The sequence below is a fragment of the Terribacillus aidingensis genome, assembly GCF_900215625.1.
GTDB lineage: Bacteria > Bacillota > Bacilli > Bacillales > Amphibacillaceae > Terribacillus > Terribacillus aidingensis.
In genome coordinates this window covers 352,347-467,689 of record NZ_OBEK01000002.1, presented here as the reverse complement: position 1 = coordinate 467,689, position 115,343 = coordinate 352,347, and the positions used below count along the sequence as shown (strand labels likewise).

119 protein-coding genes (2 of these 119 cut by a window edge) are annotated in these 115,343 nt (G+C 39.5%); 18 read left to right on the top strand and 101 right to left on the bottom strand.

Going from position 1 to position 115,343, the window contains the following annotated elements; all coding sequences use genetic code 11:
• Positions 1–48, top strand: the end of a protein-coding gene (locus tag CRO17_RS07620) for a TetR/AcrR family transcriptional regulator (RefSeq protein ID WP_097040926.1). 462 nt of this gene lie to the left of the window's left edge; 48 of the gene's 510 nt are visible here — the last part of the coding sequence; the start codon falls outside the window, past its left edge; it ends in the stop codon at positions 46–48.
• 62 nt (positions 49–110) lie between these two features.
• On the opposite strand, the gene CRO17_RS17725 is transcribed toward CRO17_RS07620, so the two are convergent.
• From CRO17_RS17725 to CRO17_RS07605, 4 genes are all read right to left on the bottom strand, one after another.
• Positions 111–194 (bottom strand): hypothetical protein, encoded by an 84-nt coding sequence (locus CRO17_RS17725; protein ID WP_245864761.1) that lies wholly within the window; start codon positions 192–194, stop codon positions 111–113.
• A gap of 258 nt (positions 195–452) precedes the next feature.
• A complete protein-coding gene (locus CRO17_RS17720) occupies positions 453–569 on the bottom strand; it encodes an ATP-binding protein (protein WP_245864703.1) in 117 nt (38 codons plus the stop codon).
• A gap of 509 nt (positions 570–1,078) precedes the next feature.
• On the bottom strand, positions 1,079–1,720 hold the full coding sequence (locus CRO17_RS07610; RefSeq protein WP_097040924.1) for a DUF421 domain-containing protein: 642 nt from the start codon (positions 1,718–1,720) through the stop codon (positions 1,079–1,081).
• Positions 1,721–2,408: 688 nt separating this feature from the next.
• The gene (locus CRO17_RS07605) at positions 2,409–3,560 is read right to left on the bottom strand and encodes an FAD-dependent oxidoreductase (RefSeq protein ID WP_179636904.1); all 1,152 of its coding nucleotides are present in this window, start codon (positions 3,558–3,560) and stop codon (positions 2,409–2,411) included.
• Between the two features lie 1,383 nt (positions 3,561–4,943).
• On the opposite strand from CRO17_RS07605, the gene CRO17_RS07600 reads away from it, so the two are divergent.
• Positions 4,944–5,462 (top strand): TetR/AcrR family transcriptional regulator, encoded by a 519-nt coding sequence (locus CRO17_RS07600; protein WP_179636902.1) that lies wholly within the window; start codon positions 4,944–4,946, stop codon positions 5,460–5,462.
• A gap of 1,191 nt (positions 5,463–6,653) precedes the next feature.
• On the opposite strand, the gene CRO17_RS07595 is transcribed toward CRO17_RS07600, so the two are convergent.
• Both CRO17_RS07595 and CRO17_RS07590 read right to left on the bottom strand, forming a co-directional pair.
• The gene (locus CRO17_RS07595) at positions 6,654–7,904 is read right to left on the bottom strand and encodes an aminopeptidase (RefSeq protein WP_097040918.1); all 1,251 of its coding nucleotides are present in this window, start codon (positions 7,902–7,904) and stop codon (positions 6,654–6,656) included.
• 453 nt (positions 7,905–8,357) lie between these two features.
• Entirely contained in the window at positions 8,358–9,317 is a 960-nt protein-coding gene (locus tag CRO17_RS07590; RefSeq protein ID WP_425444430.1) for a TRM11 family SAM-dependent methyltransferase, read from the bottom strand.
• 164 nt (positions 9,318–9,481) lie between these two features.
• On the opposite strand from CRO17_RS07590, the gene CRO17_RS07585 reads away from it, so the two are divergent.
• A complete protein-coding gene (locus tag CRO17_RS07585) occupies positions 9,482–10,123 on the top strand; it encodes a hypothetical protein (protein WP_097040913.1) in 642 nt (213 codons plus the stop codon).
• 70 nt (positions 10,124–10,193) lie between these two features.
• Here the strand turns inward: CRO17_RS07585 and CRO17_RS07580 are convergent, their stop codons facing one another.
• The 4 genes from CRO17_RS07580 to CRO17_RS07565 all read right to left on the bottom strand — a co-directional run bounded on the left by CRO17_RS07580 (position 10,194) and on the right by CRO17_RS07565 (position 13,773).
• Positions 10,194–11,252 carry a DUF4179 domain-containing protein gene (locus CRO17_RS07580; RefSeq protein ID WP_097040911.1) on the bottom strand — a complete coding sequence of 353 codons (1,059 nt, stop codon included), beginning with the start codon at positions 11,250–11,252 and terminating at the stop codon, positions 10,194–10,196.
• Positions 11,236–11,388 carry a sigma factor-like helix-turn-helix DNA-binding protein gene (locus CRO17_RS07575; protein ID WP_179636900.1) on the bottom strand — a complete coding sequence of 51 codons (153 nt, stop codon included), beginning with the start codon at positions 11,386–11,388 and terminating at the stop codon, positions 11,236–11,238. The genes CRO17_RS07580 and CRO17_RS07575 overlap by 17 nt, the downstream gene beginning before the upstream one ends.
• Positions 11,389–11,393: 5 nt before the next feature.
• Positions 11,394–11,750 (bottom strand): RNA polymerase sigma factor, encoded by a 357-nt coding sequence (locus tag CRO17_RS07570; RefSeq protein ID WP_097040907.1) that lies wholly within the window; start codon positions 11,748–11,750, stop codon positions 11,394–11,396.
• Positions 11,751–12,141: 391 nt separating this feature from the next.
• Positions 12,142–13,773 carry a catalase gene (locus CRO17_RS07565; RefSeq protein ID WP_097040905.1) on the bottom strand — a complete coding sequence of 544 codons (1,632 nt, stop codon included), beginning with the start codon at positions 13,771–13,773 and terminating at the stop codon, positions 12,142–12,144.
• Between the two features lie 363 nt (positions 13,774–14,136).
• Between CRO17_RS07565 and CRO17_RS07560 the strand changes: the two genes are divergently transcribed.
• Positions 14,137–14,436 carry a hypothetical protein gene (locus tag CRO17_RS07560; RefSeq protein ID WP_097040903.1) on the top strand — a complete coding sequence of 100 codons (300 nt, stop codon included), beginning with the start codon at positions 14,137–14,139 and terminating at the stop codon, positions 14,434–14,436.
• Between the two features lie 110 nt (positions 14,437–14,546).
• Here CRO17_RS07560 and CRO17_RS07555 read toward each other — a convergent pair whose 3' ends face one another.
• From CRO17_RS07555 to CRO17_RS07515, 9 genes are all read right to left on the bottom strand, one after another.
• The gene (locus CRO17_RS07555) at positions 14,547–14,885 is read right to left on the bottom strand and encodes a DUF1048 domain-containing protein (protein WP_097040901.1); all 339 of its coding nucleotides are present in this window, start codon (positions 14,883–14,885) and stop codon (positions 14,547–14,549) included.
• A gap of 14 nt (positions 14,886–14,899) precedes the next feature.
• Positions 14,900–15,226 carry a PadR family transcriptional regulator gene (locus CRO17_RS07550; protein ID WP_097040899.1) on the bottom strand — a complete coding sequence of 109 codons (327 nt, stop codon included), beginning with the start codon at positions 15,224–15,226 and terminating at the stop codon, positions 14,900–14,902.
• 156 nt (positions 15,227–15,382) lie between these two features.
• Positions 15,383–16,033 carry a bifunctional phosphoribosyl-AMP cyclohydrolase/phosphoribosyl-ATP diphosphatase HisIE gene (gene hisIE, locus CRO17_RS07545; protein ID WP_097040897.1) on the bottom strand — a complete coding sequence of 217 codons (651 nt, stop codon included), beginning with the start codon at positions 16,031–16,033 and terminating at the stop codon, positions 15,383–15,385.
• Positions 16,023–16,781 carry an imidazole glycerol phosphate synthase subunit HisF gene (gene hisF / locus CRO17_RS07540; RefSeq protein WP_097040895.1) on the bottom strand — a complete coding sequence of 253 codons (759 nt, stop codon included), beginning with the start codon at positions 16,779–16,781 and terminating at the stop codon, positions 16,023–16,025. The genes hisIE and hisF overlap by 11 nt, the downstream gene beginning before the upstream one ends.
• Positions 16,778–17,401: an imidazole glycerol phosphate synthase subunit HisH gene (gene hisH / locus CRO17_RS07535; RefSeq protein ID WP_097040893.1), complete on the bottom strand. Its 624-nt coding sequence runs from the start codon at positions 17,399–17,401 to the stop codon at positions 16,778–16,780. Before hisH ends, hisF begins: the two co-directional genes overlap by 4 nt.
• Complete coding sequence (gene hisB, locus CRO17_RS07530) at positions 17,398–17,985, bottom strand: imidazoleglycerol-phosphate dehydratase HisB (protein ID WP_097040891.1); 588 nt, start codon at positions 17,983–17,985, stop codon at positions 17,398–17,400. Before hisB ends, hisH begins: the two co-directional genes overlap by 4 nt.
• 15 nt (positions 17,986–18,000) lie before the next feature.
• Positions 18,001–19,281 carry a histidinol dehydrogenase gene (gene hisD, locus CRO17_RS07525; RefSeq protein ID WP_425444428.1) on the bottom strand — a complete coding sequence of 427 codons (1,281 nt, stop codon included), beginning with the start codon at positions 19,279–19,281 and terminating at the stop codon, positions 18,001–18,003.
• Positions 19,275–19,895: an ATP phosphoribosyltransferase gene (hisG, locus tag CRO17_RS07520; RefSeq protein ID WP_097040887.1), complete on the bottom strand. Its 621-nt coding sequence runs from the start codon at positions 19,893–19,895 to the stop codon at positions 19,275–19,277. Before hisG ends, hisD begins: the two co-directional genes overlap by 7 nt.
• Positions 19,892–21,010: an ATP phosphoribosyltransferase regulatory subunit gene (locus tag CRO17_RS07515; RefSeq protein ID WP_097040884.1), complete on the bottom strand. Its 1,119-nt coding sequence runs from the start codon at positions 21,008–21,010 to the stop codon at positions 19,892–19,894. The genes hisG and CRO17_RS07515 overlap by 4 nt, the downstream gene beginning before the upstream one ends.
• A gap of 120 nt (positions 21,011–21,130) precedes the next feature.
• Here CRO17_RS07515 and hisJ point away from each other — a divergent pair, with 120 nt between their 5' ends.
• Positions 21,131–21,961, top strand: coding sequence for a histidinol-phosphatase HisJ (hisJ, locus tag CRO17_RS07510; RefSeq protein WP_097040882.1), 831 nt, complete (start codon positions 21,131–21,133; stop codon positions 21,959–21,961).
• A gap of 66 nt (positions 21,962–22,027) precedes the next feature.
• Here hisJ and CRO17_RS18025 read toward each other — a convergent pair whose 3' ends face one another.
• Positions 22,028–22,546 carry a pentapeptide repeat-containing protein gene (locus CRO17_RS18025; RefSeq protein WP_425444408.1) on the bottom strand — a complete coding sequence of 173 codons (519 nt, stop codon included), beginning with the start codon at positions 22,544–22,546 and terminating at the stop codon, positions 22,028–22,030.
• 1,425 nt (positions 22,547–23,971) lie between these two features.
• Here CRO17_RS18025 and CRO17_RS07495 point away from each other — a divergent pair.
• Positions 23,972–24,688 carry a hypothetical protein gene (locus CRO17_RS07495; protein WP_097041944.1) on the top strand — a complete coding sequence of 239 codons (717 nt, stop codon included), beginning with the start codon at positions 23,972–23,974 and terminating at the stop codon, positions 24,686–24,688.
• Between the two features lie 106 nt (positions 24,689–24,794).
• On the opposite strand, the gene CRO17_RS07490 is transcribed toward CRO17_RS07495, so the two are convergent.
• Positions 24,795–25,079 carry a hypothetical protein gene (locus CRO17_RS07490; RefSeq protein ID WP_097040876.1) on the bottom strand — a complete coding sequence of 95 codons (285 nt, stop codon included), beginning with the start codon at positions 25,077–25,079 and terminating at the stop codon, positions 24,795–24,797.
• 118 nt (positions 25,080–25,197) lie between these two features.
• Here CRO17_RS07490 and CRO17_RS07485 point away from each other — a divergent pair, with 118 nt between their 5' ends.
• Both CRO17_RS07485 and CRO17_RS07480 read left to right on the top strand, forming a co-directional pair.
• Positions 25,198–25,707, top strand: coding sequence for a DUF6141 family protein (locus CRO17_RS07485; RefSeq protein WP_097040874.1), 510 nt, complete (start codon positions 25,198–25,200; stop codon positions 25,705–25,707).
• 588 nt (positions 25,708–26,295) lie between these two features.
• On the top strand, positions 26,296–28,149 hold the full coding sequence (locus tag CRO17_RS07480) for a rhamnogalacturonan lyase family protein (protein WP_097040872.1): 1,854 nt from the start codon (positions 26,296–26,298) through the stop codon (positions 28,147–28,149).
• Positions 28,150–28,229: 80 nt separating this feature from the next.
• Here the strand turns inward: CRO17_RS07480 and CRO17_RS07475 are convergent, their stop codons facing one another.
• The 7 genes from CRO17_RS07475 to CRO17_RS07445 all read right to left on the bottom strand — a co-directional run bounded on the left by CRO17_RS07475 (position 28,230) and on the right by CRO17_RS07445 (position 36,375).
• Entirely contained in the window at positions 28,230–28,796 is a 567-nt protein-coding gene (locus CRO17_RS07475) for a histidine phosphatase family protein (protein ID WP_097040869.1), read from the bottom strand.
• 30 nt (positions 28,797–28,826) lie between these two features.
• A complete protein-coding gene (locus CRO17_RS07470; RefSeq protein ID WP_097040868.1) occupies positions 28,827–29,267 on the bottom strand; it encodes a PH domain-containing protein in 441 nt (146 codons plus the stop codon).
• 150 nt (positions 29,268–29,417) lie between these two features.
• The gene (locus CRO17_RS18020) at positions 29,418–29,552 is read right to left on the bottom strand and encodes a YfzA family protein (RefSeq protein WP_143596001.1); all 135 of its coding nucleotides are present in this window, start codon (positions 29,550–29,552) and stop codon (positions 29,418–29,420) included.
• Between the two features lie 216 nt (positions 29,553–29,768).
• Entirely contained in the window at positions 29,769–31,271 is a 1,503-nt protein-coding gene (locus CRO17_RS07460; RefSeq protein WP_097040863.1) for an FAD-dependent oxidoreductase, read from the bottom strand.
• Between the two features lie 59 nt (positions 31,272–31,330).
• The gene (locus tag CRO17_RS07455) at positions 31,331–34,894 is read right to left on the bottom strand and encodes a dynamin family protein (protein ID WP_097040861.1); all 3,564 of its coding nucleotides are present in this window, start codon (positions 34,892–34,894) and stop codon (positions 31,331–31,333) included.
• An 89-nt stretch (positions 34,895–34,983) separates the two neighbouring features.
• A complete protein-coding gene (locus CRO17_RS07450) occupies positions 34,984–36,030 on the bottom strand; it encodes a C45 family autoproteolytic acyltransferase/hydrolase (protein ID WP_097040859.1) in 1,047 nt (348 codons plus the stop codon).
• Between the two features lie 72 nt (positions 36,031–36,102).
• The gene (locus CRO17_RS07445) at positions 36,103–36,375 is read right to left on the bottom strand and encodes a DUF3221 domain-containing protein (RefSeq protein WP_097040858.1); all 273 of its coding nucleotides are present in this window, start codon (positions 36,373–36,375) and stop codon (positions 36,103–36,105) included.
• Positions 36,376–36,507: 132 nt separating this feature from the next.
• Between CRO17_RS07445 and CRO17_RS07440 the strand changes: the two genes are divergently transcribed.
• Positions 36,508–37,077: a DUF6434 domain-containing protein gene (locus CRO17_RS07440; RefSeq protein ID WP_097040856.1), complete on the top strand. Its 570-nt coding sequence runs from the start codon at positions 36,508–36,510 to the stop codon at positions 37,075–37,077.
• A gap of 293 nt (positions 37,078–37,370) precedes the next feature.
• Here the strand turns inward: CRO17_RS07440 and CRO17_RS07435 are convergent, their stop codons facing one another.
• The 10 genes from CRO17_RS07435 to CRO17_RS07390 all read right to left on the bottom strand — a co-directional run bounded on the left by CRO17_RS07435 (position 37,371) and on the right by CRO17_RS07390 (position 50,071).
• The gene (locus tag CRO17_RS07435) at positions 37,371–37,997 is read right to left on the bottom strand and encodes a PepSY domain-containing protein (protein ID WP_097040854.1); all 627 of its coding nucleotides are present in this window, start codon (positions 37,995–37,997) and stop codon (positions 37,371–37,373) included.
• A 96-nt stretch (positions 37,998–38,093) separates the two neighbouring features.
• Positions 38,094–39,431 (bottom strand): sensor histidine kinase, encoded by a 1,338-nt coding sequence (locus CRO17_RS07430; RefSeq protein ID WP_097040852.1) that lies wholly within the window; start codon positions 39,429–39,431, stop codon positions 38,094–38,096.
• Complete coding sequence (locus CRO17_RS07425) at positions 39,428–40,117, bottom strand: response regulator transcription factor (RefSeq protein ID WP_097040850.1); 690 nt, start codon at positions 40,115–40,117, stop codon at positions 39,428–39,430. The genes CRO17_RS07430 and CRO17_RS07425 overlap by 4 nt, the downstream gene beginning before the upstream one ends.
• A 19-nt stretch (positions 40,118–40,136) precedes the next feature.
• Positions 40,137–40,601: a flavin reductase family protein gene (locus tag CRO17_RS07420; RefSeq protein WP_097040848.1), complete on the bottom strand. Its 465-nt coding sequence runs from the start codon at positions 40,599–40,601 to the stop codon at positions 40,137–40,139.
• A gap of 159 nt (positions 40,602–40,760) precedes the next feature.
• Complete coding sequence (parC, locus tag CRO17_RS07415; RefSeq protein ID WP_097040845.1) at positions 40,761–43,199, bottom strand: DNA topoisomerase IV subunit A; 2,439 nt, start codon at positions 43,197–43,199, stop codon at positions 40,761–40,763.
• Positions 43,200–43,211: 12 nt separating this feature from the next.
• Positions 43,212–45,164, bottom strand: coding sequence for a DNA topoisomerase IV subunit B (gene parE / locus CRO17_RS07410; protein WP_097040843.1), 1,953 nt, complete (start codon positions 45,162–45,164; stop codon positions 43,212–43,214).
• A gap of 362 nt (positions 45,165–45,526) precedes the next feature.
• Positions 45,527–46,954, bottom strand: a complete 1,428-nt coding sequence (locus CRO17_RS07405; protein WP_097040841.1) for a protein adenylyltransferase SelO — start codon at positions 46,952–46,954, stop codon at positions 45,527–45,529.
• An 86-nt stretch (positions 46,955–47,040) separates the two neighbouring features.
• Complete coding sequence (locus CRO17_RS07400; protein WP_097040839.1) at positions 47,041–47,469, bottom strand: CoA-binding protein; 429 nt, start codon at positions 47,467–47,469, stop codon at positions 47,041–47,043.
• Between the two features lie 17 nt (positions 47,470–47,486).
• Positions 47,487–49,007, bottom strand: coding sequence for an ABC transporter permease/substrate-binding protein (locus CRO17_RS07395; RefSeq protein WP_097040837.1), 1,521 nt, complete (start codon positions 49,005–49,007; stop codon positions 47,487–47,489).
• A complete protein-coding gene (locus CRO17_RS07390) occupies positions 49,004–50,071 on the bottom strand; it encodes an ABC transporter ATP-binding protein (protein ID WP_097040836.1) in 1,068 nt (355 codons plus the stop codon). Before CRO17_RS07390 ends, CRO17_RS07395 begins: the two co-directional genes overlap by 4 nt.
• A gap of 177 nt (positions 50,072–50,248) precedes the next feature.
• Here CRO17_RS07390 and plsY point away from each other — a divergent pair, with 177 nt between their 5' ends.
• The 3 genes from plsY (at position 50,249) to yidD (ending at position 52,145) form a co-directional block, all read left to right on the top strand.
• On the top strand, positions 50,249–50,851 hold the full coding sequence (plsY, locus tag CRO17_RS07385; RefSeq protein ID WP_097041943.1) for a glycerol-3-phosphate 1-O-acyltransferase PlsY: 603 nt from the start codon (positions 50,249–50,251) through the stop codon (positions 50,849–50,851).
• A 114-nt stretch (positions 50,852–50,965) separates the two neighbouring features.
• Positions 50,966–51,898: a GTP cyclohydrolase FolE2 gene (folE2, locus tag CRO17_RS07380; RefSeq protein ID WP_097040834.1), complete on the top strand. Its 933-nt coding sequence runs from the start codon at positions 50,966–50,968 to the stop codon at positions 51,896–51,898.
• A gap of 4 nt (positions 51,899–51,902) precedes the next feature.
• The gene (gene yidD, locus CRO17_RS07375; protein ID WP_097040832.1) at positions 51,903–52,145 is read left to right on the top strand and encodes a membrane protein insertion efficiency factor YidD; all 243 of its coding nucleotides are present in this window, start codon (positions 51,903–51,905) and stop codon (positions 52,143–52,145) included.
• 11 nt (positions 52,146–52,156) lie between these two features.
• On the opposite strand, the gene CRO17_RS07370 is transcribed toward yidD, so the two are convergent.
• The 5 genes from CRO17_RS07370 to acnA all read right to left on the bottom strand — a co-directional run bounded on the left by CRO17_RS07370 (position 52,157) and on the right by acnA (position 58,448).
• A complete protein-coding gene (locus CRO17_RS07370) occupies positions 52,157–52,474 on the bottom strand; it encodes a hypothetical protein (RefSeq protein ID WP_097040830.1) in 318 nt (105 codons plus the stop codon).
• 3 nt (positions 52,475–52,477) lie between these two features.
• Complete coding sequence (locus tag CRO17_RS07365) at positions 52,478–52,897, bottom strand: acyl-CoA thioesterase (RefSeq protein ID WP_097040828.1); 420 nt, start codon at positions 52,895–52,897, stop codon at positions 52,478–52,480.
• Positions 52,894–55,092: an AAA family ATPase gene (locus CRO17_RS07360; protein ID WP_097041941.1), complete on the bottom strand. Its 2,199-nt coding sequence runs from the start codon at positions 55,090–55,092 to the stop codon at positions 52,894–52,896. The genes CRO17_RS07365 and CRO17_RS07360 overlap by 4 nt, the downstream gene beginning before the upstream one ends.
• A gap of 118 nt (positions 55,093–55,210) precedes the next feature.
• Positions 55,211–55,651: a TlpA family protein disulfide reductase gene (locus CRO17_RS07355; protein WP_179636898.1), complete on the bottom strand. Its 441-nt coding sequence runs from the start codon at positions 55,649–55,651 to the stop codon at positions 55,211–55,213.
• Between the two features lie 88 nt (positions 55,652–55,739).
• On the bottom strand, positions 55,740–58,448 hold the full coding sequence (gene acnA, locus CRO17_RS07350; protein WP_097040824.1) for an aconitate hydratase AcnA: 2,709 nt from the start codon (positions 58,446–58,448) through the stop codon (positions 55,740–55,742).
• A gap of 244 nt (positions 58,449–58,692) precedes the next feature.
• Here acnA and CRO17_RS07345 point away from each other — a divergent pair, with 244 nt between their 5' ends.
• Entirely contained in the window at positions 58,693–58,818 is a 126-nt protein-coding gene (locus tag CRO17_RS07345; protein WP_097040822.1) for a small acid-soluble spore protein P, read from the top strand.
• 44 nt (positions 58,819–58,862) lie between these two features.
• Here the strand turns inward: CRO17_RS07345 and CRO17_RS07340 are convergent, their stop codons facing one another.
• From CRO17_RS07340 to CRO17_RS07290, 11 genes are all read right to left on the bottom strand, one after another.
• On the bottom strand, positions 58,863–59,969 hold the full coding sequence (locus CRO17_RS07340) for an ATP-binding protein (protein ID WP_245864701.1): 1,107 nt from the start codon (positions 59,967–59,969) through the stop codon (positions 58,863–58,865).
• 185 nt (positions 59,970–60,154) lie between these two features.
• Positions 60,155–60,628, bottom strand: coding sequence for a CcdC family protein (locus CRO17_RS07335; RefSeq protein ID WP_097040820.1), 474 nt, complete (start codon positions 60,626–60,628; stop codon positions 60,155–60,157).
• A gap of 29 nt (positions 60,629–60,657) precedes the next feature.
• A complete protein-coding gene (locus tag CRO17_RS07330) occupies positions 60,658–61,017 on the bottom strand; it encodes a response regulator (protein ID WP_097040818.1) in 360 nt (119 codons plus the stop codon).
• Complete coding sequence (locus tag CRO17_RS07325; RefSeq protein WP_097041936.1) at positions 60,992–61,465, bottom strand: Na(+)/H(+) antiporter subunit B; 474 nt, start codon at positions 61,463–61,465, stop codon at positions 60,992–60,994. Before CRO17_RS07325 ends, CRO17_RS07330 begins: the two co-directional genes overlap by 26 nt.
• Positions 61,466–61,519: 54 nt before the next feature.
• The gene (locus CRO17_RS07320; RefSeq protein ID WP_097040817.1) at positions 61,520–62,215 is read right to left on the bottom strand and encodes a cytochrome c biogenesis CcdA family protein; all 696 of its coding nucleotides are present in this window, start codon (positions 62,213–62,215) and stop codon (positions 61,520–61,522) included.
• A gap of 77 nt (positions 62,216–62,292) precedes the next feature.
• Positions 62,293–62,706, bottom strand: coding sequence for a YndM family protein (locus CRO17_RS07315; protein ID WP_097040815.1), 414 nt, complete (start codon positions 62,704–62,706; stop codon positions 62,293–62,295).
• A 727-nt stretch (positions 62,707–63,433) separates the two neighbouring features.
• Positions 63,434–63,658 carry a YneF family protein gene (locus CRO17_RS07310; protein WP_097040813.1) on the bottom strand — a complete coding sequence of 75 codons (225 nt, stop codon included), beginning with the start codon at positions 63,656–63,658 and terminating at the stop codon, positions 63,434–63,436.
• Between the two features lie 43 nt (positions 63,659–63,701).
• The gene (gene sirA, locus CRO17_RS07305; RefSeq protein ID WP_097040811.1) at positions 63,702–64,091 is read right to left on the bottom strand and encodes a sporulation inhibitor of replication protein SirA; all 390 of its coding nucleotides are present in this window, start codon (positions 64,089–64,091) and stop codon (positions 63,702–63,704) included.
• A gap of 153 nt (positions 64,092–64,244) precedes the next feature.
• Complete coding sequence (gene tkt, locus CRO17_RS07300; protein ID WP_097040809.1) at positions 64,245–66,248, bottom strand: transketolase; 2,004 nt, start codon at positions 66,246–66,248, stop codon at positions 64,245–64,247.
• A 127-nt stretch (positions 66,249–66,375) separates the two neighbouring features.
• On the bottom strand, positions 66,376–66,600 hold the full coding sequence (locus CRO17_RS07295) for a DUF896 domain-containing protein (RefSeq protein WP_077309365.1): 225 nt from the start codon (positions 66,598–66,600) through the stop codon (positions 66,376–66,378).
• A gap of 43 nt (positions 66,601–66,643) precedes the next feature.
• Positions 66,644–67,303, bottom strand: a complete 660-nt coding sequence (locus tag CRO17_RS07290) for a YneB family resolvase-like protein (RefSeq protein ID WP_097040807.1) — start codon at positions 67,301–67,303, stop codon at positions 66,644–66,646.
• 293 nt (positions 67,304–67,596) lie between these two features.
• Here CRO17_RS07290 and lexA point away from each other — a divergent pair, with 293 nt between their 5' ends.
• Positions 67,597–68,226: a transcriptional repressor LexA gene (lexA, locus tag CRO17_RS07285; RefSeq protein WP_097040804.1), complete on the top strand. Its 630-nt coding sequence runs from the start codon at positions 67,597–67,599 to the stop codon at positions 68,224–68,226.
• 291 nt (positions 68,227–68,517) lie between these two features.
• Here lexA and CRO17_RS07280 read toward each other — a convergent pair whose 3' ends face one another.
• The 11 genes from CRO17_RS07280 to CRO17_RS07235 form a co-directional block, all read right to left on the bottom strand.
• Positions 68,518–68,904 (bottom strand): DUF2513 domain-containing protein, encoded by a 387-nt coding sequence (locus tag CRO17_RS07280; RefSeq protein ID WP_097040803.1) that lies wholly within the window; start codon positions 68,902–68,904, stop codon positions 68,518–68,520.
• Positions 68,905–69,417: 513 nt separating this feature from the next.
• Positions 69,418–69,618, bottom strand: coding sequence for a hypothetical protein (locus CRO17_RS07275; RefSeq protein WP_097040800.1), 201 nt, complete (start codon positions 69,616–69,618; stop codon positions 69,418–69,420).
• Between the two features lie 106 nt (positions 69,619–69,724).
• Complete coding sequence (locus CRO17_RS07270; protein ID WP_425444407.1) at positions 69,725–70,225, bottom strand: hypothetical protein; 501 nt, start codon at positions 70,223–70,225, stop codon at positions 69,725–69,727.
• Positions 70,203–70,790: a hypothetical protein gene (locus CRO17_RS07265; protein ID WP_097040798.1), complete on the bottom strand. Its 588-nt coding sequence runs from the start codon at positions 70,788–70,790 to the stop codon at positions 70,203–70,205. The genes CRO17_RS07270 and CRO17_RS07265 overlap by 23 nt, the downstream gene beginning before the upstream one ends.
• Before the next feature lie 109 nt (positions 70,791–70,899).
• Positions 70,900–71,082: a hypothetical protein gene (locus tag CRO17_RS07260; protein ID WP_097040796.1), complete on the bottom strand. Its 183-nt coding sequence runs from the start codon at positions 71,080–71,082 to the stop codon at positions 70,900–70,902.
• 717 nt (positions 71,083–71,799) lie between these two features.
• Positions 71,800–72,219, bottom strand: coding sequence for a hypothetical protein (locus CRO17_RS07255; RefSeq protein WP_097040795.1), 420 nt, complete (start codon positions 72,217–72,219; stop codon positions 71,800–71,802).
• A gap of 119 nt (positions 72,220–72,338) precedes the next feature.
• On the bottom strand, positions 72,339–72,500 hold the full coding sequence (locus CRO17_RS17475; protein WP_179636896.1) for a hypothetical protein: 162 nt from the start codon (positions 72,498–72,500) through the stop codon (positions 72,339–72,341).
• 284 nt (positions 72,501–72,784) lie between these two features.
• Complete coding sequence (locus tag CRO17_RS07250) at positions 72,785–73,705, bottom strand: peptidoglycan-binding protein (RefSeq protein WP_097040793.1); 921 nt, start codon at positions 73,703–73,705, stop codon at positions 72,785–72,787.
• 921 nt (positions 73,706–74,626) lie between these two features.
• Positions 74,627–74,890: a group-specific protein gene (locus CRO17_RS07245; protein WP_097040791.1), complete on the bottom strand. Its 264-nt coding sequence runs from the start codon at positions 74,888–74,890 to the stop codon at positions 74,627–74,629.
• A gap of 46 nt (positions 74,891–74,936) precedes the next feature.
• Positions 74,937–75,476, bottom strand: coding sequence for a hypothetical protein (locus CRO17_RS07240; RefSeq protein WP_245864697.1), 540 nt, complete (start codon positions 75,474–75,476; stop codon positions 74,937–74,939).
• Positions 75,477–75,518: 42 nt separating this feature from the next.
• Positions 75,519–76,085 (bottom strand): hypothetical protein, encoded by a 567-nt coding sequence (locus tag CRO17_RS07235; RefSeq protein ID WP_097040789.1) that lies wholly within the window; start codon positions 76,083–76,085, stop codon positions 75,519–75,521.
• Positions 76,086–76,261: 176 nt separating this feature from the next.
• On the opposite strand from CRO17_RS07235, the gene CRO17_RS07230 reads away from it, so the two are divergent.
• Positions 76,262–76,516, top strand: coding sequence for a hypothetical protein (locus CRO17_RS07230; protein ID WP_097040787.1), 255 nt, complete (start codon positions 76,262–76,264; stop codon positions 76,514–76,516).
• Positions 76,517–76,669: 153 nt separating this feature from the next.
• Positions 76,670–76,957 (top strand): hypothetical protein, encoded by a 288-nt coding sequence (locus CRO17_RS07225; RefSeq protein WP_097040785.1) that lies wholly within the window; start codon positions 76,670–76,672, stop codon positions 76,955–76,957.
• Between the two features lie 47 nt (positions 76,958–77,004).
• Here the strand turns inward: CRO17_RS07225 and CRO17_RS07220 are convergent, their stop codons facing one another.
• The 22 genes from CRO17_RS07220 to CRO17_RS07110 form a co-directional block, all read right to left on the bottom strand.
• Positions 77,005–77,238, bottom strand: coding sequence for a hypothetical protein (locus CRO17_RS07220; RefSeq protein WP_097040783.1), 234 nt, complete (start codon positions 77,236–77,238; stop codon positions 77,005–77,007).
• A gap of 52 nt (positions 77,239–77,290) precedes the next feature.
• Entirely contained in the window at positions 77,291–78,202 is a 912-nt protein-coding gene (gene thyA / locus CRO17_RS07215) for a thymidylate synthase (RefSeq protein WP_097040781.1), read from the bottom strand.
• A 43-nt stretch (positions 78,203–78,245) separates the two neighbouring features.
• Positions 78,246–78,752: a pyrophosphohydrolase domain-containing protein gene (locus CRO17_RS07210; RefSeq protein WP_097040779.1), complete on the bottom strand. Its 507-nt coding sequence runs from the start codon at positions 78,750–78,752 to the stop codon at positions 78,246–78,248.
• 8 nt (positions 78,753–78,760) lie between these two features.
• Positions 78,761–79,009, bottom strand: coding sequence for a thioredoxin family protein (locus CRO17_RS07205; RefSeq protein WP_097040778.1), 249 nt, complete (start codon positions 79,007–79,009; stop codon positions 78,761–78,763).
• A 20-nt stretch (positions 79,010–79,029) separates the two neighbouring features.
• Positions 79,030–80,067: a ribonucleotide-diphosphate reductase subunit beta gene (locus tag CRO17_RS07200; RefSeq protein WP_097040776.1), complete on the bottom strand. Its 1,038-nt coding sequence runs from the start codon at positions 80,065–80,067 to the stop codon at positions 79,030–79,032.
• 17 nt (positions 80,068–80,084) lie between these two features.
• The gene (locus tag CRO17_RS07195) at positions 80,085–80,486 is read right to left on the bottom strand and encodes a flavodoxin (protein WP_097040773.1); all 402 of its coding nucleotides are present in this window, start codon (positions 80,484–80,486) and stop codon (positions 80,085–80,087) included.
• Positions 80,486–80,698 carry a hypothetical protein gene (locus CRO17_RS07190; protein ID WP_097040771.1) on the bottom strand — a complete coding sequence of 71 codons (213 nt, stop codon included), beginning with the start codon at positions 80,696–80,698 and terminating at the stop codon, positions 80,486–80,488. Before CRO17_RS07190 ends, CRO17_RS07195 begins: the two co-directional genes overlap by 1 nt.
• Entirely contained in the window at positions 80,695–82,986 is a 2,292-nt protein-coding gene (locus tag CRO17_RS07185) for a ribonucleoside-diphosphate reductase subunit alpha (RefSeq protein ID WP_097040769.1), read from the bottom strand. Before CRO17_RS07185 ends, CRO17_RS07190 begins: the two co-directional genes overlap by 4 nt.
• 26 nt (positions 82,987–83,012) lie before the next feature.
• Complete coding sequence (locus tag CRO17_RS07180; protein ID WP_097040768.1) at positions 83,013–83,288, bottom strand: hypothetical protein; 276 nt, start codon at positions 83,286–83,288, stop codon at positions 83,013–83,015.
• A 601-nt stretch (positions 83,289–83,889) separates the two neighbouring features.
• Positions 83,890–84,084 carry a hypothetical protein gene (locus CRO17_RS07175; RefSeq protein ID WP_097040766.1) on the bottom strand — a complete coding sequence of 65 codons (195 nt, stop codon included), beginning with the start codon at positions 84,082–84,084 and terminating at the stop codon, positions 83,890–83,892.
• A 5-nt stretch (positions 84,085–84,089) separates the two neighbouring features.
• On the bottom strand, positions 84,090–84,461 hold the full coding sequence (locus CRO17_RS07170; protein ID WP_097040764.1) for a hypothetical protein: 372 nt from the start codon (positions 84,459–84,461) through the stop codon (positions 84,090–84,092).
• Positions 84,462–84,699: 238 nt separating this feature from the next.
• Positions 84,700–85,209: a deoxynucleoside kinase gene (locus tag CRO17_RS07160; protein ID WP_245864695.1), complete on the bottom strand. Its 510-nt coding sequence runs from the start codon at positions 85,207–85,209 to the stop codon at positions 84,700–84,702.
• A 1-nt stretch (position 85,210) separates the two neighbouring features.
• Positions 85,211–85,870: a 3D domain-containing protein gene (locus CRO17_RS07155; RefSeq protein WP_143596000.1), complete on the bottom strand. Its 660-nt coding sequence runs from the start codon at positions 85,868–85,870 to the stop codon at positions 85,211–85,213.
• A gap of 79 nt (positions 85,871–85,949) precedes the next feature.
• Positions 85,950–89,870, bottom strand: a complete 3,921-nt coding sequence (gene dnaE, locus CRO17_RS07150) for a DNA polymerase III subunit alpha (RefSeq protein ID WP_097040758.1) — start codon at positions 89,868–89,870, stop codon at positions 85,950–85,952.
• A 52-nt stretch (positions 89,871–89,922) separates the two neighbouring features.
• Entirely contained in the window at positions 89,923–91,638 is a 1,716-nt protein-coding gene (locus CRO17_RS07145; RefSeq protein ID WP_097040755.1) for a DHH family phosphoesterase, read from the bottom strand.
• On the bottom strand, positions 91,638–92,723 hold the full coding sequence (locus CRO17_RS07140; protein WP_245864693.1) for a hypothetical protein: 1,086 nt from the start codon (positions 92,721–92,723) through the stop codon (positions 91,638–91,640). Before CRO17_RS07140 ends, CRO17_RS07145 begins: the two co-directional genes overlap by 1 nt.
• Before the next feature lie 53 nt (positions 92,724–92,776).
• On the bottom strand, positions 92,777–94,309 hold the full coding sequence (locus CRO17_RS07135; protein ID WP_097040753.1) for a DnaB-like helicase C-terminal domain-containing protein: 1,533 nt from the start codon (positions 94,307–94,309) through the stop codon (positions 92,777–92,779).
• A 12-nt stretch (positions 94,310–94,321) separates the two neighbouring features.
• Positions 94,322–94,795: a hypothetical protein gene (locus CRO17_RS07130; RefSeq protein ID WP_097040751.1), complete on the bottom strand. Its 474-nt coding sequence runs from the start codon at positions 94,793–94,795 to the stop codon at positions 94,322–94,324.
• A gap of 60 nt (positions 94,796–94,855) precedes the next feature.
• Complete coding sequence (locus CRO17_RS07125) at positions 94,856–95,839, bottom strand: ATP-binding protein (RefSeq protein ID WP_097040749.1); 984 nt, start codon at positions 95,837–95,839, stop codon at positions 94,856–94,858.
• A 67-nt stretch (positions 95,840–95,906) separates the two neighbouring features.
• A complete protein-coding gene (locus tag CRO17_RS07120) occupies positions 95,907–96,842 on the bottom strand; it encodes a hypothetical protein (protein ID WP_097040747.1) in 936 nt (311 codons plus the stop codon).
• A gap of 36 nt (positions 96,843–96,878) precedes the next feature.
• Positions 96,879–97,187 carry a hypothetical protein gene (locus CRO17_RS07115; RefSeq protein WP_097040745.1) on the bottom strand — a complete coding sequence of 103 codons (309 nt, stop codon included), beginning with the start codon at positions 97,185–97,187 and terminating at the stop codon, positions 96,879–96,881.
• A gap of 123 nt (positions 97,188–97,310) precedes the next feature.
• Positions 97,311–97,511: a hypothetical protein gene (locus CRO17_RS07110; protein ID WP_097040742.1), complete on the bottom strand. Its 201-nt coding sequence runs from the start codon at positions 97,509–97,511 to the stop codon at positions 97,311–97,313.
• A gap of 308 nt (positions 97,512–97,819) precedes the next feature.
• Here CRO17_RS07110 and CRO17_RS07105 point away from each other — a divergent pair, with 308 nt between their 5' ends.
• Positions 97,820–98,395, top strand: a complete 576-nt coding sequence (locus CRO17_RS07105) for a hypothetical protein (protein WP_097040740.1) — start codon at positions 97,820–97,822, stop codon at positions 98,393–98,395.
• Between the two features lie 592 nt (positions 98,396–98,987).
• On the opposite strand, the gene CRO17_RS07100 is transcribed toward CRO17_RS07105, so the two are convergent.
• The 10 genes from CRO17_RS07100 to CRO17_RS07060 all read right to left on the bottom strand — a co-directional run bounded on the left by CRO17_RS07100 (position 98,988) and on the right by CRO17_RS07060 (position 109,938).
• Complete coding sequence (locus CRO17_RS07100) at positions 98,988–99,263, bottom strand: hypothetical protein (RefSeq protein ID WP_097040738.1); 276 nt, start codon at positions 99,261–99,263, stop codon at positions 98,988–98,990.
• Between the two features lie 37 nt (positions 99,264–99,300).
• Entirely contained in the window at positions 99,301–99,606 is a 306-nt protein-coding gene (locus tag CRO17_RS07095) for a hypothetical protein (RefSeq protein WP_097040736.1), read from the bottom strand.
• A gap of 3,095 nt (positions 99,607–102,701) precedes the next feature.
• On the bottom strand, positions 102,702–102,947 hold the full coding sequence (locus tag CRO17_RS07090) for a hypothetical protein (RefSeq protein WP_097040733.1): 246 nt from the start codon (positions 102,945–102,947) through the stop codon (positions 102,702–102,704).
• Between the two features lie 605 nt (positions 102,948–103,552).
• Positions 103,553–104,536 (bottom strand): tyrosine-type recombinase/integrase, encoded by a 984-nt coding sequence (locus CRO17_RS07085; RefSeq protein ID WP_097040731.1) that lies wholly within the window; start codon positions 104,534–104,536, stop codon positions 103,553–103,555.
• A gap of 11 nt (positions 104,537–104,547) precedes the next feature.
• Positions 104,548–105,876: a DNA sulfur modification protein DndB gene (locus tag CRO17_RS07080; protein ID WP_097040729.1), complete on the bottom strand. Its 1,329-nt coding sequence runs from the start codon at positions 105,874–105,876 to the stop codon at positions 104,548–104,550.
• A gap of 14 nt (positions 105,877–105,890) precedes the next feature.
• Entirely contained in the window at positions 105,891–106,532 is a 642-nt protein-coding gene (locus tag CRO17_RS07075) for a site-specific integrase (protein ID WP_281253818.1), read from the bottom strand.
• A gap of 103 nt (positions 106,533–106,635) precedes the next feature.
• Positions 106,636–106,911 (bottom strand): site-specific integrase, encoded by a 276-nt coding sequence (locus CRO17_RS07070; protein ID WP_097040725.1) that lies wholly within the window; start codon positions 106,909–106,911, stop codon positions 106,636–106,638.
• Positions 106,904–107,071 (bottom strand): hypothetical protein, encoded by a 168-nt coding sequence (locus CRO17_RS17470; RefSeq protein WP_179636892.1) that lies wholly within the window; start codon positions 107,069–107,071, stop codon positions 106,904–106,906. Before CRO17_RS17470 ends, CRO17_RS07070 begins: the two co-directional genes overlap by 8 nt.
• Before the next feature lie 1,310 nt (positions 107,072–108,381).
• Positions 108,382–109,194: a hypothetical protein gene (locus CRO17_RS07065; protein ID WP_097040723.1), complete on the bottom strand. Its 813-nt coding sequence runs from the start codon at positions 109,192–109,194 to the stop codon at positions 108,382–108,384.
• Positions 109,195–109,251: 57 nt separating this feature from the next.
• Positions 109,252–109,938, bottom strand: a complete 687-nt coding sequence (locus tag CRO17_RS07060; RefSeq protein WP_097040721.1) for a hypothetical protein — start codon at positions 109,936–109,938, stop codon at positions 109,252–109,254.
• Between the two features lie 215 nt (positions 109,939–110,153).
• Here CRO17_RS07060 and CRO17_RS17855 point away from each other — a divergent pair, with 215 nt between their 5' ends.
• Positions 110,154–110,279 carry a hypothetical protein gene (locus CRO17_RS17855; protein ID WP_281253806.1) on the top strand — a complete coding sequence of 42 codons (126 nt, stop codon included), beginning with the start codon at positions 110,154–110,156 and terminating at the stop codon, positions 110,277–110,279.
• 223 nt (positions 110,280–110,502) lie between these two features.
• On the opposite strand, the gene CRO17_RS07055 is transcribed toward CRO17_RS17855, so the two are convergent.
• The 4 genes from CRO17_RS07055 to CRO17_RS07040 form a co-directional block, all read right to left on the bottom strand.
• On the bottom strand, positions 110,503–111,237 hold the full coding sequence (locus CRO17_RS07055) for a ribonuclease HepT family protein (protein WP_097040719.1): 735 nt from the start codon (positions 111,235–111,237) through the stop codon (positions 110,503–110,505).
• Positions 111,238–111,351: 114 nt separating this feature from the next.
• Positions 111,352–112,320, bottom strand: coding sequence for a HEPN domain-containing protein (locus CRO17_RS07050; RefSeq protein ID WP_097040718.1), 969 nt, complete (start codon positions 112,318–112,320; stop codon positions 111,352–111,354).
• Between the two features lie 761 nt (positions 112,321–113,081).
• The gene (locus tag CRO17_RS17465) at positions 113,082–113,246 is read right to left on the bottom strand and encodes a hypothetical protein (protein WP_179636890.1); all 165 of its coding nucleotides are present in this window, start codon (positions 113,244–113,246) and stop codon (positions 113,082–113,084) included.
• Between the two features lie 1,354 nt (positions 113,247–114,600).
• A protein-coding gene (locus CRO17_RS07040) for a hypothetical protein (RefSeq protein WP_097040714.1) crosses the window boundary here: on the bottom strand, positions 114,601–115,343 show its 3' portion. Its footprint extends 259 nt past the window's final position; only the last 743 of its 1,002 coding nucleotides appear in the window; its start codon lies beyond the right edge, outside the window; its stop codon occupies positions 114,601–114,603.

Below are 115,343 nucleotides of genomic sequence, written 5' to 3'. Positions count from 1 at the left end.
GAATTAAATTCGGCTTTTGCCTTCCTAATGAAGCTCGTTCATAAATAAAAAAATTACCGATTGAAAAAAGTTAATTTCAATCATAATACAGCACCTGCCAACCTAATCTATTATTGCTGATTCATTATAGAATTCTTGTGATAACTATCTCGATTAAACACAATTAAATGGGAGTAATGTATTTGGCGATCAATAAAGGCTTCTGGTAAGATAGGATCGCCAAATACATGATTCCATGCCCAAACTGTAGATTTGTTATAATAATAATGCTTCTCTTCTTATAACACAGATTAAGCCTTGGAAGAGTAATTCTGCTCCTTGTTTATGACATAACCAAGATTATCTAGAATGAGAAGGTCCAAGTTTTCTACCTGCTGGTAGTTTGCTTAGAGTTTCTTTTCATTTGCTTCTAATAAAATATGTAACTGAGCCACGCTTTTGCTGAATTAGCTTCACCCAACTGCTGCTGCTAAAAGGGTCTTGCCTACGCCAACACCGCCATATAAAATCAGATTTTCTATTCTTTCCATAAACTCCTCATCAACGATATCTTTCCTTGCAGTCCACATTCATGTGAATACCCTGCTACCATTTGTCTGCCGAGTATATCTGCAGATAAATGGAGTATAAGGAAGATTAAGTTTTCGGTCTTCCCACTGTACTTCTCTTGAAAAGAGTAATTAGAAATTCTTCGTTTGTTGTTGTTCTATTTCATGAAAATGCTCACTAATCAGACTCCGCTTTGAGATGTTTTCCATATTCTTCAATCTGCTTCATTCGTTATTCTCCTCTGATATTTGGCTTCATTAGTTGATTATAATGGGCCAGCCCTCTCGTTGGAGGCGAATTTTTGGTACGGCAATTGGAATTAGCCGCTTGCCAACATCTTAAAAATCACATACACTCTACGTTGGGTAAAAGTTAAATCAGGTCAGATTTTTAGTCATAAAAAGGATAGGAAAAAGTAGAAAAGCAATTAGCCAGTATGGATTAGGCAGCTTTGGCGCTAGTTTGAAAGGAATCTTATAAGGCAGGGTACGAAGTTAAAAGCTATTGATAAAAAAGGAAAATGTACCTTCTAAGCTCCATGCTCCTTCTTCTGAATGTGGAACTCTTCGTTCATATAACTGCAGTAAAGTATATTTTCCATCTGACTGTACCCTATTTTTTGAAGCTCCGTAATTAACCAGTTCTTCGTTTTATTTACTATTTCCAAATTATTCTCTTGAATCTCCCCATCCAAAACTAATGGTAGCGTAAAACTGTTATCACCTTTTTTAAAGACAGATAGTACCCCAGACCTTTCCAATATAGCATATTCTACTTCTCTTAAATCCGATACGTTTTCTCTCCTTAGTTGAAAAAGGATATCCGCTAAAGTAAGTCCTTGCTTTCTAAGGTTCTCTTCAACGATTTCTCCCTTTTCAATCATGATTATCGGTGTTCCTTCGACTAACTTATGAAAGCTTTGATTTTTCAGTCCGATAGTTCCTAGCATACCCTGTAAGAAAATGAGTAAAAAGACAGGTGCAAATCCCTTAACCATCGAGATACTTGTGTCCTCAATTGAAATTACTGCTAGCTCTGCTACTAACAGGGAAACAATTACATCGAGTAAACTAATTTCTCCCAATTCTTTTTTACCCATGAAGCGAAATAAAATTACGAGAACTAAGAACACTATAAGTGTTCTGAATAAGGTAACTACAATTTCATCCAAACCTAAATCCTCCTTTAACCTATATCCCCTTTAGAGTTTTAAGAGGTTAATCTCCATATTAATATTCCTCAAATTGTAGTATTCCATTTAATCAAAAGAATAATTCTTATTTTTAAAGTTTTTATATAATAACATGGAGTAATGCCTATATAAAAGAAGCCCGGATACTATCCAGACTTCTAATAATTACTTTGCCTAATAAGCAAAAACCACCACATATATAAGGTAACAACTCACAGTTTTAAACTAGCTGTTAATTTTAATGTTATTCCATATCTCCTTAGGCGTCTCGTTTCTTCATCCTCCAAATCCTTAACATACTTTAATTCAACGTATCTCACAAAATGATATGTTTTTAAAGATTTTGTATACGTATTCTTTTTCTCACCCCATGTTGATCTTTTATAATATACATTTAATGACCTCCTCATAGTAAATGTATCCATTGAGCGTTGAATGCAAGCTAAACTCTTGAAATAATATAGGTCATATATGCTATTCTTCTTAACATTTATACTTTTTGTCTTCCGCTTACGCTATTTTCAATTGGTATAATCCTATATCCAATCTCTATTTCAGGTTTTCAGCGTTGACCGCCTTCAACGCGTTTACAATTTCTTCTTAAATAAGAGGTATCTAGGTATTTGTAAAAGAGATAGCATAAGCTATCCCTTTTACCTCAAGTTTCCTACTTTACTTTACTATCTTCCCATTCTATTGAATAGTTAAATGCTGTTTCAAAAGCACCTCCATGTGAAAATGAAAGGTCTTCAATACTCATACCTACATGTTCTTTAATGAATTCAATTCTTTTCCTACGATCATATTCAAAGAAATAGAAGGCATCTCTATATGAATGTTTAGAAAGCATTTTAGCTAAATACATCCCATCTTCTAGAGACCAAGATGCTCCTTGCCCAAGAATAGGATTCGTTGTATGAATGGCATCTCCTATAAGGACTATCCTATCTCTAGACCAGTGTGTAATGTTTTTGAGGGTATATAGACTTCGAGGGTGAATCGAAGTCGTTTGTTTTAGTATATCAACAAAAGGGTTTTCCCAATCCTCTATTTGCTGGAGTAGTCTTTTTTTGATATTTTCACTATCTAATTGTTCAAATTCATTAGTAGGATATTTCCTTTCTTTTTTTCCTAAAGCCTGCCAAAGTAAACCATTCTTTGATTTGGGGTTTGTTCTACTAACAAAAACATAAAAATCTTTCTTAAAGTCTGTAAAGGATATGCTTTTTTCAAAAAGCATTTCGTCATAATAACTATTCGATGGTGCAAGTCCTTGAATTCCGTAAAGACCCGTGTAATCAAGATACATCTCAGGAAAGGTAATTCTTCTTGTTTTTGAATGTACTCCATCAGCACCAACTAACAAATCTCCCTTTTGGAATGAACCATCTTGGAAATGGGCATTCACATGATCATAGCTTTGAGTCACGTCAATTAACTTTTTATTATAAATTACATTAATCCCTTGCTTTTTTGCTTCTGATAAAAGTACCTCGCATAAATCATATCGATTAAGACTCAAAAGATCAAACCCACTATTTGTTGTGTCAAATGTTGATCTCATGATTTCTTCACCTTTTAATCCATGAGTACTATCGTGTATCAACCTTGAACCTCTCTTTAATATTTCACCTTGAACACCCAGACTTTCTAGCACACGAATTCCGTTTGGTGATAATACAAAACCTGCACCAGAGTTTTGGTTTTCAACACTAGCCTCGTACACGACACTTTCAATACCTGCTCTTTTTAAAAAGATTGATAAAGTAAGACCTGCAACACCTGCGCCAATAATTAGTACTTTCGGTTTAAGTTCCACAATCAATCACCTCTCAAAAGAATTTGTACCATACGGTCGGTATGAATTATACTCTAATTAAACCTTTGGGTAAACATTAAAATAGTCCTGAATTTTTGCGCAATTAATTAGATCTTTCTGGTTTACTCTAACTGAAATTTATTTGTACCTTAAAGTGGTACCGACCGAACTTTGCAATTTTAAAGAGTCTGGAGTGTTTTTGATATGAATACCTCTTTGTTTTACTTGCTGGTATTTTGCTGTACTTGGTTATAGCATGTTTTCTTACTACTACTTGTATGTAGTTAGTGATTTAGGATCAGCCTGTTCTATAGGATAAGTGTAAACAGCTGCAACTGTTCCTGGATTATCGATGATGATTTTCAGTGGTGTCCTGCAGGTTAGTATAAGAAAACGACTATCATGTTTGGTACCAATTTAATAAAAGCTTACTGTTACTAATGATATTCAATTTACACCAATAGCAACACCAAGAATTTAGGGTAACTAATTACGATGGCTGTAAGTTTTGGCACCCCAGATGCTTTTTTTGACTGCGAGTTCCTCTATGATACCGAAAATTGCGGAAAAGACATTTACAATAAGCAAACTACTTCAAGGCCTGGATCAAGTTGTCTTCATTGCTGGTACTGTATTGGCAGGGAAGGCAATGGAAAACAGTGGAGTTAGTATAAGCTAGTTAATAGCGACTATACTTGTGTTCTTCTCTGCTTGTGTAATCTTCTCTCCCTTCAGAAAGGAAGCACCTGTTAATAGAAAAGATTCGAACAGTCCAGTGGAAGACCTTAAAGAAGTTTTCTTCTATATTTAAGAAAAGAAATCTAATTACGGGTATCCTAGTTCTAATACTTTAAACTTTTTTGCCTTTGGTTCATTACAAATTGCCATTCCTTTACTAGTTGAACTTCATGATGGTACACCTATAAACCTAAGTTTAATGAAAGTATCTCTCGGGTTAGGTATAATAATAAGTACAATATTATTTCGTTTTGTTAAAATTAATAGAAGATGACTGTCTTCTACTATTGGGTTGTTTGCCACATTGATGGCTCTTTTAATATTTAGTAAGGCTCCAAACTAAATGGTTTTAACTGTTATTGTTTTCTTTATCGGTTTTGCAATGCGTTTTGTTTATATACCTTTTACGGCTACCCAAGAAAATATTGACAATATTTTAGGACGAGTGATGAGTATTATCTTCTTAGCGATGAACAGGTTTAATTCTATTGCTTATGGAATAGTAAGCGGACTCGTTGCCATTAATATATTATTATTCAAACAGTTATGTTAAGCTATGAGATCCTTGGTCTATTGAGGCATCATTATTTTAAAAGTAAAAGACTATGTAAGGAATTAGCTACTATTAATTACGGAGGGTCAAGTATGCGAGGAGAAGATAAAAGAGAACTCATTCTTAAGTCAGCAATTAAAGTTATTTCTGAAAAAGGAATAAGTAATTTTTCGATAAGTAATATATGTGAGATAGCGAATATAAGTAAGGGAGGATTTATGTATCATTTCCCTTCTAAAGAAGCACTGCTACAAAGTTTGCATGAGTTTATCATCAAATTTGTAAAAGATTTAGTGGACGAAGAGTTAAAGGTAAGGAATTCTTATACAGAAGCTTATATATATGCTAGTTATACAGTTTCTAAGAGCGAAGAGATTAAAGCGTACACTTCTCTTTTAAACTATGAAACAGAAGCTAAAGAACTGTTAGCAGTTTGGAACAACTTTTACATCGAAGTATTAAATAATTTATCTCAAGAGTTATCACCGGAATGGGTTTCATTTGTTGATATTATGGTTGAAGGATTATGGATGAAAGGTGCTTATTACAACGATCACAATCTAATGCCTGCCATAGAGCTGTTAACAAAGTTAATTAAAATGAAGGAATAAATTATTGTGATTACCAAGTTTAAACTCCCCAAATGTAAGACAGCTATAACTTAAGTAAATACATTCATTAGACTAATAGGCAACAATTTAATGAGCCTTGAACATTTGAAAGAAAATTGAGAATGATAGTTCGTTAGCTACTGCCAATCTTAATCTAATTCTTCTGTATGTACCCCGTGGATTGCCAGCAGTTGCGAATCGTTATCTTGAGGATACACTAGAGAAAAAACAAAATCGAATTGAAGACATTGTATCTATTAGCTGATTCTTATTGGCAGACCGACCAGACCACAAAAGCTATGAAAAGCTTACATGGTAGGTTTCCATAAGAGCATAGACCAAATTAATAACAAATGAAATGGAAATTTGCTATGCTTCACAAAAAGTATGAAGACAAAGTGAATTTTGAAAGTGTTTGGCAAGAAGGTGTCGAATACTTCCAAAGAATTAACGATTGTGCAATGTTAGGCTGTTCTCAAAGGAGCTAACCCAGTATTATACTGAACATTAGAAATACTGTCTATACCAAGATGGAAAAGCCGTCTACAGAGCAGTACTTACATAGTTATAAGTGAATTGATCGGACATGTATGTCAGAACGGCAATGAAGAGAGCAAACTGAACTAGGCACGATTTTGTTTTCCTTCAATATAAACAAGTAAGAAGCAGTCTCCACAAGGAGGCTGCTTCTCTAACTAAGAAAATTGCACATATGATGACTTTTTAATGCTGCTAGGAAGCTCTCAACGCGTTTAGTTGTTGATTTGTGGGTCATGTTATTGCAATGGACGGCTTCTATTCTGACGTGTGTGTTATATGGAGGTAGATTCATTTTCTTTAACTTACTGATAACTAACCGAAAAAAGTAGTTTTTTTAAAAAGTCCAGCTCCTCCTTACTTAAACTGCTGTTATTTCGATTTCAAAGTGTATATACATGCGTAAATCTTCTATTGTTTCTATCCTAGGTCTTTCAAATTTACACTATTCTTCCATTTTTAAAACACTTCTATAGCTTTTCTGTCTCCAAATTTTACTAAAAGTGTCCAATATCCGATAAAGTATATGTAATACGTAGAATGCTCGAAAGAGTGTACTTTTTTAGGGTGGTTAGTTAAAAATAAAGTAGAACTATTTGAAGAGGATTATTTCATATGACTTCTTTGTCCATAGATACCATTTAGCCCTTTTTATTAGAATCGGAAATCACCGTCTTTCATTAATAAAACTTCCGTTCCCCCTTCTTTCCTCCCTACCACTTTCATATCTTCGGTACCAAAGGCCACATTGATTGACAGGAGGGACGTATTCAATCCTGCTTCCTTCAACGCTTCCCCCGATAGGTCACTGCCATGTTGAAGGTTGGAAGGAGAAGCGTTGCCGATGCCAATATGGCAGGCCGTATTTTCATCAAACAAAGTGATGTAAAAAAGCATATCCGCCTGAGCAAGAGGAGAATGGTTAGAGACCAAGGCAATTTCCCCTAGATAATGGGAACCTTCGTCTGTTTCTATGAGACGGTGTAACGCTTCCTGCCCAGTAGCAGCATCATAGGACGTAATCCGTCCATCTTGAAAAATGAGGGAAACATCATGGATGACTTCTCCCCCATAGACAAGCGGTTTCGTGGCTACGAGGCTGCCATTCACCTTATCTTTATGTGGGGCCGAAAAAATTTCCTCTGTGGGAATGTTCGGAAAGAACGAGATTCCCCTGTTATCTGTTACTCCCCCGCCGATAAAGACATGATTGTTAGGCAAGCCGACAACAAGATCCGTTCCTCGGCTATTGGTAAAATGCAGGGCGTCAAACTGGCAATCGTTTAGAAATGTTTTCCGGGACTCGAAGACTCGGTTATGATTCTCCCAGTCTTTAATAGGATTTGTTCCATCTGCCCGCGCACCACTTAAAATGGCTTGCCATAACGATTGCACGGCTACTTCTTTAGTTACGCTAGGAAATACTTTCGCAGCCCATGAGAAGGACGGGACAGCTAGGAGACACCAGCGTACCTCGTGAGACCTAATTCTTGCATAATAATCCTCCAACTTGGTGCGGAAGGCCTTTTGAAAGCGGCTGATCCGTTCTGGGGAAACATCCTTAAAGACATCGAAGTCTTCAGAAATAATATGAATGTAAGCAGCACCTGTATCGTCCCACTCCTTAAAGCGGGCATGCTGCCAGTCGGGAATGTGATCGATGGCATCATCTGCGGCATGTATATAAAATGCTTGGGTAGACTCTTCGTCTGTCCAGTCCATCACCACATTTGAAGCCCCCGCTTCATAGGCTGCCGTTTGAATAAGACGTGCAAAAGTTACATGTTTTACGTCACTATGAATAACCACTAGTTGATTTTTTTGCACATTTACACCAATTCGTACCGCAAGCTTGGCATACTTTTGCAATTGTTCTTCTCTAACAAGCTCATATATTCCTTTCATTCGTACACACAGCTCCTAACTATTTTATTCCTTGTTAAAAGGTCAAATAATCAAATTAAGTTAGGCAAGTATCGGTCTCCTTATACCTCATGAATACTTCCACCATGCTGCCATAATTCAATCAACTTTCTTGGTAAGTGAGTTCTTCTGTAGAGCACGTCGGATACCAGACAGGCGAATTTTAATAGAAATTTGTTTCCTTAACTTTGTGTTAGAAACTGGATAGCTCTCGAAAAACGTTCATAACGTTGAAAATCCGCGTTTTCCGACACAACTCTTTATAGCTGCAGGACCTTGAAAGAAGTTTTAAAACGAAAGAATGAATATCCACTTTATACCAAGCGTTTGTTGTTATGTCAACGTCAAAACGTCTTATAATGCGTAAAGCCCCCTGATGAGCTATAGCTCATCAGGGGGCTGCCTCAATTTATGCTGTAAACAATGATTAGTTTTTCATTCACAAACAAGTACCCGCCTCGAAAACAGGGCTTTCACACCTTTATTCGCCACACCGCGATCCACTATCGTAAATCCTGCTTTTAAAATCATCTCGTCCATATCCTCAATGGTAAGAATAACCATCTTATCCGCTATTCTTCTGGCATGCTTGATAATTGTATACTGCTCCTCCGCGGTTGCGCGGGAATATATGTTGTATGGCATATCTACAATCGCCACATCATAATGGCCTTCTTCGTCTGCAATGTCTTTCACTTCTGCTTGCCCTTGGTAGTCGAAATGGACAATATTCTCTCTCGCTCCTTTAACGACTAAAGGATTTCGGTCAGAGCCAATGATTGGAATATTCATCGAGAGCGCTTCAACGAGCACCGTTCCTATGCCGCAGCATGGATCAATAACACGGACACCTAATGGGTCTGGAACTGCAATATTGACAACAGCCCTGGCTAAACGTGTGCTTAATGCAGTGGAATATTCCTGCGGTTTCTTCACGTGATGCAGCCAAACCGATTCGCTTTCCTGGTAGGCACCGAAATACCAGCGTCCTTGAAACGGAACAATACCGAAAAGAATGTCAGGATTATGCATGTCTGCTTCTCCGGTGATATTCCAGCCAATTTCTCTCTCAATTTCCCGTCTTTCTGCAAATTCAATTTTCTGGTCATTAGAAAGGTCATTTATTTTCAGGTAAAGCACCTTAAAAGTTTGGTTATGAAGCTCTATCTGTTCCACTTGCTTGGAGATAGCTTGAACTGTATCACCTGTATAAAGAATTGAGAGCCTTCCCTTTATAAACGGACTTCTGCTTGGGTCTATACTTTTCCTACTTCTTATAAGGTTATCTGATTCTTCCCCGAAAAGCGCTCTTTGTTCTAATCCACAGAGAGAATCTTCCTCAAGTCCATGTGCGTACGTGTATAGGTATTCTGGTTGTGCTGCGTTTTGAGTTATCATTATTTAAGCCTTTCTTGACCACTATTTAAGTCTATTATAACAGAGAATCAGCAATATCTATTTTTATAGAGGTTTCCTGACAGAGCTTGTCGAAGGTTTTATTATTCCTGGGAAGAAAATCTATAGAATAAAAACATGACACAAATCGGCGGAGTGATTATTTGAATATAGCATGCTTACATGCCCACCATTCGAATATAGACTATATTGAGAAAGCTTTGGCTTCCTATGATGTTGCATTAACACACTATGTAGACCCAGCCTTGATGTATCATATTAAGGGATATCAATCATTTAATCCATATCGTAAGGTCGAGGAACAAATAAATTGGATAAGTTCAACTAATCCAGACGCTATTCTTCTTACCTGTACGAATTATATTCTTTATTTATCGACAGACATTAACTTAGATATTCCAATCATTAAAATTGATGAGCCATTCTTTCTTGAATTAAAACAATACAAAACTGCCAAATTGTACTTTACGAATCCAGATACAGTACAAGGAACCATGAATCGGCTGCATTTATTCGTCAACAATAAATCCAGCAGCAAGAAGTATTCAGTTGAAATTATCCCTAACGCATTTCAGCTCATTATGGCTAATAAAAAAAATGATTATACGGAAGCGATAGTTGAACATGTACTTGCTGCAGAAGCTAGTGAAATTATTGCTTTTTCTCAGCTATCTATGGTTGATGCTGCATTGCCAATCGAAGCTAAGTCAGATGTAAAAGTAATAACTTCTATTAATGCTTTAACTGTTTATTTAGAGAGAGAACTTCGTCTTACACTTAAATAAATATAAGCGGACAGAAGACTACAAGGAAAGGAAAGCAATCCAATTTAACTTGCTCTCCGTCAAACAATTACTAATTAATACGATGATTATTTTTATCCCTTATTATGATCTGATAGTCCTCCTGCCCGGCTTCCTCTGAATCTTCTATAGCTTGCCTGATTTCCTTCTCAAGATCAGCGGTAAATAGCTGTGTTTTCGGATCCTTTGTTGATTCTATGTTTGTCTTAATGGTTAATTCAACAGATGGATAAACGGAATATGCAATACCGTCCACGTGGTAGGAAGGATCACTCATTAACTTATCGCCAATAAGATCAGTTATATTAGACCAGTGCATATCTTGTTGCTCTTTTTGCTTGTTTACACTGTCTATCTTTATATCCCCTATTTTCACATCTGCTAGTTTGCCGGCCTGTCTAGTGAGGTTCTTAATTATGATTATATCGTTCTTAGAGGCTGAATCATAAACCTGATAATTGACGACTAGTCGTCCGTCCTTTGTATAATTAGTACCAGTATTCACTATCAAATTAGAGAGATTTGTCTTATCGAAAAGATTAAACTGTTCCTCAGAAAAACGTTCCGTATTCTCCATATGCCGCTGATCTACATTGTCTACTATTTCTTCGTGTTCTTGCTCCACTTCCTTTGCTATATGCACATCAAATCCTTGCACATTTTCTTCAAAAAGAGTTTGTTCAATGTAATGCTTAACTTGCTGTTTGGACTCTTTTTCTTCTTTATTAAGTGTAATGGCTATGCTTTTATCTGGATAAGAAATATTAATCCCATCATATTTATAATCCGCTTTATCCAGCCCATCCTGAATTATCGACACCATAGAATTTTCTCTTGCTAGTTCTCCTATAATTGGTACATGAAAAATCTTATCAGCCAATGCAGGTGATATGTATGCAGTGCCTACTATTAGGAAGCAAAGTGCAACTATTACCGAAGGAATGGCTATATACAAACGACGAGTTTTGCTTTTTTCTTGTTTGACGAGTAAAGGAGACATATTATCCAATTTACTTAAAAGTCTAAATCTAATTTCATCTTTTCTATTTTCGTCCCACTGCATATCATCTTCTAGTACCTTTAAATTTCTCTCACTATCTCTCTTCTGCATAGTAACCTCCATCCTCCTTCTCCAGCTGTTTTTCGAGTGCTTTTAAAGCTTGCTTTAACTTTGACTTCACCTTACTATCAGACCAGTTCAGTATTTCAGCGGTTTCTTTTGTATTAAAATGGTGAACTTTCCTCAATACAATCACCTCTTTATAATTGCCTTCGTTAATTGCTGCGACTTTTCTTTTATGTATATCTGATCATCTGGCCCAAGCCCGGTATCCTTATATCCAGCAAAGAAATTCATCTCCTGAATTGTTGGCTTTTTCTTTCTGAAATAGTCTACAGTCAAATTACGAGCAATACGGAATAGCCATGTTTTAGGACTTGCTTCCTTTCGATAAGTAGCAATTGTTCGATAGGCTCTTATAAAAGTCTCTTGCATGATGTCTTCCGCCAGCTGATAATCCTTCGTCATTAGCACAATATATTTAATGATCGGTTCACTAAACTGGTCGTACCATTCCTCGATTAAGTCTTTGTTATCTCTATCTATCAATCTGTTTCACCCCTGTTCATACAATAGACGAATTACAAAGCTGTTGGTTGTAAAAAAAGAAAAAACTGTCGATAATTTTATCGACAGCCTCTGAAGGTAAACAATAATATAGGCGACTGCACCTTGGCGTCCCATCTATAGTGCTTTATTAAAAGACACGATTACCGTAAACTCTTCTTTCCGAAAAACCTTATACAATAGCGATGATAACAAGCCTCCCATCAGAACAAATTGCATTCGCTGGCATTTAAATTTACACTTTTCTCGGTTCCTGAAGAACTGAAAATGGGAATTAGGAATAGTGGATTAAACAAAATAAGAAAGACAATAAACCGGGACCATTATACACAAAAAAGCCGCCAAGATTGGCGGCTTTATCTGAATGATCTAATTAATAAGGATCTGATTTTTTACTTTCTTCCACTGCACCTTCTGTTGCTTGGTTTGCGGATAAGGAACCTTGGCCGAATTTTGTTTTTCCTGATTCTCGTCCCGGTAGTTGGTCTTCCTGATTATTTTCCTTGATTTCTTTCATTTTTGTTTCTATGCCTTCCTTCACACGACGGCCGTATTCTTCATCTGCTTGCGTGAAGTGTTCGACCATGGCATCTTGAATAGATTTATCGCATACTGCTAATGCGTCAGAAAGATTATTAATCAATTCGTCCCGCTCCCAATCCTCGAAACTGCGGTACGTTTCGCCAGCTTGACCGTAATTGTTAGGACGATCGATTGGCGCGGTCATCGCTGCTGCATTGTATGTTGGGCGGTGTTGTACACGTTCTTCTTTATTCGCTTCCTGATAACCGCCAAGCATGGATGGTTCATGATTGATATGTGGATTATCGCCGGATTCTTGCGGATCACGGGTATCCATTCCGCCACGATGCTGATTGGTGCGTACAGGTACTTTCGGTGCATTAACAGGCAGCTTCAAATAGTTTGCTCCTATTCGATAGCGTTGTGTATCGGAATAGGAGAACGTACGGCCTTGTAACATTTTATCGTCCGAGAAGTCCATTCCGTCAACTAGTACGCCTGTACCGAAGGCAGCTTGCTCAATTTCTGCGTGATAATCTACTGGATTGCGGTCTAGAACCATACGCCCGACTGGCAGCCATGGGAATTTATCTTCCGGCCATAGTTTTGTATCATCCAAAGGATCAAAGTCAAGTTCTTCATGGTAGCCATCTTCCATGATTTGTACAAAAAGCTCCCATTCCGGGTATTCGCCACGCTCGATTGACTCGTATAAATCCTGTGTCGCATGACTCGTGTTTTTCCCTTGAATATAAGTTGCTTCTTCTTGGGTCAGATTTCGGATGCCTTGCTTCGGTTCCCAGTGGTACTTGACTAGCACGGCCTCTCCTTTCTCATTTACCCATTTATACGTATTGACACCGGAACCTTGCATATGGCGGTAAGTTGCAGGTATGCCATACGGGGAAAACAAAAATGTAATCATATGTGTGGCTTCTGGCGTACGTGAAACAAAGTCGAACATACGCTGCGGGTTTGGCACGTTTGATGCTGGGTCAGCTTTGAATGCATGAATCATATCAGGAAACTTCATCGCATCACGAATAAAGAAGATTTTAAGGTTGTTACCTACCAAGTCCCAGTTTCCATCTTCGGTATACATCTTCACCGCAAATCCACGCGGATCTCGATCTGTTTCCGGGGAATCCTTTGAGCCAGCTACTGTTGAAAAACGGACCATTAAAGGTGTCTTCTTACCAGCACCTGAAAATACTTTAGCCCGTGTATACTTTTCCACAGGTTCGTCTCCTACTTTTCCGTACGTTTCAAAATAGCCAAAGGCACCCGCTCCTCTGGCATGCACAACCCGTTCAGGTACCTCTTCACGATCAAAATGGGAGATCTTTTCAATAAAATGATAGTTTTCAAGTGTTGCCGGTCCGCGGTCACCAATTGTACGGATATTCTGATTATCCGTAACAGGATGCCCTTGTCTAGTAGTTAACGTTTTTCTCTCCACATTCTTATCTTTCTTCTCAGCCAATTCGGTGTACCTCCTTAGTTAATTCAAAAAAATTCTGATTATAAATTAGAAAAATATTTATAGTTACAAATTATTTCCCGAACTGCCTAAGATGTAAACTCTAATTCTGCTTTCTTTTTTATCTCTTCCATTTCAATGCTATATCTTTCAATTTTACTGAAACCTAACACCTACCGACAGGTCCATCCACATTTAAAAGGTTGCTATGCGGCTTATCCATTTGCTAAATTAAAGTAGGTAGCATAATTTGTAAACATGCTAAAGATGCTATTGTTATACAATAATAAGTACTTTGTTCTCCTAACAAACATACAGCTGTTCGCTTCACTACTTGTTTAATCTCATTTAGAAGGGTGATTAGGTATGAAGTATGTAGCTCTAACTGGAGGTATTCTCGGATTTCTTATTTCGCTGGCAGCCCAATTATTTGCTGTGATTGATGATTCCTACACGTTTGGAAATATAGGATTCTTAGGTATGTTAAGCGGAATTATCGCAGTAGTTTGCTCCTTTTTCTTAAATAAAGAGCCATTATGGAGCGGTTGGTTACTGATCCTTACTTCTGTATCAGGTGTTTATGCGCTTTCTGGTCTTTATTTAATCCCAGGAACTATGGCACTGTTAGCTGGTCTTCACACGTTAGGAAGAAGAAATCAACCTTGAAAAGCTTAGTTATATACATTGTAGCCGCTCCGTTAACTAAGCAATGATAAAAGTTGAATAATGAAAAGTAAGAAGAAAACGCAAATCATCTATGCACATTGGTGGATATGTTAGTTACCATTAATCGTGTTATTTAGCTTTGTACGATACTTGTCTTTCCAAGTTTCCGCCCCCTTCATTAGTTCGTCGCAGAACTCGGCGACATCTTCACCAGTAAGATCAGTTACTTTCTTGCCTTTCGCTGCACCTTCCTCGAACAAATCAAGAATGACATGAAAGATTCGGCTGGATTCCTTCCAGTCGGTGGCACCTCCAGCGGTCCATATATATTTTTTAATGGCGTTATATGCGTTGTGATACTCCGTTGGAAGTGCATTCGCACGTGCCTCCATCGCCTTCCATTCTCGCTTGTCATCTAGATTTCCGATAATCTTTTCGAATATATTCATTTTATTTCTCCTTCTTATCTTCTTTTATTTTTGAGTTCGTTAACTTTGCTTGATACAAATGCCCACTTCCCCCAAAAGTTTTCAAGATGCGCTTTACCTGCTGTGTTGAGTGTGTAAAACTTTCTCGGCGGCCCTATAGTGGATGGCTTTTTCTCAATGTCCACCAAATTATTTTTCTCCAGACGCATCGTAATCGTATAAACCGTGCCTTCAACCACATCAGTAAATCCAAGCTGTCGCAGCTGTTGTGTTATCTCATAGCCATACGTTTCGCCTCGGCTGATGATCTCAAGCACACACCCCTCCAGCAATCCTTTTAGCATTTCTGTTATATTGTCCAAGTGTTATCCCCCATTAGTAATTAGCAATGTTCAGTACTTAGTATATGGTATTATGTAATACTAAGTACCGGTATATAGTATTGCATAATAGCATCACTTGTCAACAGTTCGCTGCCTGTCAGTGAAGAATGAGAAACCTGAACATAAAAAAGAGCGTCACCACTCTTCTATCGGCGGACGCTCTCCTTTATTATTTCCCTTCTTTTGAAAACGACGAACTAGCTCTTCTTCGACTTCCTGCAGGCTTACGCCTTGATTGGCAAGCAGCACGAAGCTGTGATACAGCAAGTCGCTTACCTCATTAACCAATTCCTCTGCATCATCATTTTTTGCTGCGATAACCACTTCCCCAGCTTCTTCAATTACTTTTTTACCGATTTTGTCGACGCCTTTTTGATACAGATAGTTGGTATACGAATTTTCAACAGGATGTTTTTTTCGATTTTCTGCTTCTTCCATGACAGTGTGGAATATATTCTTTTCTTCAGATGTTTCTCCAGTAATTGGCGTCTCGTTATAGAAACAGCTCACTTCTCCTGTGTGGCAGGCTGGTCCTTGCGGAAGGACGCTAATCAGGATGGTGTCCTGATCACAGTCGAGTTTCATGTCGACGACTTGCTGCGCGTTACCGGACGTTGCTCCCTTGTTCCAGAGCGCTTCTCTTGAGCGGGAATAGAACCATGTTTGTTTTGTTTCGACTGTTTTTTCGTATGCTTCTTCATTCATGTAAGCAAGCATCAGCACTTGCTTCGTCTGGCTGTCCTGCACAATGGCTGGGATAAGTCCTTTTGTAAAATCAGGCTTCACGGATGCGCACTCCTTCCTGTTGGCAGTTTTGTTTTACTTCTTCGATGCTGAATGTTTTATCATGAAAAATAGACGCAGCGAGTGCTGCTGATACATCTGTTTGTTGGAATACTTCGGTTATATGATCAGGACTGCCGCAGCCTCCGGAAGCGATAACGGGAATACGGACATTTTCCACGATTGCTTTTGTAAGCGGCAAGTCATAACCGGTTTTCACACCATCTGCATCCATGCTGGTCAGCAGAATCTCTCCTGCACCTCTTGCTTCTGCTTCCTTCGCCCATTCGATTGCATCAATACCAGTATCTTTGCGTCCGCCGTGGGTGACAACGTGCCAGCCGTCGTCAAAACGCTTTGCATCAATAGCAACCACGATACATTGGGAACCAAACGTCTCTGCACCTTGGGTGATCAACGCTGGATTGGCGACTGCAGCTGAATTAACCGCTACTTTATCAGCTCCAGCTTGCAGCATTGTCTTCATATCTTCAAGCTTACGAACGCCGCCTCCAACTGTGAATGGCACAAACACATGCAGTGCGGTCTGACGCACAATATCCATCATGGTTGCTCGTCCCTCATGCGTTGCGGAAATGTCGAGAAAGACAATCTCGTCGGCTCCGCTTTTTGAATAAGCTGCTGCCATTGCCACTGGGTCTCCTAATTCACGCAGCGAAACGAAATTTGTTCCTTTAACGACTGTCCCTTCTTTTACATCCAAGCATGGAATAATACGTTTGGCGATCATTTGCTTTCCTCCTTACGCACAGACTGCTGGCTGCTTTCAAACACACTTTGCAGCAATAGCTGTCCCACTTTCTCGCTTTTCTCTGGGTGGAATTGAATACCGCAAATCGTACCTTTTTGCACAATTGCTGGGATTTGGGTGCCGTATTCTGTACTGGCGACAATGTACGCTGCTGGTGTATAAGCTTGATAGCTGTGCACGAAGTAAACATGCTCCCCTTGATGATTGGAGTATTCCGGGAAATTATCACTCACTTCTAATGCGTTCCAGCCGATGTGAGGAAGCAAATGCTCTGTTTCAATCCTGGCAACTGTTCCTGGCAGGAGACCGAGTCCCTCGGTTTCTCCATGCTCCAAGCCTTTTTCAAATAGCAGCTGCATGCCGACACAAATGCCGATAAACGGTTTGCGAGATGCTAAATCGAGGAGCAAATCACGAAGATTGCGTCGCTCGATTTCTTCCATTGCGGCACGATACGATCCAACTCCAGGCAGAATAATATGTGTTGCTTGTTCAAATTCTTCTTTCTTATCCGTCAGAATCGTTTCATATCCTAGCTGCTTACAAGCATTGGCCACACTTGCCACATTGCCAACACCATAGTCGACGATAGCAATCATTCGATCAGCCCTTTCGTACTGTTGACACCTTTAATAGCAGGGTTTACTTGAATAGCAGTCGCTAGTGACTGGCCAAGCGCTTTGAACAAGGATTCCGCTTTGTGATGTGTATTGGAACCATAGTGCACTTTAGCATGAAGTGTCACACCAGCATGAACAGAAAAGGCTTGGAAAAATTCCCGCACAAGCTCGGTATCAAAGTTTCCGAGTTTTGGGTTTTCAAACAATGCATCGAAAACTAAGAAAGGCCGGCCGCTAATATCCAGCGCGACAAATCCTAATGTCTCGTCCATCGGTACAAAAGCATGCCCGTATCGGTTTATACCTTCTTTGCTGCCAAGTGCTTCTTTTATCAGCTGTCCGAGTACAATGCCGGTGTCTTCCACTGTATGGTGACTGTCGATATGCAAATCACCCTCTGCTTCCACGACTAAGCCGATTCTAGCATGACTTGCGAACAGCGTAAGCATATGATCGAAGAAACCGACTCCTGTACTGATGGATATATTGCTGTTATCATCTAAATTCACTTGGATATTGATCGTAGTTTCAAACGTTTTGCGTGCTTTTTCGGCTTTGCGCATCGTGCTTCCCCCTGTCTATTCCTTGAACCGGATGTTGATCGATTCCCCGTGCCCTGCCAGCTGCTCCTCTTCTGTTAACTGGTCAATACTTTCCTGGCCTTGTTTTAGTGCTTGTTTATCGTAATATGTGTACGTCGTTTTTTTGATAAAGTCATCCACGCTGAGACCGGAAGAGAATCTAGCTGTGCCGTTTGTCGGCAGTACGTGGTTCGTGCCGCCGTAATAGTCGCCTAATGCTGTCGGCGCATAAGAACCTAAGAAAACGGAGCCGGCATGTTTAATTTTGCCTAGCTGCGCTTGTGGATTGCATGTTTGTACTTCCAAATGTTCTGGAGCAAAGCTATTGGATAACGCAAAACTTTCATCCAGCGAACTGGTCAGGACAATCGCGCTGTTCCCGTTCAATGCTGCTTGAGCGATAGCTTTGCGCGGCAGCTTCTCAAGTTGACTTTCCAGCTCACGTTCCACTGCTTCGATAAGCTCCTCGCTGTTTGTCAAAAGCACAACCCTGGCATTTTCATCGTGTTCAGCTTGTGCTAACAAATCTGCCGCAACAAATGCAGGATCAGCTGTTTCATCCGCAATAATGGCTACTTCAGATGGTCCAGCAATCATATCGATTCCCACCTGCCCAAACACTAGCATTTTAGCTGCAGCCACATAAGCATTACCAGGTCCGACAATCTTATCTACTGGCACAATCGTTTCAGTGCCATAAGCTAAAGCGCCGATTGCTTGAGCACCGCCAATTTTATAAATCTTATCTACGCCAGCAATTTCTGCTGCAGCAACTAGTACCGGCGCAATAGCTTCGTTGTTTTTTCCGGGTGTCACCATAATAATTTCCTGAACGCCTGCCAGACGTGCTGGTATAGCATTCATTAAAATCGTGGATGGATATACTGCTTTGCCTCCAGGTACATAAATACCTATGCGCTCCATCGGCAGTACGAGCTGTCCCAGCTGTTTGCCAGTTTCTGCAGTCATGATACGAGAAGGAGTCACTTGTTTCTCGTGGAACGCTCGGATATTAGCAGCTGCTTTTTGTAAAGCCGCCAGTGTTGCTGGGGAAACTTTTGCCTTGGCTTCCCGTATTTCTGCAGCTGATACATGCAGCTGATTCACTGTTGTACCGTCAAATTTTGCCGTGTACTTTTGAACGGCTTCATCTCTATTCAGACGAACATCCTGCAAAATGGCTGAAACTGTCTGCAGCACTTCAGCATTAAAACCGCTGTCTGAATTGCGGGTGCAAAACTGTTCCGCAAATTGCGCGCTAGTCAGTCTCTTCATGATGTACTCACTTCTTCCTGCAGAAGCGTTATATAAGGCTGCAATATATCACGTTTCATTTTCAAGGAAGAACGATTAGCAATAACTCTGGCAGTGAAGTGTTGAATATCCTCAATAACTTCTAACCCATTTTCTTTCAACGTAGTACCAGTTTCCACGATATCGACAATCGCATCCGCCAACCCGAGCAGCGGAGCCAATTCCACGGATCCTTCCAGTTTAATAATATCGACTGATTCACCTTTATCTAAGTAAAATTGCTTAGTTATATTTGTGTATTTGCTGGCAATTCTTTTCTTCCGGTCAGGCCAAACCTTCTCTTTTTCAGCAGCAACTGCCATCTTACAAGCGCCGAACGGAAGCGGGAAAAGATTGAACACATCTGGCTGAAACTCCGCAATGATATCTTCGCCAACTACACCAAGATCGGCAATGCCATGCTCCACGTATGTGGTCACATCAACGCCTTTTGCGAAGAAATAGATAGCTTGATCTGTCTCCACACTCAATTTGCGCCCTTTTTCCACGAGCGGTGTACTGTCAATTGCACGCTCCTCCAAATAAGCAAGGAATTGTTTCTCAACCCGGCCTTTCGTTAACGCAATAACTGGTTTCATTTCGCCTTCACCTCATATTCTTCGCCGTTTCGAACTAGCTGAAAGACTTGATCATACGTTTCTGCGGTTTCATCGGTTCTGACGTCGATGACAGCATGCGGGAACTTATCACGCAGTTTTTCCGCAGCAATTAAACCTTTTGCATCTGTAAGGATGCAAACTCGTTCTTGCTTAGCTGCCGCTGGTAGTGCTGCTGCGAGTACATCCATATCAAATGCTAATCCGACAGCGCTCATGCTGCCGCCAAATTGTTCATACAGCTCATCATACCTGCCTCCAGAGAAGCATTCTGCTCCGTTAGCAGCCAGAAAGCCGCGGAACATGGCGCCATTATAATAAGGAAGCTGTTTTACACGACCAAGATCAACAATAACGTCCTGCCCAAGCTCTTCTAACGAAACTGCCAGCTGCTGCAATTCTTGAATGACAGCAAGCAGTTTCGGATTCTCTGCCCATTCCTGCTCGTATTTAGCTAATACAGCTGTCCCGCCGAAAGCATCGGCCAGATCAGCAACCGCTGCTGCTGTTTGCTCGCTTCCCGTTTCGCTAATCAGCCGATACACTTCATCTTTTCGTTTGTCATGCATAGCCTGCCTTACTTGAGATGCTTTTTCTTCATTCAATTCTAAAGTAGAGATAAACGTTTCAAAGATTTCGGTATGGCCTAGTTCGATGCTGTAACTCTCCACGCCAAGCTCTCGTAAGAAACGAACTGCAGTGAACAGGCTTTCATATTCCCCGTAAAGTCCTGGTGTCCGAATAATCTCAATTCCTGCTTGGTGACTTTCGACGCCATTGTGGTCTTTTCGAAACACGGAACCAGCGTACGCCCATTTCTGCCGCTTTGACTGCTGATTGGATAAAGCTCTTGCTACAGCAATCGTCCAATCTGGCCGCAGTACTTCAATCTCTCCTTCTTCATCAAACCATTTGAGCATCTTTTTCAGCGTCATGCCAGCGTATGAATTGGTAAAAGTATTGCCATATTCAATGACAGGCGTTTCAATCGCTTGATAATTCCGTAAATTCACAACAGACTGGAACGTTTCGTATATAGCAACGCGATTGGTAAGCTGTTTGCCTGTCAAATCACGGCTTCCTGCAGGTAAGAACATTTCAAACCCTCCGATTCTATCTTTATCATTCTACCACTTTACCGAAGTAAAGGATTTCTGTTGATTTGAATGTAACATAATGAGATACTAGCGTCAATACATAACAAAAGGAGCATTCATATGATTGGAGATTTTCATGTACATACACATTATTGTCAGCACGGATCTGCTGATAACATGGAAGCTTATGTCCTGCAGGCACTGGCAAAAGGACTGACTCACCTTTCTTTCACCGAGCACGCTCCGCTTCCGGAAAGCTTTTCGGACCCTGCTCCCCAGAAAGACAGCACCATGGATCGAGATAAGGTGGAAGCTTATTTGAAAGAAGGACAAGCGCTGCAGAAGCAATATGCGCAAGATCTGCAGATCAACATCGGATTTGAAGTTGATTATATCCAAGGTTATGAGCACGCTACAAAGCAGTTTCTTGATATGTATGGAGCCGAAACAGATGACAGTATTCTCTCTGTTCACATGCTGCAAGCGCCAGATAAGTCTTTTTTCTGCATTGACTTTAGTGAAGAAGAGTTTGGTCGTGCGGCAAAAGCTTTTGGCGGACTAACGTTACTCTATAAAGCTTATTATGACAGTTTACAAGCATCTGTTGAAGCAGAACTTGGCAGATTTAAGCCAAAACGCATTGGCCATATCACGTTGATTCAGAAATTCCAACTCGCTTTCCCTCAGCCTGCCGATTTTTGGCCAGAGCAACGGCAGCTGTTAGCGTTAATGAAGAAGAATGGTTATGAACTGGACGTTAATACAGCCGGGCTGTACAAGCCCTTGTGTAAAGAAATTTATCCGTCAGCTCAACTTATCCAACACGCCGTAGCGCTTGGCATCCCGCTTGTTCCAGGGTCTGATAGTCATGCGGCTGCAGGAATTGGGAAAGGTTTTGAAAAACTGCAGGCGTTTCCGTTGCGAGTTCCGCAAACACAGATTAGTAAATGATAAAACAATAGCTGCGCTAGATTATGTTTAGCGCAGCTAGCTCTCCTAACAAGCAAGAACATGCTTTTACCAATGAGATGGCCTCTCTAAATAAAAAGGCAGCTTTGTCTTATTATTTCCTTTTGCAGCGTTTATTTGCATTTGGGTCAAAAACATACTAGCAGAGAGATCTGCCCCGCTAAAATCAGCGTCTCGTAAGTCAGCACCAATAAAATTAACTGCTCTTAAATCCGTATCTTTCAGATCCGCAGCAATCAAATAAGCACCCCTAAAATTTGTTGCCCGCAAATCCTGCCCCGCTACTTTTCTCCCCATCCAATCGGCTCTGGTTTGATTTAGTTCTCTGCCCCTGATACGTACATTTTTCATGTTTTTCTCTCTTATAATATCACTTGCAGAAATAAGCAGCTCATTTAATGAAAAACGGTACATGACCAAATCAAGAGCTGCTAATTCATCAGCATTTAGCTCTGTTAAGGCTTCTAATTCTTTTAACTGTCTGCTCAATTCTTTAGCTAAAGTTTGCGGTAATTCATACGAGAGAGCTTCCGCAGTGTACGCAATCATTTCGTGAATTTGCTCCATAATGGGAAACACCTGGTACATTTTCTCGCCAATATTCCGATTCTCCCGCCAGCTTTTGCCTCTAAAAGTTTTCTGTGAAACAGCTTGTCCAGCACCTAAACAGTCAAATACTGTACAGCCTTTAAACCCTTTTCCTCTTAATTCGCTATGTATCCTGCAGCCATAATCAGCCTGCAAATTGTCGCACGGTACACCTGCCGGCTTGTTAATCGGGAAATCATTTGATGCAATAATATGAAGCGCCGTACAACATAAACCGAAACACTTCGAGCAATCTGCTTTCAAACTCGCTCTAATCCGGCGAGCCGTTTTTCTAGTCGTTAGTACTTCATTCATTATCCTTTTCCCTTCATTTTTAGGTCACTAGATGCCATTCACATCATGAAGAAGACATAAGTATCACAAAATATAAAGCTGTTATAGCGCTCACTTTAACTAAGTCTTATTAGTTTTTTTGCTCTTCCTCTATAATAGAAACCCGCAATTAAAGAAATAAAAAATAAAGGCAAGGAAGTAAATATACCCTTATCAAATCCTCCCTCCATAAAGAAAACGAAAATATAACCTACAAAAAGGAATCCTGTAATGATAAAGCACATGAGCGAACTGTCTTTACATTCTTCTGGCGTCCTCTTTTTCAAGCCCTTTGTCACCTCCTAAAACATGTAATAATAGCAGTCTATCACCTGTAAATATTACTATAAATTAAATAAGCCGGAAAGGAAATCCTTTCCGGCTTAACTTTATCTTATCTCTTCTTTAGCAAGTACAAAGCAATTTTTTAATCCAAGACAAAAGCAGCTATAAATGTTGCAACCGCAATAATTAACAGTAGAGGTATAAATAATACACCATTCCCAAACATACTAATCCGATTATGTTTAGTGAAAAAAAGTCGGATGCATCTTTATATTCACTGCAGAAGAATTATCAACCGTAAGAGAATTACTTCCAGAAACAAGACCCCACTGCTTTACCTGCAGGTCAACAGCACCCTCCGCTTCGATTATTTTGAACGCGGTTTTGCTTGCATCTCCGTTTCCTTACATGGATATGTAAATAGCCAATAACTCTATCATAACTATTCTAAAGGATTATCATTAGAAAATCCGCAAGACTCCTTCTTTATTTTTCCAAAAAACTGTTTTTTTACTAGTAAAATGGTTGCGTTTCCTTATTTAACCATTATTTAACACCCACTCTTTTCTGATTACTTATATATTACTAGAATGTACAAGATTATAGATAACGACAGCAATTTAGTACGTGCAATACACAATTATTGTGCTGGAACGGTTCTTCAATCAAGATATTGCATAAAAAATGGTTTTCTAGAGCGAGAACTTCATTTAACTCCATTCCACTTCCTTTATATGGTACTATCATGTAAAGTGTAAGTGGTAACAAATGAAAGGGAAGATTCACATGAATTGGAAAACAACACTATTACTCTGTCATGCTATAGTCGTGCTGTTGTTGATATTGACTGGATGTGCGGATGGTGACAAAGAATTAAAAAAAGCTTCGGGTGATGGCGATTCTACAGCAGAGGAACAAGCACGTGACCGTAGCACGAAGATAGACGATACAGAAAAACCAGAAGCTGATTCTAGTTCACCCAGCACAAATGATTCGGGAGAAATTTCAGTCGCTTCAGATGAAAACGACTCTAATGAAGCTATTACAAATCCTCAATCAGATACTCATTCAAATAATACATATGAAAACAACAATCTGTTGGCGGAGTATTCCGATGAAGAAATCGAATATGCCCGCATCTGGCTGCAGCTTGGACCGAATCAGCAAATCGACGAGTTGAATGTAACGCATATCCCAGCAGGCACTCCGCTGGAACCTGAGTATTTTCCGGTTGCGGACTATCCAGAAGATGTAACCCAGCTGAGCGGTTCCCGCATAGCAGATGGGTCTGTCACGTATAGTAGCAATGGAGATGGTACAATTAATGTTTATAATGTACCTCTGCTTGGAAGATGGTATGGAGGCACTCCACCTGGTGAAAATCTGGGTGAAGCTGCAATGCGAGAAACATTTGAAGAGATTATTTCTAATACGGAAGAAGTATACGTTGATCCTGGAGACGTTGAAGCAGTCAAAAGGCTTATTGAATTAATTAATCAATAAAAGTTCTATCATAATGCTATAAGAGTAATTGTAAGAAGGAATGATCTATTTTATTTCTTCTTACAGAGCTTTATAGTTAATTGAAAGTTAACGTAACGGTGCTTTATTATACGAAGGATGTGAGGACATTTAAAAAATATACCTTTCCCTTTCTTGTCTCTATTCTATCCCCACTTCTGACACTGGTAGCAGTAGCTTTATTGGATATATATATCAATGTAGTACCCCCAAGTGCAGACCATGCAAGAGAAGCCATGAACTTTCTAATCGTCTTTCTTTTAATTAATCCTCTAATCGGGCTTGTGTGTTCTTTCTTTATAAAAAAGAAAAAGTTTAAAATTCTTCTAGTAATTATTAATTTGATTTTCTCAATTCTCTTTGTCATTCCCATGATACTTTTATCTGCCTTCTTATTTGGAGATGCTTCATTTGCTCCCTAAAGATACGATAGCGGATTAAGATTTAATAGAAGTAATACATCCGATGTTCCAACCGAAGGAGTGTAAGATATAAAAACGAGAAACGTACTATACAAGGAAGTGCAAAGACCGCAGCCTATAATTTGGATACTCTTCTTGTCCTTCGCCGCACTTATGTGGTATAGCTTTATTCACCAAGTTTTGCTTGGTGAACCGCTCGGAAACAGACCCGTATCAAATGCTACTGTGATTATATTTTGGCTTATAGTTGGGGTCGCTTTCCCTTTGATTCTGTTAAAATGGACGAAACTGATTGTGGAAGTTCGAGAAGATGGTTTATACATTCGCTTTATGCCGTTTCATTTTCAATATAAGAAGTTTAAGTTCAAAGACATAAAACACTGCAAGCCTATCAAATTCAGCCCGCTCACTCGGTTTGGCGGCTGGGGATTTCGAGTAAATTTCAAAGGCGAAACTGGATATATTTCAAGCGGCAAGCATGGCATCGAACTCACATTGAAATATCAGACTGTCGTGATAAGCGCAATCAATCCGGATGAGCTAGTAAAATCTATAGACGCATCCCAAAATAGTCTTTGATTACATGCAATACCTGACCGTTTCACCGAATTTTAAAATCAATGCATCACACTCTCGATCTATAAATATAAACGAAGGCAGCCACGCAACGTGAGCTGCCTTCTTTGTTTTTTTCTAGGATAAATACATGTAAGTCTGCAGTACGAAATAATACCAATTAACCTTTTAGATGTATTATCATATCGTGCCTGTTCATTATTAGTAAAATTTTAACAACCCTCATGACTTTTTGCTGCTAACATCTCCCCAACTACATGTAAAATACGCTCTTTGATGTTCTTCTTAATTGTAAAAATACATTGGTTAAGGTTTGTAATTTACGTCACGTCAGCTCTATTTAACAGCAACGTCTTGAATTGACGACAACTAGGTGATTGATTATTTGGTTGAGTTTGTAAAATGTAACTTTTATATAGCTGCTTCACTAATAATATGGAAAATCATTTACAAAGTCTGTTAATTTTGAACAGATTAGACTATACAATATCGATAAAGTCAAGTCGATAAGATAGATGAAATAAAAAATAGATGACCGCATATTTTCCTTCACGGGTGAAAGTACCTATGCGGTCGCAGGAGGATGATGAAGTGTTTTACAAACGAAAGTCATTCAAAAGGTCTATCGGGTTGGTGATGGCGCTTTCCCTTGGTCTGTCGTTTTCTTCTCCGCCCCTTATAGCAAATGCAAACACAGAGAGCGGAAAAGAAAAGGCTGGACCAAGACAAATGGAAAATCTCGGGCGCGGTGTCGTAGCTGTCCGTGACGGTTCCACTGTTTTTATCAGTTGGCGCTTACTCGCATTAGATGCCAAAGACATCGGATTTAATGTCTATCGTTCAGCAGCAGGAGAAAAAGAAGTCAAAATTAATAAGGCAGTCTTAACAAAAGGTACTAATTTTGAGGATAAAACCGCTGACTTATCCGTAGACAACGTTTATCATGTAAAGCCAGTTATTGACGGTGAAGAAGTAGAAGATAATAAAACAGCAGGCTCCTCCTTTACTTTAGAAGCCGGAAAAGCGGATGGTCCTTATGTGACTGTTCCTCTAAAAGAAGGCGGACCTATTCGAAATGTTTGGGTTGGTGATTTTGATGGTGATGGGGAGTATGATTATTTCCTCACTCGTTATAAAGACAAACCGCAAGTGGTAGAAGCGTACAAACAAGACGGCACATTACTATGGTCTGGAAGTATGGGTCCCAACAGTGATGCTAGCAACAGTTACAACTCCGCAACAATCGATGTAGGCATGTGGGATAATGCTACGGTTTATGATTTAGATGGCGATGGTAAATCAGAAGTTATCTTAAAAATTGCGAATGGTGTTACGTTTGGAGATGGTCAAAAATGGACCGACAGCAGTGACACGAAACAATGGATTGCAGTGCTTGACGGCATGACAGGTAAACTTAAAAGCGCGCAGCCGCTACCTGATGATTTCATTTCCGACGGCCCTTTAGCCACACAGCTAGGTATTGGTTACCTTGATGGGAAAACACCAAGTATTGTTGTATATGCGAAAAATCGTACAGAAGACAGAAAAGCATTTAATCTAGTCTTTTCTGCATACAGCTATGATGGATCAAAATTAAAGATGGACTGGAAATGGATCAGAGAAACGCAAGAGTACGCGGATGGCCATCAAAATAGAATTGGCGATTTTGACGGAGACGGAAAAGATGAAATTAGTACAATTGGTTTCGTCTTAAATGGTGACGGTACGTTGAAATACGATTTACCTGACGTGCGTCACGGTGACCGTTTTTATATCGGAAAATTTGATCCGAACAGGGAAGGTTTCCAGGGATATGGCATTCAGCAAGATAGTAAAACTGGGTTGCTGGATTATTATTATGACGCAACCAATGGCTCCATGCTGTGGCAGCATAAAGATACAGCCAATGCGGGTAAAATAGATGTAGGACGCGGTAATATTGGTGATATAGATCCTAGATATCCAGGCTATGAAATCTGGGCATTTGACGGGATATACAATGCCCCTACAAATAAGCAAATCACTACAAAAGAGCATCAGCCTTATCCTAACTTCCGTCTGTGGTGGGATGGCGATCTGCTAAGTGAGAAATGGGATTCTGGGAATATCGGTAAATGGTATTATGAAAAGAATAAGGTTGGCCGTTTAGTAACCACTTGGAAATATGAAAATGCTACAAGAAATGATCGCAAAGTGATGGCATTTTATGGTGATATATTGGGGGATTGGCGTGAAGAAGTAATTCAGACAAATCGAGATTACTCAAAACTTGTCATCTTTACTACCTCTATGCCGTCTGATCACCGTTTATACACACTTGCTCAAAACCCAATGTACCGAAATTCTATGACGTTAAAAGGTTATACACAATCGCATCTAACAGACTATTATCTGGGAAGTGATATGGAAACTCCGCCAACACCTAATATTTATTTAGCTCCATAATATAGTGTCGGAGTCTCTCTGCTGACACCCTATTGCCGATATATTGGCAATAGGGTGTTTCGTTTCATAAGTGACATAATTTACGTACATAATCGTTGAACGCTTATTAATTCTTGCTCTTTGAATTCCAGTTTATACACATCCGGTTTTGTCGTGCTATGTAAAAACTCTAATCCATAGCTGCGGTCAAAGTAGCCCATCATCAATGTCATTACAGCTCCATGGGTACCTATTACGACTTTTTTACCTTGAAAAGTTTCTAACAGTTCTAACAAAACGCTTACCGCTCTTTTCTGACAATCAGCATTAGATTCTGCGCCCTTTAAAGTGAAGCTTGCATCCCTAAATGACTTCTCCAATAGCGGAATCAATTCTTTATCTCCTACTCGATTTTCTTCAGCTGAGAATTTTCTTTCCTTTAAACCTTCATAAACGAGAACTTCTTTGTTTATATGAAGCGCTATCTCATTAACTGTTAATATAGAACGTGTATACGGACTTGATGCAACAATATCTATTCCTTCGTCTGCTAATAATGCCGTCACTCTTTGCGCATCTAAGTAACCTTTCTCCGTTAAACCTCTTGTTCTTTCATTCCCGTTTTTAGGAGAATCACCGTGTCTTACCATATAAATAAATGTTTGCATCGCTTCCTCCATATGTTGCTTGCTTTGTGTTTATTCACGAAAACGCACGTGCGGACAGCGTTTTTGCAACTCACTAATAAATTCTTTTTTATGTTCTGGTGATATTTTCACACTTCCAGCTATACCTGTTTTATAGCATATTTCTAATGCATCTCTAGATGACAAGATACGATAACCTGTAAATATATCTTTTGTTGGGTCTACTTTCGTTATATCGCCGTAAGAAATTCGACTTCGGAATGGTCCGCCTTTCACGAATAAGTGTTTCTCACAAAAAGCATATTTAATAGAAAAAATGGACCACACAAGTATACTCACGATAAGGGAGAATGATGCTGTCATAAGGAATGCTGCTAACCAGGTAACCCCCTTCATAAACACAAGCGGCCAGAAACACGATAAGGCAACGATAGCCAATACGATTAAAATAAAATTCACAAAAAAGGCATCCACTTTAGAGCGAAAAATCATGAAATATACCACCCTCTAATTGAGGTTTGTAAAGTAGATAGAGTCGCTTAGACGTACTTGATGAGCTAGTCTCTGTTGGGAGTTATACAAGAAACGATGTCTTTAATGGAGGTAAATACAATGTGAAGTACTGCTAAGAAAGTGATTATTTTAAAAATAAGGATTTTCATACAGTCTGATATATTCTGTGAACAGCTGCGTGTTGATTACTTGCGCGAAATTGCCAATGAGATTTGTGTTCGGTTCCAGAGATGTATCATCTATAACGATGAATAGTGTCTGCATCAATAAGAAGCCATTGTTAATCTCATCTTTGTTGTAACTCCATTCATCGTATGACCCGAATAAATTATATCATGCATAACCCATAATTTGTAAGTGTTATCAGATATACTAACTGTCACTTCATCTTTTCTGCACGAAATCTTCATTACCAAACTTCTTGCAAACAGTCACAGCAAAAAGACTGCCAGCAATACCTAGCAGTCTATTCGTTTTCCCTTATTCTCTATCCAAATCCCGAATGGCTGGACCTTCTACCACTTCTCCGACAGCTGTAAAACGCGAGCCGTGACAAGAGCAATCCCACGTATGATCCGCATCATTCCATGCGACGGGGCACCCGTTATGGGTGCAGCTTGCGTTCATTTCATGCAGACTGCCCTCGTCATCGCGGTAATAAGCCATCGTTTGGCCGTCTTTCTCTAAAAGAGCGCCTTTCCCGTTTGGCAAATCATCCGGCTGGACAACTTTTTCATTACTGATTCGATCAACGTCATCTTCTCCGAAACTAGCAGCTTCTGCTTCTTCCATTTCACGGCCGATTTTGTAAAGATCAGCAAACGCATTTTCTTTTCCATCAATCAAATCCGCTAGCAAGGTTGCAGCTGCTACACCGTTGGATAAGCCCCATTTTCCGAATCCAGTTGCCGTATACACACCTGGTGCTTCATCACTCACTTTGCCGACAAATGGCAGCTGGTCAGTCGTGAGCAAATCATGACTGGACCAATGCTCATACAGCTCTTCTACTCCGAATTGTTCGTCCGCAAATTGATAGATTCTTTCATAGCGATCAAGCACTGAAGTACCGTCACCTGTCACATGCGATTCTCCGCCGACTAGCACATAGTGGTCCTCGCCTTTTTTCAAGCTGCGAATCGATCGTTTCGGAGACTCAAGACTAATGTACATACCTTTTGGATAAGGCTTTTTCGACTTGATTGCAATACCGTATGAGTTTTTTGGGTTCATGTTGGAGGAAAAGTATTGATTCTCAAGCTCCAATGGAAAATGTGTGGCACTAACAACGTTATTCGCTGTGATGGAGTAGCCGCTTTCTGTGTGAACAACTGGACGCTCTTCAGTGTCAAAGGATACTGCCAGCGTTTGTTCATAGATACTGCCGCCGCGCAGCTCGATCTCTTTCAGCAGTCCTGCCAAGTACTTTACCGGATGAAACTGCGCTTGCTGACGCATAACAGCTGCTGCTTTAATTGGTATATCAAGCGGCAGTTTATCGGTTAAATAACCGTCAATTTGCAGCTTGCGGTACGCCTCGACTTCTTTCTCAATTGTTTCTGTACCTTCATCCAGCTGGGTATAAACATAAGCGTCTTGCTCTTCAAATTCACAATCGATTCCATGCTCAGCAGCTGTATCTTTTACGTAGTTGATGGCTTGCAGATTGGCTTGGAAATATTGCTTGGCTGTTTCCTCCCCATATCGCTCAATCAAGCCTTGGTAAATAATATCATGCTGTGCTGTCAGTTTACTTGTTGTGTAACCAGTAGTTCCTGAAATAAGATCGCGCCCTTCAATCAGCACAACCCTGCGGCCTCGTTTTGTCAGTTCATAAGCTGTCGTAATACCAGCAATTCCTGCACCGATGACCAATACATCTGTATCCAGATCCTTCTCAAGCACAGGATAAGACGGCATATCCGTGGAATTTCGCCAGTAAGATGATGGTTTATCTGAAAATAACTTGTTTGTTTGCTTCATAACTGCTAACCTCCTGGACTATTTCCTTTTGGTTATACAGTAACCTTATTTGCCATCTATCAAACGTTTGTACGCAATAATGACTGAAACGTTTCCAGCGCTTCTTGAAGCTTTTGTTTAGAAGAAGTGTCCGTCAATGCGCGCAGCATGCCGCTATAATAGCCTGCCAGCTGCTTGACAGCCTGCTTCTGCATTCGTTTTTCTTCTGCTTGCCATATTTGACTGTAATGGTTTTCCATAGCTGCGGTATAGTCTTTCAGAATGTCCGTCAGCATCGGATCAAGCAGCTTTAATAGCTCCTCTTTCAGCATTTCTTTTTCGTTTCCTTGGAAAAATGCTTTTGCCCCTCGGTATAGCTTTTGCATGCGTGCGAGATCCGCCTGCTGGAAAGTGAGCTGTCTTTCGGGTGGCGCTGTTTCTGGCAGCCTGTTTTCGGCTGCAGCAGCAAGCGTTAACGCTTCATTGACGTCTTGTACCGTTTGTTCTGCTCCAATCCGCCAACGCTCCAACTGATCTCGGACAGTTCTATCGACACGGATGGTGACGGCTCGATACTCCTGTTCCAGCTGTAATCGAATTCGATGGGAGAATTCCATAATTTGACGGCCGACTTCCTCTCTGCCTGAAGCGCCGCTGCTTCTAATACGAGAAGGATTGAAGCATTGCTTGAACAGATCGTTTGCTTCCAGCAGCTGTCTTTCTTTTACATAGTGCAGCTGCTTCTCTATCCGCTGACTGATTGCTTGCTTGAATACTGGCTGTGTATACGTTTTAACTGTGCCCAGTACTTCCTCCTGCTCCACTTCGTATTGGCGGACTTTTTCTTGCTTGGATTTTTCATCCAAGTCCATTGCATCCGCATAAGCACGCAGCTGGATATATTGTCTTTGCAGTTCTTTTCCCGCACTGTCGATGATCACATCCGTCAGCTCATGACGAATGAAGCTGTTTAACTCTCGTTCCAGTTTTCCTAGTCCAGAATCCAGCTGTTGGGCGGATTGTTTCTCCTGCAAACCTAGTAAGCTGCTTAAAGCAAAGAGTCGCGGCTGACGGATTTGGAAGGTTGCCAGATTTTCTGCAACATAATTGGTAACGTAGTCTTTTTCCGCTTCATCCTTTGCTAAGTCACTGGCGTTAACGATAAAGAACATATTGTCCTTTTCCAAGGCACCCTTCACTTTTCCTAATTGCTGCAATACTTGTTCGTCTGCTTTGGAGAAAGCATGATTGTAATACGTAACAAACAAGATAGCATCCGCATGCTTCATGAATTGGAATGTGACATCTGTGTGGCGTGCATTAATAGAGTCAGCTCCTGGTGTGTCAATCAGCGTCACACCTTGCTTCAGAAACGCATTGTCCAAATAGACGGTAATTTGCTCAATAAAACAACTTAAGGATTCTCTTGTGACGTGCTCGCTGAACTTTTCAAATGGAATTTTCTCTTCAAAGCCTAGCTGTGTTTGCACAAATTGGTAACCTGTTTGGACGGCTTGCATAAAGCTTTGATGTCTTCTGTCTTCCACTAAGTCTGATGGTTTTTCTGTCAAAAATGTTTTCATGTCGATCTGTTTTCCGCTAAGACTTTCGATATCTGCCTTTATGTGGTTCTGTGATTTCCACTTGACGACCACAGTTTGATGCGGATGCGTCTTTGTTGCCTGTTTCAGCATATTAATGGACGCGGTTGTCGGGTTTGGCGATACTGGCAGCAGACTTTCTCCAAGTAATGCATTGGCAAATGACGATTTTCCTGCACTGAAGGCACCAAACAAAACGAGTGTATAATCCTGATTCGTTAATTTTTCTTTTCTATTCTTTAAATCTTCAATAGCAGATTGAAAGCCTTCCACTTCCGTGAGGGCAGCTGCAGCTTTTTCGAGATGCTTTGCCATTTCCTCGGGTAGCAGCTTTGATTCCAAGTCTGTTTGAGCTTGCACTTCCTGCTCAAGTTCAGCTGGTTTAGCAGCCGCTTCAGTGCGCAGCAAATCTGTACTGTTTTTCACTTCATATCTGTCCGCTATCGCTTGCTTCGCCTGGTCGATTGCTTCTGTTTCCATATCGTCCTCTGTTTGGTTTATGTCCACAGATATTTCTTTGAGGTCAAGCTGAAGCTGGTTTATTTTTTGTTGGATACGTTCATTTTCTGCTGCTTTTTGTTTTTCCTGCTTTTCCAGCTGTTCTGCTTGTTCAAAAGCGGTATCTGTCGTAGCAATAGCCGCTTCCACTACTGAAAGAGCCGCTTTTTTGTACGCTAGCTTAATATGATCCTGCACAGCAGCTGTATAAACAAGTGTATACGTTCCATTCATACTTGCACCTTGCTGAATATGCTGCTCCAGCAGGTCAGCTGGCAAGTCTGCTTTAAAATCCTGCAGCATTTTTTGTACCGATTCCTTGTACACATCATGCTGATCAGCCCATTCAATCAGCTTGTCACGCAATCGCCAGATGAGCTGCTTTTCGATTTGTTTTTGGATATGCTCCTCTGTCTCAGTACGCCGTCGTTCTCTTTCTTCTGCTGTTTTTCGTTTACTGTTTAAGAGACCAATTTTAAAGTCAGGGAATGTGGACTCTAAGTATTTCTCTGCCGATTCACGTACTTCATAAGGCATTAAGTTCGCATTTTTAAGCGTCTGCTGAATGGTTTCCCGCCCATTTTCCTCTGCTGCTTGCAGTTTGTTTCGCCAATTAGCAGCTTCATTTGTATGATCATCAATCAGTTCAAGAAGCTGTTCTTCCAGCGCTGCTGTTTCTTCGTCTGCTTGCTGCTTTGCTTCCTTCAGATATTGCTCAATCAGCCGCTGTCTGCCCCGTTCCAAACCTGCTTTGTGCAGCTGTTCTTTCTCTGTAAGCAGCTGCTGCATTTTTTGTTTCACTTCATTCAGCTGATTGTGCGCATGTGCTGGATCTTTTAACGTGGTATAAAAGATGTTTTCGGGTGTAATCTGCCATTGCTGAAATACAATCCGCACGCCATTTTGAAAATCCGTCCAAGGCAGCTCCTCTTCGCGATGTTTATCTATTTGGTTAACGATGAGATAAAACGGCTGCTGCTGTGCTGAAAGCTCCTGTAAAAACAGCAGGTTCACTTCTGATTGTACATGATTATAATCCGTCACATAAAACATACTGTCCACCAAATGCAATGCCGATTCGGTCATAAACCGATCTGCATCATCACTGGCATCTATGCCAGGGGTATCCATCAATGCAAGTTGCTCTGGAAGTCCAGTTTTATCATCTTGTATAGTAATTTTGCGGATATCTTTATTCCTGCAATACGTATCAAGGGTTTCTTTTCGGTAAGGAGCTGGCAGCTCATATTTTGTCTCATCCGAGCCATACGCAACCACTTGCGGGATACCTTGTTGGATTGTTACAATATTGGCGCTTGTCGGAATCGGACTGGCTGGCAGCACTTGGCTGCCGAGCAGCGCGTTAATAAGAGAACTTTTCCCTGCAGAAAAATGGCCAGTAAAACAAATAAAAGCCGTTTGATTTTCCGCTTTCTCGACTAAATCAAGTGTTTTTCTGCTAAACTGCGCTTCGTTTTTTGCTTCAAAAAATTGATACAATGCCGACAGACTGAACAATTCCTTTGTTTCTGCTGTACGCCGCATAGATGACCCCTCCTCTTATGTATGCGCATTCATATATTTTATTATAAAACAGGAAAACCGCACTTACCATTGTAAATGCGGTTTTTTGTTTATTCTCCCATATACGGAATACGAACATCGGTCTCCAATTCACCTGTAATTTGGCTGATTGACAAATTATTTCCTTTTATCCAGCTAGCAAAATCTATTTCGGTTGGCTCTTGATGACCGATAGCAAAAGCCATTTTCAGTTCTTTTGGTTTGTAGACAGAGGTATGAATCGTGCCTGCCCAGTTGCGATAGCTGTCGGAAAAAACATCATACTTCGGATCATTTAAAAGATGGAAACCTTCTTTTACGTCCATATCTTCTTGGTGATGTTTTTGAATAATATCCATGCGGCGCTCACTGTCGACAAGATAATGACGATTTTCTTTCGTCAGCACATCAAAATGATTCGTACTGTAGTGCGCTTTTTTTACAGCCGTTCCGCGCGGACTTCCCTCTATTACGCGGCGGGTTCCAGCTGCATCGTTTATAACATAGTTAAACGAATGCCGATGCGGCATTGCTGTCAGCTTTTCTACCGCCTCTTCTGTAGTAGAAGATGTTTCTAATACGATTCGTGCCAGCATGTTGCAAATAAAGCCTTCTTCGGCAAAACGCTGATGCACAAAATTATATCCAATCGTCAATCCTTTCTCGTTCATCCCATCGATGCGGCCCAGAATCCGCTGGGAAGGACCAATTGTTGCAAAATATTCTTTATCTGCTGGCTGAAACAAAACGAAACGGCCTTCATATGTTTTTGGATGATAATCATAATTACGGGCAAGAAAATCACTTCCGGTAACAATGGAGCAGCCGGAATTGATTCGATACTCTTGCTGAAAGCCGCTATAATCCATCAATGTCTCTTCGATGGAAAGGCCGAGCGCGTCACTCAATCCTGTCAGCTCTTCATAAATGCCAGGATGATAGCTGCGGAACATACGAAAAGCATCCGCAGCAGCTACTGTGTAACGACGGCGGTTCCGCTGTTTCTGCTTTTGCTGATAGGTGTATAAAGGTGTATCTTTTAAACGTTCCCCTTGCATCACGCCAAAGTCGTAATGCGATCCTCTAAAGGTGAACACGCTTGATTGTATTTGTTTCATAGGAGAACCCTTCTTTTTCTATAGTGTCCTCCTATTATCCAATACAATACAGTGCTGTGGGAAATGATATGCTTAACCCTCCTCCACTTTACAAACAGTAAGCTGCATCGGATAAGATTCCAGAACACTCGTATATTGCACAGAAATTTTATCGCCAATTTCAACTGCATCCGGTATGACAGCATCCCTTAGTACGTATTCTGTTTTCTCTTCCGACACAAGAAAATATAGTTCATCTTCTGTCGCATCCAGATAGCCATTCATTACTTGATGGCATTCTTCTAGTGTAGGTCTTGGGGCGCAGCCTGCCAACAGAATAGCTAAAAGCAAAACTAATATCCGCAAAATCCTGCTCCTTTCCTTGACTCACTGATTGTTTGTCGCCTTTTATGTAAATTATTTCTAGATAGTTATTGATTAAAGGGAACAAATGTTCTAAAATAGAGGTAGATACAAGACGAAGGTGGTTTGGTTTTCATGCGACCGGAACTTACAAAAGATATATCTATCCAAGACTTTCAAGACTTTTACTGGTTAAAAGAAGAACTGCAGCACTTTTGCAGAGAACATGCTATCAGTGCATCTGGTTCAAAGCTAGAGATTTCCGACAGAATTGAAGTATTTCTCCAGACCGGAGAAATTAAAAAACCAATCCGAAAGACGATAAAAGTTAAGCAAAAGATTCCTCAAGCAGCATTAAGTCCTGAAACAGTTATTGAGGAAAATCACCGCTGCAGCCAAGAAGTCCGCGCATTTTTTAAGTCGGTTATTCCTACGTTTCATTTTTCTGCTTACATACAGGATTACTTTAAAACCAATGTTGGCAAAACGTATCAAGATGTTGTCGAGGCGTGGCACGAGGAGGAGAACCGTAAGAAAAGTCCCACGTATAAGAAAAATATTGCGCCGCAGTTTGAGTATAACCGCTTTATTCGTGACTTTTTTGCTGATCCGAATAATCGTGAAAAAAGCCGCCAGGATGCTGTAGAAGCTTGGAATGACATCAAGAAACTTCCAGGAAGTAATGCATACAAGCTAGTAAACTAGCACTGCGATGTGGAAGCGCGCCAATACTAACAATCGCGATTTTGAATGCGATCTTCACAAAAAAAAATTCTTTTTCTTTAAGAATGCGGTTATTTCTGTCATTCCCTTTCACTTTGATATCGCATTTTCACATAGACGAGGTCACCAGTATTAATCTGTTTGTCACAATTCAAGCAGACAGGCTTTCTTCCAAACATCGGATACACCGCCTTCCTTCTTCTTCTGCATCTATACGATACAGTCTGTCGAAGGTTTCCAAAACAGGTACAAAAAAGAAGCAGCTCGCCGCTGCTTCAATCGTCTTCCCTATCGTATGTGATGGTTATAATTTCTCCGGATTGTGCATTGATGACAACATCTGCTTCATCATCAGCAGTTTGGAGTTCCAATTCATATACTGGCAGTCCGTCTTCCTCGTCGAACTCCGAATCTGTAACGCTGCCGCCTACTTCTTCTGTAGCAATCTTGATTGCTTCATCCATTGTAATTTTCACTTCAGCTTGCGATGCTTGTTTTTGCGGAGGCGTAGTATTTTTGTCAGCAGGCTGTTTTGTGTCCGTTTCTGAGCTATCTTCCTGCTGCTTATCATCAGCAGAACCCTCGCCTTTATCCGTAATTTCCGGCATTAAAGTGGATTGTATATTACTTTCTTTCAGGTTAATTACCTCTCCGGTATTACCATTTAAAATCAAGTCATACCGTGTCTCTCCATTTTCCAAATCAATCTCATAACGCGGTTCGCTGCCGCTTCTGTCTAATTCAATTTCGGTAACTGTAGCACTGTATTGTTTCTCTGCCTGTTGACGCGCTTGCTCCATTGTCATTTCCGGTTCTCCAGCAGATGCTCGCATCCGATAAAGACCAAAGACAGCAACAACAATCACGGCAATTGTGACAGGAATTATCCATCTTTTCTTCACTCTGATCGCCTCCAGCTAGGATTCTACAGTTAGTATATCCTTCTCTCATTAAAGAAAGGCTGTGTGTTTTATTAAAATTTCATGAGAGTCAACACGTCAGCGTGACAGAATAATGGTAAAAACAGAACCTGCGCCTGGTGTACTGTTGACTTTGATTTTTCCATCGTGCAGCTCAACTAGCTGTTTGGCTATCGCAAGTCCAAGACCACTGCCGCCTTTGGACCGTGTACGCGCTTTGTCTACTCGGTAAAAACGATCAAATATGAGCAGCTGATCCTTTTCATCCAGGCCTTCTCCATAGTCTTTCACAGAAAGGAGCGCTTCATCTTGAGTTGATGTAACAGAAACTTCAATGTGCTCGTCACTATATTTAATGCTGTTGCTCAGTAAAATATAGATAACTTGTTTCAGCATGTTTGCATCACCCGATACTGTGACAGCTTGCTCTGCTTGCACGATAATTTCACGCTGATGCGCTATCTCCATTGCCTGGGAGCAGGTTTTAGCTAGTTCAGCAAGATCGAGAGGTTCTTTTTCCAGTAAAGCTGGATCATCCTTTGCTAAGATGAGCAGCTGGTCAACCAGTGCCTGCATGCGTTCTGTTTCACTATGAATGGCTTGTACTGCCTCTTGCTGCACTTCAGGGTCATCGGCTCCCCAGCGATCAAGCAGCTTGCTGTAACTTTTAATAATACTGATCGGCGTTTTTAGTTCATGAGAAGCATCGGAGACGAACTGCTGCTGCTTGGAAAAGTTCGCTTCCAGCTGGTCGACCATTTCATTAAACGTATCACTTAATGCCTGTAATTCGTCATGCCTTTTATTGTCGATTTTCATTCGTTCCCATTTACCGCTGTTGCGAATAGCCTGCATTGTCGAAGTCAAAGCAAGAATTGGACGCAGCAGAAAGCTACCTAATAACCTGCCGCCGAAAATACAAGGAATCAGTATAAACAATCCTGCAAGCGTCAGACTGTATTTTAGTACTTGAAGCGCTTGTTCCAGGCTGACCAGCTCTTCGGTAACTTGCATCGTATAGATTTCATTGTTGCGAATAACTGGAATCTCTACTTCCGCATACCAGCTTTCCTCATGGTAGTATGTATGATCTGTTTCTTGGCTTGAAAACGCAAAAGGAAGCTCTCTATATTTTTCGGCTCTGGTAATGACACCCTCACTCTGTCCATTTGGACTGATAAAGCGAACCATCCCCTCTGCCGGCAAATCGGCTTGGAACAAACTTGTGCGCGACGTATCGTTCCAGTCAACCGCAGCCGCTGTTTCTGCTAGTTCACGCCCTTGCTCATGTAGCCGGTCAATGCTGTTATGTAAGCTCACTTGCCGGAACAAGAAATAAATATATGCATTGACGATTAGCAGTAAAATAACGAGGGTCACAATTATATATAATTGGATCCTTGTGCGCAGCTTCACTTTTCTTCATCCTTTATTGTATACCCAACGCCCCTAACGGTTTTGATTAACTTGCGCCTCGCAGCAGCGTCCACTTTTTTCCGAAGATAGCGAATGTAAACATCTACTACATTTGTATCGCCGGCGTATTGAAAGCCCCACACACGTTCCAGCAGCTGATCCCTTGTTAGAACTTGCTTTTCATGCTTCATCAAAAATAACAGCAAATCATATTCGCGCGGTGTGAGCTCTAATTCATTTTTACCGCGTTTAACTGTTCGCGTCTTTTCGTCTAATGTCAAATCACCTACTTGCAATGCTGGCTCTTTTTCAGCGGCTGTGTTCGTATGTCGAAGATGCGCACGAATGCGTGCCAGCAGCTCTTCAATTTCGAATGGCTTTGTCATATAGTCTGTTGCACCAAGATCAAAACCACTTACTTTATCGGGAACAGCATCTCTTGCTGTCAGCAGCATAACGGGCACATGCGCATCCTGCTTACGGATTCGGCGCAGCAGCTCCATGCCGCTTAACGATGGCAGCATCACGTCCAGCAGAATAAGTTGGTACGTATTTCCGTAAAATGCTTCCAATGCATCCAAGCCATCATATTTCACATCAACCGTGAACCCTTCATGTTCGAGCTCCAGCTGCAGCAAACGTGCCATTTTCTTTTCATCTTCCACAACCAAAATTGTTTGCTCCATAGGCCTTTGCTTCCTTTCCTTATGTCGCTTTGATTTCTCGGTAGCTTCCTCCGTAATACAGGACAGGGTCCCCATCACGCTGTACTAAATCTTCTACTTCGCCAATCAAAATGACATGATCACCGGCTTTTACCTTTTCCACAACTTTGCAAGCGAGTGTAACTAGCGCACCGTCCACAACAGGAACATCTTTCAGTGTCGTTATCGGCAGCGGCTTTTCCTTTGCAATCTGTTTGGCGAACACCATGCTTACTTCTTTTTGCTCTTCTGCGAGAACACTGACTCCAAATGTGTCGTTTTCCTGCAAAACGTCATATAACGAAGCCTTTTCATCAATTGAAACAGCAATCAAATGCGGCTCCAGTGAAACGGACATGAAAGCGTTTACCGTCATGCCTTTCATTTCTCCAGCTACTTCTGTTGATACAATTGTGATACCTGTTGCAAATTTCCCCATTGCATCTCGAAATGTTCTGTTATCCATCTTGTACCCCCTCCGTCCGAATTACTATACGTAAAACTATACCATGCAAATTAGTTTAGCTGTCAATTATTCTATCCTTCAGAAGCTCATCCTGTGCTGAAAATACAAAAAAGAGAGGCTAGACGCCTCTCCAGTTTACATAATAATATTCCTGTCTACTTACTCTTCTTGCGGAAAAGCAATATCATAGACAGCCTCCGGATATGTGTCAGTCACTTCTCCGTGCTTGTCTACATCCAAAACGTAAGATCCATTGCTGTACCGGTCATTGGCATTCAGCTTCATTGGCTCCAGCAGATGATTTTCTTTATCCTTTGTTTCAATATGAATCGTCATTTCTTGCTCTACTACATAAAATCCGACAATGCGATGCGGACTCTTCTTTAATTCACGAAGCATTACAACGCCTCGTTTTGCTCTGCCGGATGGTTCAAATTCTTTCAGCTTCATCCGTTTTGCTGCGCCGCGATGCGTAATAATCGCAATACTTGGTGCATGCTGCAGATCAAATGTCTGCGCACCTACGATGTGCTCGCCTTCTTTCAGCTGCATGCCTTTCACACCAGCAGCACGAATACCAATCGGACTGACTTCTTCTTCCGTGAACCATAAACCGTAGCCTGTATTCGTAGCCATGAATAACTGTTTCTGTCCATCTGTTAATGCAACATGACATACTTCATCATCGTTTTTCAAGTTGATAGCAGTGAGTGACTTGTTCGCTCGCGATGCTTCGTACAGCTGCAATTCACTTCGTTTTACAAGCCCATTTCTTGTGAAGAAAACAAGATAACCGCCATTTTTAAAATCGCGTACTGGTATGCTGGCAATAACTTTTTCGTCTTTTTCCATGCTGACGATATTAGCCAAATGCTGTCCTTGATCTTTCCAGCGTATGTCTGGCAGTTCATGCACCGGCATATAACTGAATTTCCCTTTATTCGTAAACACAAGCAGTTTATCCGTCGTGTTAATCTCCTGCAAGCCAACAAGATGGTCTTCTTCCTTAATGGCCAAACCTTCGCCATTGGAGGCTTGGTAGGAACGCAGGCTTGTCCGTTTGATGTATCCATCATGTGTTACCGTTACGAGTACTTCCTCTGATGCAACCATAACTTCAAGGTTGATTTTCAGTTCTTCGATCTCATTTTCGATTTGTGTACGCCGATCGGTATGGAAGTTCTTTTTAATTGCGCGAAGATCCTGCTTGATGACTTTGTGCAAAACCTTTTCATTTTTCAGGATATCTTCAAGCTTTTGGATCTGTTCATCCAGCTCATCAGATTCCTTCTGCAAAGCCGTAATGTCTGTATTCGTCAAACGATACAACTGCAAGTTCACGATTGCTTCTGCTTGTGCTTCGGTAAAGCCGTAAGCTTCTTCAATCCGACGCTTCGCATCTGCTTTATCTTTAGACGCACGAATGGTTGCAATAAGTTCGTCGAGTATCGAAATAGCTTTGATTAAACCTTCGACGATGTGCTTGCGGTCTTTCGCTTTTTGCAAATTGTATTGCGACTGTCTTGTTACAACTTCTTTCTGATGCTCGATATACGCATCCAGCAGCTTTGTTAAACCAAGCAGCTGCGGCGTTTTATCTTTGATGGCCACCATGTTGAAATTATAAGAGATTTGCAGATCCGTATTTTTATATAAATAATGCAAAATACCTTGTGCATCTGCATCTTTTTTCAGTTCCACGACAATGCGCATACCGGTACGGTCGGTTTCGTCTCTAACTTCAGCGACACCTTCCACTTTTCGGTCCAGCCGCAGCTCATCCATCCGTTTGACAAGATTCGCTTTGTTTACTTCATAAGGAATCTCATCAATGACGATTTGCTGTTTGCCGCCTTTAATATCTTCAATGCTCGTTTTTCCGCGAACAATAATCTTTCCTTTTCCAGTCTCATACGCTTTCTTAATGCCCTCGACACCTTGGATGATCCCCCCTGTCGGGAAATCCGGTCCCTTCATGACTGTCATCAATTCATCTACAGTGACAGTTGGCTTGTCCATTCGCATAATAACTGCATCGATGACCTCACCTAGCTGGTGCGGCGGAATTTCCGTAGCGTATCCTGCTGATATACCAGTAGATCCATTCACAAGCAGATTTGGGAACTTCGCTGGAAGTACCGTTGGCTCTGCGTTTGTATCGTCAAAGTTCGGAACAAATTCGACCGTATTTTTATCGATATCACGCAATAATTCCGAAGCAATGCTGGAAAGCCTTGCTTCGGTATAACGCATCGCAGCAGGCGGATCGCCGTCAACACTACCGTTATTTCCGTGCATTTCTACCAGTACGTTGCGAACTTTCCATGTTTGACTGAGCCGAACCATTGCTTCATACACGGAACTGTCACCGTGCGGGTGAAAGTTACCAATTACCGTACCGACGGTTTTGGCAGACTTCCGGAACGGTTTATCATGTGTGTTCCGCTCATCGTACATTGCATATAAAATCCGGCGCTGTACCGGCTTTAAGCCATCTCTCGCATCCGGCAGCGCGCGGTCTTGAATAATATATTTACTGTATCTGCCGAATCGGTCTCCGATGACTTCCTCCAATGGCAGATCCAAATATTTTTCCAAAAGAAATCCCCCTTAGTTGTGCAGCTTGTCGTTTTCGAGGATATTTCCGTCTTCTTCCATACCGAAAGCGACATTACTTTCGATCCATTTACGACGCGGCTCTACTTTGTCGCCCATCAACGTGGTAATGCGGCGCTCAGCACGTGCAAAATCCTCGATTGTTACACGAATGAGTGTGCGCGTCTCTGGATCCATTGTTGTCTCCCAAAGCTGATCGGCATTCATCTCACCGAGTCCTTTGTAGCGCTGAATTGTATAGCCGTTCTTTAGTTCCTGTACGATGGTGCGCATCTCCTCATCGCTCCAGGCATAACGGATCACTTCTTTTTTGCCTTTGCCTTTAGAAACTTTATACAGCGGCGGCAGCGCAATAAATACTTTGCCTTTTTCAATCAATTCTTTCATATAGCGATAGAAGAATGTAAGCAGCAAGATTTGAATATGTGCTCCATCCGTATCGGCATCTGTCATGATGACAACTTTGTCATATTGTACATCATCTAATGTGAAGTCTGCTCCGACACCAGCACCAATTGTGTGGATAATCGTTGAGATTTCCTCATTTTTCATGACGTCCTGCAGCTTCGCTTTTTCCGTATTAATAACTTTACCGCGCAAAGGCAAAACTGCCTGAAACTTACGGTCACGTCCCTGTTTCGCAGAACCGCCGGCAGAATCACCCTCCACCAGGTACAGTTCATTTTTCTGCGGGTTGCGCGATTGAGCCGGTGTAAGCTTACCGCTTAGAAGCGTATCTCTGCGCTTTTTCTTTTTGCCGCTGCGGGCATCTTCCCGTGCTTTTCGAGCTGCTTCTCGGGCTTCTTTTGCACGAATTGCCTTTTTGACGAGCATTCCGGCAATATCCGGATTCTCAGAAAGGAAGTAAGAAAGTTTTTCAGAAACTAAAGCATCTACTGCAGATCGTGCTTCAGAAGTACCAAGCTTGCTTTTCGTTTGTCCTTCGAATTGAAGCAGTTCTTCCGGAATGCGGACGCTGACAATTGCCGTTAGCCCCTCCCGAATATCTGTTCCTTCGAGGTTTTTATCCTTTTCTTTCAACAGATTATTGCGGCGTGCGTATTCATTAAATACACGTGTCATCCCGGACTTGGCACCCGCTTCATGGGTACCGCCATCCTTGGTACGAACGTTGTTGACAAAACTTAGCATTGTCTCTGTATAGCCATCATTGAACTGAAAGGCGAAGAATACCTCAATCGCTTGCTGTTCGCCTTCAAAGGCAACAACAGGATGGAGCGTATCTTTTTCCTCGTTCAAGTAATCAACGAACGACTGCAAACCGTCCGGATAGAGGTAAGTTTCTTCTTTGCCGCTGCGCTCATCCTGAATATGAAAAGCTACACCCTTTAACAAGAACGCTGCTTCACGAAGACGCTCGGTCAGCGTTTCGTAATTGTAAGTTGTTGTTGAGAACATGGAAGGATCCGGTTTGAAGTGGATACTTGTTCCCGTTTTTTTCGTTTTTCCTTGCTTTTCAAGCGAAGTGACAGGCTTTCCGCCATTTTCAAAACGCTGCGTGTAAATAAATCCATCACGGTGAATGGTGACGACTAGCCGTTCAGACAAAGCGTTTACAACGGAAGCGCCAACACCATGCAGCCCTCCGCTTGTGCTGTAGCCGCCTTGACCAAATTTCCCGCCGGCATGCAAAACAGTGAATATAACTTCAGGTGTCGGTCTTCCGGTAGCGTGCATACCAGTAGGCATACCCCGTCCGAAATCCTCCACCGAAATACTGTTATCTTTGTGGATGATTACATTAATTTTTTCTCCATAGCCTGCCAGCGCTTCGTCCACGCTGTTGTCGACAATTTCATAAACTAAATGATGTAAGCCCCGGCTGTCGGTGCTACCGATATACATGCCCGGTCGCTTTCTGACCGCTTCAAGTCCTTCAAGCACTTGAATTGAGTCATCTGAATAATGCGATGTTTGTTTAACCAATGCAACATCGGCTCCCTTCTTCGAACAAAAAGAACTGTTTCCAAGTCTTCTTCAGCACACGCTGAAGAGACAATACGCTATGTTCATCATAACACCGAACATACGTTTGTGTAAACTGGCCCCCTTGGTTAGCAGAGTCCAGTGTGTGCCTAATTAAAAGTAGCAGAATAATGCCAGTCAATCAATCCACATTTTGGGATTCTTTCAAATTAAACGTTTGCTGAGAGCCTTTATAATAGTCATTTTCGAAATAAAATCAATGGGTTTTATGTTTTCTGTACAAATCAATTGAAAGTCTCTGCTCTCTAACTATACGCTTATTTTGCTATATATGTATACCTGCCTCAGGGGCAGGCGGTGTATCATGTACCGCAAAAAGTCTGAAACGGTTCGTCTGGTTCAGGGGGATTAGCAGTGTATTTCGGATTTACTGGCGCATAGCTGTAAGGGTTGGAGACGGCTTCCAATAAAGAATCAAACAACGTATAATCGCCATTTCCTGCCGCATCCAATACCTCTTCGACCAAATAATTGCGCGGGATAACATTTGGATTCGCTTTTTGCATTGTCTGTCTGACTGTTTCTGTTTGCATAGCGCTGGTACGTTTATCCCACCGTTTTTTCCAAGAAAGAAAATCTTCATCCTGATCTATCGTTGCTAAATCATCAATGGTCAAAGCGCGGAAAGTGTTCGTATAATCAGCACCAGTCTGCTCCATCCACATCAATAAATCCTCTACGAGCGCTTCATCACCTGCTGCTGCTTCCTGTATGCCTATCTTCCGAGACATTATTTCCAGCCAATATTTTCGATACATGCGCGGATACTCTTTCAAGATAGCCTCAGCTTTTTTTACCGCTTCCTCAGGTACATCATCAATTAACGGCAGCAGTGTTTCCGCAAATCGAGCTAAGTTCCAAGCGGCGATTGGCGGCTGATTCGCATATGCATAGCGTCCTTGTACATCAATGGAACTAAAAACAGTCTTCGGATCATATTCATCTAAAAAGGCACATGGTCCGTAATCAATTGTTTCTCCGCTAATGGTCATATTGTCGGTATTCATCACACCATGTATAAATCCAACACTAACCCATTGAGCTAGTAAAGAAGCTTGACGATTGACAACGGCTTGGAAGAAACGCAGATAGCGGTCCGATTCATCAGCTAATTCAGGATAATGGCGTGCTATGCTATAATCCGCCAAAGCGATTAAGTCCGTTTCTGAACAAAATCTGCGTGCATATTCGAATGTTCCTACACGAATATGACTTTTGGCTATTCTAGTAAGTACCGCTCCCGGCAGCGCCGTTTCGCGATAGACAGGATCACCTGTCGAGACGACGGCTAAACTGCGTGTTGTAGGGATGCCAAGTCCATGCATCGCTTCGCTGATTATATATTCACGCAGCATTGGCCCGAGTGCTGCCCGTCCATCTCCGCCTCGGGAATAAGGAGTTCTTCCTGCACCTTTCAGCTGGATATCCAGTTTCTCCCCTGAGGCGTTCTGCCATTCTCCAACAAGTGTGGCTCGTCCATCACCAAGCATGGTGAAGTTCCCAAATTGGTGACCAGCATAAGCTTGTGCGATTGGCTTGGATGCTGCAGGAAAGCTATTGCCTGCCAACACATCCAGTATGCCTTCTCCTTTAATACTGAGCTGTTCGGCCAGTGCTTGATTCCATTTGATTAATTTCGGTTCGTTTACAGGATTCGGCTCCATATCCGAATAAAAAACTTCCGGCAGTTTGTCTGCGTAGGAGGTGTGCAATTTATTGTCGAAGAACATGATACTTCCCCCTTTTTCAAGTTTGTACGTCTTATTATACGCTAATGAGACAGAAACCCCACCTGCTGGGAGCAGATGGGGCGAGCTTAATTATTGGAAGGTCTGACAAGTACACTATGTGCTACTTTAATGCAAAGGTCCATCATGACCGTAAATCCTTCATGTTTCAAATAGGCAGCTGCTTCTTCGTCATAAACGCCTTGCTGCGCCCAAAAGACGCGCGCATTCGTTTTACTCGCTTCCCTTGCCAAGTCCGGTAAGTATTCCGGCCGCCTGAAAACATTGATGATGTCGATTTGGTCTGGTACATCCGCCAAGGAAGAGTATGCTTTTTCGCCAAGCACTTCCGTTATTGTCGGGTTGACAGGAATAATACGGTATCCTGCCTGCTGCATCGCCTGTGAAACGCCATAAGAAGTGCGCGTAGGAGAATCGGACAATCCAACTACCGCAATCGTTTTTGCTTTCGTCAATGTATCACGAATTATGCTATTTTCAGGATTTTGAAATGCCATGTGCTTCTCTGCCTCCTTTATAGTAATCCTTCTTGTTCTAAGAATTCTCTTGCTACTTGTTCTGGCTTCTTGTCTTCAAAGTCCACTTGATAGTTCATCTCTGTCATTTGCTCATCTGTTATTTTCCCTGCAAGCTGACTCAATATGTCTGCAAGCTCCGGATATTTATCAAGTATTTCTTGACGCATTAGCGGTGCGCCTTGATATGGCGGGAACAAATTCTCTGCGTCATCCAGTGTAACGAGGTTCAAATCCCGGATGTAGCTGTCTGTAGAATACGCATCAATCACATCCACATCATCAGCCTCGATTGCTTGCTGACGGATACCAGGATCCAACGTCTTCAGTCCACCGAATTTCACCCCATAAACATCCTGAATACCTAGGTAGCCATCTTGGCGATCACTAAACTCCAAAGTAAAGCCAGCAGTCATATCGTCATCGATGCTTCGAAGATCGCCGATCGTTTTCAGATTATTTTCTTCTGCGAAAGATCGCTTCACGGCAAGTGTATACGTATTATTGTATGCCATTGGCTCCAGGTACGCCATGTCAAAGCGCTCTGCCATGCCCGCTTTCGCTTGCTGGTACACTTTTTGTGCATCATTCGTCTCGGCTTGTTCACCAAGGAATGTCACGAGAGCTGTACCGGTAAATTCCGGATAAATATCAATACTGCCGCTCTGTAATGCTTCAAAAAGGAAATCCGTCTTTCCCAGATTCGGTTCTAATTCTACTTGTAAATCAGTCTGATCCTCAATCAATAGTTCATACATATTGATTAAGATAGAAGGCTCGGCACCTAGCTTACCGCCGATTACTACATCAGCTTGATTATCCTTGCCAGCCACAAACGGTGTTACAACACCGATAACCGCTACAATTAACAGCACTAAAAGTGATTTAAATCCAAATTTTCTGCTGGTACGTTCAAATACACGAATAACCAGATCCAATACAATAGCCAGCAAAGCTGCCGGAATCGCACCGAGCAAAATCAGGTTTACATCACCGCCGCGGTCAATTCCTAACAGAATAAGTTCTCCTAATCCGCCAGCGCCAATCAATGCAGCAATTGTCGTTGTCCCTACAATCATGACCATCGCTGTCCGAATGCCCGCCATGATGACCGGCATCGCCAATGGCAGTTCCACTTTGCGAAGACGCCGGAAGCTGTTCATTCCCATGCCTGTTGCAGCTTCTTTTAGTGCCGGGTCTACGCCGGCGATACCTGTATATGTATTTCGCAGAATTGGAAGCAGTGCATAGGCGATAAGCGCTACAATAGCCGGGCGTGTTCCAATCCCAATCAGCGGAATTAGAAAAGCTAAAATGGCCAGGCTCGGTATCGTCTGCAGCACGGCTGTTATCGCAATAATCGGTTCCGCTAATCTTTTCGACCGGCTCAGTAACAAACCGAGCGGTACCGCAATGGCAATACTGATAAGTAAGGCGATAACTGATATTTGCAAGTGTTCACTTAAAGCCGTCCAAAACGAGTCACTGCGCTGCTGGAATACGTCAAGAAATGTATTCATTGTGTTACCACTCCATTCTTGACTTCCGTCTTACTGGCCAAAAAGCGCAGCAGCTCTTGCTGGGTTATCGTGCCAATTACTATATTGTCCTTCGTTACCGGCAAAACACTCGTTCCAGCTTCCTCAAACACAGCGACAGCATCTAATACATTCATATCGTTCGGCAGTTCGCCTACATCTTGCTGCTTTCCGTTTTCTGCAGCACAAAGTAATTCCCCTTCAGTGCCAGTTACAACATAAGTAACGTCGTTGTCATATTGACCTGCTTCAAATGCCTCCATTGAGAGTATGTGTGAAGCAGTTTGGGAAGCAACAACGTCGACTGCAGTCTGCCAGGGTGATTTCTTGTCCCCGATAAAGCTGCGTACAAACGAGTCTTTCGGCGCTAAAATTAAATTCTGCGGGGTGTCTACTTGCACGATTTCTCCTGCTTTCATAAGGCAGACGCGGTCTCCAAGTGCCGTCGCTTCGTCAATATCATGTGTAACAAAAACGATTGTTTTCTTGATTTTCTGCTGCAATTTCCGAATATCCTTTTGCAGCCCTTCTCTGCTGATTGGATCCAATGCACTAAATGGCTCATCCATAAGCAGAATTTGCGGATCCGCGGCAAGCGCCCGAATCACACCAATGCGCTGCTGTTGTCCGCCGGATAGTTCAGATGGCATCTTTTTCATGTAAATGGACGGCTCCATTCCGACCATCTGCATTAATTCCTTCGCACGATTCTGGACATCCTTTTTCTTCCACTTTTTCATTTCCGGCACAACGGCAATGTTCTCTTCCACTGTCATGTGTGGGAATAGCGCAATTTGCTGCAGCACGTACCCGATATTCCACCGCAGTTCATTGATATTATAGTCTTTCAAGCGTTTGCCATCTATGTAGATATCTCCTTCTGACGGTTCTACCAGCCGGTTGATCATTTTCATTGTTGTCGTCTTGCCGCAGCCACTCGGCCCAATCAACGCAAGCAACTCACCTTCTCGAATTTCGAGATTAAAATTTTTGATTGCTTCCGTTCCATCTCGGTATGTTTTACTTATCCCTTTAAATTCAATCATTTCGTCACCTCGTTATGTATGTGCTACAAAAATCGCACTAATGACCCTATTACCCTTGCCTCTAGGGCATTAATCCTATACTATGTAAGAAGTTATGCTATCTTATGATACTTCGTGCTAAAATGGATAAGCAAGTAATAGGAACGCCTTAGCTGTTAAAGGAGAATGATAATGGTAATAGAATACATATTATTCATCCTGCTCGCCTACATCATCGGTTCAATACCATCTGCACTGATTGTTGGGAAAGCAGGCTACAATATAGATGTCAGGGAGCATGGGAGCGGCAATCTTGGTGCTACAAATACATTCCGCACGCTCGGTAAGAAGGCCGGAATCATTGTTCTAATCGCCGACATCTTGAAAGGGACAATTGCGACTATCCTGCCGGTTCTGTTTGGATTTGACCTTTATTTACTTGTCATTGGACTAGGCGCAGTCATCGGCCATGTTTACCCGGTATTTGCTCGCTTTAAAGGCGGAAAAGCAGTTGCCACATCCGCAGGTATTATTCTTGGTGTAAACGCGCTGCTCTTCTTAATTGTCATCGCAAGCTTTGTACTCGTATTGCTGCTCAGCAAATACGTATCACTTGCTTCCATGACTGCAGGAGTTGTCAGCGTCATTGTTTCTATTTTTATTGCACAAGACCTGATCCTAACGATTGTTCTCGGTATACTAGCTGTGTTTATTCTATACAAGCATCGGCAGAACATCGTCCGAATCATTAAACGTGAGGAACCGAAAGCGTCCTTCCTCGTGAAAAACAATTCCAGATAATCGGGATTGTTTTTTCTTTTTCGTATCATTTACCCGGCTCAGACAATTGAATTCCCCTTGATGCATCGGGTATACTTTAAGCTAGTCCATAGGACGCCTGAAAGGAGCACAAACATGCAACACCTACACACACCAACTAAAAAACAGCTGCCCGCGAAGGCAGAACGTCATAAATTATTCGGCTCCGTGCCGCCCGGTGAGAAGACAAAACCGGAAAATAAAGCTGACATGGCTGATTTACAAAATACGAAAAAGAACTTTTTATTCCATATCGATGCTGTCGGTATTGCGAATGTAAAACATCCCATCCAGGTAATTAGCAATACAAGTCCGGCAATGCAGACAACCATCGGAACATTTGAGTTCACTTCCAGCATTCAGCAGGACAGCAAAGGAACGAATATGAGCCGTTTCACCGAGCAGCTGGATATGTACCACAAAAATGGCTTCACTGTTTCTGTCCAAAGTCTACAAACATTTGTAGCCGAGCTTGCTGAACGGCTAAAGCAAGACGATGCGAAGGTAAAGGTAACTTTCCCGTGGTTCTTTGAAAGAAGCGGCCCTGCATCTGGCATGACAGGTTTAAACCATGCGGATGCTTCTTTGGAAGTGTCTTATCATAAAGAGACTGGTTTCCGTACAACAGCAAAGCTCTCCGGTACTGTCACAACACTATGCCCTTGTTCAAAGGAAATTAGTGAGTATAGTGCGCACAATCAGCGCGGTATTGTTTCGATGGAAGTACAGCTGACAGATGCCTTTAACGAAGATGTGCAAGACTGGAAAGAAGCTTTACTTGAGGCTGCCGAGAGCAATGCCAGCGCTCGAATTCACCCGGTATTAAAGCGTCCGGATGAAAAGATGGTAACAGAAACAGCGTATGAAAATCCTCGTTTCGTTGAGGACATGGTACGATTGGTAGCAGCTGATTTGTACGAACTGGATTACGTGGAGAAATTCACCGTTTCCTGCAGCAATCAAGAATCCATCCACCTACACGATGCTGTCGCTACATTAAGTTACGACAAACGCGACGAGATGGAGTAAACCGATGGGCAAGGTATTTCTAGCCTTGATCCGTTCTTATCGCCGTTTTATTAGCCCGCTAACGCCGCCTACTTGCCGCTTTTATCCTACATGTTCCCAATACGGAATGGAAGCAATTCAGCGATATGGCCCATGGAAAGGCGGCTGGCTCACAATTAAACGTATCTTAAAATGCCAGCCGTTTCACCGAGGCGGATTCGATCCTGTCCCAGGCTGCGGTTGTGAGCCGCATGAAAAAAAGCAGTAATCCATCGTGGATTACTGCTTTTTCTGTTGTGTCAGTCCAAATCTCTCCAGCTGTTCATATTGCTGCTCTGCCTGAAGAATACGCCGCTGATAGTCGCCGATCAAATCAAAGTGAGGCAAATCACCATGTTCGTCAATCCAAGCTTCTTTCAGCCCATATTGCGCCCCCCATTTTATCAGCTTTTTCCGATCCGCACAGCCTGCTTTGGTAACCGTCTTTGCATCAGGAAATCGATCATCAAGCCAATAGTGCGTCAAGAATGCAACTTCTCCGTTACGAACCCGCTGTTTCCATTGTTTCAGTTCTTCCCGTCTCACACCAAATGCCATTGCTTATGCTTCCAATGCCTTCGAATAAGCGGCATGCCATTCTGGCAGCGAACGGCGAATGGAAACAGGCCTGAAGTTTTCTTTTTTCACGACGGTGTGCGTACTTGTGCCAGAGACACATAGCTTCCCGTCTTCATTCCTAATTTCATAAGCATACTTCGTGCGAATACCATCATAAGAATGAAGCCACGTTTCGACGACCGGTTTTTCCCCATAACGTACTGGATAATGAAAGTTCAAATTTGCGTCCACCACTGGAGAAAGAAAGCCGTCATCTTCCATAGCCGCATAGCGCAAGCCTAAGGTTTCAATAAAATCTGTCCGGCCAATTTCGAACCAAACAAGATAATTCACATGATAAACGACACCCATTTGGTCTGTTTCACCGTAACGTACACTTATTTTTGATGTTGAACTTTTCATAAAGCACTTCTCCTAACCATATTCCAAGCGTTCTCTATATCTGACTTTGTTAACATATCCATATTTGTTTGCTCTTCTTCTAGTAAGCGGAGCGACTGAAACTGAATTGCTTCATCAAGCAAATTTGTAACAAACCGGCCATTACCCGACACTGTTTCCGTGCTCAGCTGCTCGTTTAAGTATGCTTCTGCCTCTTCTTCAAGCGTATAAGCATAATTTTCCATTGCCCGCTTAAAAATTGCGACAAGCTCCTCACTGTCGTAATCAGGAAACACAAAATACTTTTTAAATCGAGAAGCAAGTCCTGGGTTGCTGTCAATGAAGCGTTTCATTTCTTGCTGATACCCAGCGAGTACGACAACAAGATTTTCATTGTGCTTTGTCATCTCGTCCACCAGCGTATCAATTGCTTCCTTCCCGAAGTCCTGTGCTCCCCGGAATAAGCTGTATGCCTCATCGATAAACAGCACGCCTCCAAGCGCATCGCGAATGACTGCTTTCGTCTTAGCAGCTGTCTGACCGACATAACCTGCAACTAAGTCACTTCTGGAAGCGACAACAAGATGTCCACGCTTAAGCAATCCCCGCTCTTTTAGTATCCCTGCATATATCTTGGCAATTGTTGTCTTACCTGTACCAGGATTTCCGGTAAATACAGCGTGCAGCTGGATTGGTACAGCTGGAGCTCCTTTGCTTTTACGCTCTTGCTGAATGTGAACGAATGAAGATAGCTTCTTCACTTCATTTTTAATCGTTTGCAGACCGATCAGCTGTTCGAGCTGTTCCAGCGGTTCGGAAGTGTCTTCTGCTTTTCGCGGGTTATTCACATCTGAAGAGGAGAGCTTCATATGATCAATCCAAGAGTCTGCTGTAAGGGTTCGATCAGCGCCTTTTTGGAAGATAATACGCAGTACAATATCACGTACGGTTCTTGCATTACCGAATGTATCATCCACTTTTGATTGCTCAATAGTATCTTCTACCAGTCGTAAAGCCTCTTCTGTAAAGAAGAAATCGTTTGCAAGCGCCGTGTTTTCCGCAATTTGCAGCAATTCTTCTGTTTTAAAATCTGGTAATTCCAAATAGTTCTGATCTGGTATCCGGCTGCGCAACCCTGGATTGGCAAAAAGAAACTGACGAGTTTCCTCTGGGTAACCAGCCAGAATGACAGCGAATCGGCCGCCATATTCATTGCTTGTCATACTCGATACCAATGTATCAATCACTGCCTGTCCATAATCATTGCCGCTTTGGCCTTCTCGTTTGAGACTGTATGCTTCATCAATAAATAAGACCCCGCCAAGTGCTTGCTGCACATAATTAGTTGTGTTTTCTTCACTTTGTCCAAGGTAAGAACCAACTAAATGAGAACGGTTTACCTCCACCAAATGGTCTGATTCGAGCAGTCCGAGTTGATGATAAAGCTTTGCCAGCAACCTCGCAATCGTTGTTTTCCCTGTTCCTGGATTTCCAGTGATAACCATATGCAATCCTGGTTCATCTACCATTTGGAAACCAAATTGCTTCCGTTCTTGCTGATAACGCAAGTAATGATAATAATCGTGGATATAATCCTTCACCTCTTGCAAGCCAATCAGTTGATCCAGTACTTCAAGCGGGCGGTTCTCACTTGCTTGTGTCAGCACATTCGGCAGTGCATCCTTTACAGCTGTCAATGACTTTGTAATCTGCTGAACTGTCGCATTCATCGCAGATACAGGGGAACCTGTCTTTCTTTTTTCAATCGTTTCAATTGTTTGTTCCAAAAGAACAAGCAAATCCTCTAATTCTTCATAAGATCGATTATAAGCTGCAGCCAGCTTGTTCGTTCCGCTTAGTCGGCGCGGATACATTTGCATTGCTTCTGTCAGTTGGTCGTGCAAACTTTGGGATTTTTTAAGCTTCGCTGGATCAAAATCTGTTTCTCGTATCGACCATTGCGGCAGATCAGTATCCATTATCGTTAGATAATAGGAATTTACCTGCGCAAACTGATCAATCTCCTGCACAATTGGATGGGTGCGCTCAGATGCTGCCAGCAGCTGTTTGCTGATTGGGTCTTGCTTATGCACACGCATAATCCGATAAAAAGCAATTATTCGATATAGTCCTTGTTTTAATGTTTCTTCTTCTTCTGTCAATGCCGATGCCATACGTAACGCCTCTATCTCAGATAGAGGCGGTGTACGATCCATCGAACTCCATGCAATCACTTGTTCGGTCAGGGTATTCTCTGTCTGTGCCACAAGTATGCCCCCTTTTCTCTAACAATTATTTTAGCATACTCGAGCCATACAGGTGAACTAACGGACACTAATCTGTCCACTTCTCCAATTGTTCTTTTGTGACAGGTCCTGGTATTACCTGCCGCTTACCATTCTTAACGATAACAGTAAATGGAACTGCAACTTGGCGGAAGTGAGTCGCTACCTCCCCTTTTTTATCCAGGTAAACAGGTACGTGCAGGTCACTCTTTTCTGCAAAGTGTTTTACTTGTTCGCTGCTTCGTTCACTCTTTGTAGCGTTCACACTGTACACATGGACACGATTTCCCCTGCTGTCATAAAATGCTTCCAGCTCGGATAAATCCTCCATACATGTATCACACCACGTGGCCCAGTAGACAAGGACGACTGGTTTTTTATCGCTATGTGCCAGCAGCGTCTCCACAGATTTTAATTCCAATGTTTGAGCATGGACGATAGACGGCATACTTATTAGAAGTAACATTATCAGAATCGCTATTCGTTTCAAATTGATTCCTCCTTGCCGTTTATTTTGGGCGAAAAGAAGCCATACTAACCAAAAAAAAGAAGCAGCCATATCGGCTGCTCCTTCTTCCTTATGCATGCTGCAACTTATTACGAAGCACCATGTTCAAAATACCGCCATGACGGTAATAGTCGATCTCTACTTCACTGTCAAAGCGTGCAACTGCATCAAATTCAGTTACTTTGCCGTCTTCAGCAGTTGCTGTTACTTTCACGATATCTCGTGGTGAAACATTCTCATCGATAGCTACACTGATACTCTCACGACCTGTTAACCCAAGAGAATCCGCACTTTCACCTGGCTGGAACTGCAATGGCAGAACACCCATCATAACGAGGTTAGAACGGTGAATACGCTCGAAGCTTTGCGCGATGACAGTCTTAATACCTAGCAGGTTCGTACCTTTTGCTGCCCAGTCACGGGAGCTTCCCATACCGTAATCTTCACCGGCAAAGATAGCCAAACCTGTTTGATCAGCTTGATATTTCATTGCTGCATCATAAATCGGCATCACTTCGTCTGTCGGCCAGTACGTTGTATAACCGCCTTCTGTGCCCGGAGCCAGCTGATTGCGGATACGGATGTTGGCAAACGTACCGCGCATCATTACTTCATGGTTACCACGGCGGGAGCCATAAGAGTTGAACTCACGAGGTGTTACACCTTTAGACTGCAAATACTGACCTGCTGGCATGTCCTTGGCAATGGCACCTGCAGGAGAAATATGGTCCGTCGTTACAGAGTCAGCAAATTTCCCGATTACGCGCAAGCCTTGAAGCGGCTGTACGGTACCGCTTCCTCCAGCGATATTCTCAAAGAAGGTAGGGTTTTGAATATAAGTCGAATCCGCATTCCATTTGTACAGCGGCTGATCTGTTGTTTCAATTTCATTCCATTTTTGATTGGAATGGAACACATCTTCATACTCTTTGCGGAAGATTTCCGGTGTTACGACTTGCGCAACAGCTTTACGGATTTCCTCATTTGTAGGCCATAGGTCTTTAAAGTAAACATTGTTACCATCTTTGTCTGTTCCGATCGGATCATTATTCAAGTCAATATCGACCGTACCAGCAAGTGCATACGCAACTACGAGCGGCGGAGATGCCAAATAGTTCGCCCGCACAAGCGGATGAATACGTCCCTCAAAGTTACGGTTACCGGAGAGAACAGATGTTACCGTCAAATCATTAGAAGCAATTGCTTCCTCGATTTCCGGAGACAACGGACCGGAGTTACCGATACAAGTTGTACAGCCGTAACCGACAAGTGTGAACCCTAACTGATCCAGATACGGCGTCAAGCCTGCATCCGCCAAGTAACGCGTAACAACTTTGGAACCTGGAGCCAGCGATGTTTTCACGTAAGCTGGTACGTTCAGTCCTTTTTCGACTGCATTCTTCGCTAGAAGTCCGGCACCAAGCATAACGTAAGGGTTAGAGGTATTCGTACAGGAAGTAATCGCAGCAATTGCTACTGCTCCTGTTTTCATTGTGGATGTTTTGCCATCCGGATGATTGATGTCGACCGATTTATCGAATTCGCTCTTATCAAGTCCAAAGCCTTGGTTTCCTGCTGGTGCAGTGATTGAATCATTGAATGACTTCTGCATACCGGAAAGCGGGATAAGATCCTGCGGACGTTTTGGTCCGGAAAGGTTTGGTTCAAGTGCGGAAAGATCGATTTCAACAAGTTCCGTATACTCTGGATCACGCAAGTCTGGAGAATACCAAAAATCATTCTCTTTCGCATATTTCTCCACTAAATCAATCTGTTCTTGGCTTCTGCCTGTCAGATGCATGTAGTTAAGTGTTTCTGCATCAATTGGGAAGAACCCGCATGTTGCACCGTATTCAGGTGCCATGTTAGAGATGGTAGCACGGTCTGCAAGCGGCATGTCCGCTAAGCCAGGACCAAAGAATTCAACAAATTTTCCGACTACGCTCTTCTGACGCAGCACTTGTGTTACTTTTAACGCCAAGTCAGTTGCAGTAGAGCCAGCTGGCATGGACCCGACAAATTTCACTCCAATAACATCTGGTGCAGGGAAGTAGGACGGTTGTCCAAGCATACTCGCTTCTGCCTCGATACCGCCGACACCCCAGCCTAGCACACCAAGACCGTTGATCATCGTCGTATGAGAATCCGTTCCGACGAGCGTATCCGGATAGGCAGTATAAGTACCTTCTGCATCTTCATTTTCATGAACAACACTTGCTAAGTATTCCAGGTTTACCTGGTGGACAATCCCAGTTGCAGGCGGAACAGCACGATAATTATCAAATGCTTTCTGCGCCCAGTTTAAAAATTCATAACGTTCTTTGTTTCGCTCAAATTCCAATTCCATGTTCACTTTCAGTGCATCCTGTGTTCCGTATTTATCAACCTGAACAGAATGGTCAATAACAAGATCAACAGGGATTTCAGGGTTAATGCGGTCTGCATCTCCGCCTAGATCCACCATTGCTTTTCGCAAGGATGCCAAATCAACAACTGCCGGAACGCCAGTGAAGTCCTGCAGGATAACGCGGGAAGGCTTGAATGGTACATCGGTAATGTCCCCATTCCCCCAGTTCGCTAAGCCTTCTACGTGCTCGTCCTTAATGGCAAAACCATCATGCTGACGAATCAGCGATTCAAGCAGCACACGAATGGAGAATGGAAGCCGGGAAACTGTTCCAATCCCTTTCTCTTCAAGCGCTTTCAATTGATAGTAATTGTACGTCTTTCCGTTTAATTCAAACTGTTTTTTTGCATTGTATGAATTATTACTCACCATCGTATGAACAAACCCCCTTGTGAATTGCCTGCCCTATCACAATCCTATGATAGAACAGCACGAGCTAACATTGATTTGCACTTTTTATTCTAAATGAAAACGATTCATAAGTAAATTAATTAAGACCAAAAAACACGCGTAAAATGGGGAATCCTAGCGCATTTTGCACGTTCCCTAAAGATTTTGATAACGCTCGCATAGTGCTTCTCGGACAGGGAATAATAGGTGGCGTGGGGGTGAAGAAATGGGAGAACATAAAGGGAAACAGCGGAAACACCCGGAGAAGGTTAACGAGCCGCTCAGCGGATCAAAGAAAGTCAAAAACAAAAATCATAGCAGACAAAAACAGCATAGTTCTCATGATATGTAAAAACAGCATGGCCTCTTAACGGAGAGGCCATGTATAAATATTAATTAGTTCATAACTGGCAGAAAAACACTGAAAGTACTCCCTATCGTTTCATTTCGCAGGATATCAAGTCTGCCGTTATGCTTTTCAAGTATTTGCGTACAAATCATCAAGCCGAGGCCTGTCCCCTCTTTCTTCGTCGTAAAGAAAGGCTCTTTCAGCTTTTCCAGCACATTATCCGGGATACCCGGTCCTTCATCAACTACATCAACGATACAAACCCCGTCTGCTTGCCTTTGACGAATGTCAATCTTACCGCCATTCGGCATTTCTTCAAGTGCATTCTTGATAAGATTGATGAACAGCTGTTTGATTTGCGACCGATCACAGAGCAAACTGGAATTCTGCCCCTTCTCAAAATTGATTTGCACATTCTGCAGACGAGCTTGTGAATAAAGAAGTGTTATAACATCTTGAAGCATTTCGTGTATTGTTTCTGTTTCTTTATTCTCTGCCACCGGCTTTGAAATGAATAGAAGCTCAGACGTTATCGTCTCTATCTTTTCTATTTCTTCCACCATAATTTTATAATATTCTTCTTTACGGCTGATACCGGCTTGAATTAGCTGCAAAAAACCTTTCAAACTGGTCAGCGGATTTCGGATTTCATGCGCAATACCGGCCGCAAGCTGACCGGCTACACTCATCTTTTCAGATCGGAACATCATTTCTTCAATTTCTTTCTTGTCAGACACATCCTTGGCAACTCCGATATAATACGGGGCATCCGATGCTTCTACGAAAGAGATACTCGCTTCCATCCATATATGTTTTCCGCGGTTATCTAAAGCTGTCAGATGGAATCGCTGCGGCCATTCTGTTGTGGAGTTAATTCTATTACGAAGTACAGGGACATCACAAGGATCCAAATAAGCTAAGGAAGACGTACCATGTACTTCCTCAGGGAGATAACCGAGCATCCGTGTAATAGATGATGAAGTGTATTGAATCATGCCTTCGTCGTCACAGACGAATACGATATCAAAGCCGTTTTGATCAATCCACTTCAGCATCGGCTCAGGAAGTCCAGCAAAAGTACGTCCATCAAAGCTCATTAAATCAAATGAACCTGCTTTTTTTTGTTTCTCTCTACTATAGTCGTCTTCTTTCAAGCTCCTTCGCCCCCTTATATGTGGCCTTATTCGCGCATTTATGTATGTAAAAGTCCTTTTATTATGTATGTTACTACAAGTAAGAGAAAAACAAAACGTTCGTACCATGATTTCCCTAAATCTTGTATAGACAATACTACTATACAAAAAAGACTTTCTTACGGGAAGAAAGTCTTTTTACAACATCAGGAGACTTGCATACGCCTCTCAAGCCGTTTATACTTCCAAAGCATTGCAATCCGCCAAGAGACGATCATACCGAAAGCCAGCAGGAAGAAGACACCGCCCATCTTCCCGATTTCAATTGTCTGACCAATCGCCACCTTAAGAAGGACCCGAACGAAAACAAGTCCAACCAAGATAACAGCGAAAGCTTTGGATGGTTTTAGAAAAATCGCTTCATCTCTCACCTCAAAATTCGAGGTTAAAATCAGCAAGCTGGAAAAAATCACTCCAACCCCTAAAGAGGACCATACTTCCCACCACGGAACCCGAAATACGGGAAACAGAAACATAAGCGCACCGGTGCTCATAAAAAGCGGCGGTAGTATGATTTTCTTTGCCGTCACAGGTCTGGCAGCAGCACGCATCCGGATCATCGCTACAGCTAGTCCCATACATGCTACAAGTATTGTACTAATGATAACAGGTAATGTCATACCCTTCACTTCTTTCAATTACAATCTGATTATGCAAGTATTCGCTCCACCGTTTCAAGCACACGTGCATCTTCAAAAGGCTTTGTAATAAAATCTTTTGCCCCAAGCTCAATTGCCTGCATGACAATACGCTGCTGCCCCATAGCGGAACACATAATAATCTTAGCAGAAGGATCCATACTAACGATCTCCTTCAAAGCTGCAAGTCCGTCCTTATGCGGCATGGTGATATCCATAAATACAATATCAGGCTTTGTTTCCTGGAATTTAGCGATAGCTTCATTCCCATCAGCTGCCTCGCCAGCTATTTCGTGTTGAGCCTCTGTTAGCAGAGCACTTAATGTTTTTCGCATAAATTTTGCATCATCTACTATAAGTATCTTGGCCACTGGTATTCTCCTCACTCGTTGAACGATCTTGTGCGATAGATAATATAATGGTTAAAGCAATACCGACCACGGTAAGATACACGCCTAAATCGAAAAGCGTCGCCGTTGCCAATTCCATCTTACCTATTAATGGTACATGAACATATGTAAATGTGTGACTAAGAAACGGCTGTCCAAAAACAAATGAACCTGCACTTGTCAAAATAGCGATCAGCACACCTGTCATCGTTAAAATACGATAATTAATTGGAAGAACTTTGCTGACGGTTTTGAAGCCATAAGCCATATACATAAGCACTAAGGCCGCTGCCGTTCCTAGTCCTCCGATAAACCCGCCACCTGGTGAATTATGGCCTGAAAAGAATAAATAGACCGAAAAACCAAGCAATAGGAAGGAAATTAGCACAGTCGTTGTTTTAAAGATTAAATTGTTTGGTGAATTTTCCACAAGCGACACCCTTTCCCTTCATATTCTAAACTAATTCTTGTCTTTTTTCACGAATTAAAAACCATAAAAGGAGAAAAAATTAGCTAAAAACGCTGTAATCCTTGTAGTTAAATCAAATAAAAGCAAAATGCCAATAACTATTAGCAAATACCCGCTCAGTTCGTGCAGAAGTTTTCCTGCTTTTTGAAGCTTTTGTAATTTATATCCGAAAAAGCCCCATACAAAAAAAGGAATACTAAAACCTATTATATAAGCCAGCATCAGCGGCACAGCTTCCAGCGGCTGCAAGGCAGCACTTGTCATAATTCCAGCTAGTATAGGACCTGTACATGGAGTCCACCCCATTGCGAACGATAACCCAATAAGCACAGAACCAACATATCCTGGCGGCCTGCTTTTAAACTGCATGAGTGTTTTCGACGACTGCCATCTTCCGCCTAACAGACCAATCTGCACGGTTCCGAAAAGAATGAGCAGTGCGCCTCCTGCCACGCGTATGTAGGACTGATAAACATAAAGCCATCCCGACAAAGCAAAAGCACTATATCCCAGCAGTAAGAAAATAGCCGAAAAGCCGATTAGGAAGAAAAATGTATGCCAAAACCAGCCGGCAGCACGAGGTTCTTGTTTACCAAAGCGAGGATTGACGCCTGTTAGATAAGATAGAAACGCCGGATAAAGCGGTAGTACACATGGAGAAAGGAAAGAAAGAAACCCAGCAGACAAAGCTAGTATAATCGTTACTCCCAAGTTATCTCCTCCGCATAAGGTAAAAGGAATCCCGATTGGGGATTCCTTTTAAATTTCATTATCCACTATAGCACAACTTAAGAGATTCCAACAGTCTGTGCATTATGATCCTTAATTACTTCTTTGTTCACATAGCGATGGAAGAACCACTCACCAATGCCAATGACAACCGTTGAAATTAAGGATGCCAGCACAACATTGTCATCAGGATTCAAAAGCACTTCACCTAACACCCAAAGAATGATGAACGTCATTATTGCGTCACAAACAGTAGCAATTGCATTTCGTTTCGCAAAATCACCATCAGGCTTGCTGCGATCTCCTGCTTTGCTTAAAATGAGCAAATCCCCTATCACATATGCAGCAATAGTCAAGACGACACTCATCAACAGCGTATCACTAAATTCCGCATCAAACATAAGGGTGAAAACTATCCATAAAACAGCAAGAATCATAATGAACTTAATCACCAGCGCCTTCACATGTTTCATCTTTTCCCACTCCTTTTTTTGTTTTTGTTTTACAATACCTCTTTACATGCAAAGCCAAACATTTTACTCTGCATTTAAAGTGTACCCCGCTCAGGCATACCCATACAGAAGGAAAGCACTTAATTCTCCGACACAATAAAAGGTATAAATCTTTTTTTACTCATTTGACTCCATTTAGGTATTGGCATAAAAGTTAAAAAGAAATAACGTTGCATGGATTTTACAGGAAGCTCTGTATATCAAATGTTCCTGCAACCCCGCAGACCATTTATTCGGTCAGTTAGTCCTGTTGTAGATATCATCGAGCTAAAAATAATAAAGAAGAGACTAAAAAATAAACAGAAGCACTACTACAATGTAAGCAGCTAACAGCGGGGGCAAGTAGTTACCCGAATCACCATCGCGCTTTTATCTTATATTTTCACTGCATTATAGTAAGCATCTTCTAAATTTTATATATTAATTATTTTAGATGCACATAGTAGGTCATACTTTAAGGAAGTACTAGTTAATTATTAGCCAATGTCTGATATCGTATGTATATTGTGAGGTGGTATTTTTTACTTCTTCAACGTATCTCAAAAACAAGAAAAACCACCCTCTCTGCTAAATTTCACAACAGAAAAAGTGGTTCCTGGATTTAACTAGCTCATAACAGCAATTAAATCACGTTTTTGCAATGCCATATCGCCAACTCGAAACGTTAAAGCTATATAGAAATAATTGCTTATTTACCTTGTTGGTTGTTCATTGCGCGCATCATTTGGTTAATTTTCTTTTGGGATGGTTTTTGACCCATTTGCATCATCATTGTACGAAGCATTTGTTCATTAATTGGCGGGTTCTTCTTAAGATAGTTCATCATATATTTCCGTGCGATGAAAAATCCAAGTACAACACCGATCGCTAATGCAATAATTGCAGTAAGTACGATTAGGATCGTTGTGCTCATATTGGCTTCCTCCTTCAAAATATCTCTAATCTAGTATAGACAATCAAAAGGAAGAATACAATAGATGAACCCGTGATTGCAAGTCATTTTTTATGATAGGCGAAATCCACCCGCAATTGTTAGCTGCAGGCTCGATGATAAAAAAGGAAGAATCAAACTGGCGGAGATCAGTGAATACGCTCTCTTCAGCAGTGGTCAAACTATCACAAACGACGCGAAGATAGCGTGGATCTGTCTCAAGATGAACATTATTTTCTCCGCTCTCTAGTGAGGCACCGTGCGGAAAATCGTACGTAATATAGTCGAGCTGATCTTGAACATAAGCTGTATTTCCCGCTTGACTGGAAAGGAGAAAGCGGTAGAGGATATCCGTTTTATAAAAATAGCGAAGATAAATCTCATGTTTCACCCAATAGACGAAGTATTCTTTCACAAGCTTGTCCTCCTTCACCCTTTGTTAATTAGTATACCCGCCGGGACATGCTTAATCCCTCGGAACTTGTTGCAAAGAGACACGAAGATGCAGGGCTTTCATCGATTTTTGTCATATAAAAAGGTCGGCCATCATAATGGCCGACCTTTCTCATTAATCTAAAATAGATTCTACTTGTTTGATAACATTCTCTACCGTAAATCCGAATGCTTCAATCAATTTATTTCCGTTACCAGAAGCACCGAATGTGTTGATGCCGATTACTTTGCCTTCATCACCAACATACTTCTCCCAGCCTAGCGGGGAAGCCATTTCGATACCAACACGTTTCTTCACAGCAGGTGGCAGAACGCTGTCTTTGTAGGACTGATCCTGCAGTTCGAAACGATCCCATGAAGGCATGCTGACAACAGCAGCGTCAATGTTCTTCTCACGCAGTGCTTCTTGTGCACGTACAGCAAGCTGTACTTCAGATCCAGTAGCCAGCAGCAATACATCCGCTGTCTCTTTGTTTGCTGGGCTGACAACGTATGCACCTTTCTTCACGCCTTCATATGCTGCTTCTTTTGTAGAAGGCAGTGTAGGCAGATCCTGACGCGTCAATACAAGCGCAGAAGGAATCTTTTCTGATTCAAGCGCCAGTCTCCAAGCAGCTTGTGTTTCATTGCCATCAGCTGGACGAACAACACTTAATCCAGGCATAGCGCGCAAGGATGGCAATTGTTCAATTGGTTCGTGTGTAGGACCATCTTCTCCAACAGCAATAGAATCGTGTGTCAATACGTATGTCACAGGCGCTCCCATTAGTGCTGAAAGACGGATAGCCGGACGCAAGTAATCACTGAAGACGAAGAACGTACCGCCGTACACTTTCAAGCCGCCATGCAGCGCCATTCCGTTCAAAGCAGCACCCATCGCAAATTCACGTACACCGAACCAAATGTTTCGGCCGCTATAGTTGTTTTTAGAGAAGTTCTCTTCTTTTGCAAGAAGCGTTTTGTTCGATCCAGCAAGGTCCGCACTGCCGCCGAACAAACTTGGAACAGCATCAGCAATTGCATTCAGCACTTTACCGGACGCAGCACGCGTAGCTGTTTTGTCTTTGCCTTCTTCATATGTCGGCAGTGTATCCGTCCAACCTTCAGGAAGCTCCCCTTTTATTGCTGTAGCCAGCTCTTTGGCTAACTCTGGATGTGCTTCTTCGTATTTAGCGAATAGTGCATTCCAAGCTTCTTCCGCTTCTGCACCTTTTTTTACAACTTTTTCTTCAAAATCACTGTAAACTTCGTTCGGCACATGAAAATCTTCGTGCGCCCATTTGTAAGCTTCTTTTGTTAACTTGACTTCATCTACACCAAGCGGCGCACCATGGGAAGCGCTTTTCGCTGATTTATTCGGAGATCCGAATCCGATGACTGTCTTCACTTCAATAAGTGTCGGCTGTGAAGTGTTCGCTTTCGCTTCTTTAACTGCTGCACGAATAGAATCCACATCAGTACCTTCTTCAACGCGGATTACTTGCCAGCCGTAGGCTTTGAAACGATCCTCGACATTCTCAGAGAAGCTGTGATGCAAATCACCGTCAAGGGAAATATCATTGGAATCATACAATACAATCAACTTGTCCAATCCTAAATGACCAGCAAGTGATGCTGTTTCATGTGAGATACCTTCCATCAAATCACCATCACCACATATTGCATACGTATAATGATCAACAACCGGGAAGTCAGCTTTATTGTATTTTGCAGCTAAATGCGCTTCTGCCATTGCCATACCTGTTGCCATTGCGATACCTTGTCCAAGCGGACCGGTTGTCGCTTCCACACCGTCTGTATGATGCACTTCCGGGTGTCCTGGCGTACGGGAGCCGAATTGACGGAAAGATTTCAGATCGTCAATAGATACCTTGTATCCAGACAAATGCAGAAGAGAATAAAGCAGCATAGAACCATGTCCGGCAGATAATACGAAACGGTCACGGTTAAACCAATGTGAATTTTTCGGATTGTGTGTCATGAAATCCGTAAATAGCGTGTAAGCCATCGGCGCAGCACCCATCGGCATTCCTGGATGACCGGAATTAGCAGCCTCAATTGCATCAATTGATAGCGTACGAATAGTATTAATGGAAAGCAATTCTGTTGTATGAACCATGTGAACATCCCTTTCGCTTAACTTATTATGTACTCTTGTTCATCCTATACTGAAATCGCTTAATAGACAAGGATTTATATATAGAAAAAAGAAGGAAAGGCTGTACATAATGTCAGCCATTTCCTTCTTATTCTTCATCACGCAGTTTTTTTACTTTTTCTGGTGTAACGTCGTTGCCTTCACGGTCTACGACTGTCATTGTTTTAAATTGATTCTTGAAAGAGGAACGAACATTCTTCAAGTATTCTTGTCTTAGTTCTTTCTGCTCTTTCTGTTCTCCTAAAGAGAGACCTTCTGTTTTTGCTTTATGTGCTAACGCATTGATGCGCGCCAATTTGTCTTTGGATATCATAATGTGTATGCTCCTTTAAGCATTAAAGTTAACATACACTATGTTACCTGCTGGTGTCGTCTGTTTCAAGCGAAACATACTCCTGGTACCTTCTATGTACGGTCGCTTTTGATACAGCAAACCCCATCCCCCGCAGAACAGAGCTGATTTCATGAAATGTCAGTTTGTTGTTGCGCAGCCGTACAACTTCTTCAATCGGGAATTCAATTCGTTCCCTGCCAGGTGCAGCTTGCTGATTACTCAAATTCTTACTCGGATCATAACCGCCGGCAATCGCGCGCCGCATGCCTCTTTTTATTTTCATATTGTGAATCTTCCGCTGGTATTCTTCTACAATTCCCACAATCCGAAGTACCATATCATCCGATTCTGACAGCTGGAATTCGCCTTGCTGATTTAATGTGTAGACCCTCACCTCCAGCTTTTGAAGGTGGTGGAACAGAGCTATCTTTGTATTCCCCCTGCCCAGTCGCGTTTCGTCCTGGATTAAGAGACAATCCGCTTCTCCAGCCGTAAATAAATCTAGCATCTTGAAAATGCCGGGCCGTTCAATCTCGTATCCGCTCTGTTTTTCTTCAATGATATCGATTACCTCAATATTAGATGTGGCAGCAAGACTGATAAGCTCCTCACGCTGCCGCTCAATCGAGCTAGCCTGCTCGTCTTTTTCTGTACTAACTCTGCAATAGATGACTGCTTTCATTGGTGTATCCTCTCATTCAGCTAATTAAACACTCATGATAAGTGTAAAGTATAGGAAGAAAAGCGTGAAGCCGAATAATACATAATAGAACAAATCAGATTTTGATAGTTTCTTTAACATAGTAGATTCCTCCAAATAAATTATAATTTTAGGAACAAGCGTTCTTATCGTTAATTCCATTATATACGAACACAAGTTCTAGTCAAGAGGTTTTTTCGAACGGATGTTTGTATATTGAAATCTATCATGATATACTGTATGTAATAAAAATATATGCACGGGGTGTTCGATACATGATGAAACTATCGAAAAGACAGGAAGCAATTTTAGCTTACATAAAAGAGCAAGTTCTAGATAAAGGCTATCCGCCATCCGTTAGAGAAATTGGCGAGGCAGTCGGGCTGGCATCCAGTTCCACCGTACACGGCCACCTTTCCCGCTTGGAGAAAAAAGGACTAATCCGCCGAGATCCGACGAAGCCCAGAGCTATCGAAGTTCTCTCGCTTGAGAATGGAGATCAAACGGATATCCCTCGCGGTGAACCGAACTATGCACCAGTGATTGGTAAAGTAACTGCCGGTATTCCCATTACAGCAGTGGAGAATATTGAAGAGTATGTGCCGGTTCCGAATCACCTCGTCGGCCCGGATGATAATATCTTCGTCTTAGTCGTAGTTGGAGAAAGTATGATTGAAGCAGGCATACTCGACGGCGATATGGTTATTGTGAAGCAGCAGCAGACTGCTCAAAACGGCGAAATTGTTGTTGCAATGACAGAGGACAATGAAGCAACTGTAAAACGTTTCTTTAAAGAAGAGAACCAAATCCGCCTGCAGCCGGAGAACAGTACAATGGATCCTATTATTCTTTCTAATGTAAGTATTCTCGGTAAAGTAATCGGCCTGTACCGTTCTATTCAGTAGAATCGGTCTCGGCCGATTTTTTTTCATAAATTTTACATACTTTCTATCAACTTTCGACACATTTTTTGGTTATATTAGAATATGATTTAATAACCAAATGTTAGAAAGCAGGTGGAATCGTGAAGCTTATTTACAAGTTAGTTTGCAAAATAAGAGGCCGCCACAAGATTGATAGTGTTTCTGATACATGTAAATGCGGATACACACGAAGCTACCGCAAAAACGAGCATAATATGGACGACTATTATCTAAAAGAACGTTAAATAGCTGTGCAAATGAAGAGGAGCTTACCTATACGGCAAGCTCCTCTTTTTTAATATTCTCTTGTTTCATTGCCGCGTGCAATGCGCTTAACAGTATTCCTGGTGTCGCCTTCTCAAAGCTGTTCCCTAGCAGTTTTTTAGCTCCTTCTGCTACGCTCTTATTCTCCATTAAAGCAAGCAATTCATGTCCTTTTACGGCTATGTCGTTGACAAATACATCACGGTAGTCTTTAGAGTTTGCTGCTGCGCCAGTAATAAACTCTTCTTGCAGCAGCACTTCCGCATGATGGACAACATCGTACGGTGTACATGATCCGATTTTGCAACGGTATTCTCTAATCAACGTTCCTTGGAGTTGGTCTGCTTCCAGCTGTTCCAGTATTTCTTTGAATAAAGCAACATGCAGTTTTGGCATATGATCTCCCCTCTTTATATCTTTATTATTCCACAGGATTAGTGTTAAAAAGTCTGAAATTTTGTACATTTATTCACAATTAAGTGACAAGTCTAGTAACGAGCTGGTATGGATTTATTTCTGCTTGTAAAAGAGGAATTCAACTTATGCATTGGAGGTATACAACTATTGGAGGTGAAAATATGACTAATTATCATACTACACCTGATGGAACGGCAATTGGCAGGTGAAAAAAGAAGGTGCAAAAAGAGTAACGGGTTCGGTTTAGGAGTACAAAACACAAAAAATCAACGGAAATAGAGCCTTAAATATTTGGTAACTAACACTGGAAATAACATATAAATTAATATTAAAAATAACACAAAAAAAGGAGCTTGTTAATCCAAGCTCCTTTTCCTATTATTTTAAATGGCATTACATCTAATTAACGCATTCTTTAATTTAAGTACGTCATTCCACATTTTATTAAAAAATCGTGCCCGATTGCTTTAAATAGGCATATTGAATAAGAAATCACCAATCTAATTTCAGCAGTTCTGCAACAATCTCATCACTACCAGGAAGAAACATAAACACTGAAATAACGATAAATAGAACTCCAAAAACAAATAGCAATATAACGACTTTAACAGCCGCAGACACACCCTTTTTCGTAAGACCGGCAATAATAAAAACAATACCTATCAAAAGCAATAGTAAGTACCAAAACCCCATCACACTACCCCTTTCTATAAATTATGCTTATTAAGCAATTTGGACCATTTGTTGAATATCAGTTTAATCAGTGCTCTTGCACTAAACTGCCGTTAATTAAACAAGCTCATTCAGTTCTTATATATATTTTACCATAAAATTTCCATTCACCTTCAAAAAACAGTACAATTTTCTTCAAGTGACGTATCTTAGATATATAATATTTTCCAAAAAATTCTTTATCTGTTATTCCTAATCTTTGAGCGGGAGTTTTTACGCTTGTTTGTTTACCTTCTTTGGTTTTGGAAGGTAAACAGAAGTTGTACGTTCTTGGTATGGTTAATGCCATTTGAGCATACGTAGAATTAAAGTTTGAGTAAATGTAACTTTTTCCATCTTCACGAGCTGTAGTCAGAGGTCTTTCTAATATAGATAATCTTCTCCTGATATGCTGAATAAATGAATTGGTTGCATTATTATTAACATTCACGATAAGTTTTGCAATTTCCTTTGGTTCCAGAGAAGATAAATCTGTTGTGCAATCAACAGAGCGAAAATCTCTATCAATGGATGCAAGTGGATGTTCGATTGGATTGTCAGCATACTCATATATGGCTACCTGAACCATCACTAACTTCCTTATGAAATATACGGGTTTCAAATAGTTCTTTGGGATATAAGTAAACTAATTTTCGCAAAGAGTTTGTTCCTATCTCGTTTAAATCTCCCCATTCGAGTATATCCTGTTTCCATTTTGACAAATGATTGTATCTGTTCATACATAAAATCAATATCCAGCCTCCTCTCGATAAATCCATTTGCACCTTCAGCAAGCAAATAATCCGTATACCTGCATCATAGAAAGGCTGCCCTTCGCCAAAATGGAACTTGTTCTTTGGATGCAGTGTAATACTTCTGACTATTTCTCTCCCTTCAAGCGACTTTGAATAGATACGGTTCATTTGATCGTTTCCTCTGTAAACAAACTCTGTTTCCGGTTTTCCCGTATACTCGTAATCCCCATTTGTATTATCTTTCCACTCTAAACAGCCCAAGTGCTCTAGCGTGAGAGCTGCTACAGTATTTTTATGACCATTGTTGCGGTCCCATAACTCTGGATGATTGTGCAGCCAACGCGTTGATGCTTGCCCATTGATACCAAATTGCGCAATCTGCTTATGCCCCGTCACCAATAATCATTTCAGCTTCTATACCATTGTCTGGTGTTTGACCAGAATAGGGGGATAATAGAAGCTGACAGGCAATTCTTCCCACTCACCTTAAACATTTAACAGACAAATGCTAATCTTCCGCTTCCCATTTTGTAAAATGTTGTTTGTCGCCTAGTTTCGCAAATTCATCTGCAAAGAATTGTATAGATGCTTTGTGCGCTGCACTTCCAGTATATCGCGGTCCGAAAGTATGCAGCCTCTGCACCCAAGCACTCACCTTTTCTTTCGGAGGCATAACGCTTATTGGAATCATTCTTTCACCTCACTTATATTTTTCGATTACAATTAATGGAATCACATGTTAAAATTTTGATGAATGTTAATTGGATAATATTAGAATGATAATTTATACCAAGACTGCAAGGTAACTGATAGGCTGGAAGGGTGTTTTCGATTTTGCTCATATTTATTATTATTTTACTTGCTCACTATTTACCGTTTATTACATGGCTGTCGCTGAGCTTTTTAAAATCTCACCGAAAAGAAGGGGAAGATCCCAAGAGAAAGACCCGTTTTCTCTGCTTTTTAACAACTTTCCCATTAATAAATGTTGTAAGTAACATTTTTCATATAAACGTTTCATACAGCTTAACAATAATGATTTCAATTGCTGTCTTGATTAACATATATATGCTAGTCACAGTAATAAAAGATAAGAAAACTTTGCGCCTTACAGAGGAACATTCATAGATTTTGCTTTGCTGCTTATTTATCCTTCTTTTTATCTATTAGTCTCATCATGACAATGCAGATTAAAATAAAGGCAATAAAAATACCTGTTGGCTCAGGCGAATAATTTAACAAATACATATTTACAGGGTAGTTTAGCAGGAGTATTACGATTGCCATTACTATTAAGATTCGGTTTGTGCGAATGATCGTCACCTCTGTTCCTAATCTACAGACATAAATTACTTGGAGAAGAGTCGATCTCTTAGTTTAAATGAAATCCCATCTCTTATTGAAAACCTTAATCAACAGATTCAATTAAGTCTTGAACCGGTTGAGAGCTTTCTTTTGTGGCAGCATACGTTTTATCTTGGTGTCCATCATATGTAAGCAGCCATCTTCCATCATCTGACTCGGTAATATGGATAACTCTTTCTCCTCCAGACTCCCCTTCGCCATAATCTAGCAACACATCGTAAGCAGGTTTGCCTGTTTTTACTTCTTCCTTTCTAGCGCTGTTTATCATCTCTTCAAATAATTTCATTTCAGTGAGACTGCCAGCAGTCCATAAAAATGCTTCGTTTAAGCCGCCATAACCTTCGGACTTAGAGACAGAGACATTTTGAATAGTTTTCTCAGATATAATCATTCTTTCTGAGCTGCTGCAACCAGCAAGCACTACTCCCAGTACAACCGAAATAAAGAATTTGATATACTTCATCGACATCCCTCCAGTCCATTTAGAGAATAGATATTTCACCTCAAAACATTCCTATTCTTTTGTGACACCAATAAAGTCGTAATACAGGTCACGTTATATACATAAGCATAAGGATTTCTTTATTTTGTTTTTTTCTTGTCCATCATTGTCAATAAAGCTAAGGTACTGCCCATGAACAAAGGCCCCACTGTTATTAGATAAACCCAGTTTTTTTCGAAATCTGCTTTATCCACAAAATAGAAGAAAAAGATAGCGTATACAATAGTGACGAAATACTTCATTTTTTATCTCCTTAAACTGCATGTTGCATCCGATCTCCATTATTTGGTAAGCGGACATTCTTGTCAAGCTCATCTGACTCTTTAGGCAGCTGTGTATCAGTTCTTAAGACAGCAGTAATACGAACCCCAAGAATTCATGATTTTCGTTGACGATAGGCGGATCAATCAAGGTAAAGCGGAAGAATTATACCTGCTTTGCTGTTTTGGAATCACCTTTTTTAAAAGACTTACATAATTATGTATTAAGAGTAATGAAAAGGCCCTCCAAAGAAGGAGGGCTGCTATTACGCAGTTTTAAAGAATTCTTCAAATGTTTCTGGACCAGCAATACCATCAACACCAATACCTTGGCTGCGCTGGTAAGCACTTATCGCGCCTCTTGTGTTAGTGCCGTAAATACCATCGATGTTCAAGTTGTATCCTAAGCATACGAGTGTAGCTTGAATTAAACGTGTCCAGCCAGGCTGATGGTCGGTTATACTCTGCTCTGGCACAGAAGCTTTTGTTCTTGGTCCCCATATGCCATCAATGGCTGTCTTACCGAACAGCTGGCAAATTCGCAGCAACGCGTCCATTGTTAACGGACCATTCAATCCATCTACATCAAGCTCCCGAAAACTTGCTTCTTCCTTGTATTGGTTCGCCCATCTTTGTGCTGTTTTAACCAATTCCGTTCCGCCAGGCGCTGGGCTGCTGCCGTTACCACCATTACTGCTAGGAGACGGTGTCGCAGTGCCAGTACGATCCGTCAGACTTGGTCTACTCCCCGCGCGCAGCTGCGCTGTAGAAAGACCTCCCGTCATCTCGAGATGAGGATAATCCTTAAAGCTTCTCCAGTCACCGCCCCATTCAAAGCCGAGACTTTTAGCGATAGCGGCAGCCCGACGCCAATTGTCATTTACTGTCCAAGTGGCTTTCGTGCCGTCCCAAGTAGTGAGGAAGAAATCTACCGCCAGGCCAAAGTTATGGTTCGACTGACCGCCTCTAGCATTTGTTACGATACTTCCCGGCGCAGTCCGGCCTTGCGCATACAATCTGTTCTGCTCTGCATATGTCCGCATCCCCTGGGAGATTTGAACATGGATGCCTTCCTTATATGCCCGCCGAATTACCTCCAGCGCGCTCTGCTTCACGATAGGATTCATGCCGTTCCCCATATTTCTTTCCGAACGACGCAGCAACGTGTCTAATGATACTCTAGCCATTCGTATATAGCTCCTTTCGGTTTATCGTACGTAAGAGCTCAGGGCTGTCCACGGCGTTTTAATTATTCCAGTTTATAATAGGCCGCCTTATTTCAATGATTAGGAAAGGCTGCAATCCATAATACTTCTGTTTAATCATAAATTACCGAAGCACATTACACACACCATTTGTATGAATACTTCACAAGAAATTAATCAAATTATAACTTTCAGTTGTTATATTCAAGCAAACAAAACAGCCCATTCCTTATTCAGAATGAGCCATTCGTTAGGCAGCCTACTTTTTTGAAATCTTTTGCAGCAAATATAATGCATAAATAATTGCAGGTATTGCTCCAAGATATAATACTCTGTCTATTAAAAATTCGATTTCCCACATAATATCCGTAATCAATTATTAAATTCCTCCTGCCAGTCAACCTTCTCTATCCTCTAGATATCTAGAGCAGTGGCATCTGTTCGAAAGCCGGTAATTCCTGCTACAATAGCATAACCCATAATTTTCCTATCGTCACCTATTAATTCTGTACTACATAAAAATTATGTTATTCTGCCCGACTTCTTATGCGAAGTGTAATGTTTGAAGCCGTTAGCGTTAGAAACTGAAATAAAAACAACTAAACGAAAAAACCTCCGATACAAATAGTATCAGAGGTTTACAGATTAATAGATTAGAAGTTCTCCATATACTGAGAACGTTCCCATGGATGTACTTGCGTGCGGAACATATATTGGGGTATTTAGGGATATGAATAGGTGTGAGAAATCGCATGAAATCAACGTTTCTTAAAAATAGCTTTTCAAACAATTTCATGCTTTTTTACTTCCAGGTGGTCATTTGGTGGTCAAAATGTGGTCAAATTGGTGGTCAAATCACCCTATTGAAAAAACCCTCAACCGCTAGGGTTAAGGGCATGTTTTTTAGTCCTGTTCAGCAAACCAATAAGATAAAAATTGTTTAGTCTTTTCTCCATGATAGTACCATTTCCCACCTATCTTTTTCTTAGGAAAACGCGAGTCATAGAAAAACTTATCCTGAATAGTATTCCAACTCATCTTAGTTTGTTTCATTAATTCTTTTGAATCCCAAAAGATGCATTCTTTGTCGATTTCCTCTATATGCTGCTGAAGTGTTTCTAAATAGATCGCTTTCAACTCGTCTTCATTAATTTTTACCTGGAACAATAATTCCCCTCCTTGTTGCTCATCACTATGTAATTCAAAGTTTGTCTTATGAGTATTTCTTAATTAAATCCCTACACATTTGATTTATATAATATGTATACTTCGTTCTTGCTTTAATTGAAATCAACTTAACACCTATTTCTCTGCAGATTCCAATTGGAATAGATGACTTGTTAACTTTGCTTTTGTACGTGTGTTCCTTACCATTCTCGGCAATATCCTTATATAGTAGAAAGTCATTAATGTGTACAAAATACGTATTGTCTTCTGGCTCTCTAAAATTAAATATGAAGCCAGGTATAATATTACTGTATATAGCAGCTTCTTTAAGACTGTCGATCTGGTGTTGCTTAATTATCCTTTCATCCCATGAAATACTTTTCTGCTTAGTGGATTTGAGTTCCGCTGGGAAAAGAAAACCATCTGAGAATATAAAACAATCAAACACATTCGGGCTAACCTTAACATTTCTTTTAAGCTGTATAGGGGAAGTATCTTTAATACGATACATATAGACACCCTGCTTTTTAGCTGAAGCTTTAATTTGTTGTTCAAATATCTTTCCTTCATTAAGAATATAATCCACCCCTCATATAATTTTATTTTATTTACAACTTTTCCTTACATATTACTTAATGTCCATATCAAGTCTCTTTTCCACCGGACAGACTAATATACAATTATTGAAATACACCTTCTCACCAATACTTGTTTCAACTACTCGATCGGAGTCAACAACTACTCCATCCAGGTTAACATCCTTCACAATACGAAATATGTAGCGATCAGCGTCATCCATGATTCTAATTAGATCGTTTCGCTTATATTCATCTACTTTTCTGCCGGAAATAATGAATTGTTTTCTACGTTTTCCTTCTCTTTCTTCTGACAGCGTAGCTTTACGATATTTTGTATGGTTCTCATTGATAAACTGAATGTTGTCTTGAAGAACTTCTAGCGTCATTTTATCTTCTAATTGTACTATCCACTGACCTAATGTAAATCCTGCAATATCGTAAGGCTGGTATAGAGCTCTATTGAGTGTATCTAAAGGTACTCCATCCCATTCTGGTGATAATGGATCCCAATAGCTATCTTCTGTCCCGAAATTATCGCTTACTTGTTCGACTGTATATCGTTTTAACACCTCTCGAAGTTTATTCGCTTGAGCTTGAGTAATAATTATATTGGCCATCTAATTCTCCTTTTTGCACGTTTTTTCTGATAAGCAAGCTTTTAATATGCTTTATGGTACTGTTTGCGCCTGATGTGTTTGAATAGTTTACTATAATACAACTTAAGCACAAGCTTAATAGTAGCTCCACCTTTCTTATGATAATATTAATTCACTACTAGATTAGAGGTGATTGGATGTTAAAAGTTACCCAATACGCTTACGACACTGCTTTTGTTGATACGGAATCATTTGCTATAGATATTGAATCTGCAGAACAATTCGATCTAAGCTCAGACGAGCTTGCTATGCTGGTTGCTTTAGCAAGATTGGAAAAAGAGGGACAACATTTTAACGAAAGAGAATTCTATGAGTATAGCGGATACGACAACCACGACTTCTTCTTAGATTGCCTCACTACACTACATACTGCCGGACTAATCTCGCTATGATTAATCTACTTGTTTCACCTTTCTAGCTCCTAATCTCATAATTAAGGCTTTTACATACCTTAAGGATGTATTACCGAACTCGCCTTCCTCTTGCTCCTCTTATCTCCACTAAGTTTAATTTGGTATAATATTCTTATTGATGGAGGTGATTCTATGATTCTAATTAACTTGCTAGATGGACAAAGTATCGAAGTAACAAATGAAACAGTATTAGTCGGTATTGATAATGCTCCTCGTGAGAATAACGAAGAGTTTTACTTATCTATAAAATACGTAGGTACATTAGAAGGAGATACTAATGGCTCTCCCTCTGCTCTGAATACTGGCGATCACCTAGGGATTACAGGCTTTATTCTCTCTCATGATGCCTTTGCATTAGGTGAAGGAAAAAACGAAACAATATATCTAAGATCTGCTGTTAAATCTATATCAGTAGTTTAATAGGTTTAAGCGTACTTAATTGTACGCTTTTCTTATGAGATACATATTCATACCTCATCGATCGGATCAAAAATGAATAGCTCAATCCGTTTGTCATCCATTTTCAATTCAAACTCGTCAGTAGTGGTACCGTCTAAAGTTGCGTCAAATGGTTCACATTCAATTTGCACAGTGTTAGCTACTGTATCCATGCTAATAATCTCGTATGTGCGGCCTTGCAAGTTATATGTAATGTCTCCTTCAGTAATAGTTGATAAGCATCTAACGTGTGTGTAGTTCATTTATTGATCTCCTTTTTATCTTGTTTATTTAACGAATACTGCCCTCCTATTATTAAATCGCTGGCTTTGATCTGATTCTCTCGCCATGTTGGTAGTCGAAAACTTTAATATCGTCTACTTTATAATCGTAGAAGTATTTAATTTCAGGGTTAACCCACAGTGTTGGCTGATCATATTCTTCTGCTGTAATGACTTTTTTGGCTAATTCAATCTGATTATCATATAAATGAATATTCCCCATTTGATGAGTAAATGTACCAACTTTAAAGCCAAGTATATTTGCAAATGCACACTGTAGAGCGTAGTATCCTACCCAGTTAGTCGGAATGCCTAGTAGTAGATCAACTGATCTTTGGATAAGACAGAAATCTAGCTGATCTCCCCTAATATTGAACTCACCTGCCCATGCGCATTCCTGTAATGATTTATCGTATACATGTTTCGGATTCCAGTATGAGAACATTAGTCTACGGGAATATGGATTTTCCTTAAGATTGTACAGCAAACTGTCTACCTGATTGAGCCATATCTGTTCTCCAGCCTTTACGTCCTGCAAATAGTATTTGCTATCCTCGTGTCTCTCAAGCTTGGTATCCCTTTTTATAGTGACAAGCTCTTTCTGATGTGCCAACTGATATCCATAGCTTTTACCAATCGTACTATCATCCTGAGCCCATTCCTTCCAATATTTAATTCCTAACTTTTCCGCATCCTCTATCCTTACACTCTTCATCTTGAAGAATAGCTGCACAACTTCATTAATGGATCCTTTAACTGGCGTATGCTTTGAACCAATGATAGGTAACTCCCCTGGCTGGAACTTTACTTGATGCCCAAATGAACTCTTGGAATATGCGGGAGTTCCATCGTCATAGGTCGGCCGAACTTCGCCATTAGAATCCCAAACACCGTTATCTAGCACTTCTTGTAACAACTCTTTGTATTTAACGTCAGCTATTGACATGAATGTCCCCCTTTTAAATCCTTAATTAATATTCACTTTTATTTTATTTACTAAAACCTTTTTGACGTTCGATCTCAGCTTTGATCTTACCTTCTGGTGCAAAATCTCTCTCCCAGTTCTCTGGCTTAATAATTTTACCATCAGATTCACGATACTTAGGAACACCATCGTGCAGTTTACCCATGTTGGCAGCATGTACAATATCAAACAAAGGACCCGGCTCTACACCCAAGATAGTAAAGGATCCATTATTAAAATATGCTTCGTCAATAAGTGCATCAGCCTGGGCAGTCAAGATATCATCTACCGTTTTTCGTTCGCGTACCATCTTTTCTTTAGCATTTTGCAATCCTTTGAGGAACTGCTCATAAAGCTCCTGAAATCGCCCAATTTCTCCTCCTACAGTTGCATATAGTAGTTCAATTAGTTCCTCCCCAGACCAAACTGCTCGATTTAAGGCTACTTCCTCACTCATTGGAGTAGGCTGGTCGCTTTGCTGATGGCTAAATGCTTTATGAAATTCTTTAACTTGGTTGTATTGTTTAGTCATGTATGTAATTAAGCTCCTTTTATCTTTTCAATCATCTCTACAATTGCCGGCCGATCTACTCCAACGGCGCGCTGTAATGTCTTGCCTTTATCATCGACCAACAAGGTTAAAGGCAGCCCCATAACACCATAGCGATCAGCTACTTCTGGATTTTCCACTACATCAATAGCTTCGTATTCTACTTCTGAGTTGTTAAGAATGTTTCCAACTTCTACACAACCTCTGCAATCTGGCTGTTCTAGTTTTAATAGTTTCATATATTTATTCTCCTCTTTAATTAAAGATCGTCAAATCCATTAAGGTCGCTAGTTTTTGTGTATTGTCTGGACTTCTGCTCAAAGAAATCAGACTTAGTTCCATTAAAGTTGTCTGCATATGCTTTGATCCATTTCATGGGGTTCTTTTCGTAGCCTTCGTAAATTTCACTCAACCCTAGCATACGAAGCATTTTGTTCGCACGATATTTTACGTAGCCTTCCATATCATCCAAGTTGATCCCATCGATACCATCCAAGACATAACGGCTCCATCGTGTTTCTTGCTCGACAGAATGGCGGAATTGATTATATACCCATTCAATGAATTCATCGTTATTGTATTCTGGATTCTCAGTTAGTGTCGCACGGAACAGTTCACTGATAAATCTACCATGGTGGAGTTCATCCCGATTGATGTAGGAAATCATTGTGGATGTACCGACCATCTTCTGATTGCGTGCTAAGTTATAGAAGAACGCGAACCCACTGTAGAAGAATAATCCTTCTAAAAGGCTTGAATATACCATTGCCTTAAGTGCGGTTTGAATTGTAGGATCGGCAGCAAATTCATTATAGATTGCAGCGATTCTCTCATTGCGTTCTAGAAGTACTTTGTCTGTTCGACCCTCATTAAAGGAAGCAATCTGGTTATCATAGTTTGTGACTGAAGCAAGTACATATGTGTAGCTATGGTTATGCTCGCTTTCCTGGTCAGCAATTGTTGCCAGTATCGATTTAACACTTGGATCAGTTGAAAAAGCAGCAATCTTAGAAGCAATGTCTGTCTGTGGTGCATCAAGTGTCGCTAGCAAACCGATAATCTTAAGGAATGCCGTACGTTCCTTCTCACTCAGTTGGGCAAACTGCTTTGTATCTGCTACCATATTCACTTCATTAGCCGTCCAGAATAGTGCTCTTATTGTTTTTCTTAGTTCATAAAAGTGTGGGTAAGCAACGTTATCCCAGTGTAGAATCCCACTTGCATCTCCGTTAAACAAAGCAGTGGATTTATTGGGATTCGAAGGCTCTAGTACAGTAGCTCGATTTAATTTAACCAATTCATTACCTCTTTCGTCTATTCTTCGATTTCTCTTTCTTGTGACCCTCTAGGAGATTGCTCTACCTTTAGCGACTTAAGCGGTGAATTGTAGAACTTGGTAAGCTTGTCAGCTGCCATGCAAAACATCTCATCTCCACCAAACTGAGTATCTCCAGTACCAAAAGCGAAGACGGTATCTGGTTTGATACCTAGTTCCGCAACAAAGTCCTTAACTTCTGCAGGTGTTTCTCCTGACCCCCATGTATAGGATCCGATGATAAGTACATCATTTTGCTCTATAGTCGGGGGGACTTCGAAGTCGCTGATGCGGTACTCAATCACATCAAAAAGACTAGCCATTTTCCCTTTTATGATTTGAGCTACGTCTTTCGTATTTCCACTAATTGAGCTATAGACAAGATAAATGAAGGGGCGCATCAAGTGCACCCTTCACATTCGTAATATGTATCCCCTTTAGGGTTTGATGAGCCAATGTGCTTGACCCATTCAATCTCAGATTCTTCAATAAAGTTAAAGTCAGCAATTCTTTCTTTAATTAGAGCCTTCGCTTCTTCTTCAGTTTCCGTGGTAATAGCCTGTTCGTCTGTTTCTTCTTCACCCTTAAGTTTGTATTCAAATAGATGTCTCAATCCAAGTTTTCCTCCCATACTTCTTCTTTAATATCATCATTACTACTAGTTGATCTAAAGTAATAAGAAGTTTTAATGCCTGAGTCCCATACTGCAATATGTAAATCCAACATATCCGTTGCTTTAATAGTATTCGGAACGTATAGGTTAAACGATGATGCTTGGTCAATATGCTTTTGACGAGCTGTATTCTGCTTAATGCTCCATTGTTGATCAATTAGATAGGCTGTCTTTTTGTACACCTTCTCAAAGTTTTCCTTTGTGATCCCAGGTGCTGTAACAGGTATCTTGAAATCTTTCTTTTCCTCGGAATACTCATTACGGAAAACTGGATCTATTGTAGCTGAGCTTCCAGCAATTAAAGCTGTTGATGAGTTAGGAGCCACAGCCATAAGATAAGCATTTCTAATACCGAATTGCTTCACTTGAGCTTGAAGCTCTTTCCAATCTAGCTCAGATACAGCGCTGGTGTAACCTTTTCTTTCAAAATAAGTGCCATCAGACCACTCAGATCCTTCAAAGATAGGATAAGCTCCTTTTTCTTCTGCCAGCTTCATGCTTGATTGAATTGTCAGGTAAGCAATTTTTTCATAAAGTTTATCTGCATATGCAACAGCTTTATCACTTTCCCATTCAATCTGTTTCAGTGCTAGCAAGTGATGCCAGCCAAATGTTCCAAGCCCAATAGCACGATACTTTTGGTTAGTAAACTGAGCCTGTAGCACAGGTATTGTATTTAGATCAATCACGTTATCTAACATACGTACCTGTATTGGAATAAGTCGCTCTAAAACTCCTTCTATAACAGCCTTAGCCAGAGAAATGGATGAAAGGTTACATACAACGAAGTCACCAGGATCCTTAGTAATGATAATCTTACCGTCTTTTGTAGTCTGTTCCGTCATAACTGTAGCGCTTTGATTCTGCATGATCTCTGTACAAAGGTTACTGGAATAGATCATACCTGCATGCTTATTGGCATTCTGACGGTTAACTTCATCACGATAGAACATAAATGGTGTGCCTGTTTCTAGTTGACTTTTCAAAATTCGTTTCATGACATTAATAGCAGAAACTTTAACCTTGCTTAAATCATTGCAGCTTACACATTCATCATACTTCTCTCGGAATGAACCCTCCCCACGTTTTTCATCGTAGAAATCCTCTAGAGAATAACCCATTACCCGGCGAACTTCGTGAGGGTCAAATAAATACCAGTCTCCTCGCTTTTGTACCTGCTCCATAAAGATGTCTGGGATGCAAACTCCAGTAAAGATATCGTGTGTTCTTTGGCGTTCGTCTCCATTGTTCAGTTTAGCATCGAGGAAAGGATAAATATCCTTGTGCCAAATATCGAGATAAGTCGCTATAGCACCTTTTCGCTGACCTAGCTGATCGACGCTAACTGCTGTATTGTTTAGCTGCTTCATCCACGGAAGCACACCAGACGAAGCTCCTTCAAATCCTTTAATTGCGCTGCCTCTGCTACGAATTTTGCCTAGGTAGACACCAATGCCCCCACCGTTCTTAGACAAGTTAGCAATGTCTGTATTGCTATCAAAAATTCCTTGTAGGCTGTCATCCACTGTATCAATGAAACAACTAGATAGTTGGCCATAGCTCTTTCCAGCGTTTGATAAAGTCGGTGTGGCTACTGTCATATATAAATTACTTAGTGCCCAGTATGCCTCTTTAACGTAATGCATACGCATACTTTTTGGTTCTTTACTCATAACTGTCATGGCAATAATCATAAATCGCTCTTGAGGCAATTCGTAAACATTGCCCTTATGATCAGTCGCTAAATATCTATCGGCAAGTGTTCTCAGCCCGATATAAGTAAAGAGCTTATCTCTATCAGCGTCAATTTCTGATTCTAGTTCATTTATTTGTTCTTTAGAATACGTCTCTAGTAACATAGGGTTGTAAATACCAATGTTAGTTAACGTAGTAATCAAAGAATAGAATTCTCCATACCTCTTTGAAGCTTCGTATACTCTGTTCTTACTTGCTGACTTATAGAGTTTTTTTAGATGCACAGCTGCAGTTACATATGTCCAATTAGGCTCTTCTTTCTGGATACGTTCCAAAGAAGTTCTAGTCAGTTCAGCAGTTATTTCTGAAGCTTTCATCTCGTCTCTGCTAGTCACATATCCAGCAACCTTTCGCTGCAAGCTTTCTGTTTGGAGTTCTGGATAATCTGCAGCTAGCTTTTCAATAAAAGCAGAGAGCCTATCTTGATCAAATTCGAGTTTTCTTTTGCCGCTATTTTTAGTAATTACCGTCAATTTATCACTCCTATATTTATTTTATTTTACTTGTATCTATTTAGACTGAGCTCTTCCGTACCTTTTATGTAGTGCTCATCTTCTTCTTGATTTAACTGCATCATTGATGCATATCTTGCAGCTATTTCTTCCAAAGAAAATGAATGATCTGCTTTTTTCACTTCAACAAACTGAGATTCTAGACCGTACTCTGTTGTGTAACTGACCTCTCCATGACAATCAGTTACCTTGTATTCAGAGGTGCCGTTTATCTGCTCCACAGTAACCACGCTGCTTCTATGAGTATAATATTTTTTACTCAATCGAACACCCCCTGTTCATTACTGTTTTCAAGTGGCGTAAAGTAAGCTGGCGATTGTAGTTTGAGTCCTCACTTACTAGCTGCATAGCTTTAGCTCTTAGACTATTAAACCAGTATTGTTCAGCCTTTATTTCTTGGAATTAACATAGTTTGCATGTTCAGCTTTGGCTCTCCTTTAAGATGAAAATCATAAACCTTTCTGGGTTTACTGGCCCTACATAATCCTTAACCCATCATAAGGAACGATAGGCCATTCTCTCTTTGGGAGCATTCTGCGATCAATCACCTCCTCAAAATTAGACCTCTTGGCCAACGTAAGGATTAAACTGCCTTGTGCTGAGTGTAGTACCATCTATACTACATTTTCGGATTTCTCCATTCAATGCTCTTCTTCTCTTTAAGTATAATTCTGCTTGTTTGTCTGTGGAAAATTTCCGTTGAACTCTCGTTCCGTTCCACCACGCTTCAAAATAGTACAATCCTAATATTAATCCTCATCCCTGCTTACAAATCACCTCAACAACATAATTTTATTTTACTTAATATATCTAATTTAGCGTGTTTAATAACCTATGTCAACGGGTAATTCATAATTATTTTATTTAAATCCAGTAAATATTGCTCTCTAAGTCTTTAATATTTCTATCTATGTCTTCCATCAAAGTGTCAATAACTCTCCATTCAGTACTTAAGCTGCGTGGAAAATAATTCTCTATGTAATTCTGAAGGTCTGCTAACTGCCTTTTTATCTCATCCAATTGTAATACAGCTTGATCCTTAGATATACTGTCTCTCATAAGCGTCACCTCTTTATTCCACTACTTGGAGATTTATGCTTGCTACCTTCGCTAAAGTTCTTAACAATTTCACATCTGTCGTGTATTAAATGTAAGCTGCTACTACCCACTTTATATTGACCTCGATAGAAATAAACCCTGCCCTTAGTAAGATCATTAGCAAAAAAAGGACGGTAATATACAATATCGTCATCGTGTATTGGACGATTGAATCTGTCATAGAGCCCGGTGAAGTGGCGCTGTTTTTTAGAACCTTCTATATTCTGACTGGCAAGATACTTTTTAACGCTTCTGTTCAGGTTTATTTGTAAGTTGTCTTTAAGGATTTTTATTTCCTTTTTCAATCTTCTTATTTTACGGTGTTGTTTGATGCTCATTATATTGCTCCTCTTTTACTTCCTAGCAGGCGCCTCCCCTCAATAGTTTCTAGCATCGATAAGGAGTCTAGTATGTAACAGGGGTCTGTCGCTTTTTCTAAGAAGTCTATTGTTATGATATTCGTTTTGTCCATGCTAACATTGTCTATCTTCATCCAATATGTAAGAAGTAATTGCTTCTCTGTGGTAATTTTTCCATTGCTTCTAAGTATAAGAGATTTAATGATTTCAAGTGTCCTTAGGTTCTCTTCAGCCATTTCAAAACACTTTCAGCAATTTCAATGCTACTGTTCTTACTTGTGTCAAATGACAATACGGTCATCCCTGATGACTCCATAACTTTTGAATAACTCTTGTTTAATTCGGAGATATCTTTAGTATTTATGTATTCGTCTCCTCTTTGTTCGATACGCTGTTGTACAACCTCATCACTTGCAAACAGATATAGAACTACACTTTTGTCTTTGAGAAGGCTTTCCAGGTGTACTTTCTGAGTATTATTGATGATAGAAAAATCCCTATACTTAGAAGCATAAACTAAGTTGCTGTAAATATAGCGATCTACAATTCCCTTCTCTAAGTCTGCTATTGCTCTAAAATGTACATACAGCTCCTTATTACCTTTAGAAGCAAGTTCAAAAGAAGATCCTTTTGTAACGCTATAATTGAGTTCTTCAGATAGAATTGCTGCTATTGTACTTTTAAAATTACAGTCTGTTCCCTCAATGAAGATAAGCATATCTTTCATATTATCCCTCCTTGTTTAATATTGTGACCTTGACGGCTTTCCTACCAAATTCTTGAGCTTCCGAAAGATTTCTCATATATACATCGATTCTACCCTCAACTATATCTTTGCCAGTATCATCGCAGCGTCTGTCACCAATGCCCTCTATGTTTACCCAAGTCCCAATCCCAAAAGATCGTGGGCAAGCCACCGTTAACCCCTCTTGAGTGTGCTTTCCACTTGCAGTAATGCCATAAGCCTTATCACCTGGCTGCTTTCCTGTACTTTCTACGCCGTTGGTATATGCAGTTGCTTCCATAGTAACTGAAGAATTCTCTTGCGCAACTTTTTCACTACTCTTCCTATTCATTGCTCCCTCCCTCATCTTCTTCTTTTCTTCAAGTCTTCTCTGTACTTCTGCCAGCTTTGCCTGCTCAGCTTTGCGCTTCTCCTCTTCCTCTTTCTTTCGCTTCTCCTCTCCCTTTCTCTTTTTTTCTACTGCTTTTCGAGCTCTCTCGAGTCGCTGTTCATTTTCTAAGCGCTTCACCTCATCCATCATTTTGCTAATCGGCACTGGCTGCTCAAGCTTATGAGGACTACCTTTTTCCAGCACCTCGGCTCCCATACTGGAAGCCAAGTAACTGGGCGGTGGATGTTCCGCTAATTCCTGATCAGGTAGCATAAGACTTACTCCAACTACCCCCAACATACCTCCAACGATCATCAAATTACATTTTATTTTACTTCCGATGTTATACCTCCTAAATCTGAACCCTTTCAGTTGTAATACTCAAGTTGCCATCTAGGTCGAGGGAGTCCACCTTGGCCACAGTATGTGCGAATATAGACTGCTTGTAGACTTTTGGTATGAAGTTATTGCCTCTTCTAAAACCAGAAAAGAGCAACATATTACCTCTTGTGAACCAGGATTTTTCTATCACTTGCTTCTTGTCTCCAACCTTGTCGGAAATCTGGCGATTATAGTGTCCAAATGCTCCACCATACATTTTCACAGTTACAACTCCATCAGGTGTTAAAAGTGTGACAGTATGTTTAGTTTTGTCTCGGTCTAGCACCGTTCCAATGATTCGAGTTATTTCATATTCATATAGTTGCTTGCCTCGCCACGTATAAGGTCTACCTTTAATTGGTTCTTTAGGTAGATCAAAGAAGTTTTCAATGCTATATTTACTTCTATTCACACCAGACAATTCATGCTCATGATAATAATAAGACAAAGAATCCATTTCCCATCTACTTAAGGAACCCGATGCGTACTTTTCCCATTCTGAGTTAAGTAAATCAATGTTCAGGAGGGCTAGGGCTTCAGGGCTTTCCAGCCATTGTTTAACTGGTTCCATGAGCTTATCGTACTGTTTTTTAAATGCTTTCTCTGAGACAACCAATTCTCCTTCATGCATATCAACTATACACTCGTCATCAAAGTGAGTGTTCAAAAATTGAGATGACATATCATCCAATAGGAATAATCTGTCCTTGGGTTTTGCAATTGTCTTATGTACTCTCTTACTAATATAAGTTTTGAATCGGTAGAACCGCACATTTAAATTAAACTTCTCTGGCAGTAATTCGCGTTCAATCATCATATTAATATTTTGCATGGTAAGCTTCGTTTTAGGCTCAGAGATCAGAGTAATAAATTGTTTCATAATGTCTTCACGTTTTCCAAATCCGTCAAAGCATCCCCCCTTGATCAACTGTATAATGTGACCTTTCTTTAAAATACTAGTTTTATACAGTTTTTCTAGTACGTCATCAAAGGAATTATACGGCCGGTTAGATATGATATCATGAACTACTTGATCCCCTATACCATGCATCCCTTTTAATCCAAAGACAATCGAATTATTCTTAACATCTGGAGTAAACCCAAACTTGGCTTTGTTAATGTCAGGTAGATCAACTTTTACTCCTCTTTGACGTATGTTTCCTATTGCTGCAGCAACTTTTCCATAATTTGTGGAAGCAGTATTACCCGAATCATTCTCATCTTCAACCCCGCCGCTATTGACAGTAAGACAAGCTGTATTCCAATAGATCGGATTATAATTGTAATTAAGGTTAAGCTCCTGAAGCGCGATAATTGAATAAGCTAAAGTATGCAGCAAGGAGAACGAATATCCAAACTGTCGCTTGAACTGTACATCCCATACGTAATTTAGTAATTCGTCTGAAGCTCCAAGCTTCTTTCCTTTCGAGTAATAGAGCTCTTTAACTTCTTTAAGAACCTTTTCCTTTTTCTTAGCTATGGCTTTTCTTAACTGGTTAGATTCTTTGATGCTAAAACCGGCAATCTTCGCGTCCATTACCATCTGCATAACAACTTCTTGTGTATCGGCTACTCCGTATATCTCTTTTAGATACTTCTCCATGACTGTGATATCGGTGTTACTTAGCCCATAGTCCTTCATCTGCTTATACCACAAGGAGATATCGTCTTTAAACTTCACATATATATCAACCGGCTGTTCCCCTTCATCAGCCATAAGGCGCATGAGAGAGTTTGCTACAGCTGCCTCCAGGACATTCTTAGGTTTTACTTTGATGGCCGTTTGATGGCCAACTTGAGTTGAAAACTGGAATAGATCCATTACTTCGCCGTTACCGACCATCTCCCATAGCTTTGGATCATCATATTCTAATACGTCGGGATGAATATACTTGTTATAAGTAGCCCTCAAGTTACCTTGCCATTCAATCTCTTCATGTTCTAGCAATTGATCAAGAGTAACTCTTATCTTGTCGAGCGCCTCAATGGTCAACAAGTCAAACTTTACTGACCCCATGGCTTCTGTATCTCCCATATTAAACTGAGTTATAGCAGCACCCTTTGGCGTCTTCATCATAGCGTTTGTTTTTGTGAATACATCATTGAAGATAATTACCCCTGCAGCATGACTAGATCTCTTATTAACTAGACCTTCAATCTTTAAGGCAGTCTCTCTTAGGTTAGGATAGCTTTCGACTTCTCGAATAAAGTCTTTTATAGGTTTTCTACCTTTCTCCTCATTACCTTCAAAACAATCTTTCAAAGACCAATTTGATCCTCGCTCAAATGGAATCATTCCACTTAGATATTGAGCTATATCACTATCAATACCCAAGCCTCTGCACGCAGTTTGCAATGCAGACTTGGAGCCCTCCGTGCCAAATGTAGCAATCTGCAGTACTCGATCATTCCCAAAACGATTTTTAAGTGCCTTGAGGATTTGTTGCCGTTTAGCTCCCTCTGTATCAATATCAATATCTGGTAAGTCAGGCCGTGATTTATGAATGTGACGCCATTCAGGAAGGTCATATTGGATTGGATTCACTTGAGTAATATCTAAGAGATAATTAACCAAGAACCCTGCAGCAGAACCCCTTGCTGCTCCAACTAAACTATTGCCACCACATTCATCGTCCCAAATGATATTAATAATTTCTAAAATGGTAACGTAGTAGGAAGGCATACTTTGCTTAAGTTTAGCCCCAATCTCCCATAGATCGCCAAGCTCTGTGTTCAAACGGTTTAACATAATATGAAACTCTTCCTTGCTTAGATTAGGCTTTCTAAGCTTATCGTCAAAACCGTCTTCTAGTAGCTTTATAAGATACCTATCTTGCTCTTCTTCTGAATGAGCCATTTTGTCAATGTATACATACTTGCCATACGCTGGCTCAAATAGATGCCTTACTTCAAAGTCCGGCAGTTCCATCTTCGGTATAATGGGCTCATGCTCTATCGTATATTCTTCGATCATATCTCCGATGAGCATTGTGTTAGCAATTAACTCCGAAACTTCTTCCTTCGCTATGTAATCCATCCGCTGGTAGATCTCGTCAGTAGTATGTAAAAAACATGCTTCATAAAAACTTGCTACTTCTCTATCTCCATCCTTTGAGTTAAGATATGCTTCATGTACAACCCTATCCTCTGGACGAAGGAAATGCGCATCAGTAGCTACGATTTTCTTGATATCGTAGGCTAGTGAAAGCTCCAATAGTTTCTTATTAACAATGATCTGTTCTTCGCTTAAAGCTGGCTGTAACTCAAAGAAATAGTTATCCTTACCGAAAACATCAACACACCAATTGATATGGTTGTTCAATTTAATTTTTATTTCATTTACTAAGGTTTCATCCTCATCTTGCTCAGCCTGATTTAAGGCCAATATGTAAATATTAAGCTCGCTTCCCAAGCACGCGCTCGTAGCAATGAGATGCCCTGGATTACCACGAACTATCTCTTCAACATCAGCTTTTACGGTTGGCACTCTTTCCATAGTTCCTGTAAAGAAAGAATTGCTCCATGCACGGCTGCTAAGAATTCTCAACTGTTCATGCCCAACTGCATCTTTTGCTAGCATGATAAAGTGTGGGAACTTAGTTACACCTGACTGATAGTTATCTCTCACTTCTTCCAAGGAATCAACAAGATAAGCTTCGTTACCTAGGATTAATTTAAAGTCAGCATCCATCTTGCCTTGTGCCTTCATTTCTCTTGCTGTCTGGATAGCTTCTACATGTGCTGACAATACCTCATGATCCGTAATAGCCAATCCCTTATATCCTAATTGCACTGCTGTTTTTAGCAGATCACTGACTCTGTTAGTCGAATCGAGAAGTCGTATATTACTCTTATCAGAATGGCAGTGGCAGCCTATTAGTTGTTCTTGCAATCAACCATCTCCCTTATTTTAATATTATATAATTTTATTTTACTTATATCAACTAGAAAATGTATCTTTTCTTCTTTGCTGCCTTAACTTCAAAATCCTCAATTAGAACTTGTGCTGTTTTGACTCCATTGTATTCATTGACATCTGGCTTTCCAATGATAGTTAGAATCAAGTGATCACCATGGCTTACTAGCTCCTCGTACTCTTCTTCATTAGAAAAGAATTTGACGTAGGACACATCATTAACAGTAAACTTAATAACATTCTTCTGCTTACCATTAAGATAAATCTCATCCTTATTAACTTCCAAGTCAGTAACAGCTAATAAAGGAGCTTCCACATTCTGTCCCCAGTGCTCTCTATAACTATGTAAATCTTTGATAAACAATGGCTTTATTTTATCAGCTGGAATTTCGAAATCAACCTCAATTTCCCCGCTGTCAATTTCCACATCTTTTAGAAGCTCATTGGCTATTTCATTTACTTTAACTAAATTGTCTATCTCAATCGAGAATCCATGTGCGTTGGCATGCCCCTCACAGTAATTAAACAAGCCTGTGTCCGTAAGAAACTTCTTAATATCTTTTATGTATCCTTTTTCATAGCCCCTTACCGATCCTCCTAGAGTGTCATTATCCATCAATCTAGCTAATAAAACAGGTCTTTTATGTAGTTTTACTAGCCGATTGGCCACTAATCCAGTCAGTTTTTTATCCAGAATATCATTTATGTAGATGATCAAAATCTTGTTGTTAAGCAAGCCTTTTTCAATTATCCGCTCTTGTATTTCATTAGTAGCTTTATCGACTATGCGCTTTTGCTTTGCTTTCAGATTAGTAAGAAGCCGTGCAGTGTTTTGAGTAATCGGAACCATTTCTTCAACGTTGCTGCCGCGCTTCTTATAAGGTACTGTCTCCTTAGACTCCAGTAAAGCTCTCATGAGCTGATCCTTTTCTTCCATAGTTCCAATTCGAATTGCTCCGTTGATAAGTGGGTTAACATAGAACTGTACATTGGTTATGGTCTTTTCACCGCCGGTGCTAAACTCTACCTTTTTAAACAATACCTTAACTAATGGATTGCGTATTTTACTGAGTCCTTTTTTCATGTAAAACCTTGTTTCAAGGTCTCTCGAATCAGCCATATCTGCAATATTACCAATTGCAACTAAATCTAAGTAGCGCTCTGCATGGTTCTTGCCTAATTCCGCATCCAAAGCCTGTGTGAATTTATAGACTATTCCCGCCCCTGTAAGAGCCTTGTTTGGATAATTCGGTGATAGCTGATTATTTACAACTACCGCATGCTGGGACTCTTTTTCAGTTTCATGGTGATCTAAAACTAATACATCTATACCCTTGTCATACAGTTGCTTATGCTCTTCGTACTGGCTAGATCCTGCGTCAGGTATAATAACTAATTTTACGTCCTCAGGTATAGTTTCCACTAGTACTCCATGCTCTTTCCCATCCTGAAGCCTATACTGAATCTCCAGCTTTGGAAAAGCTCGCTTAAGGTAGTTTAAGAGAATTGCAGTACTTGTAAGACCATCGGCATCACTATCAGCTTGAATAAAAATTTTGTTCTTCTCTTTAGCGTGTTTTAGCAATAAAGCAACTGCCCTAGACATGTTCTTTAATTTCGAATAATGGTGTTCATTATTCTCATTGGCATCTATCAAACCTTCCAAGTTTTTTACCCCTCTATTGCTAAGAACCGTTTCTAAAGGCTTTTTAATGTTATTATCTCCAATAAGCTTATACTGCATTAAATTGCTCCCTCCATAGTAATCTCTGTCTTATTCTTCATCATTTCTTCTAATACTTCTTTTCCACGATCTGCCGGACTGTCTTTCCAGTCAAGGAGCCCTTCGTCATCCCACAATACATAGACTCTGCAATAGGGTGCAAACTTCTTGGCGAACTTTAGGATCCGTTCCTGATACTCTTGCTCTTTCTTTTCAAATTTCTCTTCATCTTCCTCATATCCCATTTTGTCTAGCGCAATAAAAACTTCCTCAATACCTAGAGATGTAGCAATGTCTCGATGAAAATCAGATATATTGCTCGAGCAAATAGCTGTTGTAAAGTTCAATTCTCCATAAAAATCTTGGCATTTAAGCACAGACTTCTCAGATTCAAATATCATTAGTTTTCTTAAACGCTTAACTGCTTCTGCTGTATGGTTTAAGCCGTACAAATTAGCAGTTACTAAATGGTTGTACATTGTATTCCCTACTGTTAGAGGCATGTATTTGTATCCAGCATCCACTTGCTCCTGTATCATGCTCCTCCGGCGTATACCAATTAGTCGACCGTTGATATCTCTATGAGGAATTACTATGCCCTCTTCTTTCTCTCGAAAGTAATATCCAATCTCGTATTTCTCCATCGTCTCGTAGCTTATGCCTTCTTCTAGCCAGCTTTCATGTGGAAGTGACATAAATACATCTAAAACATTCTCATTATAGCTAGGGAGAGTTCTGTCACTTTTAGCTTTACGCGAGAATTTGCTAATAAAATCCCAATCATTAATCAAGTCCTTATTACTTTTCAAGCCTGTGTACCCAAAGCCACGAGTCTTACCCGTTACTCTAGATACATACTCAACGGCCTTAGGAAAAGTAACGTCTACTCCTTGTTCTTTTTTTGTCCTAATTACAACTTCATAGATATCAAGGTTATCGCTACAATCTGTATAACAATGGAATTGTCTGGATTCGTGATAGTAGTAAAGTTTATGTTTGGTTCCCCCATGACAAACTGTAGTGAACTTTAAGTCACCATTTTTGTCCTGCTCCGGTTCTTTGCTCCCTAAATCTAGCAAAATCTTGTGTATGTCTTCTTCGGTCATTTTTTCCTTTAGAGAGTCCGCAAAATCCTTATCAATCCTCAGAGGTCTCACCCCTATTCTGCAGTTGCCATGGCCTGTATGTTAGTTGGAGATATGTCTACCATCTCATAGTTATTTGTTGTTAAGAATAGTTCGTGCTGACGCATAGTGTCATAGTCCACATACAGCCATAGTTTCATGTCCTTGAACTTTGTATGTCTATTCTTGTAAATGTGGTAAACAACATTAGGAGCTCCAGGATAAAAACCATTCTTGAGTATAGGTTGTATAGCTTCTAGATCCTTGTTTGTTGGAGATAGAGCTATCATCCCAGAAGTTGCTTTATCGGCTAGAGCTTTTGATCCTCGAAGTAGTGTTGAATCAGCATTCTGTACGTTTTTCCATTCACCATTTACCTGCGTTGCTGTCTTAATGAAGACATTATATTTCTTTCTAATTTGATCGAGTTTGTTCATAAACATAAAGAGGACCATGTCTTCACGCATCTTCATGCCGTTGGATGCCTCAGCAAGCTCTGTGAGTATTTGAAGGCTAATATGTATGTAGTCAAAATAGATATACTGTATATTATTCTCGAGTATCTGATCTTTGATCTCTGTTTCAATCTGCTGCATATCGAAGTCAGGAATGTAAGCAATTTGAAAATTAGTTCTTTCTAAGACTTCTACAGCTTTTTGTAGGATCTCATCTTCCTCTTCTGTAGTATCACCATCTTTAATCTTTGTTTCAGCTACACCAGAGATATAAGCAAGAAGCGTAGGTTGCAACTCATCAGCCTCGTTCTCGGTGGTTATGAAGCAGACGTTTTCTGTATTGCCACGTTTCAACCACTCCTTCTTCTTCCAATCGTACATTTCATCAATTGCCATATCTGCAGCTTCACCTAAAGCAAGACGTGTTTTACCTAAGTTAGAGGGTGCTGATCTAAGACTCAATGTCTTTAATTTACCACCACGAAAGATAGTATTTTGGTAGTTTCCAATCAAAGAAATTCCGTAATCAGGAGTTTCTTTAAATTTATTTAGCAGTTCCTTAACTCCTTCTGAAGCATGCATCCTCTCTGAATCTGTAGAATCAACAAATTTTTTAGTTACCTGGAAGATTCGCCGGTCAATATCGCTGATTATATCCGCAACAGACTTCTTATCAAATTCGGCCATCAGTACTTCTGATTCTCTAGGATCAACAATTGAATCATCATAGATATCACTAACATCTATGCCTTGATCAACATAGTGCCTCAGTAGACTAAATTTCTTTAATCGTTTGTAATAATATTCAAAATTACGTAAGTGAGACTGATTAATGGCCTCTTGAATGTATTGAGCTCCGTTGTTTTCATTAAAAACTTTATATTGCTTCTCATAACTACTCAAAAAATTATCTATTGCAATTGCATCAACCTCTTCTAGCCCCTCATTGTACAGATTATGTATAGCTCCAAAAATAATCATATAGAAGGCAGATTCGTCTGCTGCATTGAAGTCATCTTTATTTAATCTGTATTGCTTATCATCAAGTAAAGAAGGCTTTTGGGATAGGTTGCCTAGCACTTGAAAAGCACTTCGCTTATCAAACAGACTCATTTTTTCACCTCTTTATAATGTGCTTATGTTAATTGGATTTCTTCTCTTTATCTTCTTTGGCTTGGGTGACAGCACAGATACTACTTTTTCTTGAGGTAGTTCAGCATTCTCAACGCTCTCTTCCACATTTAAGATCGTTACATAATGATCCCTTGCTTTATCGTAAATATAGGGAACAATACCAATGCCATCCCCTTCCCTAACTGGATTGCTCTCTGTCTCATAGAAATATCTTAATGCCAATTCAATGCCTTTTAGCTTGTAATTATAGTCGTTTCTGAATTCCTTAATTTGTTTAACCATCATGCCTGTAGGTCTAGATATGCCATGTAACTCACAGATGTACTCAATGAGGTCTTTATAATCTTGAGACTCGTTCTTCTTTGCCTCTAAGCAATTAGGATGGTAATAGCGTTTTTGATGCGAGATAGCATCTTCCTGATCTAGTTTTGTTTCACAGTAAGGACACTTTACCTGCCTGCCCACCTTAAGCACCTCGTTATAAACAAAGGAAGTCTTTCGACTCCCATTGTAGTTTTAATTGACTTATTCAGAGTCTTCTTCGATAAGTTCTTGAAGCTCAGATAGAATAACAGTTAATACTTCTACTTGCTTCTTAGTTGCCTGTCCCACTTTCTTACCAGCACCCAAGTTACGTTCAACAATTTCAGTTACCTCTTCTGCTCGATCATCCTCGTGCAGCTGTGTTCCAATTTCAGTGATCTGTGCCATAAGGCTATCATAGTCAAGGTCTTCACTTTGCTGGCTCTCTTGAAAGTCTTCAAAGGAAACAGCAGCAAACCCTTCTTCTTCTTCTTGACGTTCAATTGCTGTAATAATAGCTTGTTCTAAATTTTCTGCTGTATATTCTTCTATAAATGTGTCAATATAGTCCCATCTGCTGCGAGCAAATGCATTTTCTGTTTCTGCTAGCCAAGCGCTAGATTTGATGACTTGGTTATTTTCATCTACACCATTAGATTCTAGGTAAACAACAATATCACTATTGTCTATAACAGGTGCAAGCACTCGCTTATCTCCTTTGGGGAAGATTTTCCCTTCCTTGTTAGGTTGGGCGTGAGCGATAAAGATAACAGTAAATCCGACACCAATTAGTTTGTTGATCTCTTCCCATACTTCAGTTTCGTATTCTTTCCAAAGACCAAAGCCTTCGTTACCATCCTTTATTCGATCAACACCATACTGATTTGCTACATATCGAGTTGCATACTTTGCGAAAGCATCAACCTCATCAATAATAATGGTGTTGTATTTCTCTTTTACCTTAGCTGGATCTTTAGTTAAAGCTTTGTTGTATTTCTTGAAGTCAGCCCAGCTATTAATTGGGAAGTAAGGAACTCCTGCAATAGCATTCAATCCTCTTTCAAAAGGGAAGTATAGCGGTTTTTTCATCCGTGTGGCTTGTTTTGTTTTACCAAGGTTATTTCCGCCGTATACAGTGATAACCTTTCCTTCAAGTCCTTTTGCTACAGTAGAAATTTGTGGATTCATAATATCAAAAGTTGCCATGTATATAATCAATCTCCTCTTAATATGTATTTATAGTGAGGAGGGCTGTTCCCTCCGTTTTTATTTATTAGAATGGTAGATCGTCAGCCTTTAGCCCGCCTGCTTTTTTCTTATCGCCTGATGCTTTACTTCCAAATCCTCCTTTTTTACCTTTGTTGCCTTTGTCTCCATCCTTCTTCTTGTTTTTCTTCTCTTCCAAAGCTACCTCTCGTTCAGTCAAAGCTTTAGCAATTAGCTGAGGATTATATGCATTTTTATTGTCTTCATCATATGGTTCTTGTCCGCCTGTAATTACATTCTCGCGCTTTGTAATGTGAGTGACTTTCTCTTTGTCTGATCCAAAGGCCGCTTGTTTCTTTTCTACTTTTATTTCCTTGTAGTTTACAATGTCTCCATGGATAGCTACTGTACTACCCTTTTCGTATTCACTTTCAATGTACTCTGCCGCATCTCCCTCAGGAGCAATAAACTTCAATGGAATAATCTGTCCGCCATAAAGGGGCACAAGCAATTCTAACTCTTTACGACCAGTTGGCTCGTTGCTGCTTATTTCGTCTTTTACTGCTTTAACAACACCTTCAATTGAGAATTCAGCTCGAGGGATAAATTCTTCATTAGCCTTGACACGATTTACAAAGTTTGTGCTAATCTGCTGGAATGAACGTAAGCTACCATCTTGTCCATAGTATTCATTAAGGCGAATACTTGCGTTATCTACTCTAACTTTGTCAGCTTCTTCTCGTCCGACCTCGGCTACCGTTTTGTACTCTTCTTCTACTGTTTTTAAACCTTTAACTAGTCCGTTTTCTGATCCATCGTTTTTCTTATATTTAGTGTAAAATGATACAGTATGTACTTCGTTCTCTCTTACTTCAATATCAATTTCTCCAGTTAACGCGCGGTTGTCTCCTTCGCCTTTGTCCTCAAAACGTTTTTCCAAGAGTACTCCCTCGATCACTGCATTATTTTCTGCTTCACGTAGTTCATTTTTGTTTTGTCTCATCAATTATTTCCTCCGATATTATTAATTTTATTTCATTTACCAAATTCCAAGTTGTATTGATAATTCTCTTCTTCTACTTCCTGGTATATCTATATGATTACAACCGCCTTTGTAATTTTCAATGCTTACAATTGTTTTACCTCTTACTTTAATATGTAGATTTCCATAGACATATGTAATTCCTAAAACGTTCTTCTTTATCAGCTCAGGAAAGTATTCCCTAGCTAGAATGACATTTCGCGTTAGCTTTTTAGCTGCTTCACTTTTGGTAATGGTTCGATTACCTCTTACTGTTTGCTTATATGTTGTATAAGCCTTGTCGTTCAACTTCATGATCTCAATCACTTTTTTTCACCTCCTTTGCTTCACTACTATTACATAGTACATAATTTTATTTTACTTGTAAAGTTTATTTTATGATTAATTTTTATTTGTTTTTTGCCAATATGAATTTCATACTGGCTTTGGTTAAGATAGAATGTTAGCCCCAAACCATAATAGAAAACCTAAAACTAAAAAGAAACCAAGACAACCTGCACATCCTCGCATACCTTCCCAGTTATCGTAATGCTTTTCTGATACTGTTTCTCTGACTTCGTTTCCTTGCGTTTTTGTAACCTTCACCATCTTACCTGTGTCTTTATCTCGATAAAAAGTAACCTTCGCCATCTAAATAGTACCTACTTTCAATATTATTGCTCGGTATATATCGGCTAATTGAGGGCAAAAGTTAAGAATAAAATCAACTTTTTATTGAGAGAGATTTATCAATAGAGTGATGGAGCCTCTGTTTGTCTTTAAAATTACTTCTTAGGAAGTTAATGAAGTCATTCTAAATTTGGAGGTATTATCTTTTACCCTATATTTTTCTGAGCTGCGCTTATAAAACTTACAGAATGAGGGTATCTTTAGTTTACGCTCTTATAATTTGTACATATAATGTAAAAGACAATAGGATATGTTTATGGAGGTTTTTCATGAAAACTATAATTAAGATCTTCTCATTTATATTTAGTACTCTATTGCCTACCTGTGTGACTATTCTTAATCTAATCTCTCTTATACAAAAACAGGCAACAGGTAAGCAAACGCTTTATTATGAATCTTTATCTAGTTTCTTTAATCTGTCATCTACTCAGACTCAAATTTTATTATTTATTCTTTTTTTGTTATTTTTAGCTTGGTCAATAAAATCTATTGCTAAGTTAAATAAGAAAAGATTGGATAAAAAGCAATATGAATATAGCTTTTATGGCTTCGTATCACCCAGAAGACCAGATCGAACAGGGGAAATTGATTTTCACGGATTTGTCTGGTCATACGATTTGTATGCTGATTATAATGGAAGAGATTTTGAAGTGGAAGTCTCTTCATCTCCATTATGTACTGAATGTAAGAGTGAAATGATTGAAACGAGAACATTTTTCGGCCGATTTAAAAGTCAATGTCCTGCATGTAGAAGGACTGTAAAAGGAAGCCGAAGTAATTACACTCTATCGAAAATAGTGAGTCAGAAAGCTACAAGAGAGATTAAAAAAAAGGAACGTGCTTAATCTAAACTTAGTCTATTATGGAGCCTCAATCAAAACAAGGTATTTTTAAAGGGAAATGCATCATAGGGCTTTCTAACAATACAGGGAAGTCCTTTTTTTGTGAATTCAAATAAAAAAATCCCCTTGATGGGGATTTTGCAATTCAACTTTCAACGAAAGTATTCGATAATGTCCCTTACAAGTTAAATTCCGATATCTAACTACTCCTTGAAGTCGAGGATCTTGATAAAACCTTTTGTTTCTTTACTACATGTTGCCTATATACATCATAGAGTTTCTTCTTTTCAGATTGCTTCTAAAAATTCCATATTTCTGCAGGAGAGCCATCTTGAAATGGTGCAGCATTCCAAAGTGTTCTTATGTATTCTTGTAATGAAGACTGTCTTATATTGATAATTAATTACCTTTAACCAGTATAGAGTACGAGTTTCATGCCTATAGATTAAATCTGCCTTTTAGGGCTACGCCTTCCAAAGAACGATCTTTACTAAGAAGCTGCTTCCCTGTCTCTAAAATGACTCTTCGCAGCCAATACTATAAATAGGCAAAATATGTTTATAAAATCTCCCTATTTCTTTATTAAATTTAAATTTTAAACGAAAACGGTTGAATCTTTAGTAAGTTTTAATCCTCTTAGATCTGAAACAAATTGAGCAATCTGTTCCCCGTACCACTGATAATCAATAGGCCGCTTGCTTTCTTTTATAAAAACAACTGTGTTAAAAGCTGATACTCCTTTAATGTTTACTGACCGAGCACCCCTCTGTATCGATCCAGTATAGAGGAATTCATCCAATTTATAGTCACGTTCCTCCAAGAAAGCTTGATGGTCACTTTCTGTTACAAATACTAATAATACATTATTCACCCTTATTACCTCATTTGCTTATATTTTATTTTACTTGTTATGTACTCAAATATTGCTGTATGTCTTCCAAGGATACCATCCCGTTTTCATCTGTCATTTCTTCAAGATCATCTGCTGCCATCTCTCTATGTATCATGGTGTCATTAACGTAATTTACTATGTATGTTGGATCAGTGTTGAACTTGCTTACCGGCGTAAGGCTAGAGTAAACATATGTAGCATTTTTCATTATGTCGCTGTACTCTGAGAGCTCTCGCATTAGTTGATCCATTCTGACATTGCCGTTTGAGTCCTCAATAATCTGTTTCCAAAACTCATTATAATGCTTTTGATAATCCTTCATACAACAGCCTCCTTTTGGTAGTTGATTTTGTTTTATTTAATATTTGTGCTTTTATCACCCTTAATTTGTTTCTTAATTTCTTTAACAATTGCATAAACAGAACTGTTCTTTCTCCTCTTTTGCTTCAGCTATAAATTTGCCATTACAAAGACCTTTTTGAACTAAGTGGCATCTTGGGTTTTTCATTTTATTTTCTCCTCCATAATCACGTCTTTAATATGATGATGCTCTGAATCTTTTAGGCAATGTCATCTTATTAATACTTTTAAAAAATTTCAATCGTCTTTCTTATAAAACAAATCTTTTATTTATCTGTTTAATTTTGAAGAAGCTTGCCCCTTGATATTCTTTTATGTAACCTGAAGCATATATCTCCCATCCGTGATATCCATTCTGCCTGCAGTTCACAGTCTTGAGACTATCTTTTTCTCTAACTTAATCGCTTGCTTAACTATGTAGTGATTTATCCACTTTTCTAAGTTTCTCTATATCGGTTTCCATGTCTAAGATGTTATCCAGTTCCTCTAAATTCACTCTATCACCTCTATTTTTATATAATTATTATTTTATTTTACTTATATGTTTATGTCAATATCTTCTTAAAGTTTTAGAGATATGTTCGAAGAACAATTCAGAAAACCACAAAAACAACTAGAGCGACTAAAATAGTCGCTCTTTTTTACTCTCTAATAAAGTTCAAAACCTTTTTTCCTGAATCTATTGCATAGGAATGCCAGAGCGTGTCATTGGTCATAGTAGCGCCTGGCAACTCAATCGTATAAGTCCACGGCTGAAAAGATTCTTTGATATTTGGGTATAAAAATCCTGCCTTCCTTTCAGAATTTATCTTTACCAAGAAGGAAGAGAGGCTTAATGTTATATTAGTAGCAACACCATTATAGAAGGGATAATTATAATGCTATCTTATCTAATAAAAACAAAGCTCACTTTACTTGATCAGATTATAGTAAGTGCTGTAGGTGGACTTGTTACAGCTATAGTACTTGCTATCGTAGCGTACTTACTTAAAATAAGCTACTAAATTGGTTTCGCTCTAAAAGCAATCCAACAATTATTTTTAAAGAGCATCCTAGGTTTAACGAATTTCAAGGATATGTTGTTGAAAACAAAACTGGAAAGATATATCCGTACATATTAAGAGAAGAGAATGTATTCAAAACAATAATATCGTACCAGATACTGAAAGAAGATGGTAGCGTACGATCTATTAATAGTGAACAAGCAAAAGAAGTGGATTTGTTCGACTGGGGAAAGGTAAACGATTCTAGAAGTATTAAAAGACGTAAGAATACCAATTAGAATCTACATTGATCAAGAAAAGATTGTAAGTATGAAACTCACTAACGATAATGTTTACTATAGAATATCTGAGTGGCATGATGGGGACAGTGACTTAAAACTACACGAGTATTTAGGATTGCTTGGGAGAAATACGCTGTGAGAAAAGACTTTCCCTTTAAGTTTCCTATATCTATTGCCTTCTATGTCTTGCTCCTCCTACAAATAAAAAGATAGTTTTACTTATATATATGTAGACAAGCCGGTAAGCATTGGCGTGTTATAAAACAGGTCGAACACATACTTTATAAGCACGACAAGTTAAGGAAGGTGTAGCTAATATTCTAACGGGGCTATTGCTATCAGGAGATAATAACACTAGAGTTGGGATGCCATTGTTCGTAATCCATACCAGCATAGGACATAAGAAGCAACCATCAACTTGAAATGATGAACTAATTTGGATTATCTCTGAAAGCACGGGCGGTCATACCCAGGAAGTTCTGTACATGGTTCAAATCCTGACAACTCATTAACAAAATAAAAGTTTAAGTTAACTCCTAATGGATCAGGATTTTGCCAAAAGTGTGGATTTTCAGATTCAAAATCATCCCGAGGCTCTTCACACTCAAGTGATTCGCAAGGGGTTACAGGGCACGGACAGCCTTTCTGTTCTCTCAGATATCTTCTTTGTTTAAAGGGATTTCCTCGAGTCATTTTCTCACCTCTTTCCTCATTACTATTTATGAGTGGTTCCCATTATGGAAGTTGACTTCATAATGATATCAAAGAATGTGTGCTAATTAACCGTTAGACCCTTGAACGAAAGAGCCTAACTTCAACTTTATTGAAATATATTCATGGTACAAAAAACTAAGGCGATATTTTCCTTTTTTAATTTACTTATTTTGTTCTACTTTGTTCACTCGGATTAAGTTAGCCGATTATTCACGGCTGACTATGGCACAAGTACTCTAGAACACACACTGTAAGCTAAACATTTGTGGGAAATCTTCTCGTTAATTTCAACTATTGGACTAGAGCTTGATGGATCAACACGTACGAGTACAGGCATACCATTACGTTGCGCCCAAATTAACATTGGACATAAAGGTTCTCCATTAGTCAAAAAATCCCCAGCAGCTATGGCTAACTGATCTACTGTTGCCAGTGAAAATCCAGGTATCTCTGTACACATTTTGCATTTATAAAAGCTAGTCAGTTCGCTTATAATATTCAACAAGTCCTATACTAGGATTGTCTGCAATATAAGTTCCTCCAGAAGAAAATGCTTCTCTTCGCTCTTCACACTCACTTGCTTCACAATGGGCCACAGGGCATGGACAGTCTTTCTGTTCTCTCCAATACCTTCTCCGCTTAAATGGGTTTCCTCTATTCATATTTTCCACCTCTTTCCTAATAATAGTGTATGCGTGGTAAAAATAATGAGGTGGATTAGCATAACGGTATTAAAAAATATGCTAATGATCTATGCGATAAAATTCACTTTTTATCAATATTGTTAATCAAAAATACTCCATCAGCATTCATTTACTAAGCTATTGTTTGTGTTAAAAAGAGCAGTACACAGCTTTAGCTTCTTTAATCAGGGTTATTTCAGTATAGTCTGGCTACTATTGTTTATTGCTTGTTATTTTATGCCCTTCAACGTAGCTCATTTCTAATCATTCCTCTCTATAAGCGCCAAATAAATTTGATATAATTTGTTCTTTTTCCATCAAATTATCGACAAGTAAAATAAAAAAAGAAGCTAATAATTAGCCTCTTTTTTTATTTTACCTTTCAAGATCTTCTATGTATGATCCAGTTATTTCTTCATCTTCAAGTACGTAAGCATCATCAACGTGTATGCCTTCAATTCTTAACTTTTTGCGTTCCCCATCTTGAGTAACATAGAGATCATCTTGAGCTTCAATTGCAGCCTCTCTGAGCTGTTCTTCGGTGTCTGCTGGATCCTGTTCTACATCTACTAGAACTGTTACATTGACTGTAAGGCTTACCTGCGCTATTTTTTTACTCAAGTTATCTCTCTCCTAAGAATAAAATTTGCCATTTTAATTTAAATAAGAACAAATGTTCGCTTTTGTTCTTTTAATTATACATTGTGTTCGTGCATTTTTCCAGCAAATATGCAAATTTATGTAATGTATTGCCTATAAGCAGAACGTTTATAGGACTAATAATAGGTATCATTACCCAGCTGACATGCAAGCAATTTAACACGATGAGACTGTCCGTTGACAATATCATGAAAGGGTCATTATTTGAATTAGCTAGATTTTGGAAGATATAGGCTTAACTATGTAACCGGGCAGATACCATCAATGAACATTGCTACAGCCCGTTAAATCGCCTTTGCGCTAAATTGCCGCGTAGACGACGATCTATTGAGTGGGTTGATAAAGAATAACCTCCGCAGTGCAGGGAGATGGCTTCTCCCTGCACTGCAATGCACAGCGATCTAAATGGATTACTACCTTTTTACTAAATGTGAATTCCGCATCTTCTGTAAGGGCATTCTTTTTACATATTTAAGTTGATTTGCTACCATTTTACTATAAGATATCCCGGGTTACCACATTTTTTTGTATTTTATTTTACTAACTCCAGCAAAAAACCACCCTTCTTAGCTTGGATGGTTTTCTTTAATGCTATATAAACTATTAATTGACTCTTCATTAACCTCATTTTTTAACTTATGGAAATTTTGTCTTTTTGATATATTGAACCGATCTGATAATTTATCATAAAAGTCATTGTCTAAAGTGCCGCCATCCATTAGGTGTTTATATCCACAATAAAGCTGTCCAGATTGTCTCACTTTGTTTGGATCTAGATATGGGTTGTTAGTTACTGTTTTTAACACATCAAAAATACGATATATATGAAAACTAGGTATAGGTTCATTTGAGCCTTCTCGGTTTCTTCCGGCCAATTTCTGTCTTATTACAAATCCGTTATCTAATAGTGGTGCATCTTTTACTGATGTTGTAGACTTACCGTTATTGTATTCATAATTCTCTTGATCTAAAGCATCTTTAATTACCTTAATACATGTACTACTAACTTTAAGATTCCTCTGTTCATTTTTCAAATCAGTTAACAATATACTATTATTTGTTGTATCTATATCATCTTTTTTCAAATTTCTTATCTCTGCAAATTGTTTACCAAATACACCTTCAAATATAAGTCGAACAACCACCTTATCTTGCGCGTTAACAAGGTTGTTTTCTAGCTCGATTAAATCCTTTTCGGTTATATGGAACTTCTTATTGTGCCCAATCGCTGTTTTTAAATGATCTGTTGTAATTCTATCCGCCATATTAATATTAGAAGAGGTTAAGCCATTTACAATTGCCCAATTAATATAACTTCTTAAATGAGTTAATACACTTCTAGCTGCAGTTTCACTAGCATGATCCCCAGCCATTATTACTTCTAAAATTTGTTTCTCTGTAAATGTTGAAAGATCTTTATTTAAAAACTCTTCCATTTCCTTTGCTCTCTTTAAAGAATACATATAAACTTTAGCTGTTTCTTCATTATGGGTTTTTTCTAAATGTCTTAAGAAAGCCTCTTTCATTTCATTATTGTACAGCTTAGCCATAAGATTTCCTCCTAAATTGTAACACTAATATCACTAAACACATTCCTTATAATATCCAACTGTTGTTTAGCACCTTTTCCCTTAGTGCTTGTAAAGTCTTTACTATCTTTTGAAAAATCTATCTTATCTAAAATGCTATTTAAATTCATTAGACTAACATTATTCTCCTGCATCCTTTTAGCCAATTTCATATAACCGAAAAACATATTATTCATAGTTAAATATGGCCGAGATGTTTTACTATCTCCTAGAAATTCCTCTGGATATGCATAGAACAAGTTATTTATAAACTCTCCAAGATATTTACTTAGTTGAATAGCTTCAAACTTATTTTTTAGTGACCAATTTTCATCTATTGCTGCCGTTAACGTATTAAAGGTTACTACTGCTTTACTATTCATACCATGAGAAGTTGAAACTCTACTCTTAAGTTCACTTGAGTACTCTAATTGTTCTACAACAAATGTAGAATAATTCTTTTTAGCAAAACGCTCAATCTGTGCTTTTGATACTGGATTAACCGTATTCATTTGTGCAAAGTATGCTCGAGCTTTCTCCACTGTAAAGTTTAGAATGTTTATCTTAAAGATCATGTCCTTATCAGGATATTGTAGTAATGCAGTTACAATTCCGGAGACCCGGTGAAATCCATCCATACAGTCAAACAGTGTACCAGGATTTATCGTTAAAGTCCGATCATCTGAATTATATATTATTTCTTCTCCAGGAGTGTCTCCAGATCCTAAGCGCGCATTAAAAGTAAGCATTGAAGAAATTAAATCATCATTCTTAATTAGATTAACTATTTCATTCACACTTGATTCATTGACTTTAGGAATTGGGATTATTTCTTCTGTCTTGCTGTTTTTTCTTAGTCGTGCCTCTCTTTGAGTATCAAAGTTATATTGTATAAGTTGACTATCCATTAGCTTTTTAATTTCAGAGGCTTTTATAGTACCAATAAAGTCGTCCTCAGCAACTTGTTCAATACCTTCAAATACATACGGAAATGAAACAGTTTCCTCTGTTTCTCCCTTAAATTCTGTAGCTATCTCTTTTGCCATTCTCGTTGGATAATATTTATCAGGATCTACTTCCTCCTTTTCAGTAAAGTTGTAGACTGCTTCAGCATACACATAGAGTTCTGGGGAGTTAAGTCCTTTTATTTTAGAAGTATCATTAATAATTCCTTGCACCTGTCCTGGAGACAAGCTGTAATTAGTTGCTAAAAATTGTTTAATGTTACTTGTAAATTTCTTTTCGTGTCTTAAAGAGTCAATTGTCTCGATTAATTTGTCGGTTAATGTCGAAACCGATTCTTCTGTGAGTAATTGTACCATGAAATCATTCCTTTTTATCTATTCTTCAAATATCTTTTTAATTCATTTAATGTATCTATTTTAACATTCTCAAAAAAATTCATATAGTCTTCTTTGGAGAGTTCTTTTAAGAATTCTCTATTTTCTTCTTTATCCATTTTAACGCCTGGTGCATTTGAAAGGTCTCTCTGTTTATCAAGATAATATTTGAAAGTAGTTACAGAATTACTATGATTGCCTTGTAGCATAGCCTTCTTAATATCCCCTGAGACATCGTACTCATAATTTATTGCTACTCCCCTAAAACTATGAAACACTATATTACGATCCTCAGAAAATCCTATGTGCTTTTTTAACCTTTGAATCATAGTCTCAATTGTTCTTGCTTTTAGTTCACCAAAGACTTTATCATTATCCGACAAATTTTTTAGTCCACTCTCTAATAACTCTCGATAAAAATCAATAGAGATTGCTGTTTCAAATTCTTTCTTTCCTTTTTGTAATGCTTTTACTTTTACATAGTCCTTACATACCACCAAGTCTCTTTTTAAGATGTTTAGACACTCAGAAAGCCTTAAAGAGGTTCTGGCTGCAAATTTCAATAGATTACATTTAGATCTAGCGTTGTGAAGTTCAAATCTTAATGCAGCATCTGTAAATAAGTCAACTTCAGTAATACTAATTGGATCATATGTTCTATCAGTTGGTTCAGTTAATTGTCTGAAATCAAAAATAGATAGGTTAAGATTAAACTCTGAAGCAAAGAAACGAAAGAAACTTTTAATAGATCTTAATATTTATAGTTTTATTGCTATTATTCTTTATTGTAGAGAGATAGTTTCTATAACTTAATAAATCAGTTTTTCTAATTTGTTTCATATCGTTTTCATATACATGTTCTAATTTTTTTTCAACTGGTTTAAAAAAGAAAAACTCTCTGATATCCCTCTCATAACTTTCTCGAGTATTAGGTGAGTGATTTTGCAATTCTTCTAGATATATGTAGATATCTTCTTGAAGTGAAGTGCTCGGAAATTTTATTATAGAATCACCCATTTAGACACCTCATTTCTTCCTTCTGTTTCACTTTTAATTCATTGATTCCCACATGCAGCAATCGTTGAGTTTTATTGATATCATGCAAAGTTTTCTTCAATTGTTTTTCATTCAACCGACGAATGTTTCTCTTATAATAATCAAAGATCTCTGTTAACATTATACCCCTCCACTCATATTTCCATTCATTTTATTTTATTTGAATAAATCTTATCATATGTGATTTTAGAACACAACTAAAAGACCCAAATTTATCTAGGTTTTTGAGATAAAATGTGCCTTTTAATTAGTATACAAATTAATTATATATAAGTGAATTAAATTAACTTATACTCTTATTCATAAACATCTTCAAAGTTTAAAAACCGATCGCTCTTCAAGTTTTCCTTCAGGTTCATTTTAACTAAAAAAGTGTACTGACCTGCATTATCTAAATTCTACATACAAAGTTGTTTTATAATGTTGTTCGTTATACTGGCTAACCATTCTATTGGCAAACTTGCCATTATGGCTTGCATTAGATTGAATCGTCTATGCTGACAGAATTTATATATCAAGGGGTGAGGTGTTTTTTTACTCCAAGCAAGCTAAATCATTTGTTAATTTATCGTCTTTTTTCTATTTACAACTTAACAAATATAAATAAATATGTAATTTTATTTTATATATTAATATACAAATTTAATGCTCACAAAGAACGTTGCCCTCCTCTGGAATAAACTTCAATACTAAATTCGTTCTTCAGTCTGCTCCTAATTACAGCCTTCTCTTTAATTGAGTTATGGCATTGAGCCTAATACAGCTAGTTTTTCCCTCTTTGTTTAATCCTTTCTTCTCTAAACTCTGGTTTAGTAACCAACTATCGAAACAATGGTATGGAATCCGAATATCTAAACAGTTTTGCTTATATTGGTTGTACTCCTCGTGGTAATCTTTGATTGTTTTACTTGTAATCGCACTAGATGACAAACTGGTCTTATACCTCGCAATTCTAAAGTATCAATATAAGCATCTCGCTCGATCCATAACTCAGTCAGATAAGATTATTTATATCATTCACTGCCCATTTAATTAAGTTCATTTTAATTTACCCCACTAATTTGATTAGAACTAAATTATAAAACTATACTAATTATAGGTCAATAATTTATTTTATTTCACTTATATGTCGTAACCACTTCTACACACTAGAAAGTTTTGACCGGTCTTTTCTTATGTAAAGTTACAAGGGAAGGAATTAAGTCATCCTCAAGTCCACCTTCAATAAACTTTCATCTTCATTGCTTATATCTAAAACTTTAACAAATAAAAGACTGGTTTACTGGTTTTATTTAAATCTATTGTCCCACCCCCTATTTTGTCTCTTTAAAGCACCATTAGAAATATGGCTAAAATGCCTTCTGGAATGCCTCTTGTTTATCCATTGTTCAAAAAGTTTTGATTAACTAAAACTCCAAACAAGTATGCTCCTTATTTAAATATTCTATTTCTATTCCTTTCTAAAAAAGGTTTTATATCACTATCATCTAAAAGTTCTATTCTTTTGAATAGATAGTCTAAAAATAGAATGACTTTTAACGAACTTAGTTCTGTACCATAACCAGTATCATAGCCGTGAAGTATCGCATTTCTTCCTATAGCGTTTCTTAAATCAGCACCTAAAATAAACCTTCCCTTAATATGATCTGTATAAAAAACATGTACCTCTTTTTCAAAATCAGTTTCTAAAAGCTCTTCCAGCATAATATAATGAGCTCCATTTTTCGTTTCACCAGTGATTTTGAAAGCATCCATAACGCTCCCTTCAATCTGAGTAAGGGCAGCCGGAATAGATGTAAAATAAAATCCGTGTTTGTGACACTCTATAATTTCATGTAAGATTTTTCGTCTCCTATTAATTGAGTGAAAACTTTCCCATTCCATAAAAATTTCGTCAATAACCTCATCATTAAATAAATTACACATATATTCGTTTAGATCTTTCAGTAATTGATCTTCAGTATGTGAGCTCCTTATTTTGCATAGTAGTTCACTATAGCTTCTAGTATATAGATGATCCAAGTTGGGTGGGAATCCTAATTGAAGTAGAGTTTTTTTTAACTCAGATTCTACCTCACTTATAATTTCAATATCCTGTTGCATTTCTTGCAGAGCCTTTAATAAATCTCTTGCCACATGTGTAGTTTTCTCTCTAATAGTTCTTATTTGATTCGGGAATAGCCTTACGAGTAATGTGGCTAAGTAATAGTGACCTTGTTTATCGTTTTTTTTGTCTTCATTCAAGAATATACCCTCCACTCTTACCGTTTAATAAAATCCGTATTTTATCCTAATAACCATTCATTTATTTGCTTTGCGATATTTAATGCCCAAATTTATAACATACTTAATAGGGTGAATGTGTTGAGCTTTATTAATAACTTTATAATACTCTGGATACTCATCAAAAAAGCTTATAGCAAATTCTTTTGTGCTAGCCTCATTAGTTGCTGCTTGGAACACTTTATGATTGGTTATGATTTCTACTACCTCACTGAGCTGATTCCTATTAGCCTTAATCTCTTGATTTCTTAAGTCATTAATTTCTTGATCACTTATGTTCTCTGTCACATCTAATATGATATTTTCTAATTCTATGTCTGGTTCAACTAGATGCAAATAACGTTCGTTGACCTCATAATAGAAATAGATCTGACCAAAGCAAACTTGGTAAACAATAAGTTGTATAGGTTCATCAGAATTGAAACCTGGAAGCGAATTATTGTATCCAATTATTTTATTAATTATTTCATCGTTTAAGGCTTTAACGTTGTGATATTCTCTGTCTGTCCGTATAAGATAGGATTCTGGATCATAACTGATGTACTGATAAAATACTATTTCTGATTTTAAAGTGCTACACAGCTTCAGAAAGTCCTCTACTGTATGAATTAATATTCCATCTTGTTGAATTTTATCTACTCTTACTGTTGCTTCCATAGTCGCTACTTTTGATTTTATATTGTTATAGGTATCTTCAAATGCCATAGTATCTCTCTCTTTCTCTCTATAAAACTGAAATTTAATTGTCAGCTGAAGTGATTACTACTCCTAATATATCTTTAACTTAAAAATATAAGGTATTAATAACCACAATTGTTAGTAGTACCCTACATTATACAATAGATCTTCAGTTCGAGATATTAAATGCACATTTAATACACACAGAGGTATGATAATACAATAGATAAGGGGGATTACAAATGACATTAGTAAAGAAATTACTGTTTAAGGATTATGATATAAATCAAGAAATGCTTAATGAAATAGGTATCGTATGGACAAGTTTGGTTGATATTTTCAATCATCATAAAACAAGATTCAGCTAATTAGAAACACATGCTAATGCAATAGCCGAAATATATAGAGCACATCCAAAAGTGCACACTGTCAGATCAAGGGTAAAAGATCCATATCATCTTATCGAATCAAGATCATAGGCATCCAGTATGTATTTCTTCAATTTCAATCCTTTCCTTTTATGCGTGTTGCCCTAGGCTCCGTCGTAGTTATCTACAACTCTAATAGAAAAAGCACCCTACTTGGGATGCTTTATTTAATAATCCAACGTTTATGGTTTTTAATATAATCCAATCTTTCATCAAAATCACGATCACTGAAATCTTGTGCTCCAGTTTGTGTACCTATCATTGTAATTGGAACTATACTTGTCGTATCCAAACCTTCCTCTTGAGAAAACCTACCCTCTACATCAAAGTGGAAGGAGGAAACACGAAACTCTTCATTTGAAAACATTTTCTGAAGAATCCCAACAATATATTCGTAACAATACCTAGCATATTCAAGAGTTTCCTCTTCTTGAGGAAAGTAACCTTTATGAACAACCTTATTGCGAAAAGCCTTTATTTTTTTCTGATCTACTTCAGGAGGTACTTCTTTGAATTCATTTAGATACATATAATAAAATGCAGCAGCTTGATATTCTGAGTTATTTGACACTCTTTTCCAAGTAGCCTTTCTTTCTTTTACCCCCACATTGTTTTTTATCAAGAATAGGTGGATACAGTACTCATAAAAGCGTTCATACGCGGCAGTGAAATTTGGTATACTTTCCCGATAGTATCCATCTAATAATGACATAATACCTAACTCAAATAAAACTTCGAAATGCTGAACACCCATAATATGTCGTGTCTTATGTCCAAAACTACACTCCACTGTATATATACCCGATTCATTTAAAGGTACATTAACGTCAATTAGCTGGGAATTATCTCTATTTGTTCTGTTGCATTCAGGGCACATGCTCTTCACATTCACCTTCATCAAATCACTTCTTTCACAATATTGTCTAACTTATTCAAGGTTCTTTAATTTGGTATTAATATCCTTAGCTAAAGGAGTGATATCCGATTCTGTTAAAGATTGGGATTCATTTTATTAAGTAAAAATTAGCTCTCTGTAGTACATATTTAAATCCTCTTTATTATCACCTTCGTATAAGGTAATCAGCTCTTCATTTTCTAAAACAAGTGTGAAAAATTTACGTATGTAATTATCTAGCTTAATTGACACTTCATACTGTGCATTAAGATCTCGAAACTTCTTCGGCAATTTATCGCCATGAACATTTGCTGACCTAATACCATAGGCTAGTTTGATAAAGTTAAAGATCTCTATTCTCTCAGTAGAGTCTTTACCTAATAATCTTGCTAGTCTTTCTGCTATTTTATGCCCGATTTCTTGGTTATCGGTTGAAAGGAGTGTTTCTAAGGCAGTACAATACGTCGAAATTTTGTTTGGTACATAAATCTCGGTTCTTGCAGTATCGAGGAAATTATTAAACCTTTCTAAACGAGTAGCCTTATTTGTAACCATATCAGCCGCTGCTGCATTATCTAACCTAGCCATATCTTTACTGTTGAATTGTTTTTGATTGATATCTAAGCCTTGTTTAAGCTCATCTAAAGTATATAATGTTTCCACTCTATTCCCGGTAGCGTTTAGGAAATTATTTGTTCTACCATTTGAACTAACAGATTTTTTTATGAATTCGTTTCCGTAAATATATAAGAAACCTTGTTCTGTTGAAATACTATTATCTTTAATTAACCAAAGACAAGAACTTACAACTTGACTTACCTTCAAGAAATAGTTTAATAGATCCATTCTCTTTGCTTCATCATTATGCTTATCAAATTCGTAATCACCTTCAGCATAGACATAACTACCTTCAAATAAATGATCATATTCTAACTTACCAACCAGGTGTTTAAAAAAATCGTCACATTTTTTTTCTATTCTATCTTTGTTATTGGAGATACGTAAATTGTCTACTACTTGAATCCCTCTATTTAACTTACCTTCAATCTTCAGTCCGTTTAATCTAGCAATATAAAAATATTTCATTTTTACTCTCCTGGTTATTTAATTCTAAGAAGACATTTTTCTCAATGATTTGCAAAAGACTTAAAAGTATACTTCAAAGTATTTTATAGTCTCTACCACCCACTATTGTATCAAACTGGAATTGATCAGGGTATTATAATTAACGGTTCAATGTAGCATGTAGTTTAGCGTTGAACAATATTCTTCCCGTTCCTTTGGAATTTTGATTGTGATACCCTTTCTTTTAATGCATATCGTTCAAACAACTCAATTACACCTTTAATTAGTTATTTTGCGTATGAAAGCTGAATCTTTTAACTCGTCATTGCTTAAGGGTCCATTGAGTCCTCCTCTTGAATTGAGGATCCGCTAAAAAGTCCCCGTAACTAATCGGACGTGCTGTTATACGTTTTGATATTTAATGAATAAGTTACCGCTTTAAGTTGATTGGTCTGTTATATAATTTTATTTTATCTCAGTATGTAGAAGGGAAAGCATACCCTTCTTTACTTATCATGTTATTTGGTACGTCTTTCAACTACAATTGAAATGATGGTGACTATAGTTGCAACAAGTAAAGCTATATCCGCTATTGTCTGTAAGGTATCTCCAAAAGGATAATCACGTATAGTAAGATAAAGTAATACGAATACAAAAAATGAGTATTTAGAGGAATATTGTATTAGTTTCTTCATGCTTGCATACACTCCTTATAAGGTGTTATATTATAGATAAGTGATATGGGAAAGGGTTTTTAACCCCTTCCCTAGATAATGATTTGATTAGCGTTTCTTACGTTTGCGTTTTTGGTTGGTCGCCGAGCGCTTACGTTTGGAACGCTTTTCTTGTTTCTTGTATGCCATGTTTTGGACTTTCTCTGCTATTGTGATGAAAGCTAGCAGGATTGCTGTAACTTTGGCTACGTAGAGCAAGATTAAATCAAACATTATTACCACCTCCTATAAGTAATATTATACAGGAAAATCGATACAATTACAATAATTATTTTATTTTACTTGTTTATTTATTAAGTAAATATTTGATATGATAGATGGATTTATAGATTAATAAATATAGTTGTATTGTATAAAGTGAGTATAGATGTAGTCGGAATCCCAGCCGCTGTTACAATACGATTTCAAAAGCATTAACGCCCTATGGAGCAAGCTGACTGTTAACAATCTATTTTTAAAAAAAGCTACTTCCTCGGCTCTGAAAACTGGATTCTCTAAATACATACAATTACCAATATTAACCATAACCTGCGCATAACGTATCTTATGCGCAGGTTTTTAGTGTAAGGGGGGTACAAAAACATCCAAAATTCAGCTTCTTATCCCAAATATTCCTGTAGCTCTTACATTTACACACCTCTACTATTTTTGCGTTTTCCCTTGCCCGGTTCCCATTTTAATCGTCAACTCAATCGTCAGCCTCCTGATCTATGCATATATCTCCTCCTCCACTTACTATTATCTCTCCCTCTTTTTATCTCCACATGTCTTAATATTCGTTTATACCAACTATCCTGCGATTCAATAATCTTCATATGCCTCCATCTAGCCTAATCATATCACTCAGTATGCATCTTCATTTGTCCATAAGCTCCAATTTTACGATTGAACGGCTTCTTCCTCATCCTCAATATGGCGCCCTAATTCCCTAAATTTTATTTAACATTTTCCTAACACCTGCTTAAACTAATAAATGTATCATCTAAATAGGAGGTGATATATATGCGCTATGAGTTAGTCTCCGTTGTAAGAGACATGGGTGAACGAGTTATAACCTTCAGAGATACAAATACAGATCGAGAATACATATACTACCTTACTGAAATAAGACACGTTAGACTCCCCTACTTTAAATCCTTCATTCTGCCTCTACTTGCGGACATTAGATCAGGTAAGTATGACACCATAGACCCCATATAAACAAGTGTCAGACCCGAAACTCGGGGATGACAAAACTATATATAATACAATTTAGACTAGCAGCGAAGCGGGTAGGATAAGTTGTATTATATATAGTCCTAATATACAGAGTTAAGTTACGTAAAATATGGGTGTTACTTTGCAAAGGACGCAAAATAACACATTGATTAGTACAAGAAAATCACTTGTACTAATCGTCTTAAATATTAATACATAGGCAGAAAACAAAAAATATGCCTTTTCAAACATCCTAAGTATATATATATTAGGTACTTTGAAAAGGCATATTTTTTTATATTATCTATCTAAATGTATGAAAACACATATTTACTACCCATTCTCCTCGGGAACTTTTGAAAAGACATATCTACATTGTATCTGCCTTACGATCAATCAGTATAGAGGTTAAGCTTTGTACGTCCTTCGGATAAGATTCTTCTGATCTAACTTTACCGCTCTTGCCATTTAGAAATCCTTTTGCATGCCTTCTTGCTGCATTCTTATTAAGACTCTCAATTACCTTCTTATTTACTTTCTTAACGTTCTCAGCTCCACTTTCAAGCGCTACATTAATTGTCTGGTTGGCTAGTTGTTGATGCTCTTCATTGGCGTGGTTCTCATTTAATGTAATGTGGTAAGCATTGAAATAATATGATATCTCACTGTTCTTAGCCAATAGTTCTTTAACGTTCTCCTTGAATAATTCCCAACCACTGGATTTTCTCACGCTGTCTATGTCTCCATATCCCATCGTATTAAGTACTGTCTTCTCCAGATTCATAATTAATTGTGCTTCTTCATATGTTGGTTCCCTTAGCTCGTTGTTCTGTGTAACTACTATTTGACTCGTTTTATACATAAGCAACCTTTTATTTTGCAGCTTCTTTAATGCCGTTTCAATAGCATTTTTCAAGTTATTATCCGTAGTGGCATAAAAGTCCTTTATGGTGCTTGTCTTGATATCCACCACTTCTGATAATTTATCTGGCCGATTAATGAATCGATGATAATTTTCGTTAACTACCTTTAACGCCTTCATAAGTCTGGAACGACTAATCAGCAGCTCCTTCCCTGAATTACTTCTTATTAGTAGCTCCAATATAAGCATCT

Coding starts and splice junctions, on each gene's coding strand:
- CRO17_RS17720 (WP_245864703.1), bottom strand. CDS start 569: ATGTGGACTGCAAGGAAAGATATCGTTGATGAGGAGTTTATGGAAAGA.
- CRO17_RS07600 (WP_179636902.1), top strand. CDS start 4,944: ATGCGAGGAGAAGATAAAAGAGAACTCATTCTTAAGTCAGCAATTAAA.
- CRO17_RS07595 (WP_097040918.1), bottom strand. CDS start 7,904: ATGAAAGGAATATATGAGCTTGTTAGAGAAGAACAATTGCAAAAGTAT.
- CRO17_RS07580 (WP_097040911.1), bottom strand. CDS start 11,252: ATGCAGAAGAGAGATAGTGAGAGAAATTTAAAGGTACTAGAAGATGAT.
- CRO17_RS07560 (WP_097040903.1), top strand. CDS start 14,137: ATGAAGTATGTAGCTCTAACTGGAGGTATTCTCGGATTTCTTATTTCG.
- CRO17_RS07555 (WP_097040901.1), bottom strand. CDS start 14,885: ATGAATATATTCGAAAAGATTATCGGAAATCTAGATGACAAGCGAGAA.
- hisF (WP_097040895.1), bottom strand. CDS start 16,781: ATGATCGCCAAACGTATTATTCCATGCTTGGATGTAAAAGAAGGGACA.
- hisH (WP_097040893.1), bottom strand. CDS start 17,401: ATGATTGCTATCGTCGACTATGGTGTTGGCAATGTGGCAAGTGTGGCC.
- hisB (WP_097040891.1), bottom strand. CDS start 17,985: ATGCGCAAAGCCGAAAAAGCACGCAAAACGTTTGAAACTACGATCAAT.
- hisG (WP_097040887.1), bottom strand. CDS start 19,895: ATGAAACCAGTTATTGCGTTAACGAAAGGCCGGGTTGAGAAACAATTC.
- CRO17_RS07515 (WP_097040884.1), bottom strand. CDS start 21,010: ATGTTCTTACCTGCAGGAAGCCGTGATTTGACAGGCAAACAGCTTACC.
- hisJ (WP_097040882.1), top strand. CDS start 21,131: ATGATTGGAGATTTTCATGTACATACACATTATTGTCAGCACGGATCT.
- CRO17_RS18025 (WP_425444408.1), bottom strand. CDS start 22,546: ATGGAGCAAATTCACGAAATGATTGCGTACACTGCGGAAGCTCTCTCG.
- CRO17_RS07495 (WP_097041944.1), top strand. CDS start 23,972: ATGAATTGGAAAACAACACTATTACTCTGTCATGCTATAGTCGTGCTG.
- CRO17_RS07490 (WP_097040876.1), bottom strand. CDS start 25,079: ATGGGAATGACAAAGAGAATTGAGAAAATCAAATTAATAATTACTAGA.
- CRO17_RS07475 (WP_097040869.1), bottom strand. CDS start 28,796: ATGCAAACATTTATTTATATGGTAAGACACGGTGATTCTCCTAAAAAC.
- CRO17_RS07470 (WP_097040868.1), bottom strand. CDS start 29,267: ATGATTTTTCGCTCTAAAGTGGATGCCTTTTTTGTGAATTTTATTTTA.
- CRO17_RS18020 (WP_143596001.1), bottom strand. CDS start 29,552: ATGCAGACACTATTCATCGTTATAGATGATACATCTCTGGAACCGAAC.
- CRO17_RS07460 (WP_097040863.1), bottom strand. CDS start 31,271: ATGAAGCAAACAAACAAGTTATTTTCAGATAAACCATCATCTTACTGG.
- CRO17_RS07455 (WP_097040861.1), bottom strand. CDS start 34,894: ATGCGGCGTACAGCAGAAACAAAGGAATTGTTCAGTCTGTCGGCATTG.
- CRO17_RS07450 (WP_097040859.1), bottom strand. CDS start 36,030: ATGAAACAAATACAATCAAGCGTGTTCACCTTTAGAGGATCGCATTAC.
- CRO17_RS07440 (WP_097040856.1), top strand. CDS start 36,508: ATGCGACCGGAACTTACAAAAGATATATCTATCCAAGACTTTCAAGAC.
- CRO17_RS07425 (WP_097040850.1), bottom strand. CDS start 40,117: ATGGAGCAAACAATTTTGGTTGTGGAAGATGAAAAGAAAATGGCACGT.
- CRO17_RS07420 (WP_097040848.1), bottom strand. CDS start 40,601: ATGGATAACAGAACATTTCGAGATGCAATGGGGAAATTTGCAACAGGT.
- CRO17_RS07405 (WP_097040841.1), bottom strand. CDS start 46,954: ATGTTCTTCGACAATAAATTGCACACCTCCTACGCAGACAAACTGCCG.
- CRO17_RS07400 (WP_097040839.1), bottom strand. CDS start 47,469: ATGGCATTTCAAAATCCTGAAAATAGCATAATTCGTGATACATTGACG.
- CRO17_RS07395 (WP_097040837.1), bottom strand. CDS start 49,007: ATGAATACATTTCTTGACGTATTCCAGCAGCGCAGTGACTCGTTTTGG.
- CRO17_RS07390 (WP_097040836.1), bottom strand. CDS start 50,071: ATGATTGAATTTAAAGGGATAAGTAAAACATACCGAGATGGAACGGAA.
- folE2 (WP_097040834.1), top strand. CDS start 50,966: ATGCAACACCTACACACACCAACTAAAAAACAGCTGCCCGCGAAGGCA.
- yidD (WP_097040832.1), top strand. CDS start 51,903: ATGGGCAAGGTATTTCTAGCCTTGATCCGTTCTTATCGCCGTTTTATT.
- CRO17_RS07370 (WP_097040830.1), bottom strand. CDS start 52,474: ATGGCATTTGGTGTGAGACGGGAAGAACTGAAACAATGGAAACAGCGG.
- CRO17_RS07365 (WP_097040828.1), bottom strand. CDS start 52,897: ATGAAAAGTTCAACATCAAAAATAAGTGTACGTTACGGTGAAACAGAC.
- CRO17_RS07360 (WP_097041941.1), bottom strand. CDS start 55,092: ATGGATCGTACACCGCCTCTATCTGAGATAGAGGCGTTACGTATGGCA.
- acnA (WP_097040824.1), bottom strand. CDS start 58,448: ATGGTGAGTAATAATTCATACAATGCAAAAAAACAGTTTGAATTAAAC.
- CRO17_RS07345 (WP_097040822.1), top strand. CDS start 58,693: ATGGGAGAACATAAAGGGAAACAGCGGAAACACCCGGAGAAGGTTAAC.
- CRO17_RS07335 (WP_097040820.1), bottom strand. CDS start 60,628: ATGACATTACCTGTTATCATTAGTACAATACTTGTAGCATGTATGGGA.
- CRO17_RS07315 (WP_097040815.1), bottom strand. CDS start 62,706: ATGAAACATGTGAAGGCGCTGGTGATTAAGTTCATTATGATTCTTGCT.
- CRO17_RS07310 (WP_097040813.1), bottom strand. CDS start 63,658: ATGAGCACAACGATCCTAATCGTACTTACTGCAATTATTGCATTAGCG.
- tkt (WP_097040809.1), bottom strand. CDS start 66,248: ATGGTTCATACAACAGAATTGCTTTCCATTAATACTATTCGTACGCTA.
- CRO17_RS07295 (WP_077309365.1), bottom strand. CDS start 66,600: ATGATATCCAAAGACAAATTGGCGCGCATCAATGCGTTAGCACATAAA.
- CRO17_RS07290 (WP_097040807.1), bottom strand. CDS start 67,303: ATGAAAGCAGTCATCTATTGCAGAGTTAGTACAGAAAAAGACGAGCAG.
- lexA (WP_097040804.1), top strand. CDS start 67,597: ATGATGAAACTATCGAAAAGACAGGAAGCAATTTTAGCTTACATAAAA.
- CRO17_RS07280 (WP_097040803.1), bottom strand. CDS start 68,904: ATGCCAAAACTGCATGTTGCTTTATTCAAAGAAATACTGGAACAGCTG.
- CRO17_RS07275 (WP_097040800.1), bottom strand. CDS start 69,618: ATGGGGTTTTGGTACTTACTATTGCTTTTGATAGGTATTGTTTTTATT.
- CRO17_RS07270 (WP_425444407.1), bottom strand. CDS start 70,225: ATGGTTCAGGTAGCCATATATGAGTATGCTGACAATCCAATCGAACAT.
- CRO17_RS07260 (WP_097040796.1), bottom strand. CDS start 71,082: ATGATTCCAATAAGCGTTATGCCTCCGAAAGAAAAGGTGAGTGCTTGG.
- CRO17_RS07255 (WP_097040795.1), bottom strand. CDS start 72,219: ATGAAGTATATCAAATTCTTTATTTCGGTTGTACTGGGAGTAGTGCTT.
- CRO17_RS17475 (WP_179636896.1), bottom strand. CDS start 72,500: ATGAAGTATTTCGTCACTATTGTATACGCTATCTTTTTCTTCTATTTT.
- CRO17_RS07250 (WP_097040793.1), bottom strand. CDS start 73,705: ATGGCTAGAGTATCATTAGACACGTTGCTGCGTCGTTCGGAAAGAAAT.
- CRO17_RS07235 (WP_097040789.1), bottom strand. CDS start 76,085: ATGGCCAATATAATTATTACTCAAGCTCAAGCGAATAAACTTCGAGAG.
- CRO17_RS07230 (WP_097040787.1), top strand. CDS start 76,262: ATGTTAAAAGTTACCCAATACGCTTACGACACTGCTTTTGTTGATACG.
- CRO17_RS07225 (WP_097040785.1), top strand. CDS start 76,670: ATGATTCTAATTAACTTGCTAGATGGACAAAGTATCGAAGTAACAAAT.
- CRO17_RS07220 (WP_097040783.1), bottom strand. CDS start 77,238: ATGAACTACACACACGTTAGATGCTTATCAACTATTACTGAAGGAGAC.
- thyA (WP_097040781.1), bottom strand. CDS start 78,202: ATGTCAATAGCTGACGTTAAATACAAAGAGTTGTTACAAGAAGTGCTA.
- CRO17_RS07210 (WP_097040779.1), bottom strand. CDS start 78,752: ATGACTAAACAATACAACCAAGTTAAAGAATTTCATAAAGCATTTAGC.
- CRO17_RS07205 (WP_097040778.1), bottom strand. CDS start 79,009: ATGAAACTATTAAAACTAGAACAGCCAGATTGCAGAGGTTGTGTAGAA.
- CRO17_RS07195 (WP_097040773.1), bottom strand. CDS start 80,486: ATGCGCCCCTTCATTTATCTTGTCTATAGCTCAATTAGTGGAAATACG.
- CRO17_RS07175 (WP_097040766.1), bottom strand. CDS start 84,084: ATGAGAGACAGTATATCTAAGGATCAAGCTGTATTACAATTGGATGAG.
- CRO17_RS07170 (WP_097040764.1), bottom strand. CDS start 84,461: ATGAGCATCAAACAACACCGTAAAATAAGAAGATTGAAAAAGGAAATA.
- CRO17_RS07160 (WP_245864695.1), bottom strand. CDS start 85,209: ATGAAAGATATGCTTATCTTCATTGAGGGAACAGACTGTAATTTTAAA.
- CRO17_RS07155 (WP_143596000.1), bottom strand. CDS start 85,870: ATGCTACCTGATCAGGAATTAGCGGAACATCCACCGCCCAGTTACTTG.
- CRO17_RS07145 (WP_097040755.1), bottom strand. CDS start 91,638: ATGCAGTATAAGCTTATTGGAGATAATAACATTAAAAAGCCTTTAGAA.
- CRO17_RS07140 (WP_245864693.1), bottom strand. CDS start 92,723: ATGACCGAAGAAGACATACACAAGATTTTGCTAGATTTAGGGAGCAAA.
- CRO17_RS07135 (WP_097040753.1), bottom strand. CDS start 94,309: ATGAGTCTGTTTGATAAGCGAAGTGCTTTTCAAGTGCTAGGCAACCTA.
- CRO17_RS07125 (WP_097040749.1), bottom strand. CDS start 95,839: ATGGCAACTTTTGATATTATGAATCCACAAATTTCTACTGTAGCAAAA.
- CRO17_RS07120 (WP_097040747.1), bottom strand. CDS start 96,842: ATGAGACAAAACAAAAATGAACTACGTGAAGCAGAAAATAATGCAGTG.
- CRO17_RS07110 (WP_097040742.1), bottom strand. CDS start 97,511: ATGGCGAAGGTTACTTTTTATCGAGATAAAGACACAGGTAAGATGGTG.
- CRO17_RS07105 (WP_097040740.1), top strand. CDS start 97,820: ATGAAAACTATAATTAAGATCTTCTCATTTATATTTAGTACTCTATTG.
- CRO17_RS07095 (WP_097040736.1), bottom strand. CDS start 99,606: ATGAAGGATTATCAAAAGCATTATAATGAGTTTTGGAAACAGATTATT.
- CRO17_RS07085 (WP_097040731.1), bottom strand. CDS start 104,536: ATGGCTAAGCTGTACAATAATGAAATGAAAGAGGCTTTCTTAAGACAT.
- CRO17_RS07080 (WP_097040729.1), bottom strand. CDS start 105,876: ATGGTACAATTACTCACAGAAGAATCGGTTTCGACATTAACCGACAAA.
- CRO17_RS07070 (WP_097040725.1), bottom strand. CDS start 106,911: ATGGGTGATTCTATAATAAAATTTCCGAGCACTTCACTTCAAGAAGAT.
- CRO17_RS17470 (WP_179636892.1), bottom strand. CDS start 107,071: ATGTTAACAGAGATCTTTGATTATTATAAGAGAAACATTCGTCGGTTG.
- CRO17_RS07060 (WP_097040721.1), bottom strand. CDS start 109,938: ATGGCATTTGAAGATACCTATAACAATATAAAATCAAAAGTAGCGACT.
- CRO17_RS17855 (WP_281253806.1), top strand. CDS start 110,154: ATGACATTAGTAAAGAAATTACTGTTTAAGGATTATGATATAAATCAA.
- CRO17_RS07055 (WP_097040719.1), bottom strand. CDS start 111,237: ATGAAGGTGAATGTGAAGAGCATGTGCCCTGAATGCAACAGAACAAAT.
- CRO17_RS07050 (WP_097040718.1), bottom strand. CDS start 112,320: ATGAAATATTTTTATATTGCTAGATTAAACGGACTGAAGATTGAAGGT.
- CRO17_RS17465 (WP_179636890.1), bottom strand. CDS start 113,246: ATGTTTGATTTAATCTTGCTCTACGTAGCCAAAGTTACAGCAATCCTG.